We start from the raw sequence: 115,343 nt of genomic DNA, 5'->3' as shown, positions 1-115,343 counted from the left end.
AGAATAGTGAGGCTCATAAATACAATTGGATCTTTTGATGTTATTTGTGATGAATATAATTTAGGGAAAGGTTTTATATCTAATTTCACTATTGGTGATGAAATTAAAATAAAAGGTGTGTTCCACTTTAAAACAATATTTGGAGATAAAACAGTAGCTGTTGATAAAATAAAATTTTGTGTGCCCAATTTTAGGGAGTTTTTGGGGGGAGTAGTTAAAAAAATAGATGGTACAAGTAGAGGAACATACAAAAGTAGAATAATTTTAGATAATGATAAATATTCAATTATTATTGATAAATGCCTCAAGTATAAAGAATCTGTTGATTTGCTAAATGAAAGTGGAGGATATTTAATTTTATACTCAGGAGAATTAAAAGCGAAAAAAGGTACTCTAACATTCCAAAACTCCAAAGAAATTCTTCATTGTTTAAATGTTTTTCTTAGTTTCTTAAATGGTAGACGTACTTCAGCATTATTTATACATGGCGTTTATGAAGAAAACGCTCTTTGGATTGACTATTCTAATTACTATGTTGATTCTTATGACAAATTATCAAGCTGGACAAATTCACATTCTACTGAAGGTTTTAATGAACTTTGGCAATTTTTCAGTAATAAATGGAAAGATGAGAACCATAGAGATGTTCTAAATACTGTAATTCATTGGTACATGGAATGTAATAAAGGTAGTGGTTTTATTGAAGGTTCTATTATAATGGCACAAACAGCTTTAGAGTTATTATATAATTGGTATGTAGTAGAGAATAAAAAGCTATTAATAGGTAAAGATTCAGAAAATATAAATGCCTCTAATAAAATACGTTTACTTATTTCTCAACTGAATATAAATTATGATGTTCCAAAAAGTTTTGCATCATTGCAAAATTTTTTAAAGTCTGAAAAGTTGATTGATGCTCCTGAAGCTGTTGTACAGATAAGAAATGCAATTGTGCATTCTCAGGAGGAAAAAAGAATAAAACTAAGTAAGATAGAAAATAAAGCTAAACAAGAAGCTTTAGAGCTTTGTATTTGGTATATTGAGATGGCTTTGTTAAAAGTTCTAAATTTTAAAGGAAATTATTATAATAGATGTTCTGATAATCGTTTTACAAGTGGAAGAGTAGAAAAGCTTCCGTGGGTTAATGATAGTAATTAATTTCATAGTATAATAATCATCATTGTATGAAGAAATTTGAAGAAATTGATTTTGAAAAGCTTTCTTCCAGAAAGCAGTTAGAAATGAAGTTGTATCCAAAAATAAAGTGGATGTATGTGAAGTTTTACTCAATTTATGGATATTACTGGGCATATAAATTGTTTTGTAAAAACTATGAGCTTCCTTATTGGGAGCAATGGGCATTATGGATTTTTGCAATGTTAAGCTTGTATTTTTTTGCGAGGGATGAAAAGGTCGATAATTTTTTTAATAAATAATAATAGATTTTTAAATCGTAATGAAAAGATAAAAATGGTAGATTTCTTTAATAAGTTATATCAAATTTTAAAAAACTTCTCTAATTTTTTTCAGAATATAGATAATGTTAAATTATGACAGTAAAGAGTGTGAAAAGCCAACCCAGTACAAATTTTATTGAAAAGGAAGCTCTTAGTAAGATTCGCAGTAAGCTAAGAAATTTATTTTTTTTAAGAGATTTAGAAATTCTTGAAAATGAAACCAACCCCAGTCAGGATTGGGGGACAGATATCTATATTGAAGTTCTCAATAAGTCTAAGCATAATAAAAGAGAAATACTTTTTCTTGTACAATCTAAAGGCATAAACAAAAAGCCCAAAATTCTGAAAAATGAGGATTCTTTTTCATTCCAGATGTCTCTTCGACATGCTAATTATTTTTACTATGAATTATCGGAACCATCAATTTTTATGGTATGTGATATATCAAATGATATAATTTATTGGTATGCTGTTCAACTTGATAGCCAATTGGAAGGTCAGATTATTGAGCAAGCTCAAAAAGGGAAAAAATCTTTACAAGTTAAAATACCTCAAAAAAATGTTTTAAATGAAGAAAATTTTGAGAGATTCTTTTCAGATATAGAAGATTCTCAAAAACATCAATTATATAAAAGAAAATCAAAGATCTTTTTAGGGCCTAATTACAAGCAAATTAATCACGAAGTAAACAAACTAAACATTATAGATGGGCTTTGTACGGTAATAGATAAATTTGAAGGAATTGATGTTCTGCCTATCCCCGTAATTAATGGACTAGATATCTTTATTGGTAAAAATGGAAGTTTACTTGGAGAGAATCTTTCAACTGATAATGAAGCTATTTTTGATTTGTTTAGTAGCTTAGAACTTAAGGATAATGTATATTATTTTAAGAATTTAGATCTTGATTACTCGCACGTCAAAAATTTACAAGAAAAACTTAAGAAAATCTTATTGTTTTTCTCTGTGAATTGGATTACACACTTAAATTGGCGTGGTAAAGCAAAAAGAATTGAAAATCGAATTTGCGTTCATAATCTGTATTTTTCAAGTAATTGCAGTTGTGAAAGATGTTGTTATGGCGAATTAAATTTTAAAAAAACAAGCGAATTACTAAAAAGCGATTTGGATTCTACAAATGTTGCATTTAGATTACGAAAGGCTTATACATACTACCTAATTGCTGATTTTGAGAAGTCGTACAGGGAACATAAAAATATACTTACTGATATTACCATTAGTAAGTTTCCTGGTTTTTTTATTATTGTAAAGTTTAACTTGATTCAGTTAAAAAAAATGATTTCGTGGGATTATTTTGGAGTAAATAGGAATGAAATACTTAATGATTTAGATGAATTAACATTTGATCTCGACGAAATACTAATACCTGAACATTTTATTGATATTTTTAAGTTGGTAAAGGATAAAAGATTTATTGATGGTGCTTTATGGGAGATTGATAGTAAATTATCTGAAATTCAAAAGTTTTGGTTTAATGATCAATTTGGAGGTAGCTCACGAAATGGTTATTCCAGAGCTTTAATAGTAGATTTTTTAAGAGCATACGGTTTTATTGAATATAATTTATTAATTTACAGTGACTATCGTGAATTTGAAGTATTGGTAAATAAAGCTCTGGAAGGTATTTTTGCACTTTATTCAATCAATAATCCAGCTTCTGATAAGTATGATCATTTTGGTTATACAATTATTGATATGTGGCTTTTTCATGCCGAACCAAAGCATGTACGATATTTACTAAATAAGTATAAATTGAAATCATTAGATATTCAATTTACTGATATTACTTATGACCGTCTTAATAACTATATAGATAATTTGGTTAATTCAACAGGAATAATCATTGATAATTTTAAAAGTGAAAATTATAAGCACAATAGAAAAAATCTTGCAGATAACGCAAAGTTATTTGATGATATTGGAAGTAATTAATATTCCTAATGATCAAAAAAATGCACTAATTGAAAAATATTTACTTTTATTAGAAATATTAGGAGAAACTTATTTTAGAAATTATGATTTCCTTTATAGTTTTTTAAACAGTAGTAATGAAGTTTCTATATCTAATCTTGAAAAGATAATCTCATTGCTTACTTTGGATAATTTACAGTCTAGCAATCTGTTTTCGTTGGCCATTGAGTTATATGTCGAAAAAAGTAATGAAGCCTCAGTTTTAATTGAGGATTCACTCAAAAAGATATTGCAGATTTCAGAATTTTCTATTGAGGAATTCTGTAAGAGAGAGCGATTTGCAAATCTAATATTTATTATAAAATATCTAACTGTTGAGACTATTACAATATTAAAAGAGCAGTTGAACTCTAAACTTGAAAAAGATTTTGATGAGGAGTTGTATTATCTTTTTTCTATTTATAGTGTATTGGATCATAAAGTAGAGTTTTTTGAAAAGTATTTAGAACTAACTCCAGACTATACAAACCTAAAAACTGGACATGAGTTTTTGAGTGGAAGAAAAGAAACCAAAAATTATCACTTGGATAAAGTTATAAATTTGATATTCAAATTTAATATTGAGTTTACATCGGAAATTAGATTGCTTTCTTCTAAAGCAATGGATAAGGATTATTATGATTGGCTAATGGATATGGAAGGATTTGATTATTCTAAATTCAACTTATATTGGATACTTTACTATAAAACAGATTTTTATAAGAAAGCATTTAAGAAGAGTCAAAAATTAAGGATAGAGATTATAAAGGGTTTAAAGGAAAATTACATTGAAGGTGTGGCTAAAATTTTCTTAAATAATTTTAATTGATTTTTTTTTTGATTGAATAATTAAAGAAATAAAATTAATACCATTAAAAAAGCCTATGAATTTTTTTCTTAGGCTTTTTATAATTTTATATTGATTGTTATCTAGTTTAACTGCTCAATATAATTATTGTCATGGATTATAGCTTTATCTCCTAAAAGATCTTTTAATAATATTAGGCATGGTGCATCCGAGTCAAGTTGCAATCCTTGAGCAAAATCGAATGCTTTTATAGGTTTGTCCTTGCCGTTTGAAATAATTCCATGTGCGATTTCAAAATTTTCAACATGAACATATCTTCTCGCCATTCCTTCCATTCTTTGATTTGCAGACACAATCTTGTCCCAGATTGAACGATTTAGTGTCCAGGCACTATTTGCAGACTGATCTTTATTTAAACGTGTATCTGAATCATGAATTACACAATGGTTTATATGGAATGCAGTAAAAATTTCTTGGAAGAATGGTATATTATTTTTTGAACCTGAGTTTAAAACATAAACTTCATAGTCATTATAGAAACGTTTAATTAAATCCCTGAATACTATCGCTTCAGTATCCCCTTCAACTATAATTACCATTTTCGCATAAAATGATTCACATACATGGGGGTTGAATCTATTTATCATTTGAATACGTTGCTTCCTATCTGCATCACTTCTGAAAACTTCATCACCTACTTGGTAGGTAAATGTGGTTTCGTCCTCTTTTTTAATTACTCTTACCAATGAGGAGTGTGGTTTAGAAATGTCAATCATAAGAGGTGAGTGGGTCGCGCATATAACTTGAAATGGAGAGTTTTCAGCTAGATCGTATAGACTTGTTCTCAATTTGAAAGTGATTTCAGGATGTAAGAATAGTTCAGGCTCCTCATATAATATAATATATTCTTTCTTTTTTTCCTTCACGAGATCTTTTTAGGAAAGTTAAAAAATTATATAATGCCTGACGAATCACACCATGTCCATATTGTGTAAAAACCTCGTTTCTATCGATTCCATCTTTGCTAATTGTTACACTATGATTTTTTTTAAATGAATCTTCCAGTTTTATGTTATCATCATCCTTAGGTGAAAGTTTTAAAGTAAGGTCTGAGAACACTTTTTTAAAATATTCATTTATTTCCTCGTTGTATTTTGTAACAATATCCGAGTCAGCTATTTTTTGCTGTAATTTCTTAACGCCATTTATCAGCTCATTTAGGTCTTCACCGTAGTCGTCTTTTAATTTTTTAAGAACTTCATCTTGTATTAATTTATTGACTTTTTCTTCAAGACTACTTTCAGTCTCCATTGCACTTATCAAAATTGGTGTAGGAGAATGTTTCTGGAATAGTGAGGGCATTCCACCAAAACCATTAAGTACCCATTCACCAGTTTCAGGAGAAAGTGTATATTTATCTGCAGTTTCAGGTTTTGTCCAGATTTTTTTTATTCGAATAAAGTTATTTTCATCTACCCATTTTTGAATCCAATCGGGATCAGTACCTTTTCCTTTAGTTACAGTCGCTAAGTCGTCATCCTGATCGTCGTTTTCATCTTTTAGAAAGATGCCTTCAATTTCAATTGGAATATTAAGTTCATAATTATAAAAATCCGACATATTTGCCTTTTGAGCAGAGTTGATAAAAAATTCATATGCACGCAGAAAAGAAGATTTACCAACATTATTTAGTCCTATAAGGAAAATAATGTTTGAGGACGAGAAATCAATTATATTATTTTCTCCTTTAAGGCCTCGAAAATTTTTAATGATAAGCTTTTGTAGTTTCATAGATAGTTAGTTTAAGTACTAAAAATATAACTTTACAACTCTTTTTTTTAGAGTAAAACTACCTGATTTGGTTTGGTTGAAATAATGAATTTATTAACAATAAAAATATCAGCTAAATTGTCAACTGAAATGAAAAAAGCCTGTAAACAAAGAGTTTACAGGCTTTTTTGTGGAGTCGCCGGGAATCGAACCCGGGTCCAAACAAGCAACTAAAGAGCTTTCTACACGCTTATTTCCTGATTAGATTTTCGTTGTTAAGCTAGGCCAGAAACAGCCACCGAACACTTATCTTCTTAATTTTCAAAACCCACCCGAAGCTCATGGATATCTAGGTTTATTTTTACGGTTCTCCTTGGCGGAACGCCACAAACCAAGGCTTTCCAGGAGAATCCAGCTTCTCTACCTTGTAGAGACGTGGCGCAATCTTACTATGATTCGGATTATGCGACTAAAGCGTAATTATTTTCGCCGTGTAAAAGTGTGAGATCTTATATTTACGAGCAAGGTCTCAATGCTCGACGTGCTTACTGTTCAATTCGACTTGCTGTCAAAACCAGTCGACCCCAAAATTGAGTCTGCAAATTTATACTATTTGAAATTACTTTGTATTAAAATTTTCAGAAAAATTCAAAAGTCAAAAATCGAAAGTTGTAAAGTTTTTAAAGTCACCTGTTTGATTACTTTTATTTCTTTTTATTTCACCCATTTATTTAGTTAAAAAAGAACAAAATCAATATTAGGAACCGCCTGAAGACTTTAAGACTTTCGACTTTAAGACTTTCAGCTTTATGACTTTCAGCTTTATGACTTTCGACTTTATGACTTTCAGCTTTAAGACTTTCGACTTTAAGACTTTCGACTTTATGACTTTCGACTTTATGACTATTCTATTCTTCGTCTTTAAAATTAAAAGGATAATCTCCAAAAATTGGAGCTAATTTTCGAACGGCATAAGTTTTAGTAGTCATTTTGTTTGAAAGTGCAATTATCGTAACTCCCTCATTCTTCAAAGTAATATAAGATGAGGTATTTCCATGCCACCAGCCATTATGAAAGTAAAAGTTTTGTCCCGTTTCCCAATTGATCATTCTTATTCCCAGACCATAATTTTTAGTTCCCTTGCGTTCATTGCTGTAACCTGTATAAACTTGTTTCAGTAATTCAGGTTTTAAAAAATCAGGTGATTGTCTCGCTCTGTCAAATTTTAAAAGATCTTTTGCCGTTGAAAAAACATTTTTATCTCCATAAACATTGTCCAGATAATCGAAACCAATTTCTACACCATTTCCTTTGTAGGATGGAACAATCTTTTTTCTGTCTTTATCATCATCAAAAACATAAGTATTTTTCATTCCCAATGGTTTGAAAATCATTTCAGACATCGCTTCCTTATAACTTAAACCCGTAATTTTCTCTATAATAAGCGCAAGCATTGCATAATTGGTATTGCAGTAACTAAAACGAGTTCCAGTTTTTGATTCCAAGCCAATATTTTTTGTGGCTAAAATATCCAGAATGTCTTTGTTGGTTAATTGATTGTGTCTGTCCCAAACCGATTTATCCCTATCTGTAAAATAAGCATAATTACGCATTCCAGTACGGTGGCTTAAAAGCATTCGGATAGTACAGTCTTCGTATGGAAATGTTTTTAAAATTGTGTTTACCTTTTGATCTAAATCAATTTTGCCGGCATTTACCAATTTTAAAACCGCCGTAGCTGTTAAAACTTTACTTACAGAGGCAATTTGTACAGGTGTATCAGCTGTTATCTTAGTGCCTTCGTTTTTATTGGCAAATCCATTATATCTTTCAAAAATAATCTGGCCATTTTTTGCGACTAAAAAACTTCCGTTCATCGTATTGTTCGGCCAGTTTTTATTGTAAAAATGATTTATTCTGCCAGTAACCGAATTTATATAAGCCTGCGAAATTTTCTTTTCAGAACCTAAGGGCTTCATTTTAGGTAATGTATCTTCGATTGTAGGAGCTGTAGCTGTATCTGTCTTTTTGTTTTGACCACAAGAACTTAAAACTAGTATAGAAAAAAGTATTTGTGGTATCTTTGTTTTTTTAAGGAAAATCATTTGCATCGTTCTTTAAAAACAAATATATCGAATTCAATTTTGTTGTTTTCTCAGTTTAGACGCTTTAAACGACTCTTTTTAACATAATTTTAAGAGTTGTAAATTTTATTTACTTGTTTTTCAGCTTGTAACGTTTTTGAAGTATTCTAAATTGCATTTTGAAAACAAAAATTTAACTAAATTTGTTATATTTGAAACAAATACTGTTTAAAAAGTTATATTATTGAATGTTAAAAAATCAATTTAAATGAAGTTTGGAATCATAAAAGAAAGAAAAAATCCGCCGGATAGAAGAGTTGTATTTTCTCCAAATGAATTAACAAAGTCGCAACAGCTTTATCCTGAAGCTTCCGTAAAAGTAGAAAGTTCAGATATCCGAATATTTTCTGATGAGGATTACAAAAAAATGGGAATTACAGTTTCAGATGATGTTTCTGACTGTGATGTTTTATTTGGTGTAAAAGAAGTGCCTATAGAAAATTTGATTCCGAACAAAGCGTATTTCTTCTTTTCTCACACGATTAAAAAACAGCCTCATAATAGAAAACTGCTTCAGGCAATTTTAGAAAAGAATATTGATTTATACGATCACGAAACTATTGTTGACGAACTGGACCGACGTTTAATTGGTTTTGGACGTTATGCCGGAATGGTTGGTGTTTACAACGGAATTCGAGCTTTCGGAATTAAATTTGAATTGTTTAAACTGCCAAAAGCAGAAACACTTTCAGGAAAAGAAGCATTAATAATGCATTTAAAACGTATTACAATGCCAGCTTTAAAATTTGTAGTTACGGGAACTGGAAAGGTTGGGAGCGGGGCAAAAGAAATTCTGGACGCCATAAAAGTAAAAGAAATTACAATAGACAATTATTTGACTAAAAAATATGCGCAGGCTGTTTATGTACAGCTTGATGTTTTAGAATATAACAAAAGAAAAGACGGACAAGTTTTAGATTTTAATGATTTTGTAAATCATCCCGAAGCATACGAATCTGATTTTGAAAAGTTTACAAAAGTATCTGATATTTATTTTGCGGGTCATTTTTATGCGAGTACTGCCCCAATGATTTTGACGAAAGAAATGCTTAATGCAAGCGACTGTAAACTTAAAGTGGTAGCAGATATTTCTTGCGATGTCAACGGACCAATTGCGAGTACAATTCGTTCGTCGACAATTGAAGAGCCTTTATATGGTTATTTTCCTTTAGAAGATAAAGAAGTAGATTTCTTTCATCCCGCAAGCAGTTGCTGTGATGGCTGTTGATAATCTTCCGTGTGAGATTCCAAAAGATGCCAGCGAAGGATTTGGAGAACAATTTATGGCACATGTAATTCCAGCTTTTTTCAACGGAGATAAAGACGGAATTCTAAAGCGTGCTAAAATAACAGAAAACGGAAAACTAACAGAGCGATTCAGTTACCTCCAAGATTACGTTGATGGGAAATAATTATTAATTGTTAATTGTAAATGGTTAATTGTTAAATGTAAAATGAGTTTATAAATTCAAAAAAGAGCTTTCTAAAATTTTTTGGAAAGCTCTTTTTTTATATAAATAGTTGCCATCAACCATTAACCATTAACCATTAACAATTAACCATTTACAATTAAATTAAACCATTTCTTCCGGTTTCACCCAGGCATCAAAATCTTCTGGCGTTACATAGCCTAAGCGAACCGCTTCCTCTTTTAGAGTAGTTCCATTTTTGTGAGCGGTTTGAGCAATTTCGGCAACTTTGTAGTAACCAATTTTAGTATTTAAAGCGGTCACTAACATTAATGAATTATCAACTAATTCTTTAATTCTTTTGTGATTTGGTTCTATTCCCTGCGCGCAATGTTCATCAAAAGAAACACAGGCATCACCTAATAATTGAGCAGACTGTAAAAAGTTCGCCGCCATAACAGGTTTGAAAACATTCAATTCGTAATGTCCCTGCATTCCGCCGACAGCAATTGCCATGTCATTTCCAATTACTTGAGCACAAACCATTGTTAAAGCCTCACATTGTGTTGGATTTACTTTTCCAGGCATGATAGAAGACCCAGGTTCATTTTCGGGAATGTGGATTTCTCCAATTCCAGAACGAGGTCCAGAAGCCAGCATTCTAATGTCGTTTGCAATTTTGTTAAGAGAAACAGCTAATTGTTTTAATGCTCCATGCGTTTCGACAATTGCATCGTGAGTCGCAAGTGCTTCAAATTTGTTTTCGGCTGTTACAAATGGGTGATTGGTAAATTGAGCGATATATTTGGCTACTTTTACATCGTAACCTTTTGGAGTATTTAATCCTGTTCCAACTGCGGTTCCGCCAAGTGCGATTTCAGATAAATGTGCTAAAGTATTTTTTAGTGCTTTTAATCCGAAAGCCAATTGAGCTGACATAACCAGAAATTTCCTGACCTAATGTTAAAGGCGTTGCATCCATAAGGTGCGTGCGTACCAATTTTTACAACATCTTTGTATTCGGCGACTTTTTTGGCTAAAGTGGCGTGTAATTTTTCTACGCCGGGAATAGTCGTTTCTATAACCATTTTGTAGGCCGCAATATGCATTCCAGTTGGAAAAGTGTCATTGGATGACTGCGATTTGTTAACATCGTCATTGGCTTTTATAAATTGTTCGCCTTCGCCAATTTCGAAACCTTTAAGGACTTGTGCGCGATTTGCAATTACTTCATTAACGTTCATATTGCTTTGAGTACCTGAACCTGTCTGCCAGATTACCAAAGGAAATTGATCATCTAATTTTCCTTCTAGTATTTCATCACAAACAGCGGCTGATAGCATCTCTTTTTTCGATAGGCAAAACACCTAAATCGTAATTTGCATAAGCGCTGACTTTTTTTAGATAAGCAAAACCTTCTATAATTTCCTTGGGCATTGATGCCGATGGTCCAATTTTGAAATTATTTCTAGAACGTTCTGTTTGTGCACCCCAATATTTATCGGCTGGGACTTGAACTTCGCCCATGGTGTCTTTCTCTATACGGTATTTCATTTTTTGTAATATATGATGTTTATAATAATGTAATTCAATTTTATTTCTTTTGAAAATGAGTGTTTTAGCCCTGATGGTAACGGCATCCTTTTATGGTAGTCCCGAGGCTTCTGGAGCCATAAAAGATATAGTGGACAGCAGGTTTCAGCTCCTGAAAATTATCATCATTTTTAATGAACTCTTTATTTAAAAGGTTTCGCGATCAAAAAAAACCTTATTTAAAATGAGTATAAATATACGGATAAATGTTATTTAACGAAAATTGATTTAGATTTTATTGCTGAGAAAAAATATATACGCTACATTTGTCGTAACATTCAAAAATTCCGGAAAACATGTTTGAATTTTCACAGTACTTAGGCTTTTTACTTTTCTTAACCATACTAACTATAGGGTTTTGGTTGATGTTTTTCTTAGTTGGTTTCGTATCTTATTGGGTTACGGGAGCAAGCTGGGAAATGTTCAAAGAAAAAAAGAGCTAAAAGAAGACAAGAAGAACAATCTATTTAATTTTAGATTGATGTCATAAGAAAAGAACCCTTTTTGTTCTTTTTTTTTTGTTCCAAAAAAAAATAAGAAAAGAAGAAATTCCAATTTTTGAAATTCCAAATTCCAATTATTGAAATTCCAATTTCTAAGATTGGGATTTGGAATTTTAGTTTTATAATTTATCCAGCAAGATTGGAATTTGGAATTTTTTAAATTTTGGAATTTAATTAATGATTTTGAATTCCAAAATATAAAAAGATGGAATAAAAAAATCCCAAATTCCAATTTCAAACATTGGGATTTGGGATTTTTAGTTTTATAATTTATCTCAAAGAGATTGGAATTTGGAATTTTTAAATTTTGGAATTTAATTAATGATTTCGAATTCCATAATATAAAAAGGTGGAATAAAAAAAAATCCCAAATTCCAATTTCAAACATTGGGATTTGGGATTTTTAGTTTTATAATTTATCTCAAAGAGATTGGAATTTGGAATTTTTAAACTTGGAATTTAACTAAGGTTATCCAGGAAATTCTCCGCCGCCTTCTCCGCCGCCTTCATTGTTTTTTGGCATGTTTTTATCTCTTTCACCTTTTGCTTTGTTGAAACGGTATGTAAATGATAAATTGAATTGACGTTTACGGAATTGGAATTCGCTGTATGAATTTACGTTATCCAAATATGTATACGATCTCATTTTTCTAGAATTAAAAATGTCGCTGATGTTGAATGCAATTGTAGCTTTGTCTTTTAATACATCTTTGCTTAAAGCAGTATTCATTCCGAACATTCCTAAATTTTTACCTTGAGCTGTTTTTTGTTCGCCATTGTACATTCCTGTCAACTGCCAGTCAATTTTGTATGGTAAAGTAACTTTAGAGTTGATTCTGGCAAACCAAGAGTTAGCCTGATTGTCTAAATTTTGAACTATAAGATTTCCTTGTGTATCTGTATAACTGTTTTCTCCAGTTGTTTTTACGTTGAAAAAGTTGAAGTTACTGTTTAATTTCCACCATTTGTATGGAGTGTAATTGAATGTAAATTCGAAACCAAATTTTTGCTCTTTACCTAAGTTGATAGGAGAACTTTTGATTACTGGAACTCCATTAACTTCGTCTCCAGTAGGAGATCTTACAAAACTGAAAACATCTTTAGTATCTTCAAAATAAGCCGAAGTATTAAACGTTACTTTAGTCCATCTTTTGATATAGCCAATATCATACTTATCTGTTAAAGAAGGATCCAAATCTGGGTTTCCTTGAAAGATATTGATATTACTTGCATAATTTACCGCCGGGTTCATGAAACGCCCTCTTGGTCTTGATAAACGCTTGCTGTAACTTGCAGAGAAATTACTTTGATCTGAAATTTCGTAACTAACAAATGCACTTGGAAATAAGTTGTTGTATTTTTTAGTATTGAAATCGCTGTTGTCTAATAGGTTAACTTCGATATTAGTATCTTCCCATCTTAAACCAAATAAATAAGAGAATTTATTTACTTTGAAACCATACTGTGTATAAAGTGCATTGATGTTTTCTTTGTACTCTAATGTGTTAGATAAATTAGTATTTACCACACCTTCGCTGTCTGTTACATTGTAAACATTGTTCAAATCTCCAAAACTTCCTTTGTAACCAGCCTCAAACTGACCTCCTTTACCTAAAGGCAAAACATAATCGGCTTGGAAAAGAACTTGTTTTTGAATTTGATCATTTAATGTTGTGTCAAATCTTGGCGAATCTGTAATTGTGCTATTGCTGTCGTCTGTATTTCTTGAAATAGAAAGATCGGCAGTCAATTTATGTCCTTTATCGTTGAAATTTTTAATTAAGTTAGATGTAAATTCTACATTTTCACTGTCGCTATCCCCATTGTTTAAACGATACGTTGTTCCTGTAAAAACTCTATCAGCATCATAATTATAATAATTGATCAAATCTCTATCCTTACCGTTATTTTTTTGATAGTTTATGGCATTTGTCCAGAAAGTTGTTGGTGTAAGTGTCCATTCAACTCCAGCTCTTCCGTTAAACCCGTTTCTGGTACGTTTAGTATCACGATCTTCGTCTAAGAAGCTTTTTGTTGTTCCGTCAGCGTTAAGATATTCTGAGTTTGTTTTACCAGCACCTTCGTTTGTTCTGTAGTTGTATCCAGCAGTGGTAAAATAGTTTAGTTTTTCAGTTTTATAATTCACATTGGCACTTAAACCATACGTTTCTGGTAAACCAGTTGAAGCAATTAAAGTTCCATTGAAACCTTGATTTTTTCCTTTTTTAAGAACAATATTGATGATTCCAGATCCACCTTCTGCATCATAACGCGCAGATGGATTAGTAATAACTTCTACTTTGTCGATCGCATCTGCAGGTAACTGTCTTAAAGCTTCTGCCATATTTATAGCCTGCGAAGGTCTTCCGTCAATTAAAATACGAATGTTGTCGCTTCCTCTTAAACTTACATTTCCTTCTGTATCAACAGAAACAGATGGTACGTTGTCTAAAACATCGCTTACGCTTCCGCCTTTTACGATCATATCCTGACCAACATTGTAAACTTTTTTATCTAATTTTATTTCTACAGATGATTTTTCAGCACGAACAACAACTTCGTTAAGCTGTGCGACGTCTTCAGATAAATTTACTACACCTAAATTAGTATCACCCTGAATGCTTTTTTGTTTGATTTCATTTGATTTGAATGAAATAAATTCAATTTTAATATCATAAGTTCCAGGTGCAATGGCAACCTCGAATTCTCCTTTTGGATTTGTGATCCCTCCAGCAAGAACTTTAGTGTCGTTTGGAGCAGTAATAGAAATTGTAGCATACTCTAAAGGTTGTTTGCTTATTTTTTCAAAACTTTTCCAGTGATTTTGACTTTATTTCCACCTGGGCCTTGTTGAGAGTAATTGTAAAAACTTGTAAACAAGAATACAAGTAATACGGCAAATTTGATTTTTTTTCATTTCTGGTTTTCTTTTCTCTTTAGACGGCAAAAGTAGTTTTTGGTTTAAAGAGAAAAATCACAAAAATATGTTAATACTGTATTTTAGAATCAATCTAAAAAAGAAGCCACAAGATCAGGATCACGGCCAATTATAGCTTTTCCATCTTTTACCACAATAGGACGTTCGATTAAGATCGGATTTTCTGTTATTGCTTCAATAATTTGATCGTTGGTTAATTTCTTTCCTTTAAAATTTTCGATCCAGATTTTTTCTTTAGTTCTAACTAACTGAAGAGGTTCAAGATCAAGTTGTTTCAATAGTACTTTGAGCTCATCAAAAGATGGAGTTTCGGTTAAATACGGTATAATCTCAAACTCTTGGTTGGATTGTTCTATAAAAGCTAGGCAGTTTCTCGATTTTCCGCATCTCGGATTATGATAAATTTGTATCATTTTGTTATATTTAGATATTCAAAATAGTCTTACGCTAAAAAGAGGTATTTTAGCAATGTCAAAAATAAGGCTAACTTATCAAATTTGAATTCTCATTTTTTTTAAATTTTATATTTATGTTTTTAGAGCAAGGAATTAAACCCGAAAATAAATTTTGGAAATACCTTATAGGATCTGTTTTTATTATTGCAAGATCTTTCGTAGGGCAGATTCCGATTACAGTCGCTGTATTTTATAAAACATTTAGTGAGAAAAAAGCTTTTCCAACGACGAATGATGAAATTATGAAAATGTTTGAGTCTAATACCACTCTTTTTCTGGTTATGATTTCATTTGTTTTTGCCTTTGCCGGAATTTATTTTGTTGTCAAATATATTCACCATCAAACCTTATTATCAGTAACGACTTCAAGGCCAAAAGTTGACTGGAATCGAATTTGTTTTTCTTTCTTTTTATGGACTTTCTTTTCACTGCTCAGCTTTTTATTTGTTTATCTCAGATCACCGGAACAATTTGTGTGGAATTTTAGATTAGTTCCATTTCTGATTTTGGTTGTTTTAGGCTCGATTTTGATTCCAATTCAAACCAGTACAGAAGAATATGTTTTTAGAGGATATTTAATGCAGGGATTTGCTAATCTCGCTCGTAACAGATGGTTTCCGTTATTGATGACTTCTGTAATTTTTGGCTCAATGCACTGGGCAAATCCGGAAGTGGCTAAAATGGGAAACGTTATCATGATTTATTACATAGGAACTGGGCTGTTTTTAGGAATCATTACCTTAATGGATGAGGGAATGGAACTGGCTCTTGGGTTTCATGCCGCTAACAATTTAATAGGAGCCTTGTTAGTTACATCAGATTGGTCGGTTTTTCAAACAAATTCTATATTTAAAGATATTTCAGAACCATCGGCAGGAATTGATGTTATTCTGCCTGTTGTGGTCATTTACCCTATTTTGCTTTTTATCTATAGTAAAAAATACGGCTGGACAAATTGGAAAGAAAGGTTAACGGGAGAAATTAATAAAACAGAAGTAATAAATTAAAATCATGCAAAATTTAACCCATAGAAATGTGCACAATTATTTTAAGTTAAATGGTTATCATTTAAATGCTAAAGATTTGTGCCGTGTTGCTTACAGTTTTATTAAAGAAGGAGATGGTTACGAACAGTCGATTGGGGAATTCTTTTTGGATTGGTTTGATAAAAAAGAATATATCGAAATGACAACTTCGGGAACGACAGGGCTTCCTAAATTGGTTCGATTGCAAAAGCAGGCAATGATACATTCTGCTTTAGCAACGGGCGACTTCTTCGATTTAAAACCTGGAGATAAAGCTTTGTTATGCTTGCCGACTCAATTTATCGCAGGAAAAAATGATGCTGGTGCGCAGTTTAATTTTAGGACTAGAATTAGATGTGGTTTCGCCAAGTCTTCATCCACTGGCTTTAAATTCTACACTGTATGATTTTGTTGCAATGGTACCGCTTCAAGTTCAAAATTCAATAAAAGAACTTTCAAAAGTGCGTAAGTTGATAATTGGCGGTGCAAAAATGGATTCTTCTCTGGAAGAAAAACTTTTGCCGCTTAAAACCGAAATCTACGAAACGTATGGTATGACAGAGACGATAACGCATATTGCGGCTGAAACGTTTAGGCGATTCTGTTTTTTCGATTTTGCCAAATGTAAAAATATATCAAGACGATCGTCAATGTCTGGTTATAAATGTTGCCACAATTTCTGATGAGCCAATTGTGACTAATGATTTGGTTGAATTAGTAAACGAACAACAATTTATCTTTTTGGGAAGAATCGATAATGTTATTAATAGTGGAGGAGTAAAGCTTATTCCAGAACAAATTGAAGCTAAATTGATCGGGAAAATAAGCAGAAGGTTTTTTGTAACCGGACTTCCAGATACGGTTTTAGGAGAAAGATTGGTTTTGGTTATTGAAGGCGAAAAACAAGATTTTGCTCCTGATTTTTTTGATGTTTTGGGTAAATACGAAAAACCAAAAGAAATTGTTTTTGTTTCCAAGTTTAAAGAAAACGAAAACGGAAAATTATTGCGCAAGCCAACCTTGCAGGTTTGAAATCCCAATCCCGAAGCGTCAGGATAAATTCCAAACTTTGAATTTAGAACTTTGTCAAAGTTTTAAACTTTGACAAAGTTGGCTAAGTATAAAAATATAGAAAATAAAAAAAATCCAAATTCCAAGTTTTAAAATTGGAATTTGGTTTTTTTAATATTGAGTATTCCAAAACAAATTGGAATTTGGAATTTATCCCGAGGCTTTGGAATTTATATTTTACGTTCCAGTAAAGCCATATAGAATCCATCGAAACCAGATTCTGAAGCCAGCATTTTACGGTCTTGAACAAACGTAAATTGTTGTCCGATTTCTGTTTTTAAGAATTTCTCTACTTGCTCCTGATTTTCTGATGGTAATACAGAACAAGTTGCGTATACTAGTTTTCCTCCTGGTTTTACGATTTTAGAATAGTTTTCTAAAACTTCGCTTTGAATTTTACGAATATTATCGATAAATTCAGGTTGTAATTTCCATTTAGAATCTGGGTTTCTTTTTAGAACTCCTAATCCGCCGCAAGGGGCGTCAATTAAAACACGGTCTGCTTTTTCATGCAGTTTTTTAATCACTTTCGTGCTGTCAATAATGCGGTATTCGATATTGAAAGCACCGTTTCTTTTAGCTCTTAATTTTAACTGCTTTAATTTACTTTCATACAAATCCATTGCAATCAGCTGTCCTTTATTTTCCATTAAAGAAGCCATGTGCAATGTTTTTCCTCCAGCTCCAGCACACGTATCTACGACACGCATTCCTGGTTTTACATCTAGAAATCCTGCAACTAATTGTGAGTTGGCATCTTGAACTTCAAAAAGTCCTTGTTTAAAAGCGTCTGTTAAAAATACATTTGCTCTTTCTTTTAAAACAAGAGCTTCTGGCTGGTCTTTTAAATATTCTGTTTCAATATTTAAATCCATTAAAGTGTTTCTAAGGTTTTCTTTGGTACCTTTTAAAGTGTTGGTTCTAAGAATAACTTTTGCCGGCTGATTTTGTGCTGTAATTTCTTTTGACCAAACTGTCTCACCTAATTCTTTTACACCTAATTCGTCCATCCAGTCTGGAATAGATTCTTTAAGTGCTCTGTTTTTAGATAATTCGTCAAAACGGCCTTTTATTTTTCTTTCTGGAGTTCCTTCTAATTGTCTCCAATCTGGAATTGGATAACCGCGAAGAACTGCCCAAACAGCAAACATTCTCCAAAGGTTATCTCTATCATAAGGTTCCTTAACTTCTGCAATTTCAGCGTATAATCGTTTCCAACGAACAATTTCGTATATCGTTTCAGCAACAAATTTCCTGTCAGAACTTCCCCAACGTTTGTCTTTTTTTAATGCTCTGGCTACCACTTTATCCGCATATTCTCCTTCATTGAAAATTGCATTTAAAGAATCGATGGTAGTATAAACTAAATTTCTGTGTAATCTCATTTCTAATATTTGAGTTGCAAAGGTACTATTAATTGATTGAAAGTTAAATTTTTAATACTGAATCTTAAGTCTGATTCTCATTAAAATAAAAAACACTCTAATTTAGAGTGTTTTTTTTGAATTATATAAAAGCGATTTTTATTTAATAATACGCGTTAATCCAATGTTTTCTGGAGCATGAAGCACCATTGGGAATTTCTCTATTTTTACAGAACTGCTGTCTAGTCCAAAAGCTCTTTCTTCGGATAAACTCAGTTTCTTGATAAAGAAATAAGAATTCATGATGATATTTTCGTGCCATCTTAAATCATTATCGTTTGATAAGAATTTCTCTGATAAGACAAATTTAAAGTCACCAATAATGTTGTTTTTATTTAAAGATTCATAACGGCTTGTAATATCCACTTCGCCTCGTTTTACCATGTCTTTGATAACTTCTCTGAACATTAAATTGATTTTAGTAGGCTCTCTAAACCCTAAATTAAAGTCAATTCTGTAAATGTCATCTTTTGCAATTTCAGTTACTTTGTACTGTGTTTTATAAGGTTCTGTCAAGATATTTACATGAACAAACCAATAAATATCAGCTCTTTTCGGACGCTTTTGCAGAATAGAATAAATTATTTTATGTTCTAATTCGTCTACACGATTGGCATTAGTCATGTAAACTAAATGCGTAGCGTATTTCGGAATGGATAAATCTTGGCTTAATTCAACTAAAACTTGTTTGTAATCATCAATTTTAACCACTTTAGTGTAGTTTTTGTTGATTTTCTTAGCCAGATACCAAATCGTCATTACAGAAATCAGCATACTTGCGATGATCAATGTTACATAACCACCTTCGGCAAATTTGGTAATATTAGCAAAAAGGAAACTGAATTCAATTAATAAATATATGGTAATCAACGGAACCATGAAGTATAATTTTACACGTTTCATGATTAAGTAATAATTCAATAAAATCGTGGTCATGATCATGCATAGAATTATGGCAAGACCATAAGCATGTTCCATGTTTCCAGACTTTTCAAAATGTAAAACGATTCCAACACAGCCAAAAAACAATAACCAGTTAATTGACGGAATGTATAATTGCCCTTTTACTTCTGTTGGGTATTTAATTTTTACTTTCGGCCAGAAATTCAAACGCATCGCTTCGTTGATCAAAGTAAATGATCCGCTGATAAGCGCTTGAGAGGCGATTACGGTCGCTAATGTTGCAACAACAATTCCGAATGGTAAAAACCAATGCGAGATAATTAAGTAAAACGGATTTCCGTTTTCTCCACCTAACTGCTGTAAAGTACTTCCTTCGTGATGAATTAAATAAGCAACTTGCCCGAAGTAGTTTAAAACTAAAGTTGTTTTTACAAATATCCAGCTGATTCTGATGTTTTTTCTTCCACAGTGTCCCATGTCAGAATATAAAGCTTCAGCTCCGGTGGTACATAAAAATACAAAACCAAGAACAAAGAAGCCATCAGGATGAATCGATAGTAAATGATAAGCGTAATACGGATTAATTGCTTTAATAACTTCTGGATAATTAAGTACTTGAATAGTACCTAAAGTTCCCAGCATAGCAAACCAGATTAACATCATTGGAGCAAAAAATTTACCCACCAGTTTAGTTCCGAATTGCTGAATGGTGAATAAAACAAATAAGATCGAAATTACGATATAAACAATGGTTTGTGTTTCCATTGTTGGGTAAAACGCCCTAATTCCTTCAACCGCAGATGAGATCGAAATGGGAGGGGTTATAATTCCGTCTGCCAGAAGTGCACTTCCCCCAATAATGGCGGGCACAATAAGCCACTGAATTTTTGTTTTCTTGACTAAAGCATATAATGCGAAGATTCCGCCTTCACCATGATTGTCTGCGCTTAAAGTTATAAGTACGTACTTTATTGTAGTTTGTAACGTTAATGTCCAGAATACACAAGAAATACCTCCTAGAACAATATCGGCATTAATCGTGTGGTCGCCCAGAATTGCCTTCATTACGTACAATGGAGAAGTTCCAATATCTCCATAAATAATCCCTAAAGTAATCAATAAACCCCCAATAGACAACTTACTATGTAAGTTTTTATGCGATGCGCTCATGTATGTTTTTATAAAAGACGGTTGCAAATTTACTGTTTTAAAACAAATTAGCAGACTATTATAATTAAAAAGATAAAAAAAAGCACAATCCTAAAATTGTGCTTCTAAATTTAATTATAAATTGAGATATTCTTAACCTCTTCTTCCTCCACCGCTTCTAGAGCTAGAACCGCTCTCACGTTGCGGCTGACTGCTTCTAGATTCCTGACTTGCTCTTGGAGCTTCAGAACGCTGGGTGTTTTGAGGTCTAGATTCGTATGATCTGCTTGAAGAACTAGATCTGCTTTCAGAACTGCTTCTTGACGGCTCCGCTCTTTGAACTGGAGCAGATTGAGTTGTGCTTGCTCTATTTGAACTTCCTCTGTTTTCAGAATAAGTTCTTGATGGTTCACTTGTTTGTGAAGACTGTCTATTGCTGTAACCTCTGTTTTCAGAATTTCCTCTCGGAGCAGATGCAGTCGAATTATTTCTACCGTATTCTGTTCTTTGTGTATTTTCCCTTCTTGCAGGAGTATTTACTGTTGCAAGCATTTTCTCTACTGTTAGTTGTTGTACGATTCGTATTATAACTTCTGTCAGAATTGTTTCTGTTAGAGTTGTAAGTTCTATTTGTGCTTCTGTTTTCAGTAGAAGATACTCTTCCGGTACTTGATGATCTGTTTGTGTTATACGTGTTCTGAGTTCTGCTTGCAGTTCTTCTTTGATCAAGATCGTATCTGTTGCTTACATTCGAATTTCTTTGAGCAAAACTATTGTTTGGTTTCATTCTTTCGTAACCGTAAGTACGTCTAGTTTCATAGATAGCTGGAGCTCTGTAGCTTCTTCTTGTGTTCACGTAGTTGTAATGATTGTTTACGTTGATACAAACGTTGATATTGTTTCTGTATCTAAACACCGGATAAGGATTCCATGCGGTATAATATGTTGGATAATAACCCCAAGACCAAGTTGAATAATACGGTCTGTAATTTGTAACCCAGAAAGAAGTATAGATAACTGGAACAACACTGTAAACAGGCTCGTAAATATAGTTGTCACCATATAAATACGTGTTTCCAACAACTTGAACGCTTACTTTGTTGTAATTGTCTCTTTCTACATCAATCGTTGCTACATCTTGGTAAACATCACGATCTAAAACCGCCTGAATAATTACAACGTGTGTTCTGTCTTCTACAGATTCGATTACACGTAAATAATCCACTTGGTTATCGCCGTTTAAGTCTAAGTTGGATATTTGATATTTAGGATCATTTAACCTTCTCTCAAAATCTTGAAGATTTGCAGATTCTCCAAACATTGAAGCCACTGCTCTTAAATCTAAATTATCGCTTATATCTGAGTTTTTTGCGTATACAGTAGCGCCGGCTTGTGCTTGACAAGAAGTAATTGCTAATGCAAATAAGGCTAGTAAAAGTAATTTCGCTTTCATGACTAAATCAATTAAATTATTTTATACTATCAGATATCCAATTACTGTGCCACAAAAATTAAGTGGTAGTTATACAGGATATTTTTAGTATTCTTTATGATTGTTAAATTATATAGTAATTATAGTCCGAGATATATTCCTGCCGTTATAATCGTCGCAAAAAAAGCTACAGCACCTGTGATACTTAATATATCAAGGAAGATTGTATTTCTGGAAAATGAATGTGATGTATCTGGATCTCTTGCTAAATGTATTATGGCTACATCCTCATATCTGTGGCTGTTTATTTCAGATTGAATAATCGTATATTTTATTCCTTTTTTCTTCCTTTCGATCACTTTTAAATGATCAGCTTTTCCATCATTGTTTAAGTCAATGATAGAAATTTTATCATCTGGATCATTTATTTGTGTTTCGAACATAGTAAGGTTTGTAGATTCATTATATATTTCTAATACAGCATTTAAATCCAAATGATTTGTAATGTAGTCGCTTTTTGATTGAATGGTAAATCCTGATTGTGCGTGAATTGTATAATAAAGTAAAAGAATTAGAACTGTAAAAAATTTTCGTTTATGCATGATTTGAATATTCTTTTATGTAAATGATAATGTTAAACTTTTTTAATTAATAATCTTCATATTGTGAATATGAAGAAGAACCTAAACTCCTAATTACAGCATAGGTAATAATTACGGCGCCTGCAACTATGTAAAAAACTACCTTTCCTGTGTCTTTTATAAAATCAACCGCATTGTATTTTTTTGAAAATGAAAGTTGTGTGTCAGGATCAGTTTTTAAATGAATAATGGCAACATCTTCGTATTTATAAGCGCTTAATTTTGATTGAATTATGCTATATTCTCTTTTCTTTATAACCCGCAAATAGTCAATTTTTTCATCGTTGTCTAAATCGATATTTGAAACTTGAAAATCAGGATTATTTATTTTTTTTTCAAAATCATTAAGGGTAAATGATCCTTCGTAAATTTCTAATAATGCTTCCAAATCTAAATTTTCTGTCACATATGCACTTTTTGACTGTATAGTATAATTTGATTGTGCTTTAGATTGACAATTCACTAATAGGATTGTTGTAATTAAAATAATTTGCTTAAACATTGTAATGTAGTTTTATAAAATTTACTAGTGCTAATAAGTTATTTATGATGCTTGTTTGAAGCGTTTTTTTAGTAATCTTTACTAATTCCTCAATAAAAAAACATTTAAAATGGTATATAAAATAGGAACGATAACATCTTTTGGACGAACTCCTGAATCTGTTTGATAATTTGTATTTGTAGATTTCATAACGATATTAATTGTTGCTACATCTTCATAAATATTTGGACTGAGTTCAGATTGTATCAGTATTATTTTAATGTTGTTTTCAATTTTTTCACTCACTCTCAAATAATCAACTTTATTATCATTATTTAAGTCAAGATTTGAGATTCGACCATTAGGATAATTCAATCTTCTTTCAAAATCTACTAAATCGGTTGTTTCGTCATAAATACGCGAAACTGCATTTAGGTCTAAATTTTCTTCTACATACGAGTTTTTTGGATAGACATTTACTCTTTGTGCGTGCATCGAAGAATGTATTAAGATAAGAAGGCTTATTAGTAGGATTGTTTTTTTCATGTTTTTTAGTTTGAGAGCTTATTAAATCCTCGAAATTGTTATCGCTTTAATTATTTAGATAATTTTATATTTTCGACTATTTTAGTTAATTCGTTGATATCATCCTTATTGGCGCCAATCATGGCAATATGTATCATTTCGTTCTCCGATAAATCAATAGCTCTTTCTTTTAGGAAGATTTTCGTATTTTCATTATCATAATAATTCCAATCTATTTCTTGTTTTAAAAAAGTTCCCTTAACAATTGTTCCTGGATATTTAAAGCCAAACTGTCTATAAAAATAACTTGGATGATTTCCGGAATAGATTACTATTGTTAAATCATCATCATTGTATCCGTTATATTTAGTGATTTTTGTTACTTTAAAATCATATGCCTGATCAACAGTGTAGGAATAATTTTTTGGCAGATCAATCTTGTATTGATACACTCCCATTTCTAATTGGATGTTTTGTACTCTGGCATTTAAATTGATCTTTCTATTTCCCTTAGATAATGTTGCAAAAACAGATTCAGTAAATTTCATGTAATCTTCTTTTTGATCATATGCTTCAGGAGAGATGTATGCAAGTATTTTAAACAAAGTTCCATCCTGTACTTTTACAACTAAGCTATTAACCAGCATGCCGCTACCTTCGGTGTTGGTTTTAGTAGGAGTTGAAAGGACAGAATAGATAGAGTCCTTATCAGTAAGTACTTTTCGATCATAGGTTAAAATTTCTCCTGTTCCTTTTTTAACATCGTCAAATAGATTCTTATCTCCTATTTTAAAAAGCTCCTTTGCAAAGAATACTACTCTTTTATCGCCATCATCATAGATGATTCTGCTTTCCTCATTATTATTTTTAGGTGCCGCCATAATGCTGGATGCTCTCGCTTCTTCTTTTGCAGTAGATGGAAAATTAAAAAATGCTTTGCCATTTAAAATCCCTATTTTTTGAGTTAAAGGTATTTTTTGAAGATTTTGTGCAAATGTAAAACCGCCTGTTAAAGCTATTATAACCGATAGGGAAGCAATCTTTTTCATAAAAAATAATGTTGATTTTAATAAAACAAAATATAATCTTAAACTTACTTTTCAATAATTTTATTTAGTTTTTTACTTGTTAAAATTTATATAAAACATTTCCAATTATCATGCCACAAAAACTATAATAATGATTTGAATTATTAGAAATAATTGTATTTTAGCGTTAACCAAATTTTGATTTATATGAAAAAACTAGTTTTGTTTTGTGGTATTTTTATTTTATTGATGTCTTTTAGAACATTTAATTATAAACCTCAGGTTTTTAATAGTGGCTTTACATCAATGACTGTAGATACTTTGTTTAAAGATAGAATTAGTATAAGAGCAATTGTAATAGATAAAAATAAAGTTTGGTACGGTGCAGATAATTCTCGTTTTGGATATTACGATTTAGACAAAAGAGAAAAATTTGAAGAACATATTTACCGTGATACTTTAAAATTGGAATTTAGAAGTATCGCTCAGACTTCTAAAGATATTTTTCTTCTTAGTGTTGCCAATCCTGCTTTGCTTTATTCTGTTTCAAAAAAAGACCATAAAGTAAAACTCGTTTACAAAGAGATAAATGAGAAAGTTTTTTACGACAGTATGCAGTTTTGGAATGATAAGGAAGGAATTGCAATTGGTGATCCGACAGAAGATACTTTTTCTATTATTGTTACCCGTGATGGCGGTGAAACTTGGACTAAATTATTGTCTGATAAATTACCCACAAATGCTACCGGAGAAGTTGCTTGTGTACCAGCAATACTAATATTGTAATAAAAGGAAATGAGACTTGGCTGGTTTCTGGTGGTAAAAAAGCACGTGTTTTTTACTCTGCTGATAAAGCAAAAACTTGGAAAGTAATTGAAACGCCTATCGTACAGGGAAAACAAATGACAGGGATTTTTACCGCTGATTTTTACGACTCTAAACACGGATTTATTGCTGGAGGGGATTATGATCTTCCTACTAAAAAAACTGATAATAAAGCTTTTACCGAAGATGGAGGTAAAACTTGGAAATTAATAGGCCAAAATTTAGGATTTGGTTATGCGTCCTGCATACAATATGTTCCAGGCGGAAGCAGCAGGGAAATTATTTGTGTTGGTTCTGAGGGAATACAATACTCTCAAAATGGTGGCGAAAACTGGACACAATTGTCTACAGATTCAAGTCTTTTTACCATTCGTTTCGTCAATAGAAATACTGCAATTGCGGCTGGATATAATAAAGTTGTCCGACTTAACTTTAAATAAAATAATAAGAACCCTAAATAATAAAGTAAGTATTATTATATAGGGTTCCTATCGCTGTTGTTTCGTTTTGAGCTTAATCTTTACCAGCCTTATCTCGATATTGCTGTAGTAACTTTCGATTAAAATCGTCTTCAGATTTTTTAAGCTTTAATATTTTTTTAGCAGAAAGTATCTTTTTCAAACTAGCCATATATTTTTCGCGAAGTGAATAGAGCTCTTTATCTGTGCTTTCTATTTGAGATAATAATGTTACAGCCTCTTTTTCAGAAAGATTGTTGATGTTATCATCGTTTAATTTTCGCAGATAAGTTTTCATCTTCAAATGCTTTAAGTCAAATTGCTTGTCGTCGTAAGCATTATAAATAGGCCAGAATTTTTCTGCTTCTGTAGAAGTTAATTCTAATTCTGTTGTTAAAAAAGAAACTTTAAAAGCTTTAATTTTTTCACGCTTTTCATCTATTTTTCCAGTTTGTGCAAAAAAGGAAAAACTTATCAGAAAGAGCAGGAGCGGTAAAATATTTTTTATTTTCATTGTTAAGTTAAGTTGAGTTAAGTTTAATTTAGTTTATTCTGAAATTAAATGTTCTATGTTTGGACTTGTAGATAAAATATCTTCTATAGTTTCATCTTCAAGTGTAATATCATTGTTTAGTTTTTCGATATCGCTGTCGTCTAATTTTTGAATTAAATCGTATTGGTTCAAATTAGATTGATAAGCCAAATACGTTTCCAGAGTCGCTTCATCAAGATCGTTCGATGTTGCATTGTAATTGTTTACGATCGGAATCATTAAAGCAAAACCAATTACTGCCGCAAATTGCTAAAAAGAATGATTTTTTACGTTTGTAAAATGGAATTACTTTTACTTCTTTTTCGTTTAACTGCTGTAAAATTTTCTCTGAAAAATCATCAAAATAATGCTCTGGAGTCTTAAATCCAGATTTTATTTTTGGTTCGTTTTCTAATTTAAATGTTTTCATAATACCTATAAGATAGTTTTAGTTACAAAAGGTTTAATTTGATGTAACATATAATTCGATTTTTTTTACTGCATGATGATAGGAGGCTTTTAAAGCTCCAACAGAAGTCCCTAAAATTTCTGCTATTTCTTCATATTTTAATTCTTCAAAATATTTCATTTTGAAAACCAGCTGTTGTTTTTCTGGAAGTGTTACAATTGCTTTTTGAAGTTTAATTTGAATCTCATCTCCATCAAAATAAAGATCAGCTTTTAAATTATCAATTGTTTTATTCTGCAGGTCTTCTGATGAAACACCGCTTAATTTTGCTTTTTGAGATAAAAAAGTCAAGGCTTCATTTGTAGCAATACGATACATCCAGGAAAAAAGTTTACTTTCACCTTTAAAGTTTTTAAGATATTGAAAGACTTTTACAAAAGTATTCTGCAAGACATCGTCTGCATCATCATGATTCAAAACAATGTTTCGAATATGAGAATACAAAGGTCTCTGATAATCAGACAGGAGTTTTTGAAACGCAAGCATTTTGCGTTTTAGGGTCTAATAATTGTTTTATAAATTCCTTCTCGTCTATCAAACTTTTTGTTTTGTAAACTTTCTTAATATAAGTTAGACCGAATTTAAAACAAAAGGTTTAATGAACCTTAAAATTTAGAATTCTGACTGTTCCTCTTCTTGTGCAGGAGTTGTTGTGGCTGGCGTTGGAGCGACTGGTTTTTTCTGTACTGGTTTTGGTGCCGGTTCTGCTTGTGGTTCTGCCTGCGTTTGGGTTTCTGGCGAATAAACAGGTGTAGTAACTACAGGTTCAACTTTAGGTTTAATTGGGAAATAAATTTCTGTTACTAACTTCGAAGAGCCTTTTACATCCAATTTACTAAGCGCCCAGATTTCCAGATGTGACCAGCCTAATTCCGGAATTATTTTTTCATTGTTGATGTAAGCAGTTGTTTTTGCAATAGCTTCATTTCTATGAGAGTAATCTCCAGTAAGCGTTGTTTTTACAGCGTCAAACCCGTTTAATTTTCCTGAAAGAATATCACTTCCAGAACTAATCGAAATTTCTTTATTGATTGGCAGACAGATTGAAATTTTTGCTAAACCAGTTTTAGTATCGTAAGTATGGTAAATAATAAAAGGTTTTCCGTTTGCAGATAATCCGTTAGTTTCACTAAAATGAATCAGCTTTGGAATTACAATTCTAGCATTTTTGTTTACTTTTTCTATTTCACTTGTAAAAGTCTGGCGGATATAAGGTGTTTCTGTTTTCTTAACTACTCCGTCAACTTTAACAGCATAAGTTTTGGTTTCGTAATCAAGATTTTTGTCAATATTTGCTAAGCTTTTTTCGTAAATAGTTCCAATAACTCTATCAGAACCTCCGTGTAATGCAGAGCATATATTTTAAATAAAAAACTCATCGTTCCTTTTCCTTTCCAGGTAACTTTAGTTTTTCCGTTTAAAGTATCTTTTAAAATCCAGCGTACATCAGCCTCTGTTCCGTCATATTTCATTTTTTGGTCAATACTTTCGCCTTCTTTTGTTTTAAGAGTAATCGCATTTCCTTTTCCATCAACACCATCCCAATAAAATGAAGCACCACTGCCACTTGTTTTGTTAGGGAAAGTCATTTGTATTGAAGGATCTTCAACCGACCAAGATTCAAAATCTTCGTAATTTCTAAAGTCATTAAGATAATTGTAAACCGTTGCGCGGGGCGAATTGATTACTTTACTTCTTTCTACATCAAAAATTCCTTTTTGTGTAGCTACAAAAACAGTAAGGGCAACAAGGCTTAATAACGCAAAAAGAAATAAATACTTAAGAATTTTCATTGGTAGATTGTTTGGTTTCGTAAAGTTATAAATTTTATCGTGAGTCTTACTAATAACCAATAATTATTAGGTTTTATTTTATTGCGATAAACTTTTAGATCAAAAAACGATTCTTTTGCTTTTGAAATAATTATCTTTTAAAGAAAATTTTAATCAAGAATAATATGGCGATAAACAGTAAAAAAACAAGTAATACTTTATAGTTTCCTTTGTAAAAGATTTTGTGCAATGCGAGATCTTTTCGATAAGCAAATATCATTACGATTACAAATGCAATAAAAAAACAAACTCCAAATATTAATTGTCCTTGACTAAACATAGCTTTTAAATTATTTTTGGCAAATTTAGAGAATTGTATACGATTTGCGGCTAAATTGCCTTTTCATTTACTTCATTTTTATTTTAGATTTATTCTGAAGTAACTTAAATTAGCAAAAAAAGAAACGATTATATGAAAAAACAACTTGATGCCGTAACCGAATTTCATACTGCTTTTAAAATTGGACACAGCACAGCGCCACTGGCCGATGTTGGATCTGAGAAAAAATTACTTCGTTATAATTTAATGAAGGAAGAAAATGAAGAATATTATGAAGCGGTTCAAAATAATGATTTAGTTGAAATTGCTGATGCATTAGGAGACATGATGTATATTCTGTGCGGTACAATTATAGAACATGGTCTTCAAGATAAAATTGAAGCGGTTTTTGATGAAATCCAACGCAGTAATATGAGTAAGCTCGGAGAAGATGGCAAGCCAATTTACCGTGAAGACGGAAAAGTAATGAAAGGGCCAAACTACTTTAAACCTGATTTTTCTAAATTATTGTAAGAGCAGATTTTTGATAAATAATCTAAAACACATAGAATCATAGATTTTTATACCTAAAAAAGACTGCAAAAAGAAACTAGTTTCTCACACATAGCAATGTTGCACTAATGTGAGTGAAACGCCTTTTTATAAAGTGTCAAAAAGCTATGTTTCTATGTGTTTATATATTAAAAAAAAACAAAACCCGACAACTATTAAGCTGTCGGGTTTTTTATATCTAATGTTTGTCTTTTGCTTATTGAACTTTAACTGTCCATCCAAAAGTATCCTCAGAAAGTTTGTTTTGAAGACTTGTTAGTTTTTCTTTTAATAATGAAGCATATGAATTCTCGATTGGAGTCATTTCATAATATTCATCTTGATAAGAGAAACCTTTAATTACGCTGATAACAGCAAGCAGTTCCAGCTCCAAAAATTTCTTTTAAAGATCCGTTTTTAGCCGCTTCAACTAATTCTGTTACAATTACAGGACGAACATCTACATTAAGACCTTCTTTCTTTGCCATTTCAATTAAACTTTTTCTGGTAATACCATCTAAAATTCTTTCGCTTGTTGGAGCAGTTAATAAAGTGTCATTAATTCTAAAGAAAACGTTCATTGTTCCTGCTTCTTCTAATTTTGTATGCGTTGCATCATCAGTCCAGATAACTTGTTGGAAACCATCTTTGTTTGCTAAGTTAGTTGGGTAAAATTGCGCGACGTAGTTACCAGTCGCTTTTGCGAGCACCAATTCCACCATTTGCGGCTCTACTATAATGTTCCGCAATAATTACTTTTACTTCGCCAGAATAGTAAGATTTTGCCGGAGAAAGTAAAATCATGAATTTATATTCATCAGAAGGATTTGCAACAACACCAGCGCCTGTAGCAATCATAAACGGACGGATATACATACTTGCTCCGTTTCCTCTTTGAATCCAGTCTTTGTCTAATTTCAATAATTCATTCAAACCATCCATAAAAATAGATTCTGGTACTTCTGGCATTGCCATTCTTACTGCAGAATTATTAAAACGTTTGTGGTTTTCATCTGGTCTAAACAACCAAACATCGTTATTGTCATCTTTATAAGCTTTCATTCCTTCAAAAATAGCCTGTCCGTAATGAAAGACTTTTGAAGACGGATCCATTAAAACTGGAGCGTAAGGTTTAATGACAGGATTTTGCCATTGTCCGTTTTTAAAATCGCATTCGAATAAATGGTCTGTAAATACAGCACCGAAACTTAAGTTATCAAAATCTACTTCGTTTATTTTTGTAGAAGCGACTTTGATGATTTCAATTTTGCCTGTTTGAGTTGTACTCATAGTTATGTAAGTTTTTTGCGATATATTTTCACTATAGTGTATTCAAGTGATGATATCATGTAAAATAGAATTTATTAAATGCAAAATTAAATAAAATTATGTAAAAAGCTTAGAGAAAATTCATTATTTGCGACTATAAACTGAGATTTATTTATCCTATAATAAACTGAAATATTTAATTCGTTTTTATAAAGAATTTATGAAAAAAGTATCGATTTTTAAGGCTTTACGCATTAGATTTGACTAAATTTGAATATTAAAATGGCTTGTAAATCAACAAAAAGCTATTGTAAATTTCGAAAAAAGTGAAAAGGGAAATAATTAAAACGTTAGACGGCTCAACTACAATTCATTTGCCAGAATGGGACGAATGTTACCATTCTAAACATGGTGCCATTCAGGAAGCAAAACATGTATTTATTAAAAACGGACTTTCATTATTTGATAAACCTATAAGTATTCTAGAAATTGGTTTCGGAACAGGTTTAAACGCATTTATTACTTTTCTGGAGTCTGTTCGAAAAGAGCAAAATATTGATTACGTTGGAGTCGAAGCGTATCCAGTAGATGCTGATGAAATTTTAGAAATGAATTATACTGCAGAACTTGAAGCATTGGAATTTGAGAACATTTTTGAAAAAATGCATAAAAGTGAATGGGGAAAAAAGGTAGAAATTTGCGATCGGTTCTTGTTAACCAAAAGGAAACAATTTTTTCACGAAATAAACGATTTTGAAATTTTTGATTTGATTTACTTTGACGCCTTCGGATATAGAGTGCGACCGGAGCTTTGGAGTACTGAAATTTTTCAAAAAATGTATAATAGTTTAAAACCAAATGGAGTTCTTGTGACTTATGCGGCCCGCGGAGTTGTTAAAAGAAGCATGATCGAAGTTGGGTTTACTGTAGAAAAATTGGCAGGTCCTCCAGGAAAAAGAGAAATGTTTAGAGCGACTAAAATTGTTTAAATGAATTATTTAGAATTGTTCTATATTGATTTATTTGTTTTAAGAAAACGGTTTCGTTGCTAAATTTTTTAAAAAAATAAGTTAAAATAGATGCTTATGAATGATATTTGTTTACATTTGTTGCGAGTTTAAAAAATAGATAACCCCCGAAAATCTTATTTTATTATGTCAAAAATGATGTTTGATTACACGAAATCAATACTTGAGAGAGTAAGTTTCGACCCGGTACTTTTCTGCAAAGAGTTAGAAAAAGCTATCAAAACCCTGTTACCATACGAAATGGAACAATTGCAAGAATGGTTATTAAATTTTATTATTGAAAAACCAGAATTAAAACAAAGTCTGCGACTAATTAAAGTATAAAAAAAGGAGCCAAATTGGCTCCTTTTTTTATGGCTATTTTTTTTGTAGCGGACTTATGATTTGAACATTTTGAAAAACAATTGCGCCTTTTACAACGCCGGCAATTGTAGATCTGATTGCGTCAATAATCTGCATTTTTAATTCGCTCTTTGGGTAAATCAAACTTACCTCTCGAGCTGGTTTTGGTTCCTTAAAATTTCGTAGTTTCAGTTTGTCGGAATCTTTTAAGTCTAAGGTGTGCAAGTACGGAAGTAACGTTGTGCCAAGGCCTTCGTCTGCCAATTTAATCAGGGTTTCAAAACTACCGCTTTGAATCTGGAAATTATTTTGTTCGACGTCAGATCCATTTTTGCACAAATTCAGAATTCCGTCTCTAAAACAGTGTCCGTCTTGGAGCAGTAGAATTTCATTTAAATTTAAATCGGCAACTTCGATTTCTTCCTTTTGAAAACTAGCATGATGCTCAGGAATATACGCTACAAATGGCTCAAAGTACAAAACAATTTCCTTGATTTTTTCATCTTCGAGCGGTGTCGCGGCAATCGCAAACATCTAGATGTCCGTTTTTTAGTTTTAGAATAATTTCGTCTGTGTTAAGCTCTTCGATTAAGAGTTTTACTTTCGGATATTTTTTAATGAAATTATTTAAAAACATGGGCAGTAGAGTAGGCATGATGGTTGGAATAATGCCTAAACGAAATTCTCCTCCAATAAAACCTTTCTGCTGTTCTACAATATCTTTAATACGGTCGGCCTCGTTTACTATATTTTTAGCCTGATTCACTATTTTTTGACCAATATCAGTAAGCTGAATTGGTTTTTTACTTCTGTCGAAAATTAATATATTAAGTTCTTCTTCAATCTTTTGGATCTGCATACTTAACGTTGGTCGCGTTACAAAGCATTTTTCTGCGACAAGTGTGAAGTTTTTATGCTCAGCAACTGCTAAGACATATTGTAATTGGGTTATAGTCATATCAATAGTAAATTTTGATACAAAAATAAGAAAATATAATTTTTATTTATATAAAAATTATCAAACTTACTTTAAATTTGTAGTAAATTAGTGTAAAAAATTAGATTATGAAAACAAATATTTTAGGATTACCTGTAAAAGAATCAGAATTATTAGTAAAAGAATTGAATGTGTTATTATCAAACTTTCAAGTGTATTATCAAAACTTAAGAGGAATTCACTGGAACATTCGAGGAAAACGTTTTTTTGACTTACACGTAAAATTTGAAGAATTATACACAGATGCACAACTAAAAATAGACATGATAGCCGAGAGAGTTTTGACAATTGGCGGTACACCATTGCATACTTTTGAAGACTATATTCAAAATAATAAATTAACTGTTGGTAAAAACATTTCGAATGATGAAAAAGCAGTTCATTTAATTGTTAACTCTTTATCGGATTTATTGAAAATTGAAAGAGAGATATTAAACAAATCTGATGAAATTAGTGATGAAGGAACCAATTCTATGATGAGTGACTTCATTGCTGAGCAGGAAAAAACAATTTGGATGATGAATGCTTGGTTAGAAGAGACTCTTTAAGAGATTGTTTATTAATGAATTAAAAGCAGAACGGCATTAAAATTGCGTTCTGCTTTTTTGTTTATGTTAAATTTCTATGAAAATCGCTTTGTTTTTATTTGTTTAACGCTATTTTTGTTTCGATGAAATTACTAGCTCGCATATTATTATTCATATTTATTGCTTTCTTATCGACCCCGACGATTGTTCAGGCGATAAAGAAAGGGAATAATACGGCTGTATCTTTTAGTATAGCTGAAGAAGAAGTGCATAAAGAGCTTAAAAATGTAATGCATCCCTCAATTCTTGAGCATGAAGTTATAATTCCGGTTTATATCGAGAAAAAAACTATCCTATCTGAAAATATTGTAAAACTTGACAATATTTCTCCGAGCATATTTGCTCCACCTCCCAACATAGCATAATACTTCCGATTATTTTGATCTTTAGCCGCATTTGAACAAATGGGGTAAATCTTTAATGAATATTTTTTTAGTGTTGTATTATGACAAAAAAAATCAATCTTTTTGCCAACCTTAAATCTGATTTTGCTTCAGGTTTAGTGGTTTTCTTGGTGGCCCTTCCATTGTGTTTAGGTATTGCAATGGCTTCTGGAGCACCATTATTTTCTGGAATCATCGCTGGTGTCGTGGGTGGTATTATCGTAGGATATTTAAGCCAGTCCCACATTAGTGTATCAGGTCCAGTTGCGGGGTTAACAGCTATTATTTTAACCGCAATTACCGATTTTGGAGCGTTCGATGTATTTTTAATGTCTGTTTTTATTGCTGGAATTATTCAATTAGCATTAGGATTTTTAAAAGCCGGAAGTATATCGAACTATTTTCCAACAAATGTAATTGAGGGAATGCTGGCGGGTATTGGAATTATAATCATCTTAAAACAAATCCCTCACGCTTTTGGCTACGATGCCGATTTTGAAGGCGATCAGGCATTTATACAAAATGATGGAAGTAATTCTTTTTCATTTTTGTTTGATGTTTTAAATCATATTCATTTAGGAGCTGTAGTTGTTTCTGCGGTTTCATTAGCCATTTTATTAGTCTGGGATAGAGTTCCTTTTCTAAAAAGAATAAAATTAGTTCCAGGTGCACTAGTTGCAGTTATCGCTGGAGTAGTTTTAAATGAAATATTTGTATCAACAGGAAGCACTTTGGCAATTGCAAAAGAACATTTGGTTTCTTTGCCAGTTCCAAAATCTTTTGATGAATTTAAATCAATTATAATTACACCAAACTTTGTCGCAGTTTCAAATCCGCAGGTTTGGGTAGTTGCTGTTACGATTGCCATTGTCGCTTCTATTGAAACACTTTTATGTATTGAAGCTTCTGACAGAATGGATGTTCAAAAAAGATATACCAATACGAATGTTGAGCTTAGAGCACAAGGTATTGGTAATATAATAAGTTCTCTATTAGGAGGTCTTCCTATGACATCTGTTGTGGTGCGTTCGTCAGCAAATAACAATGCTGGGGCAAAATCTAAAATGTCTGCCATTATTCATGGTGTACTTTTATTAATAAGTGTATTATCAATTCCAGCAATTTTAAACAAAATTCCTTTGGCAACATTGGCGACAGTTTTAATTTTGGTTGGATATAAATTAGCAAAACCAGCAACCTTTATGCATTTCTGGGAAAAGGGGAAATACCAGTTTGTACCTTTTATTGCAACTTTGGTCTTTGTTGTTGCGACAGATTTGCTAAAAGGTGTTGCGTTAGGAATTATTATTAGTATTATTTTTGTTTTGAGAGGAAACTTAAAAAGAGCTTATGTCTTCAAAAAAGAACAATATGAAGATGGTGATATTATCCACATCGATCTAGCGCAAGAAGTTTCATTTTTAAACAAAGCCGCAATTAAGCAGACGCTGAGTGAAATTCCTGAAAATTCAAAAGTAATTATCAATGCACATGACACCGAATACATTGCACACGATGTTTTAGATTTGATTCGTGAGTTTAAAGAAACCAGAGCAATTGATGAAAATATCAAAGTAAAACTAAAAGGTTTTAAAGCAAGCATACGAATTAGAAAACACGCCTGATAATAGCAACCACGTTACTATCGAGCATTATTATGATGTGGCAAAACGAGAAGTGGTTCAAAAAGAAGTTGTTAAAGGAGAATAAAAAAAATAGGTTTTCTGAGGCAGAAAAAATGTCTAAATTTAGGTAACTTTACATCAAGTTCATTTTTTGAGACTATTATAACTTAGAAATTACCACGCAAAAAATAAAAAAATGAGAAAGTTTTATGAGCAGTTGTTAGAAAACAATAAAAAGTGGGTTGAGAATTCATTGGCTTTAGATCCAAATTATTTTGCTGATCTAGCAAAAGGACAGTCACCACCATTATTATGGATTGGATGTTCTGACAGTCGTGTTCCAGCAAACGAAATCGTAGGTGCAAAGCCAGGTGAAGTTTTTGTTCACCGTAACATTGCAAACATGGTTGTACATTCTGATATGAATATGCTGAGTGTACTGGATTATGCAGTAAATGTATTAAAGGTAAAACACGTTATTGTATGCGGGCACTACGGATGCGGAGGTGTAAAAGCCGCAATGGGAAATATGTCTGTTGGAATTATTGACAACTGGATTCGCCACATTAAAGATGAATACCGTTTGCACGATAAATATTTGAATTCAATTGAAGATGAAACGGAGCGTTTTAATGCTTTTGTAGAAATCAATGCTAAGGAGCAAGTTTACAATTTAGCCAAGACTTCAATTGTTCAGGGAGCTTGGAAAAACGGTCAGGATTTAATGCTTCACGGATGGGTTTATGGTTTAAATTCTGGTTTTGTAACCGATTTAAATGTAAATATCGCTTCGAATGATGAATTAGACGAAGTTTACCAGCTTAGTAATCTATAAGAAATAAAAAAATCGCCTTAAGGGCGATTTTTTTTTTATTCGTTTTCGTCTAAATTCTCATTAAATGCAGATGGAAGCATTGTTGGAATAAACTTGATTAAAATCGGTAATAATAAACTTCCTCCAGGAAGTAAAAATATAGTCAGTGACGGAATGGTTTTGCAAATATCCAAAAGCTGTTTTTTTACTTTCTTCTTTTCCTTTGCATCCAAATCTCTTGTTGTAGAATAGGCAAGGAGTACAACAAGTTCTTTACTCTGCATAATCTCTCTTACCAATCTGTTTTTGTTTCTTGTGATCAATTTTATAACGCTGTGCGTCATTTGATCGTAGAAATGTTTAACAGGATTCGAGTAGTTAAAGTATGGAATTTTACTTTTATGAGTGGTGATAAAAGTATTTGTAGTTGCAATACTTTTGGCTGTAAATTCATCCGTAACGCCCATCATCGAACCTAAAGAATACAGAAAGTAGGCTTCTTCATTTTCAACAACACCGTCGCTCCAAAGTGCCATTCCTGCCATATCTATTAAGTAATACTGTTCTAGTTTGTTGCTGAAATAATCTAATTGAAGAGTTTCTAAAGTTTCTACCGTAACTTTTGAGAATTTCGAATAACGTATAGAAGCTTCAAACAGCTTAATCAATAAATCGTCGTGAACTGATTTTACTGTTTTGGTTTTCAGTGCCAAACCAACAATACCAAGTACCGTTTCTTCAATACGCTTTAAATATTTCTCTGGAATTTCGCCGTGAGCTAGATATTGTCTAAAAGCCAAAACATCAATAAAAAGCAAAGCATTGGTTACCAAATGCGAAAAGTTTTTGCTGATGATACTGTCGTTCGTTTGAACTCTTTGATCAATAATAGTTTCCAGCGAAAGGGAAGGTGTATCTTTTGGAAGTAAAATTTTAAACAAGTTAAATCCCTCTGGATTCATTTGTTTGTAAAACTTTAAAACTTCTGAAATAAAATTTTTAGGTTCCGAATTTCTTTTCTCTAAACAAAAAACATGGTAGAGAGTGTTGAGTAAAGCTGTCTTAGAAATTTCGGTTTTAAACCAGCCTTTTATCGGAATAGGAAACTGCGAATCAATAGCAATAATATGACCATAGATAAAACCCGTTTCTCTTACTTTATAGTAAAAGGAATCTACAGTCTCAAAAGGGATAGCTTCTGAAAACTTCTGTTCACTAAAAAACTTATCTATCCAGCCTGGTGCTGATGGGTTAATCATTGACTTAATTTTGCTGATGCAAAGCTATGTCTTTTTCTTGTTTTAGAATTAGTTTTAAAATGAAATAACCACTAGATTTTGTTAAAATAGTGGTTATTATGATTTTCTTATTTGATAATTCCTGCACAAGCAACTCTTCCGCCGGCATTTCCGGTTGGTCGCGTTGTAAAGTCATCTGTTCCTTCATGTACAATTAGACCTTTTCCTAGCACATCTTTGTTAGAATCTCCACAACCTACACACCATTCGTCAGTAGTAAAAGTTATAGATCCGTTACCTTTTGCATCAGCAGTAAAGTTTCCGATATCACCTTTATGATATTCTCCAACTCCCCATTTTCCGTGTTTTTTAAAGGTAGGATTCCAGTGTCCTCCAGCAGAACTTCCATCGGCGACAGTACAATCTGCTTTTTCATGAATGTGAATTGCGTGAACACCTGGTTTTAATCCAGTCATTTTTGCTGTAAAAGTCACTTTTCCATTTTTTTCCGTAAAAACAGCAGTTCCGGCAACAGTACTGTTACTTTTTGGTTCTAATGCAACAGTCAAAGTTTTGGCATCACCAGATTTTGTATTGGTCTTACAGCCAATGATTACGGCTGTAATTATAGCGAAAGAAACGATTAGTTTTTTCATATCTATGGGTATTTTAATTAAAGATTAAGTAAATTTAACATAAAATAACGGATTACTTTAACTCTAAAAGTTAAAAAAAAGTCAAACTATACGTTATAAAATACAATCGATTGAGCACAAAACCCAAAAATATTGCTTAAATTCGTAAGGGTTTTAACGAATAATTTCTGAAACCAAACTTCTCTAATTCGCTCACATTTAATTCTTAATGTCATGATGAAAAAGATTTTAATTCTCGTTTTCCTTAGTTCAATAGTACTTTCCTGCAATATTTTTAAATGTAAAAAAAGCGATGCAGTTTCGAAACTCGACGGAACTTGGGATCTGAATTATATCACTGGTCCCCGAATTACTTTTGAAGGTTTGTATCCAAATAAAAAGCCAACAATAGTTTTTAATACGAAAGAAAATCAAGTTTCTGGAAATAACAGTTGTAACTCCTACACGGGAAAACTGGTTGTAAACGGAAATAAAATTGATTTTACGCGACCAATGGCCGTGACGAAAATGATGTGCATGGACGGACAGCAAGGCGAGCAGACTTATATGAGTACCCTTCAAAAAATAACCTCATACGATATTACGGATGATGGCAAAACTTTGAGTTTTATTTCTGGAGATATTGCTATGATGCGTTTTACTAAAAAATAGTTATATGAAAGCTAAATTATCTGTTTTGATTCTGTTTTTTGCTGTTTTAAGTTTTTCAGTCTGCAGAGACAGGAAAAAACAAAAAAACAACTCAAAGAAGAAAGAGAACTGAATAAGAAAAATGAAATTAAAGCGCTTCTTGATGCGAAAAATTTTGTTTTTGAAGCACAGAAAGTTACGCCTCAAGGTGGCAGATTAATTCAGCTCGATTACAGTACTTATTTCTTGAATTTTAATACCGACAATACAACTTGCGATCTTCCTTTTTTTGGACGCGGTTTTAATGTTGGATATAATAGTGACGGTGGAATTAAATTTGAAGGAAAACCAACAAATATAAAAGTTGAAAATAAGAAGAATAATACTGTTCTTAAAGCGACAGTGCGCGGAAGGACGGACAGTTATGATTTAACTTTTACCGTTTTTTATAATGGAAGTGCCACATTAAATGTAAATAGCAATAACAGGGCGACGATTAGTTATGATGGAGTAATAAATGCTCCAAAATCTGAAGAAGCAAAGGATAAAAATTGAACGGCCTCATTTTTTTAATTACGATTTTAAAAATCAATATATTTTAGAATGTATAATTATTTAGAAACAAATTTAAAATTAAAACTATGAAAAAATTAAGTCTTATTTTTATTATGGCCACTGCCATGTTTTCATCTTATGCGCAATCTTCATTCAAAGAAGATGTTGATGTTTTACAAAGTGTTTACGGAAAATCTAAAAGTGAACTTGTAAAACAGTACATGAATCTCTCAGATGCACAAACCGTCGCTTTTACTAAAGTTTATGATGAATACGAAACAAAGCGTAAAGCCCTCGGACAAACTAAATTTCAATTAATAAATGATTATGCGACTAATTATGATACTTTAACTGATGCTAAAGCAGATGAATTGGCAAAAGGAACTTTGAAAAATCATATAGATTATGAAAAATTATACTCTAAAACTTATGGTCAAGCCAAAAAAGCGATTGGCCCTATAAATGCGACTAAATTTATTCAGTTGGAAGTTTATCTGCAAACCATTATTCGCAGTGAAACTTTAGAAGCGATTCCATTTATTGGAGAATTAGATAAGTCAAAAGTTCAATAAAAGTCGTTCATGAAAGAAAATAGAAAAGGCAGTTATTTTTTAGATAACTGCCTTTTTTATGTGGTTTAGCAAAATTATTTTGCTGTTTTTACTTTGTAAATTTCATTTACCATTCCGTCACGGAAACTGTCTAATGTAAGTTCCCAGAACATAATTCCTCCTAATTTCTTAGCTTTCACATATTCTGCTTTAGCTTTTATAGATTTAAGATCGTCAGATGTTGCGAAAGTTTTTGTAGCCGCATTATACCAATATGGTGCTTGTGCTTTTTCATCATAAAAATATTTCCAGCCATTTGCTTCTGTATAAGTTGAAGCAAAGTTTTTAAAGTTTACACCTTCAATATGTTCTCCAGGCTGATAAAGACCATTATTTATATTCTCTACATTTTTCCAAGTTCTAGAATAGAATGCGCCTCCAATAACTAATTTCTCAGCTGGAACACCTTGTTTTAGTAAATATTCAACAGCTCTGTTTGTAGATTCTTGATTTGAATTTGTGCTGTATAATGGAGTGTGGTGACCTGTAACTTTAGAATATCCGTTTACTAAATCATAACTCATAATATTAATACGATTAACTAATGGAGTTACAGCTTTCCAGTCAATAGATTCATCTAAATATTTTTGGAAACCACCTGCGACAGAAACTCAATTCGTATTTTTTGCCTAATGTTGAACGAAGTATTTTTACTAATTCAGTAAAATTTGGTTTATCAACAGCTTGGAATAAATGTCCAGGAAGTCCTTCTATAGCTGGATATTCCCAGTCTAAATCTAAACCATCTGCTTTATAAGAATCGCTGATTTCTTTTACAGATTTAGCAAATTTCAAACGCCCCTCAGCAGTAGAAAATGCGACAGAGCATGGTTCGCATGACCACCCCAGCCGCCAAGAGATAAAATAATTTTTAATTGCGGATTTTTAGCTTTTAAAGAAACTAAGTGTTTAATAGTAATGGAATCTTTTTCAGAATCGACAGTTAATTTTCCATCTTTTAAATGAAGAAAACTAAATATAATCTGATTTAGTTTATCTACTTCATATTCATCAATAAGTTTAGAATCGCCTGTATAATAGGCAATAATATCCATTTTTTTTACTTTTCTGCGCATAAGTATTGGAGATACCAAAGCACATTAAAAATAATGCGATTAGAGTAATGTGTTTCATTATTTGTTTTTTAGCGTTTTTAGAATGCTAAAATTAAAGCAATACATTCAATATTCAGCTTTTAATAACTATAAAAAAGTAATTTTAACGAAAATTTTGCAAATCGTTGCAAAAATATTGCGGATTGCATGTAGCATAAGAAAAAAATAAACCCGCACAGTTTCGGACTTGCGCGGGTTTAAACAAATTAAAAGCTAAAAACTATTTTATATTAGAAGCAGTATAAATTTTCTGCAACTAATTTTTCTGCAATTTTTTCTCTAAGAGCTACAACATTTGGCAGATTAGTGTATTTTGTAAAACGTTTTAATCCCATTAACATCATACGTTGCTCATCACCTTCAGCAAAAGAAGCAATTCCTTCTTTTCCTTTTAAGTTTACGATATCTACAGCTTTATACAAGTATAATCTTGCCATAGCAATCTGCTCTTGAACTTTGTCTTCACCTTTATTTTTGGCTAATTTTTCAGTTCTTAAAATAGTACTTTCAGCCATGTAGATTTCGATTAAGATATCAGATGCGGCCATTAATAATTGTTGGTGAGCATCTAAATCAGCACCATATTTTTGAACAGCGCTTCCGGCAACCATTAAGAACACTTTTTTCAAGTTAGCAACGATTCCTTTTTCTTCTGCAAACAATTCAGAGAAATCTGGAGTATCAAAAGATGGAATTCCCATTAATTCTTCCTGAACTTTCATTGCAGGACCTAATAAATCAACGTGGCCTTTCATCGCTTTTTTGATCAACATACCTACAGAAAGCATTCTGTTGATCTCGTTTGTTCCTTCGTAGATTCTAGCAATACGAGCATCTCTCCAAGCACTTTCCATCGGAGTATCTTCAGAGAATCCCATTCCTCCAAAAATCTGAATTCCTTCGTCAGAACAGTTTTGAATATCTTCAGAAACTGCTACTTTCAAGATAGAACATTCGATTGCGTATTCTTCAACACCTTTTAGTTCAGCTTCTTGGTGAGAAGTTCCTTCAGCTTCACGAGCCGCAATTCTATCTTCGATGTCTTTTGCAACACGGTAAGAAGCACTTTCTCCCGCGTAAGCGCTGGTTGCCATTTCAGCCAATTTAGAGCGAATAGCTCCAAAAGATGAAATTGCAGTATTGAACTGGATTCGTTCGTTAGCATATTTTACTGCTCCCGTTGTTACTCTTCTTTGAGCATCTAAACAAGCGTGACCAATTTAATACGGCCTACGTTTAAAGCATTCATTGCGATTTTGAAACCGTTTCCTCTTTCAGACAACATGTTTTCAACCGGAACTTTTGTTTCGTTAAAGAAAACCTGACGCGTAGAAGAAGCACGGATTCCTAATTTATGCTCTTCTTCATTCATAGAAATTCCGTTTGACGGATCATTCTCTACGATGAAACCTGTAATATTTTTATCATCTCCAATACGAGCAAAAACGATGAAAACGCCGCAAAAACCTGCATTCGAAATCCACATTTTTTGTCCTGTAATGGAGTAGTATTTTCCATCTTCAGATAAAACTGCTTTAGTTTTTCCTGAGTTAGCGTCAGATCCAGCGCCTGGTTCCGTTAAGCAATAAGCTCCAAACCATTCTCCAGAAGCCAATTTTGGAACGTATTTTTTCTTTTGTTCCTCAGTTCCATAAAGTGTAATTGGCATAGTTCCAATACCTGTATGCGCACCAAAAGCAGTTGAGAAAGATCCAGTTGCACCAGAAATGTAATCACAAACTAACATTGTAGATACGAATCCCATTCCTAATCCGCCGTATTCCTCAGGAACCGCAACTCCAAGAAGTCCTAGTTCACCCGCTTTACGCATAGATGATTCTGTGTAAGCGTAATCTTTTTTCTCAAAACGATCTTTATGCGCCCATAACTCTTTGTCAACGAACTCCTTCACAGAGTCACGCATCATCAACTGCTCTTCCGAGAAATCTTCTGGTGTAAAGATGTCTTCGCACTTTGTTTCTTTAACTAAAAACTGACCACCACGAGTCACGTTTTTTTCGATTGTATCTGCCATTTTTATTTTTTTTTAAGAGAAAAGAAAATAGAATATAGAGAATAGATTTTAGACTGAGCTTACTTTACTTTAGTCCGTTTTGGAAGCCCATTGTCATTCTTTGAAATTCTTCTATTTTAATTTCTAATTTGTTAAATTGTGTTTCGTTTATATATTTTCTATGCGTTGCAATCAATAATTGTGTAATGAGTTCAAATGAAGAACCTAGAGAAATGTCTAAAAAATGACTGAAAGATTTATCAGTTCGAGAAGAACCTTCAGCAATATTACTAGGCATTGAAACAGAACATCGGCTTATTTGAGAACTAAGATCATATCTTTCATGTTTCGGAAAGTCTAACAATAAATCTGAAATATCATTAGCAATTGAAATTCCAAGTTTCCAAATCTTCAAGTTCTTATAATTATGTCTCATGTTTTTTGAGCCAAGTTAAAGAATTAAAATAAAAAGTAAGATTATTACTATTTATTATTCTTGAGACATTTTGTAATTTCAAAAAGTCTTATCTCTTTCTTCTCAAAAAAAATCTATTCTCTATATTCTATATTCTATATTCTATATTCTATGTTCTATATTCTATGTTCTATTTTCTATATTCTATTCTCTATTATCTTTTTTAAAGAACCTCGTAAATCCCCGCACTTCCTTGTCCAGTCCCCACACACATAGAAACAATTCCGTATTTACTGCCTCTGCGTTTCATTTCATCAAATAACTGAACAGAAAGTTTAGCACCTGTACAACCTAGAGGATGCCCTAAAGCGATTGCTCCACCGTTTACGTTTACGATATCCGGATTTAAACCTAACTCACGAATTACAGCCAAAGACTGAGAAGCAAATGCCTCGTTTAATTCCACCAAGTCAATATCTTTTAATTCTAAACCAGCTTGTTTTAACGCTTTCGGGATTGCTTTTACTGGACCGATACCCATGATTCTTGGTTCAACGCCAGAAGAAGCAAAGTTTACAAGTCTTGCAATTGGTTCAAGATTTAATTCTTTTACCATTTCTTCGCTCATAATTAAAACGAAAGCAAGACCGTCACTCATTTGAGAAGAGTTACCAGCAGTTACGCTTCCGTCAGCGACAAAAACTGGTTTTAATCCAGATAAGGCGACGATAGAAGTTCCAGCTCTTGGACCTTCGTCTTGTTTTACAACATATGATTTAGTTTCTTTTTTTCCATTTTCATTGATGAAAGTCTGATCCACAGTAATCGGAACGATTTGTTTGTCGAATTTTCCTTCTGCCTGAGCTTTCAAAGCTTTCATATGAGAGTTGTAAGCAAACTCATCCTGATCTTCTCTAGAGATTTTGTATTGGTTAGCAACCGCTTCAGCAGTTAAACCCATTCCCCAGTAGTAATCTTCGTGACCTGCAGCGACAACTTTATAATCCGGAGTTGGTTTGTAACCTCCCATCGGAATAAAACTCATACTTTCTGCACCACCAGCGATAATACAATCTGCCATTCCTGATTGGATTTTAGCAGTTGCCATTCCGATAGTTTCTAATCCAGAAGCGCAATAACGGTTAACCGTAACCCCAGGAACATCTTCAACTTTTAATCCCATTAAAGAGATCAAACGTCCAACATTTAAACCTTGTTCTGCTTCCGGCATTGCATTTCCTACCATAACGTCATCGATACGTTTTTTGTCGAAATCAGGCAGTTCATCCATCATAAACTGAATCGTTTCTCTCTGCTAATTCGTCAGGTCTTTTAAATCTAAAAACCCCTTTTGGTGCTTTTCCAACTGCGGTTCTATATGCTTTTACTATATATGCTGTTTTCATTTGTTTTTGTTTTTTTAAGATTATAGAAAATAGATCATAGAAAATAGACTATTACTTTGTCTCAAAATCTATATTCTTTTCTCTTTATTCTATTTTTTAAGAGTATAGAAAATAGAGTATAGAAAATAGACTTTTACTAAGTCTGAAATCTATATTCTATTCTCTTTGTTCTATTTTCTAGTTTCTTAATGGTTTTCCTTTAGTTAACATATATTGAATTCTCTCCAAAGTCTTTCTCTCAGTACATAAACTCAAGAAAGCTTCACGTTCGATATCTAATAAATATTGTTCTGATACTAAAGTTGCTTCAGATAAATCACCACCAGCCATTACGTAAGCCAGTTTGTTAGCGATTTTTTTATCGTGCTCAGAAATGTATTTTCCAGCTTCCATTTGATCTGTTCCAACTAAGAACATTCCAAGCGCTTGTTTTCCTAAAACCTTAACATCAGTTCTTCTGATAGGCTGTGTATAACCCGCTTCCGCCATTAGCAAAGCATGTTTCTTAGCTTCAGCAATCTGACGGTCTTTGTTTACTACGATAACGTCTTTTCCATGCCGCAAAAGTCCGGTATCAAAAGCTTCATAACCAGAAGTCGAAACTTTTGCCATAGCGATTGTCAAGAAATATTCTTGAAGAACGTTTAATTCCACATCATTTTTGCGGAATAAATCTGAAGCTCGCAAAGCCATTTCTTTAGAGCCACCACCACCAGGAAGTACACCAACTCCAAATTCAACTAATCCCATGTAAGTTTCTCGCAATGACTACCACTTTATCAGCATGTAAGCTCATTTCACATCCACCACCAAAAGTCATTCCGTGAGGCGCAACCACAACTGGAATAGAAGAGTAACGAACGCGCATCATTGTATCTTGGAACAATTTAATTGCCATGTTCAATTCGTCATATTCCTGTTCAACAGCCATCATGAAAATCATTCCGATATTAGCCCCAACAGAGAAATTCGCCGCCTGGTTACCAATAACTAAACCTTGATATTCTTTTTCAGATAAGTCGATTGCTTTATTGATAGCCTGAAGAACATCGCCACCAATTGTATTCATTTTAGATTGGAATTCTAAGTTCAAAATTCCATCTCCTAAATCTTGGATAATTGCACCACTATTGCTCCAAACTTTTTTGCTTTCGCGAATGTTGTTCAGAATAATAAATGAATCTTGTCCAGGAACTTTTACTTGAGATTTTGTTGGAATGTTATAGAAATAGGTCGCTCCTTCTTTTATAGAGTAGAAACTTTCGCTTCCAGAAGCTAACATTTCGTTAACCCATGCGGCTGGTTCAAGACCTTCTGCTTTCATAATTTCAATTCCTTTGGCAACACCAATTGCATCCCAAATTTCGAATGGACCATTTTCCCATCCAAAACCAGCTTTCATGGCATCATCAATTTTGTATAATTCATCTGAGATTTCAGGGATTCTGTTTGAAACATAAGCAAACATTCCAGCGAAACTCTTACGGTAGAATTCACCCGCTTTGTCTGTTCCATTTACCAAAACTTTAAAACGATTGATTGGTTTATCAATAGTTTTTGTTAGTTCAAGTGTAGCAAAATTTGCTTTTTTAGCAACAGCGGTATTCTAATGTATCTAAGTCTAAAGAAAGAATATCTTTATCTACTTTTTTATAAAAACCTTGTCCTGTTTTACTTCCTAACCAATTATTTTCCATCATTTTTGTGATGAAATCAGGAAGTTTAAACAATTCGTGTTGCTCATCTGTCGGGCAGTTTTCATAAATACCGTTGGCAACGTGTACCAAAGTATCTAAACCAACAACGTCAACGGTGCGGAAAGTAGCCGATTTTGGACGACCAATAACCGGACCAGTCAATTTATCCACTTCTTCAATTGTTAATCCCATTTCTTTAACCAAGTGGAATAAACTCTGAATCCCGTAAATACCAATTCTGTTTCCAATAAACGCCGGAGTATCTTTAGCAACAACCGAAGTTTTTCCTAAGAATTTAGAACCGTATTCGTTTAAGAAATCCAATACTTCAGTTGAAGTTTTTGGACCAGGAATAATTTCAAATAATTTTAAGTAACGCGCAGGGTTAAAAAAGTGAGTTCCGCAGAAGTGCTGTTGAAAATCTTCGCTTCTTCCTTCGCTCATAAAATGAATTGGAATACCAGAAGTGTTAGAAGTAACCAAAGTTCCCGGTTTACGGAATTTCTCGATCTGCTCGAATACTAATTTCTTAATGTCCAAACGTTCTACAACAACTTCGATAATCCAGTCAACATTGGCAATTTTTGCCATATCATCAGTCGTATTTCCAGTCGTAATTCGGCTTGCAAATTTTTGACTGTAAATAGGAGAGGGTTTCGATTTTAATGAATTCGCCAAATGTTCGTTTACCACACGGTTGCGAACGGCTTTACTTTCAAGTGTTAATCCTTTTTTAGCTTCAGCTTCTGTCAGTTCACGAGGTACGATGTCAAGAAGTAAAACTTCAACACCAATATTAGCAAAATGACAAGCTATACCTGAACCCATAATTCCGGATCCAATTACAGCAACTTTTTTAATTGTGCGTTTCATATTTGTAAAATTTGTTTTTTGGGTAGAATTTGAATTTCTCTTTTAAAAAAGATTATTCATTTTCTCTGTTTTCTGTTTGATTCGCCAGTTCGCTGGCGCTCGTGTGATTGAATATATTTTTATCCTGAATTAATTCGTTTATGATTTCAGAAACTTCGATAAAATGTTTTAGTTTTTCGTCTGAAACATGTTTTCTAACGCTCTCATTAAACTTCAGAACTGTATTTTTAGATAAATCTCTTTTTTCTTTTCCAAAATCGGTTAGGTAGATTAAGACACCTCGGCCGTCTGTTGGGTTTTTTTTGCGAACAATTAAACCTTTTTCTTCCATCGATTTTAATGTTCTCGTTAAGCTGGTTGCTTCCATGCCCATTCTCGGGCCCAAAGCGGTCGATGGAGTTCCTTCTTCCTTATCCATACTTAAAAGAGCAAATCCCGTTGCCATTGTAGCATCGTATTTTGCGGCCTCTTCATTATACATTCTTGAAACAGCCTGCCAGGTTGCTCTCAAAATATAATCTATTGTTTTATCTTTCATAGGTAACTATATCGATTTCAAATATAATTAAAAAATACTATGCATGCATATAATTTTTTATTAATTTTTTGGTTAGTTAAAAAAATCTTTGGTTTACAGGGTTTTATGGTTTTATTTTATTTGAAATATACTATTCTTTTCTGATATTTTAACAAAAATGCGATATGAAAAGTTAAGATCTGATTTTATAATTGTGTTTTATCTCATTATATGTAAAAAATTATGCATTTAATTCATTTTTATCTTCAGTATTGTAGCGCGAAATGGCATCTTGCGGCAGCTTTTTCATACGATTTCGTAGACCTTCGGGTTTTAAAATTTCAAGACAGCTTCCAAAACCTAATAGTAGTCTTTCCATTTCATAATTTGGGATCACAAACAAATGCACGATAATACTTCCGTCTTCATTTTCTTTAATTAATCGCTGAGAAGTGTGCAATGGTTTGGTGAGCACATAAGGCGCATTCGAAGCATCGACCCAAAGTTCAATTTGTCTTGCTTTTAATCCAGAATTAACCGTTACTCCAATTACATCCTTATAATAAGTATCGGCGTCAAAATCTTCTTCTAAATAAGTAAGGTTAAAATCATAATCAATTGAAATGATTCTGTCCAAAGCCAAATTGGTAATAGGCTGTGACGTTTTTTTCTTTCCAACTAAAAACCAGCGGTTATTAAATTCCTTTAATATAAAAGGATGAAAATGAAATTTTGTTTCTTCTCTCGATTTGAATGATTTATAAGTAATTACCAAAACCACTTTCTTGACAATTGCCTGATAAATTTCGTCTAGATAATGAAGCCCTTTTAATTTCTCATTTTTATCCAAATAAATAACGGGTTTGGTATGCGATTTTTCAGAGTAGATTTTATCCTCCAAACGCTGTAAAATATCCGATACATCGCTAAACAAAGAGAAATCCTTAAACTGCTTGAGCATCGAAACTGTTTCGGTCAAAACATTCATATCGGTTTCCGTCAGTGGAATATCGGTTATCGAAAAATCCTCATCTTCATATTTATAATACTTTTTATCGTAAACCACAATTGGCGCATTATAGCCCAGTTTTTCACTGCGCATCAACTGAATATCCATCTGAATCGTTCGTTTACTGATCGGGTTTTCACGGCCTTCATATTCAAATAAAGCTTCGGAACAGCATTCGATTAAATCTTCTAGAGTCCATTGTCTGTATTTATTTTGCAGACATTTATCGATCGTTTTGTACCGAATTAAGGCGTTTTTGTTTTGTGACATAGTTTGATGTTTTGTTGCAAAGGCGCAAAGGCTCAAAGGATTTGTTTCACGCAGATTTTGCAGATTTAAGCAGATTTTGCAGATTTTTTTTAATCATTTTAATCCTTTAATCTATGGTATAAAAACTTTGCTCCCGAAGCCTCGGGACTGCGACTTTGCGAGATTATTTTTTGCTTTCTAAAAGGCTTAATTCTTTTTCAATATTAAATCTCGCTTTTTCCTCATACAATTTTCTAAATTCCTCAGTCTGAAAAATAAATTCGTTTTCCAGAAAATGCTTTAATGCTTTTGCACGTCCAGGTTTGTATAGAAAATCAGGATAAATGCGATATTCTTTTCGAATCTGTTCGAAGTAGATTTTATAAGAATCCCAATCTTTAGCAAGGATTTTCAAATCAAAATCGATTAACCGGTTAATATCTTCAATTTTATTATACTGATGTTGCTTGCGTCGCACAAATCGCATCAAAAACCAATTCTTTATTCGGTTGTGCAAACCCGACAGGTGTCAAAAACCTGTCTGGTTTAACATCGGTAAAAATAGATATAGCATATTCGGCACTTTTGAGTTCGTTATCTTTTTTAGAAGCCGAATACACAAAATCATGATAAAAAATAGAAAATAAGATTTCATTCGGGTTTTGAAGTTGATCGCGATACGTTTCAAAACTCGCAATCATATCTTTTATATGTGTAAGATTATGGTAATGCCTTGATTTTTTGGAATATGCCTTTTCTAATTTCATCCAGTTTTTCTGAATTTCATTCGCTGAAAAGCCAATATTCAAAAGTAATTCAGAATACATTTTTTTTAAATCCATGTTTTTTTTTTAATCTAATGAAAGCTCCGGCGGAGCGTAATATTTATAGCTAATTATTAGCCTAAGATCAAAAAGCTCCAGCGGAGCGAAATATCTATAGCAATTTATCGTGATAGGATAAAAGCTCCAGCGGAGCGATACTTCAGATTTTATTTTTAATCTATAAAATATGTCACCCCGCTGGGGTTTTTATAAATGCTTTTGGAAAATTACTATAAATATTTCGTCCCTCTGGGACTATATTAAATCTAACAAAAATGTAATATGCCGTTCCTCAGGGACTTATATATTATTTAAAAATAATTTTCTCTCAAATTTAAAATTCTTTTTTTACTGCGCAAAATAATTGCGTAGTACTTTTAAAATCTTTGCTCAAGAAATAAACAAAACAAGATTTCTTAGAAAACAGAACAAAATTTTACTACGCAAAATAACTGCGCACTAGTTTTAAAATCTTTGTTCAGAAATAAAAACAAACGTTCATACAAATAAGAAAAAGAATAAAACAGGTCAAGTTTGAGTTACTTCGAAAACACTTTCCAATGTACACACTTACACCATTACCTTTTTATCTCATTTAAATGAAGCAGTAGCTCAGCGGTTAGAGCAGGTAGTTTTGAAATTATCCTTAAAAGGTCAATCTAAACTTACTTCGTACACTTATAATGTCCGGGTCGTGGGTTCGAATCCCATCTGCTTCACTATTAATGGTCAATTAAAACTTACTTCTAGACATTGGTATTTCCGGTTCGAGTCCGGCAAGTTTTAAAATTATCATTAATAAAAAACGAGGGTCAAGATTAGCTTACTTCTCGGGGAAACCCACAAACCAATTTGAATCAGCTAATCCATTACACTCCAATTTCAGGTCAAGTGTTTCTTACTTCCAAAATCTTTTAGGTAGAACTCAGAAACACCATCATCTAAATTTTAAAAATTAAAAAAATGAAAACAACAGCATTATTAAAAATCAGTTTACGTCAAAATGCCATTTTCATTCCATCAGAAATGATTGCGAATGAGAACAAAAATTTATCAGGAACAACTTCAGTTTTGTTAGCCAATATTTCAAGACTTGGATTTACAGTTTCCGAATCATTATTACATGCTTTGAACAATGTAAACCCAAATTATAAAGTTGAAGTTTTAGAAGTACTGAGAGAAGTTTTAGGGACAGATAAAAACTGGACGCCTTTGGTGAAAGAATGGAATATCCCAACGGGAGAATCTGTTGTAGATCATATCGTGACGTATTTCGGAAATGTTTTTAAAACCAAAAACGGAATAACTTTACAATGCGGTCATATTATTCCGGATAATACTTTCCCATTAGAAAGATACAATGGCTGTCCGTTCTGCGGAACTCCTTTTGAATTCGGAAAATTGGAAAAAACAGGACAAGGAAGCAAATTAAAAATGCTTGAATTGTGGACAGAAAAAGATTTAAATGATTTCTATATATCATTATTGCAGTCAAAAACCGCTTTAGACGCTACGCAGGTAGATAGTTTAAAAACGGCAATGCAATATTTGCCTTTGCCAAAAACAGAAGTTGCAATGAAGGAAACTTTAATGCTGGTGATCGATCTTTTGATTGAAAACGGTAAAGAAGCCGAAGCATCTCAATTTTTAAAAACACCAACTGATATCTTAAGATATTTATGGTATAAAAATACTGGAATGTTGCAGATTATCGAACCAAAAACGATTGTCAAAAGAGCGACTAAAAACGGCCAGCATTTTCATAATTCCTTGGATACAAGTGCGCAGGCGAGAATTGCATCTGCAAAAGATTTGAAACTTAAATATTCAAGAAAAGAATGTTTGATGGTGGCAAATTGGTTGAATAATATGAATCTGGATGTTGAGACCATGTGCGAAATCATGAATCCAAAGCGCGGAATGTGGGTTCGTTTTATCCGCGCATTGCGTTTGGCAGAATACAGTAAAAGAAAAGGATTCGAGAAATTGAATTTTTTATTGGATGTATTTTACAACCAAGTGTATGACGTTTGGCAAAGCAAAGTAAACACATCAAGATTAAAATTTGATGCCGATAAAACTTTTGCCTTATTAAAACAACGTCCAGGATTATTTGCACGTTCGTTATTCTCCAACATGCTATGGTTTGGAGCAGAAGTAACGATTGCACATTTTGAAGAAATCATCGATAAAGTTCCGGCTCGATTGGTGTTTACTTTAAACATGTATGCTCAAAATTATTTTGATAAAAACATGCAGAGAAGTGTGAAACCTTTGGGAGGAACAAACAAACGAATCGAAGCAAACGCTTTATTGAAGTTGTACGAAGATTTTCAGTTGGAAGCGATGAAAAATCAAATCGAAGAATTGTGTATTTTGGCCATGAAAAAGCGATTTGCTAAAATTGCGAACACGAATAAAACAATCTATATCGATCCGCAATTGTTTAACATTCCGGTTTCTATAGGAGATCGAAGCGATACAGTTCAGGATTTGCCAGTTGCTTTAATGGGAACCCGTTTCCCAATTGAAGGAAACGAAGTGCGATTGTTTATGCAATGGGGTGCGGCTTTGCCAGCTCAGCATCTAGATATGGATTTGAGCTGTCATATTGCCTACGAAAACAGTTCAGATATTTGTTCTTTCAGCCGATTGACTACAACTGGTTGTCAGCATAGTGGTGATATAAGAAGTATTCCGAATAAAATTGGAACTGCCGAATATATCAACATCAACATCGACGAATTGGCGAAAGCCAAAGCAAAATTTGTAACTTTTACCTGCAATGCCTACAGCAACGGAAGTATTACGCCAAATTTAGTTGTAGGCTGGATGAACAGCAAATACCCGATGAAAATTTCGGAAAAAACTGGTGTAGCGTACGATCCGTCGTGTGTAGATCATCAGGTTCGTGTAACGCAGAATGTTGCCAAAGGTTTGGTTTTTGGAGTGTTGGATGTAGCCAAAAGAGAAATCGTTTGGTTAGAAATGACTTTCGGGGGTCAGGTTGTAGGTGGTTTGGATTTCAAAGGCGTTCAGGCGTTGTTATCAAAACTAAACAGCAAATTGAATATTGGTAGTTTGTTACAGCTTAAAGCGGAAGCCCAAGGTTTAACAATAACCGAAAACGAAATTGCCGATGAGGTTTATACAGCACAATGGGCAATGAATCCCTCGGTTGTGACACAATTATTAGTAGATTAGGTTTAATTAGGTACAAAGAGGCAGAGGTTCAGAGGGACAAAGGTTTTTGTAGAGGCGCACTGCTGTGCGTTTCCGCAAAGTTTGGTAAATTAGGTTTAATTAGGCACAAAGAGGTAGAGGTTCAAAGGGACAAAGGTTTTTTGTAGAGGCGCACTGCAGTGCGTCTCCGCAAAGATTTTATTAAGTAATAATTAAACGTTGTGTTTTATCAATCCTGAGGAACGAAGGATCACACAAGTTTATCGACAACGATTGTCGACATTCTTTGCGGAGTTCCGCGTGTGATCCTTCGTTCCTCAGGATGACATAAAATGAGAAAAAATCTGTTTAATCTGCAAAATCTGCGAGAAACAAAACTTTTCGCCTCTGCTCCCGATAGCTATCGGGATTGCGAGAAATAGAAGAACTACGCAAAATAACTGCGCAGACAGTGTAAAACCTTTGCACCTATGAACCTCTGCAACTTTAAAAAAGAAACAATGAAAACACAAATAAACGGTACAGATATATTAGAATTAGGATTTCCTGAAGGAAAAATAATCGGGATTGCCTTAAAAATAAACAGCAAAAGAAACGGATTTACAAGAGACGAAATGATCGTAAATTTCAAAAACGTCTTAGAAACTCCGGAGAATTATATAGACGATAAAATCTTCAGCAAACTGGCTGTTGCTTTAATTGAAAAATCAAATGAAAAACCAGAAGATTTCATTGCCTTAAACGAAAATCCAAATGCGTATTCGGCTTACGGATTAGATCATATCGAAGACGGAGCCAGAAAACAAATGGAAGTAGCCATGAAATTGCCCATTACCGTTGCTGGAGCTTTAATGCCAGATGCCCACCAAGGTTACGGATTACCAATTGGCGGAGTTCTTGCCACAAAAAATGCCATTATTCCGTATGGCGTTGGAGTTGATATTGGATGTAGAATGGCGTTGTCGGTTTACGATATTCCAGAAGATTTTTACTTTGAAAATGAAGCTAAATTCAAAAAAGAGTTAATTGCCAATTCTATTTTTGGAGCAGGTCACGGATTTCACGGTCAGTACAAATCAGATCATGCGGTTTTGGAGAATGATACATTTAATATGAATTCGTTTGTGAAAAATTTAAAAGATAAAGCATGGTCGCAATTAGGTTCTTCTGGTGGAGGAAATCATTTTGTGGAATTCGGAATCATGGAATTTGCCAAAGACGATGCCGTTTTGAATATCCCAAAAGGGAAATACGTCGCTTTGTTAACACATTCTGGTTCACGCGGAATGGGCGCCACAATTGCCGGACATTATACTAAAATGGCCAAAGACGTTTGTAAACTTCCGGAAGTCGCTAAAAATTTAGCCTATTTGGATATGAACTCACAATTGGGTCAGGAATATTGGATGGCGATGAATTTGGCTGGCGATTACGCTTCGGCTTGTCACGAAATTATCCATAACAAAATGGAGCGCGCTCTGGGTGCGACAATTTTAGCCAAAGTCGAAAACCACCATAATTTTGCATGGAAAGAAATCTGGAACGGCGAAGAAGTAATCGTGCATAGAAAAGGCGCAACTCCAGCTGGAAAAGGCGTGATGGGAATCATTCCGGGAAGTATGACAGCACCAGGATTTTTAGTGAGAGGAAAAGGCGAGGAGAACGCCATTAATTCGGCTTCACATGGAGCAGGAAGGCAAATGAGCCGAACGAAAGCCATAAAAAGCATCACTAAAAACGAGATGAAATCGATTTTACAGCATCACGGTGTGACACTTATCGGAGCAGGATTGGACGAAGCACCAATGGCGTATAAAGATATCAATCAGGTGATGGAAGCACAACAGGATTTGGTTGATGTTGTAGCGAAGTTTACCCCGAAATTAGTGAGAATGGCAGATGACGGGAGCCGAGAGGATTAGTTTTTTTGAGGTTCAAAGGTGCAGAGAGGCAAAGGCACAAAGGTTTTGCCTCATTTTATGTCATCCTGAGGAACGAAGGATCACACAAGAAACTCTACAAAGATTGTCAATTCTCTTTGAGGAATATTGGATGTGATCCTTCGTTCCTCAGGATGACAAACTTTGCGGTTAAAGATTTTTTCACGCAGATTTAAAAAAGATTTAAGCAGATGCTCGCAGATTATTTATAAAAAGTAATTAAATGATGTTGATAGATGATAAAAGAATAATGACACTAATAAATGCCTTGGAGAAAAATGGATGGAAAAATGTTGGTTTTAGCGATCAGGTTATAGAATGGTATTTTGCTGAGATTATTGAATTTGTTTCTGTTTGGAGTCCTCAAGGGAAAAAACTTTATATGGTTTTATTGATAGATAAGTTTGATTATCCTAAAAAGAACATAATAGAAATTGGTTTTTCGTCAGTGCCATGTTATGTTAATGATACTTTTTTTGAAAATATTTATCTTGGAGAAATTTTAAAAACTGACTTAAAAGAACTTTGTAAACGCATAAATAATAAAATCTTACAGTAAACAAAAAAACGTAGCTCCCGAAGCCTCGGGACTGCGACTTTGCGAGATTAAAAACAAAAAACTTAGCGTCTTAGCGCCTTAGTGGCAAAAAAAAATAATAACCAACGCAAAGAATAAAAAAAAACTTTGTGTCTTAGTGCCTTCGTGGCAAAAAACAAAAAACAAAAAAATGAATTACATAGACATAGGAATTAACCTAACCAATAAACAATTCCAAAACGACATAGACGATGTCGTACAAGACGCGCTCGATGCCGATGTATCGCAAATGATACTCACAGGCACAAGCGTACGAAACAGTGAAGAATCTGCACGAATAGCAAAAGAATATCCTGGAATATTATATGCTACAGCTGGAATTCACCCGCATGATGCGAAAAGTTTTGACGCGCAGAGCATTTCAAAACTGCGAAATTTACTAAAACAAAAACAAGTCGTTTCAGTAGGCGAGTGCGGACTCGATTTTGATCGTGACTTTTCGCCCCGAAACAAACAGGAAGAATGTTATAAAGCCCAACTCGAATTTGCGATTGAAGTACAGAAACCTTTGTTTTTGCACGAAAGAAGCGCTTTTAATTCGTTTATGAATATTACCAAAGACTATTTACCGCAATTGCCAAAAGCCGTTGTACATTGTTTTACGGGAACGTTGCAAGAAGCGAAAACCTATCTCGATAACGGATTTTATCTGGGTTTTACGGGAGCGATTTCAGATGCCAAACGTTTCAGCCATTTAAAAGAAGTCATTCAGTACGTACCGCTCGACCGAATTATGATCGAAACCGATGCGCCGTTTATGCTTCCTAAAAATGTCCCGAACAGCCTCTTGAAGAAATACCACGAACGCCGTTGCGAACCTGCTTTTCTGCCGTATGTTGCTGGAACAATTGCGCAGTTTAAAGGAATTACTTTAGCTAAAGTAGCGGAGGAAACGACGAGGAATTCTAAGAGCTTTTTTGGAATTTAGGTTTGTTTTCCTAACAGGTTTTAGAAACCTTTTAGGTATTTATTTGTTGGTTTTTAAATCAGGTGTTTGTACTTGGTTTGAAGGCTTTTTGTTTATCTATATTTGAAATCAATAAATCTGATATAGTTTGTATGTTCAAATAGAAAATGTTGAAGTTTTTTAATGAATATTTTGTGAGTTTATTTTATTTGAAGTGATATTATTAAAGATTAGTTGGAATTATTAGAAATGAAGTTACAATAAAAGTAAAAAATTATGGCATCAAAAATTGAAGAGAAAACGGATGATTTGATAAAACATATTTTAAATGTATTTAAATATGCTAAGCAACATGATGATAGTGCACTAACATATGTTCGTAAGGGATGTGAAGCAATGTGTAAGATTATTATTTTAAAACAGAAAGGTGACGTTAATGGTTTTAAGATTATTAATGGAAATATTGATTATAGAAATTTTTCTACGATTACTAATCCAAAACCTCTTGATTTATTTACTTTGATAGAAACTTGTAAAATTCATAAATGGTTTAGCGGTAAAGCTAAAGCTAATGAAAATTTTTATCATAAGTTTGAGGATTTAAGATCTTATACCAATAAGGGGGCACATGATAGTGTAGATCAAAATTCAGAACCAAGTCGGCATGATATTGAATTCTGTATTGTAGTTTTTAAGAAAATATTTAATTGGTTCTGGAAAGAAAAACTTAATAAGGATCTACCTCAAACTATAGTTAATGCTATAGATAATTTCGAAATTAACAATGAGATACTAATAGAAAATGATAATTGGAGAAACATAGCAGATATTTGTGAAAATTTTAATTCAACTACACAGAATTTTTTAATTTCTCCTGCGAAATTTGAAAATTTATCACAAGAACAGCTGGTTATACTTTCAAAAATTAATTGGAATATTATTTTTGATTTTGATATTAATTCTAAAAGTACAGGACTTTTTAATGCATTTGTAGGCAACGTAACTAGAAGTTTAAGACCTATAACAATTGAACAGATTAATCAAAAAAATATTGTTACATCTTCCAAACATAGCACAAATTGGTTTTTTGCTAATGGTATTTCCGATATTTCTACTTCAATTGTAGGTAGTTATAAGGAATGGAGAACTAAAAAATACATTTCACTACTAGAACAAATTACAGATGAATTTATTAATCAATCTAGCCAATCAAGATTAAATGTAATTATTTTATATGATGAATTGCATTATATCGAAAAAATTATTGAAGTAATTTCAGATAAATACCCACAAGATTTATTAAATATAATAATTTTAAGTGATGATGAAGATAGATTTTATTCGCTTACCGAAAAGTTTGACAATATAATTATATTAAATCTTTCTATTCCTGACTTTTTGCAATCGATAAATTCATCAATCGAATCAAAAAATTTAGACATTAAATCAATTCAGATACCCGCTAAAAAGGGGGATAATGATATTTTTATTGATATTAGGGATTATTATCTATCTCTTTTAGATAAAGATATCGAAATTTTGCACAAATCGATACATAATTTAACCAATGATGGGGATGACGAATCATTATCTTTTTATAAAGGAGGAGTAATTCAATGGGATGAATTAGGAAATGAAATCGAAGTTAGAAGAGATATTGAGAAGGAGGCTCTTGAAAAAGTAGAAACATACTTAAATAAGCAAAGTAGTAAAGGTCCAATTATAGAATTATTTCACAATCCGGGAAGTGGTGGTACAACACTTTCAAGAAAGATTGCATTTAAGCTAAAAGATAAATATCCAGTGGTATTCATAAATAGCTATAAAAGAAGTGTAACAAGTCAAGGATTATTTAATTTATCGGAATTGACTAAGAAGCCTATTTTAGCAGTTGTGGAATCTCATAATGTTAATGTAAATGACCTTAATTCTCTAATTAGAGAAAATAATGCGACTAAGAAACATATTGTTTATTTATACCTACAAAGATATTATAACAAAACTTTTGTATCTAAAGATAAACCTTCAGAAGTTTATCTGAAAGATGCCATGGCTACTATAGATGAGAGGGATCGTTTTGTAAACAAATTTATATTGAATATTCCATCTAGAGAAAAATATGTGATGGCGTTAAAAGATTTTCAACCTTCTGAATGTGAAGTTATTGATTTTTCTTTAACAGCGTTTGAAGATCAATTTTCTAAAGATAAAATTAGAAATTATATTAAAACATATTTGGATGAAATTCCTCAAAATCAAAAAGAGTTTATAGTTTACACTTGTTTGTATTATTATTATACGCAAAGCTCTACATCTGAGTTTTGGTTTTATAAAAAATTCGTAAATAATTCTTTGACTAAAGAATTGAATTCTAATAAAATTATAAATAAATTATTGATAAGAGAAAGAGACAATAGTGGTGAATATACTGGTTTCTGGCGTCCAAGATTTAATCAATTTGCTAAATTAATTATTTCAATATCACTTGATACCTCAGAGAATGGAAATTGGAAAGATTTTTTATGTGAATGGAGTATTAAATTTATTAGTGACTGTAGGGAAAGTAATGAATTCTTAATTGAGGAAGTGAGAATAGCTTTTAAGAAGATGTTTATGTTGAGAAATAATGAAGATGTAATTGGTGTAGATAATATAGATGATATTCAAAATAATAAATTTTCTCAATTAATCAATGATGTTAGGGATTCCAGTCAACAAAAATTAATATTTCAAAATTTAACAAAAAGTTATCCTAATGAAGCTCATTATAGAGCCCATTATGGTAGATTCTTATTTGAAAAACAAGAAAGTGAAGAGGACTTGGATCTTGCAAAAGTCGAAATTTCAGAGGCAATAGATTTGGGGCAAAATGATTATAATCTTTGGCATCTCAAAGGAATGTGTAATAGAAAGACTATAGAGTTCAGATTAAATAATAGTTATAATTTAGATTCTACAGACTTTGAAAGTTTTTTCCATTGGTTAAAAACAGAGACGGAGGAAGCTCAAAACTATTTCACTAATAGTAAAGAAATTAGATCGGACAATTTGCATTGCCATACAGCAGAAATTCAAATGTTAATTAGGGTAATAAATTTTGCAAAAGAAAAATTATATCCAGCGGTTTCTATTAATACATTTTTGACAATGCCTGAAAATATATGGTATGAAAATCAATTAAATAAAATTCTTGAGTTAATTGAGGAAGCCAATTATATTATAGAATTATCTACCGATATGGATAATGCAAAACATATGAATAAAGCTAGGAACATGATCGAGGATGGAGAAGCAAAAACATTTAAGTTGTTAGGAGACATTACAAAATCAATAGATAAGTATAAAAAAATGTCAGAGTCTGGACATAATAGTAGTAGGCCTTATTTTAGGAAGATGTTTGCGACTTCAATTTTGGCAAGTAAGGTTGATGGAGATATGAAGAAGCTTAAATCTGCTTGGAATTTGATCAATGAATATGAAAGGAGAGAGATTTTAAAAGTTATTGAGAATAATATACATGATCAACCTGAGGTTGCAGGCAACTATAGAATGTGGTTACAATGTATTAGATACAATTCTACTTTTGTTAGTTTAGAGGACGTAATAAACAAGATTAAAATTTGGTATGACAATAGTTTTCAAAATAGAATTTCCCATTTAGAAGCGACTTATTATAATTATGTTTTTAATGCAATATCATTAATTGAAAGAGGAGAAATTTTTAATGAAATTCAATTAAATAAGACAGTTAGTTATATACAAGAATGTAAAGAAATTACCACGAATGATAAATTTAATTTTGAATGGTTTGGAGTTGGAACTGGTTCGAAAAAGATATTGAATTATGTCGAATTAGGCTCTATGAAAAATGAGGGATCAAAACTTTTTGATGATGATAGTAAGCTTCAAGAAGTTGAAGGAACAATTATAACTATTGATGACAGACAAAAAGGAAAGATTAAATTAAAATGTGGATTAGAAGCTTTCTTTGTTCCAGTAGTTGGAAAATTTGAAAAAGGAAAAGACGAGACAACTAATGTTAAATTTTACGTCAGTTTTAGATATGATGGATTGCAAGCGTGGTCTGTTAAAAGATTGGATGCTGAAAAAGTAGAAACAATTGATAAAAATAAAAATGATAATATATTGATAAATGATGATATATTAAATAAGAGTGAAATAAATGTTTCTAGAGAACTTCCTCAAAATGAGATACTAAAAAGCACGTTTCCACAATTATCCAAACCTGTAATTGTAGGTTCTATTGACTTAAGTAAATTTAAAAAAAGGCATTGTAAATACTAAATGTTAAAGCTTAGTGATAAAATTCATCCGTTTTCAAAAAAGAAATTAATATATAGATTTGAATCAAATCAAAAGCGCAACTTTTTTAAAAGTTTTGCGCTTTTTCTATAGTAGAAAGACTTAATGTTTAATTTCATTAGTTTCTCTAAATAAATAATCTTTACCTTTCTAAGCGGAGTATATATTCATAACTCAGCAGTTTTATAGATAAGACAAGAATATTTATCTTTGTTTTCAACCTAAATTCAGATTCAAAACCCTAAAAATTAAAAAGTAAGTTATTTCTTTCTTTTTTAAATAAAAGTATATCTTTGCGATGCAAAACAATCAAAGGAGAAATCCTTAAAACTTTTTTTAAGTTAACATAAACGAATACCTCGTCATGGTGAAGGAACAGGAAACTGTCCTAAATCATTCCTTTGAATGTTTTGCACACCTAAAGCGAGGTATTCGCGTATCTAAAATTTTCTATTATGCAAAAAGAAAATCAAAAGCCAACACATCGTGATGTAGTGCCATCCGTAATTAATTTCCTTTCAGACGAATTGTTTGAGGGAGATTACAAAGAACAGCCCATGTATTTGCAGGAAATCTTCGAGCTTTTAATGCATACAGAGTTTGGCGACGATATCAATTTAAGGCAAAAAATACTGAGCTGTTTAAGAACCAGCCGAAATTTGGCAGAAGCCTTATCGCCATTTTCAGAGAAGCAGATTCAGAAAGCTTGTCTCGGTATTAAATTATAATAATTAAAAAACTGTAGTTTTTAAATTAAAAAATCGCCCTTTCTGAGGGCGATTTCAGTTATAAATAAAAAAGTAAATTCTTTAAGAAACTGTCATCTTCACGGCCAAAATATGCTTACAGATTCCTCTTTTGCCTTGATAGGCCGTAAACCAGTCGCAGGTACATCTTTGCGAAGAATCGTCGATAATGACTTTGTGTAAAACGCCAGAACCTTTTACTTTGGCTTCAATATAATTGGCTCTTCTTTCGATGATTTCAATATCTTCATTATCAATAAGTTTTTTGGCATTTTTAAGCCTCGGATTTAAAGATAAAATACGTTCGGTTTTAAAGGGAAGACGTCTGTAAAAATGTGATTTTTCGCTTAAATCGTAACCCAATAATCCCATCGAAGATAAATTAGATGTCAGGTTATCCATTGTTCCAAAATCAATATCATTTTCGATAGAAAGCATCGTTGGATCAAAAGTTTCATTTGATTTTAGTAAACTATTTAAGCCGTAAACCCATTCTATTGGCAAATTTTCAGTCATGGTTTCCAATACATTTCCTTCGCCCGAAAAGCCGCGATATGAATCTGGAGAAAAAGCCATTAAAAGTCGCATTTTTCCAAACTCAGCAACTATCGCACAAGTTTGTTTGTCTGCCGATTCGTAGATGAAAATTTTATCTACAATGGCGAGAATTCCTTCTAACAATCGTAATCTTTGTACGCCGCCAATTCTCACGCTGTCTGCTGTAGCCAAAGTCGAAAACATAAATTTTCCGGCTCTTTTGGTTATGAAGAAATCACCTTTTACGCTTCCTTTTGGCAAACTTTGAAATAACTGAATCGTCTGAATTTTATTCAATTCAAATTTAATATCCATGTCCGCCAGATAAAGCCGCACGCTGGTCAACCCTTTTATCCAGCGCATTGGCAGTGTTACTTTTTTCTCTGTAACTTTTGCTTTGCTTGTAATAACCTGAACATCCTGCTGACCAACGGCAAGCGTCACTTTTTCGTTTTTCTGAATGGCATTCAAAGCATTCAGCATTGGGTCGTTAAAATCGACATTTGTTGTTCCGTTGGCAATAAATTCACCATCAATTGCTTCTGGTTTCATGTCAAGGCGCACGTAAACACCATTGCAAGACGAAAATCCTTCAAAACGCAAACGCTCAGATCCTGCCGAAACAATTGGGTCGCGAAGACTTGGGGGAATTGGTCCAAAACTAGATCGCACGACTTTAGCAATCGTACTCCAGCATTTAGCCGTAACATAAGGATCGGTCAAACTTCCCCAGAAAAAGCAGGGAATATTGTTTACCTCTTCAATTTCGGTTTGATGTGCCAAAACCAGATTGTTGATTCCTTTTGTTTTGCTGTAAGTCGAAATTCCTTTATAATTATATTCTAAATCGGTCATTTTCTTTATTTTAAAATTTGCTTAATCAACGATTTAAGCGCTGTATTATCTTTCCATTGTTCAAAAAAAGCAATTGCTTTTGGCGAAGTTTTTTGGTTTGTTTTTGTTAAAACGTCAATATAATTTTCTACGATTTTTTTAAAATTAGTTGGCAGTTTTTCTTTTAGTTGAAGTTTCTCAAAGAATGCATTTAATAGTCGAAGCAAAGTCGCATTGTGTATTGGAGAAACATCTTTCATGGCAGTTAAGCCATCAACTAATCGTAAAAATACACCATACTTTTCAGAAGAAAGCAGTGCAATTTTTTGAGCAAATAGTGTTATATCTAAGGTCTGTTTTTCGATTAAATGAATTAATACTTCAGAAGCCATTAATCGTAAATCTTTCTTTTCCTGAAAGAAACAAGCAACAAATAGTAAGGTTGTAGTTTCTGAGAATCTAAATTCAGGTCTGTTTACCACATCCAAAAAGCCTTTTAATTCTGGTTTGGAACCATCAGCAATTGTAGAATTATGGAGCAAAATCAGCCCTAATGCATCTGAGTTTTGTGGTGTTAAACTATGCCAGTAAAAAGTATTTCCAGAGTGATTCAGACCATAATCCCAGCTGTTTGAACGACTGTAAATATCCTGACTATAAAGTAAATAATTTGGAATTTTTGAATAGTTAGGAAAATCTAATTTTAATTCATACCAAGAAGGAGTTCTCTCTTTTTCTTTAGTTTGATAATTGGTCCATTCATTCCATTTTTCTTTAAATTTTATTTGAGGTACAAAAGGAGTAGCTACAAACGGAACATCTTTTAAATACGTATTTTCAAATTGAGGGAAAGTTTCATTTGGATAAAAAGTTCTGGCGAGCAACAGCCCAAAGAGAAAGATTGCCCGTTTCTTTTGTAGTTTTGCCCATAGTCGACAGAAGTTTTGAAAACAAGGAAACAGAATCTAATTCCAGCTTTTCACTTACGCCCAGACAAAATGATAAAAGCTGTTTGATTTCGCCTTCAATCTGATCCAATAACGGAATAGCTTCTTCAATGTTTTCCCTTGGCATACGTGCGATCGCAATAGCTAAATCTACAGAATCGATTTCTTCCTTTGTTTTTTGATATTCGATAACTCTTTCCAATAAAACTTTTGGTGCAACCCAATACGGTTTATGACTCGGGAAAGAGAGAAGGGGCAAAGTAGAATTTTGTTCTATTTTTTGCTGTACTTTTTCTAATAAAGACTTAATTAAAGTCAGCGTATTAATTCTGGAATAATGTTTGAAATTACTATCAAATTTACCATTTATATTATGAATTTTCTGCAGTAAAAAGGACTTCATGAAATTTTTATGAACGCTTTCAAAATAATGCTTTTGAAGCTGTTTTTCATAAGGCTGTAATTGTGCTTGCAGAACCTGAAGGGAATAAATCTCTTTGCGAAATATAAACATTCATCAATATTTCCGTATCTAAAACTTCTTCAGAACCAATGAAATTTCCAAACTGAAAAACAATATCATTCCAGTCTTTTGGCGACTGGACTTCTTCTGTTAATACTAACTCTTTTTTAGGATTATAAATATATTCTTCAAAAGCGACATCATCAATCAGTAATGCATCTTCATCGAGAAATTGACTCAATTGCGATTTGATGTTTCCCTGCATTAAAGTAACGTACGAATTCAGTTTTTCCTTGAAGGCCTTATCTTTTGCAGATCCAATTTTTGAAATTATTTTAGTGACTCTTTCCTGCAAAGCCAAATCAGATATCACATAAACATCTGCAATAATTGACGAAACTACTGTATTTAATTTTGGATTTGATTTGCTTAATTTTTCTAAAACAGGCAAAACATTTTTTATCGCGACCTTGCAGTCGTCGCGCATCATCATTGGTTCAAGCCATTCTAAAAATGATTTGGTTTTAAACTTTGGATGATCGTATATTTTTTTAACAAGCTTTACACCATAACTTGTAATTGGCGGATAAGCGTTGTGAAAAAAACTAAATATATTTTCCTGATAAATGACAAGTTCATCAGCGGTAACAGTAAATTCTTCTAACCTTTTTTCTAAAAAAAGATTTAAGGTTATTGTTCCATTCTTTGGTTTGAATTAAAATGGCATTTTCGATAAAAAAACTGCGCTCCATTTTTTTATCATCCAATAATGATTTGTAGACAACTTCCCAAAGATTGTGATCATTGTATTTATCGGTGTCTTTATATCTAAAAAAGTTGTTATGAAGATTGGTTTCATAATTAAACAATTCTGGAATATCCCTTTTATAACTTATTTCATCATTTAGTATCGAATTTATGAAGTCTGGAGTTTTAATCTTTGACTGCCATTCATTATTTGAAGCAATACTTAAAGCATATAATTCGGGATTAAATTGTAATAAATCGTGTTTTTCAAGTTGACGCAATACAGTATAACTTACATTTACCCAGTCTTGTCTTTTAATTTTATCGAGAATAAAAGTTTCTATCCAGTTGGGTTTTGCCCACAATAATATTTCTAAAACCTCGGGTTTAGCTTCTAATTCATTCAATAAACCTAAGGTTTCGTCCCACGAATTAATATCGGTTTTATCAAATAAGGCAATTGCGCTTAAAGTAATAATTTCATTTTGCGATTTATCACCGCGGGTTCCCCAGCCATAATCGTGTTTTCCTGATTTTTTATAACCAGGATCCTTAGATAAATCTGTATACGTCATCCAGTAACGTTTACATTTTTTAATATGCTTTTTTAAAACTTCGATATTCCCTTTTGATTTTTCTTTAAGAAAAGGAAGCGGCGACGAAATCTTTTTTAGATTTAATAATAGCATCATACTCTTCTACAACTTCATCAGAATTTTTGCTTTTTTCCGATTTTGGTTTAGCAGTTACATCGACTTCTCCACTTTCAGAATATCCTTTTTTTATTTTTTCAGCTAGTATTTTTTCAGCCATTTTTAAACATTCTTCTTCAGTAGCGAAGGTTTTTGTTTGAGATGTTCCAGCAGTTCCATTTTTTTCCGTAAGTGACAGTATAATTTAATCCAGCTGTTTCAATTTCCCAGAATTTATCTGAATTTCCATCTATGTATTTAAGGTATTTTTTCATGCTCTTTGATGAACTTATTTTATAAGATTGTCTATATGTATTTTCAAAAATAAAATTAATAATATAATCCCGATGAATATTTTGGTTAAAAAAATTATTAATTTTTTTTTAGTAATAAATTAGCCATGTATTCTAAATTAATATAAAATATACTACATTTGTCTCTGTAATTAAAAATAGAAAAAATACAAATGATACTTTCAGCAAAACTAAGCCTTGAATATTTAGCCGGAGATTTTCCAGCTGAGGTTTCAGGACGCTGTCTGTATTTTTATGAAATTGAAATGTAAATTTTAGAGTTTAACTCAACATAAAATATAAAAGCGTCCTGATTTTTGGGACGCTTTTTTTGTTTTAAAGCTATTCGAATATTATAAAAAAGCACTTCGACTTCGCTCAGTGTGACAATAAAATTGCTTAAGTGCGACAAAAAAGAGGTTTCGGCTTCGTTGAAGAGGACAAGAAAATGATTGAAAACAAACCATAACCAAAAATAATTAAAAAATAATTGACCAAATGTTTAATGATTAAACAAAATAGCGAAATACAGCCTTGAAAAGTAATTTGATGAGTAACAGTCATTTGATACAAACAGCGATCTGCACCAGTATGCGGACAGGAATTTCTTTGCTTTAATTTTTACCATAACTACTTGATAGTCAGAAAAATAATCTTAAAAAATATTTGGAAATATGATTTTTTCCATCATATCTTTGCCAAACAAAATCGAAACAAAATGTTTCAGTAAACAACAACAACAACAGTTGCAATAACAATAACAATTGCAATAACAATATAAAAAATATAAAAATGAGTTTTAAATTATACATACACAACCTAGGATTAGCGACCTCGATTTCAGATCGTGAATGCTTTTACATGTCGGTGCATCAATATAGGCAATAGGATAGTTATATCGTATTTGTTATGAAGCACCTTTAATTGGGTGCTTTTTTTGTGCCAATTGTTTAGTCGCAAAGGCACAAAGTCGCAAAGATTTTGAGAAGATATAAAAAAAGAAAAACTTTGTGTCTTCGTGTCTTAGCGGCAGAAAAAAAAAAATAATAATAAAAATTTAAGGATGAATCAAGAAATAGGACTTAGGTCAGACCGCAGTGGTCAAACAGATAAAGTGGAGTTTAGTGAACCGCCATTTGCCTCGATTAAAAAAATGGATTTGGAGCTTATTAACCTATGGAAAGAAAAGGTGGATTTTCGGAAAATTATATATATCATATAGAGATATTTCTCTGGTAAAGCAAGGGTGCTTTTAAACTTTTGTGATATTGGATTTCCCAGAAAAGCCTTCGATTTCCTGAGATTCCCAAGAATTGCAAAAAAATAAAATACCATGCAAAACAATACATTAGAAAAATACAAAAAAAGCAATTAGAAAAAAATACGAGACCGAAAAAGAAGGGAAATACTTTGATTATTTGTACAAGCCTTCTCGAGGAAAACTTCGTGATTTGTGCTGGTTAATTTTCGAAAATAACCCAACGAAAGATGATTTGAATGTCTTCAGTAATCTTTTGGGTTTAGATTTCGATCATAACAAAAAGAATAAGTTTAAGGAGAAAAAAGATAAGTTTAGACCTATCGAAACTTTCTTTAAAGGAGAAACAGATCCGTCAAACATTGATGCTATCAATATGGCGGCAATTTTGGTTGATTTTCATCCTCGTCCTTTCAAAAAGTTTTACGAAAATTCTAAAACTGAAGAAACAAAACCAGCTAAACGGATCGAGAAAGCTAAAGCAGTCTTTGAAAAGAAAAGTGCTTCAAAAAAGGAAAAGTCTGGAAAAGAGTCTAAAAAAGGAAGTTTCTTTCTAGATTTTAAAAGTATGTTCTTTTAAGTCTTTTTTGCCACGAAGTCACTAAGCCACAAAGTTTTTAGCCACTCCCGATAGTTATCGGGATAAAAGATTAATGGATTAGTAAAAAAATCTGCTCAATCTGCTCAATCTGCGAGAAAACTAATCTTAGCGTTCCTTAGCGTAAATCTTAGCGTCGCTTGCGGTTAAAAATTAAACACAATTATTAAAAATTAAAAAAATGAAAACAACAGATAAAATTATTATTATCGATTTAGAAGCCACATGCTGGCAAAGTGCGGTCCCAAAGGGTCAGGAAAATGAAATTATAGAAATCGGATTAGCAGTTTTAGATGCCGGAACGGGAGAAATATCCAAGAATAAAGGCATCTTGATAAAACCGCGGCGTTCAAGTGTAAGTCCGTTTTGTACAGAGTTAACCACTATTACCCAGGAATTAGTGGATAAAAATGGCGTTTCTTTTGAAGAAGCCATTAATGAGTTAATAGACGAGTACAATCCCGATTTGTACACTTGGGCAAGTTACGGTCAGTACGACTTGAATATGCTTCAAAAGCAATGTAAATCGTTTGGGATACCATATCCAATGGCAGATGAACATATCAATGTAAAAACTCATTTCGCCGAAAAATTTGGTTTGCAAAAACCAACCGGAATGAACGGTGCCTTACATGTTTTGAATATTCCGCTGGAAGGAACACATCATAGAGGAATTGACGATGCAAAAAACATCGCTAAAATTTTGCATTGGTGTCTCCAAAATTAAAAACGGCTGTCTTAATTGAGACAGCCGTTTTCTTTGGTTATATTATTTTGATTTAATTTTGACCATATATTTTAGCATAAAGATCCTTGTAAATCTCTTTAATAATTTTACGTTTTAACTTCAGCGTTGGAGTCAATTGTCCGCCGTCGATAGACCAAACATCTGGCGTAAGCTCAAAACGTTTGATTTGTTCCCAGTGTCCAAATTTTTTGTTGATTTCCTCAATTTCGCTGTCAATACGTTTAATAACATCTGGATTAGAAGCGATTTCAGCAGTTGAATTTCCTAAAGTAATTTTATGGATTTTAGCCCATTCTTTTACAAATTCAAAGTTTGGCTGAATAAAAGCAACAGGCATTTTTTCACCTTCACCAACAACCATAATCTGCTCAATAAAACGCGATTGTTTCATAGCATTTTCGATCATTTGCGGTGCAATATATTTACCTCCAGAAGTTTTGAACATTTCTTTTTTACGATCCGTAATTTTTAGGAAACCTTCGCTGTCAATTTCTCCAATATCTCCAGTGTGGAAATAACCGTCTATAATAGCTTCGGCTGTTTTTTCTGGATCTTTGTAGTAACCAAGCATTACGTTCGGACCTTTTAATAAAATTTCACCGTCTTCGGCAATTTTAACTTCAAGGTTACGGATTGGTTTTCCAACGGTTCCAATTTTAAAACCTTTGTTTCTTTGATCGTTTACGGCAATTACTGGAGAAGTTTCAGATAAACCGTAACCTTCCATTACCGGAATTTCTGCAGAGCAAAAACTCTCGTTAAACGAGGTTGTAAAGACGACTTCCAGAAACCATTAAATCTAAATTACCGCCCAAACCTTCTTTCCATTTACTGAAAATCAATTTGCGGGCGATTTTTAATTGAAATTCATACCAGAAACCATTTGCTCCGTACGGTTCGTATTTTAGACCTAAATCAATAGCCCAGAAAAATAGTTTTTTCTTGATGCCTGTTAGTTCAGCTCCTTTAGCATAAATTTTATCGTATACTTTTTCTAAAAGTCTCGGAACAGCAGTAATAACTGTTGGTCGAACTTCTTTTAAGTTATCGCTAATTTTTTCAATCGATTCTCCAAAATAAACCGAAACACCATAATATTGATAGATGTACAAAATCATTCTCTCAAAAATATGGCAGATTGGCAAGAAGCTCAAAGCGGTACTTTTTCCTGGATCAAACGGAATTCTTGGCGCACTGTCCAAAACATTTGAAACAATATTTTTATGAGAAAGCATTACACCTTTTGGTTTTCCTGTTGTTCCAGAAGTATAAATAATTGTAGCCAAATCATCAGTTTTGATGCTTTCTTTTCTGGCTTCAACTTCATTTTGGTTGCTTTCGTCTTCTCCTGATAATAATAAATCCGACCAGTGTTTACAGCCTGGAATTTCATTAAAAGAATAAACCTCTTTTAGAGTTGGTACATTAGCTCTAATCGCCTGCACTTTTTGATATACTTCATCATCAGAAACAAAACAGTACATACTGCCGCTGTGATTTAAAATATATTCATAATCTTCCTCAGCAATGGTTGGATAAATAGGAACATTCTGCGCACCTGTCTGCAAAATACCAATATCCATAATATTCCATTCGCTTCTATTATTTGAAGTAATTAAAGCAATTTTATCATCTTTCTGAACGCCCATGCGCAATAATGCTCTCGAAACAGCATTTGCTTTTGCAATATATTCTTGGGTGGATGTTTTTTCCCAAACTCCATTTTTTTCGTTGCCAAAGCAACTTGGAGATTGTAAGTTTCTTGTTGATAATAGGGAAAATCAAAAAGGCGTGTGATTGAAACCATGTTTAATATATTGAATTTTACTGCAAAATTAAATAAAATTTAGGTATAATTTTTTATTTTATGGAATTTTATGGGAAAATTTATATAGACTATTAAAAATCAACGAAAACGTTTTCTTTTTTATAGTAAATTTTAAGAAAAATCGAGAAATGTTTAATAGTAAGCCGTTTTTTGGCAGATTATTGAACGTTGTAATCTTCATATTCTTTTACTCTTTCGCCCATTAAGAACATTTTTTTCTTAGCAAAATGAATAGAAAATTGAGAGTAATACCATTCCTCACCATCATTTGGACGGTACCAAAATGTGTACGAAGCACTATTAAAGCCTTCCTTAAAAACAGGAACACCTTCTTCTGTACATTCGATTCCCCAATTGATTTTTTGTTTGCTTAAATCTTCTGCCTGAATAAAACCTGTTCCGTCAGGATTTAATACCGTAATAGGTTGTTTTTGGCCAATTGGTGCAAAGGTTCCAGCAACTGGATAGTTCATTGTAGTCGTAATATAACGCTCTTTAGAATTGTGTGTAATTTGATCTACGTGAACTTGGGCGTGTGATTGTCTTTGCGACGAAAAAGATACTGCAGATTAAAAGTAATTTTAAAATTTTCATTCTATGTAGGTTTAATGTTTTTGGGCTCAAAAAAATCTAGCGACTGATTTTCTTAAAGCGAATATAGTTTAATTTTAACAGAAAAATAAAGATTTAAGTAAACTAATAAATACCGTGTTTTTCCCCTTTTAAAAACGGTAATTTACCTTGTTAATTCCCAATCAGCCTTCTGTATTTTTACTTCAATTTAATGCGGAAGCCGAAAAGCAAATGAGTAGGCAACATATAAAACAAATTATTATGGAAACTGCTTTTTTTCTTAGCTATGGGCTGGTGCGGTACAAAGTACCCAGGCTGGTGGCGAAAATTCTTGAAAAAACCGCCAATTCCTGAACCAGAACCGTGGTGGATTATTTCGACAATTGGCTTAGGCCTGATTGCCGGATTGGCTGGAGGAACAATTTTTAGCTTAGTAATTCGAGAGAGTCAATTCTTCTCTGGACAAACGGCAATTGCTTCTGGATTATTTGCTTTTGGCACCGCCAATATTGTTACCGGAATTGCATCAGCTTTTAAAGATTAAGATAATAATGTCCTGACTATTGGGGATAGCGTCAGGATGTTTTTCCTGCCACGAATTACACGAATTTTTACGAATTTTTTTTAAAATATTACAAAATCAAACTCTTTAAGCAAGTACTGTTTTTGTATTAATAGTTAAATAGTGAAAATTCGTGTAATTCGTGGCAAAAAAAAAGCGCCCGATAATTCGGGCGCTTTTAGTTAAAAATATATTTTTAGTTTTTCTCAATCCATTTTCTGGCATTGATAAAAGCTTCGTGCCAAGGTGTAAACTCGTCATCTCTATCTTTTGGATAATGTGCCCAGTTCCATTGGAAAGTCGAACGCTCAATATGAGGCATTGTAACCAAATGTCTTCCTGTTTTATCGCAAAGCATTGCTACATCATAATGAGAACCATTTGGATTTGCAGGATATCCTTCGTAAGCATATTTAGAAACAATGTTATAGTTTTCTTCTCCCATTGGTAAATTGAATTTACCTTCTCCGTGAGAAACCCAAACTCCTAATGTAGTTCCAGCTAATGTCGATAACATAACCGAATTGTTTTCCTGAATCTTCACAGAAGTAAAAATACTTTCGTGTTTCTGGCTGTCATTATGAAGCATTTTTCCGTGAACTTCATGCTCTGGATTAATTACCTCCAATTCCATAAACAACTGGCATCCGTTACAAATTCCAACAGATAAAGTATCTTCTCTTTTGAAGAAATTATCCAAGGCTGTTTTTGCTTTTTCATTGTATAAAAATGCTCCAGCCCAACCTTTAGCAGAACCTAAAACGTCAGAGTTAGAGAATCCTCCGACAGCACCAATAAACTGAATATCTTCCAATGTTTCACGGCCAGAAATTAAATCTGTCATGTGTACGTCTTTAACGTCAAATCCTGCCAAATACATTGCATTTGCCATTTCGCGCTCAGAATTACTTCCTTTTTCACGAATAATAGCGGCTTTTGGTCTTGGTTTTGAAGCATCGATTACAGGAGCTTTACCAGTAAAGTGAGCTGGGAAAGTATAATTTAAAGCCTGATTTTTATAATTTTCAAAACGTGCTTTTGCAGTTCCGTTTTTAGATTGTTTTTGATCTAATAAATAAGAAGTTTCAAACCAAATGTCTCTGTATTCTGCAATATCCAAATTATAAATTCCAAATTCCAAACTTGATTTGCTTTGAACAGAACCAATTTTAAAGAATTCAATATTATTTGCACTTAATTTAGCTTCAACAGTCGCATCAGATTTTGCTTGGAAAACGATTCCGATGTTTTCAGCGAAAAGGATTTTCAATAAGTCTTTTTCCGCAAAAGCGCTGAAATCAATTTTTGCTCCAAGATTCACATCAGCAAAACACAATTCTAATAAAGTAGTAATTAATCCACCGCTTCCAATATCGTGACCTGCTAAAATTTGGCTTTCGCCGATTAATTCCTGAATCGTATTAAAAGCATTTTTGAAGAACTTCGCATCTTTTATAGTAGAAGTTTCGTTTCCGATTGTATTTCTAATTTGTGCAAAAGAAGAACCTCCTAATTTGAAATCATCCTGAGACAAATTGATATAATAAATAGATTCTCCGTTTTTCTGTAAAACAGGCTCAACTACTTTTCTAATATCTGTACAATTTCCTCCAGCCGAAATAATAACCGTTCCCGGTGCAATTACTTCGTCGTTTGGATATTTTTGTTTCATCGAAAGTGAATCTTTTCCTGTTGGAATATTGATTCCCAATTCGATTGCAAATTCTGAACAACCTTCAACAGCGACATATAAACGAGCATCTTCACCTTCATTTTTACAAGCCCACATCCAGTTTGCAGACAATGAAATGCCGCCTAAACCATCTTTAATTGGCGCCCAAACAATGTTTGATAACGATTCGGCAATAGCATTTCTGCTTCCTGCAACCGGATCAATCAAAGCGACAATAGGAGCGTGGCCAATAGAAGTCGCAATTCCTTCTTTACCTAAATAATCCAAAGCCATAACGCCGACATTATTCAAAGGCAATTGTAACGGACCTGCGTTTTGCTGTTTTGCTACTTTTCCGCCCACACAACGGTCTACTTTGTTTGTTAACCAGTCTTTTGAGGCAACAGCTTCTAGACGTAAAACATCTTTTAAATAACTTTCGAAATCATCAGCTGAATAAGAAACGGTCGCATATTTTCTGTCGATAGTTTTGTCATTCATAACCGTTTTTGGAGAACTTCCGAAGAAATCTTCTAAAGCGTAATCCATCGGTTTTGAACCATTTGATTTCGATTGAAAAGTAAAACGGTGATCTCCCGTTACATCTCCAACCTGATACATTGGCGAACGCTCTCTGTCGGCAATTCTTTGTAATGTATCGATATCTTTTTGACCAATAACCAATCCCATTCTTTCCTGAGATTCGTTACCAATAATTTCTTTTGCAGAAAGAGTTGGGTCTCCAACAGGTAATTTATCTAAATCGATTAAACCTCCAGTTTCTTCAACCAATTCAGAAAGACAGTTTAAGTGTCCTCCAGCTCCGTGATCGTGAATAGAAACAATTGGGTTATGATCGCTTTCTACCAAACCACGAATGGCGTTTGCGAGCACGTTTTTGCATTTCAGGATTTGAACGCTGAATAGCATTTAATTCTATTCCTGAACCAAAAGCTCCAGTATCTGCAGACGAAACCGCAAGCACCGCCCATTCCAATTCTATAATTTTCTCCTCCAAGAATTACGATTTTGTCGCCTTCTTGTGGTTTTTGTTTGATAGATTGATCTAGTTTTCCGTAACCAATTCCTCCCGCCTGCATGATCACTTTATCGTAACCAATTTTACGGTCGTTTTCTTGATGTTCGAAAGTTAAAACAGAACCTGTAATTAAAGGCTGACCAAATTTATTTCCAAAATCAGAAGCCCCGTTTGAAGCTTTGATCAAAATATCCATTGGTGTTTGGTACAACCATTTTCTTTCCTCAACAGCATTTTCCCATTTTCTGTCGTTGTTTAAACGAGAATAAGATGTCATGTAAACAGCAGTTCCAGCCAATGGCAATGAACCTTGACCACCTGCAAGACGGTCACGAATTTCTCCTCCAGAACCAGTTGCGGCTCCGTTGAAAGGTTCCACTGTTGTTGGGAAGTTGTGTGTTTCTGCTTTTAATGAAATAACAGAATCAAATTCTTTTATTTCGTAATAATCAGGTTTGTCAGCTGTTTTTGGTGCAAATTGTCGCACTTTTGGTCCTTTTACAAAAGCAACATTGTCTTTGTAAGCAGACACAATATCGTTAGGATTTTCCTGAGATGTTTTTTTGATTAATTTGAAAAGAGAAGTTTCCTTTTCTTCACCGTCAATAACAAAAGTTCCGTTGAAAATTTTGTGACGGCAGTGTTCTGAATTTGCTTGTGAGAAAGCAAAGATTTCAGAATCCGTTAATTTTCTTCCTAGTTTTGAAGCAAGATTATTTAAATATTCTACTTCTTCTTCGCTTAAAGCTAAACCTTCAACTTTGTTGTAAGCTCGCAATATCATCAATTTCCAGAATTGGCTCTGGCTGAATGTTGATAGTGAAGATTTCTTGATCTAATTCATTGAATTTTTGGAAAAGCATAGGATCAAAATCATTGAATTCAGCCATTGCTGGATGAAATTCTTCAATTCTGATAATACCTGAAACACCCATGTTTTGAGTGATTTCTACAGCGTTTGTACTCCAAGGTGTAATCATTGTAGCGCGTGGACCAACAAAAAAACCCGTCAATGCGGATTTTTCGATCTTATGCGAGTCGGCAAAAAGCCAATTTAATTTTGAAATGTCTTGAGCTGAAATTTCGTTTTCCGTTTGTACGGCAAAAACAGTTTTGCTTTGGTTTTCAAAGAAATGGATCATTTTGTGTGTTTGTTGTATTGAGGTACAAATTTAATGTAAATAAATAGTAAGCGCAAATTTGGAAACCATCTCTTTTCAAAAAAAATGAAATTGCTTTTTTCTTGCATTTTTTCTACCAAAAAGACGCAGAATCAATAGTTTTTGAACTTTTGTAAAATTTAAAGATTTACTAAAAAAATATAGAACCTAATAATCTGCTATATTGCTATTAGACCGGAAAAAAAATAAAATTTAAATATTGAATTAAGGTTTTGAATTTTAAATCTTCCTAAAAACCATTCTGCAAAATTTACGAAATGAAATCATCAATAGGAAATGTATTTTTAAAGAATTTCTTCTGTAAATATGACAAAACATCAAAAAAAGGTTGTCTTTTAATTACTTTTTTAAAGCAAAATGACCTGTATGTATTTTACCGTTGCTTAACTCGACAGTAAACCAATAATCATCAGCAGGCAGACTGATTATTGTTAAAAGTTCCATCCCAACTATCATAACTATTTTTTAATTCTTTCAATAAGCGCCCATAACGGTCAAATATTTTAGCGACTAAATAAGGTTCATCATTGGTAAAAAGCAACTGCCAATTATCGTTATAACCATCGCCATTTGGGGTGAAAACTTTTGGATATTTTATTGAATAAGCATATCCAATATCAGTACCACATCCATTTTTATCTTTTACGTAGACCGTTTGTCTGCCTTGAAAATTGCCAATGAACACATTATTGTCTTGGTAATTCTCTCCATCAATAGAATATTCAAAATCACCATTCTGAGAAGTGAAAACAGTAATTTTACTTATCTCATTGTTTATTTCTTCTGAAGTAACGTTTTTTATTTCGGCAGTTTTTGCTGCTGTAACTTCAAACTCTTTTATTGAAGTGCAACTTAAATCTTCATGCTTTTGAGTTACTTTTAAAGTATATTTTCCAATTTGTGAAATCAAAATTTTTGAATCAGTGCTTCCATCAGACCATAGATATTCGTCATAACCTAAATCTGCTTGGATAGATATACTTTTTCCGTCACAAATACTGTAAGTGTCCTTAAGCGTGATTGAGGGAGAAGTAATTAAGCTTAGTTTTAATTTTGTCGCTTTGTAACACGAACCATTACTGATTCTAAAGAAAAAAATGTTTTCTCCTAAAGCTAAGTCATAGTTTGTTCCATTGGTAATTTGATCAGCTGATAATTCGTTTTCGGCTCCATTCAAACTCTTGTAAATTTTATGAGTGTAGTTTCCTGAGCCTGTTAAAAGTAGGTTTTTATAATCGTCTAAATTTGTTCTTTGAGTTCCATCATTCAATTCGTCACAAATAAGTTCTTCATAATTTTGAGTTGGTAAATCTGTAACGATCGAAACAGTAACTTCTAAACGATCCCTGCTTTCGCACCCATTTAAAGTTTGAGAAGCATAATATGATTTTCCATCAATTAATGAGGAAGTTGCGGAAACAAGAGCTCCATTTGTGGGTTGGTCATACCATTTTATATTAGTGCCAGTGATAAAAATGGAGTTTAAAGTGCTGTTTTGTGAGATGCAGAAACTTTGATTTTGTAGACCTTGAGGAGAAAGTGTTTCTTGAATGTTTACTAGAATTTCAGTTCTTTCACTTTCACAGCCACTAAGAATTTGGGCAAGATAATATTTAGTTCCATTTACGAGCAATGTATTTGCAGGTAAAGAAGTTCCAGCTGTTAAAGCCGTATACCATTTTAAGTTTAAGCCAACTTGTAAGGCAATATCGTTTAAAGTTTTATTTTCTTGAATACAAAATTGCTGAGGCGAGTTTATTGCCGGTGATGCATCTAACATATCTGTGTAAGTAGCGACTACATCTTTTATTGAAGCCCAATTGGAGTTAGAATATGCTACATTGTCGACGGCAATACATTTTAAATCAGGATTTTGAAGGAATGAACAATAGAGAAAAAAGCTAACATCAAAATTGGTGTTAAAACCGTTTTTCAAATTTAAAGAGGTTAAACGATTGTCTTTACAGCTAAATTGTTTTAAGGCAATATTTTTAGTAGCATCTAATTCTGTTAGATAATTGGTGTCACAGCGAAAATAAACAAGTTTGGTGTTTTTTGAAATATCTAAAGTTTTTAAGCCATTAGAAGAACAATAAATTTGAACTAAATTTATGTTGTTTGAAACATCTAAATTATTTAACGGATTACGGCTTGTTATTAAAGTTCTTAAATTGATGTTTTTTGAAAGATCAATACTAGTCATTTCATTTGTATCACACTCTATGGTATGTAATTTCAAATTGTTAGAAAAATCGACAAAAGTGAGCTTGTTCTCATGACACCATACACTTTCTAAATTGACGTTTTTTGAAATGTTTAAACTTGTTAATTTATTTATTTGACATTCTAAGTTCTTTAAAGCAATGTTTTTAGAGAAATCTAAGGTGGTCAAATTGTTTTGATCACACCAAAAGTATTCTAATGCTACGAAATCTTCAATTCCTGTTAAATCAGAGATGTTTGCATATCCAACATCTAAAAAAGTGATAGTGCTTATTCTTGAAGTTAGAACTTTTCCGTCTATACGACCAGAGTCAAATCCTCTATCAATTAATCTTTGTTCAAAATTTTTATCTGGTATTGTGGTATATTGGGCTTGTACTATAAGGGTAATAAGAAATAGTATGGATAAGAATAATTTTTTCAGCATAATTGGAGATTCTTTTTTATAAAAAGAAGATTACTTAAAGAGATTTATTATTTTTTTACAATATCGTTACTTCGGAAAATCTTGACTCTGATAAGCACCCAAATCGGGAGGAGAAGTTCTCGTAACTCCTAAAATATCCAACGGAACGATATATGCCTGATTCCCTTTCGCGAAAGCAGTAGAGGTTTTATCGATATTGAATTTATTCTGAGCTGTATTATAGAAATTCGGATTTTCGTTTAAGATAATCTGATTATAATGTTGTGTATCCGTTTTAAATTGATAATCAGGATTTGTAGTGCTTCCAAATTTTAATAAGCAATTGTTTAGCTGATAAACGAACGCGAGCATTTGTGCTTTTATTCAAATTGAATTCATTAAAATTTGAACCGTAAATAATGCAATTATTGAAAGTGGCATTGGTAAGCGCATTTGTTTCTGGAGTTTTACCGCTTAAACTATTACTTAAAGTAACAGCAAAATGCGAAGGATTTGACCAATTATTGTTAAAAGTACAATGCGTAAAAGTATAATTACCGCCGTAAACGCAGGATAAACTTGCAATGCCTGCATAATTGATTACGATGTTCTCGGCAATAATATGAGTGTTTTCGGCTAAAATTCCGTATTCGACACAATTGTAAAGCTGTGTATTTTTAATTTCAACGGTATTCGACGGATTCTGAAAATCTAAACCAATAACTGCATTTTTTAAAGTTAGATGATTAATGGAGTGATTGGCGCTTCCGTTAGAAAAAATAACCGATTTCCATTGTCCAGGAATATCTGAATACAACGATTCTAAGCGATCTCCTTCAAAAATAACTTCATTTTCTAGTTTGTCAGTTTTTGAAGCTGTTCCATTAATTTGAAGCGAAGCATTATTACCAACATATAAACCAGAATTAGCGTGAAAGTGAACTCTCGCTCCCGCGTCAAAAATTACAGTTTTGTCTTCAGGTATTCCGGCGTATCCATAAATTACGTACGGTTTTTGATTGTTGAAGATTAGTTCGTTTCCGTTTACGGCATCATTTTCACTTAAATAAAATCCGTCCACATCTTTACCGTCAATTTTGATTTTTTCTTTTGTTCCGTCTGCATTTTGGTTTGGATATAAAAAAACAGCATCTTGAATCAGTGTTACCAAAGCAACTTCCTGAAGATTGGCGCCGCTGTCGAACTGGATTTCATCGGTATATAAAAAATCTGTCGGATCAGCGTCTGTAATATCTGCGGTTGTTTCTATAAAAATATACAAACTGTCTTTTGCTAAAAGCGTAACATCTTTGAATATCTTTCCGTTAGTTCCAGACATTCCGTCAACCGTCATTCGGTATTTTGAGTTTAAACCTTTTTTAAACTGTACAGTTGGAATTGAAATGTCGTTTTTACTTTGGTTGTAAACTTTTAACTGATAAGTGCTTGAACCAATGTTTTTAAAAACAGTATCCAAATATACGGTGTCTCTTGAAAACTTTAAATCTCCAGAACTGGCAACGGTATCAAAGTCAGTTCTACACGAACTAAAAGCTAGAATTATTCCGAAGATAAAAAGTATAAAGTATTGACGCATTGCTGTTTTTTTTACTGCAGAATAAAGGTTTTTTTTTGCCACGAATTTCTCAAATTTTCTCAAATTAAATTCGCGGAAATTAATGTAATTGGTGGCTATGTTTTTAAAATCCTTTAAATCCTTTCAATCTGTGGCAAAAAAAATAATCTTCGGCCAAAGATTTACATCGTATTGTTTTTTTGTAAAAATAACAAAAAACTTACATGTTTAAGATTGATTTTTAATTTTAGTCCCGAAATTTCGGGACCGATTTTTAGATTTATGTCTTATCTTTCTTTAATTTTACGATTTTAAAGTTTATTTTAATGAATTACACAAAAGAGCAGATTTTAGCGCGATGCAATGAGTTTACCAAAAACACGTTGATGGAAACGCTTAAAATAGAATATATCGATGCCGGAGAAGATTTTTTAACTGCAAAAATGCCTGTAAATCCAAGTGTTCACCAGCCAATGGGACTGTTACACGGCGACGCTTCTGTAGCTTTGGCGGAAAGTGTTGGCAGTCTTGCTTCTTTCTTTTTTATTGATCCGAAAGAGCAGGAGGTAAGAGGTATTGAAATTTCTGCAAATCACCTTAAAAGTATTCGAGAAGGTTATGTTTTTGGTACAGCCAGAATTATTCACAAAGGCAGAACGGTTCATTTGTGGGAAATTAAAATTACAGATGAAGCTGGAAATTTGATTTCGCTTTGCAAATTGACGAATATGGTTTTGGATAGAAAGAAAAGGGAATAAATTATGAATCCATTTTTCTTAAGAATTAAAAATCATAAAGAACAAAACTTACCTTTTGTACTTTATTCAAAACCCAATACTACAGATCTTGTTGGGATTTTACAACAAAACAATAATTTATACAACGTTTCTGATTACAGCGAGAAAGGATTTGTTTTTGCTTCTTTTGATGAAAAACAACTGATTTTAATTCCTGAAAACGAATCGGAAATTATTACTGCCGAAAAAGAAACAACTTCATTTGAAGCTATAGAAATTGACGATTTGAGTTTTGATCCTGAAGCTAAATTTCAATATGAATATTTAGTTGCACAGGGAATTCAGGCAATTAAAAACGAAGAATTCAAAAAAGTGGTTTTATCAAGAAGTGAAGAAGTGCATTTGTCTGAATTTGATTTCCTTGAAACTTTTCAGCATTTGGTGCAGTTATATCCTGCGACTTTTTGTTATTGTTTCTTTCATCCAAAAATCGGACTTTGGATGGGTGCAACGCCAGAAAAACTGCTGAAAGCAAATGGAAATGTTTTTGAAACCATGGCTTTGGCGGGAACGCAGAAAGATAATTTGCAGACTGAAATTGTCTGGCGACAAAAAGAAAAAGATGAACAACAGTATGTAACTGACTTTATTGTAAAACGTCTTCGCGAATTTGCCGCTTCGGTTGTTGTTTCTGAACCCTATAGTTTAAAAGCGGGATCGATCTGGCATATTAAAACAGATATTTCGGGAGTTTTAAATGATAATTCTACTTTAGAAGAAGTTGTTGATACCTTGCATCCGACACCAGCAGTGTGTGGTCTGCCGAAGAAAAAAGCAAAAGCATTTATCATCGAAAAAGAAAATTACGATAGAACTTTTTACACTGGATTTCTGGGCGAGCTAAACATGAGTTTTTCTGGAGCTAATGCAAGTTCTGATTTATTCGTAAATTTACGAAGCATGCAGATTCAGGAAAATAAAGCGATTCTATATATGGGATGCGGTGTTACAAAAGAAAGTATTCCAGAAAAAGAATGGGAGGAAAGCGTCAATAAATCAATGACGATGAAAAGAGTATTGAAAATAACTTAAAAATATGTTTACAGTCGCAGTCTCAGTTTTCAGTTTTACTGATACTGAATACTGATACTGTAAACTGTGACTTAAATATAGATAATGAAACTAGACATATTAGCCTTTGGTGCGCATCCAGACGATGTAGAATTGGGTTGTGCGGGAACTATTTTAAAAGAAGTATCACTTGGAAAAAAAGTGGGTATTGTTGATTTAACGCGCGACGAATTAGGAACGCGTGGAACTGCCGAAATTAGAGATCAGGAAGCAAAAGATGCGGCAAAGATTTTAGGAGTTGTGGTGCGCGAAAATTTAGCTATGCGTGATGGCTTTTTTACGAATGATGAAAAACATCAATTAGAGGTCATTAAAATGATTCGAAAATATAAACCTGAAATTGTTTTGTGTAATGCCATTGATGATCGTCATATCGATCATGGAAAAGGCGACAAGTTAGTTTCTGACGCTTGTTTTTTATCGGGTTTAATGAAAATCGAAACATCGATTGATGGAGAGAGCCAAGAAGCTTGGAGACCGAAAGTGGTATATCATTATATTCAGTGGAAAAACATCACTCCAGACTTTGTTGTGGATATTACAGGATTTGAGAATAAAAAGGTAGAAGCGATTTCGGCATATAAGACACAATTTTACGATCCGAATTCTAAAGAACCTGCAACACCAATTACAAGTAAGAACTTCTTTGAGAGTTTAAATTACCGTGCGCAGGACTTAGGAAGGTTAGTGGGGAAGGATTTTGCCGAAGGATTTACAGTTGAAAGGTGTTTGGCAGTCAATAGCTTAGAAAATTTGTTGTAAATTTTTCATTTTTTTCTTTGTAGAACTCAACCTTTGTTCTATATTTGCACTCGCTAAGCAAAAATGGTGGTTGTAGCTCAGCTGGTTAGAGTAGCGGTTTGTGGTGTCGCGGGTCGCCGGTTCGAACCCGGTCAGCCACCCAGATTCAAAGCCTTGAAGAAATTCAAGGCTTTTTTTGTTTTTATAACTTTGGGGAAATTCCAAAACCCAAATTCCAAATTCCAAATTCCAAAACCCAAATTCCAAAATCTAAAATTCCAAAATCCGAAATCCGAACCCCAATTCCAAATTCCAATTTTATTATAAGTTGTGGTTTTATCCTTGTGAGGTATAATAGGCTTTAATTATTGATTCGGGAATTGATAATTTTATAATGATTTTGATTGTGGAGTTTCTAGTGTGATCCTACCTTGCGCCAGGATGAAAAATATTGCGAAGGCTTTGCGGGTAACTTTGTCAAAATTTCAAACTTTGACAAAGTTAGTGTGTATTTGGAATTTGGATTTTTTCTAATTTGGAATTTATAAAAAAAGCACAACCGTTAGGTTGTGCTTTTCTGGTGGTTAATATATTTGGTTTATGTATTATCGAATTTCCTCAAATGTAGTTCCTTGTTTAATATCGTCGCTTTTAAAGCCTTTTTTAAACCAGTACATTCTTTGTTCTGAAGTTCCGTGTGTAAAAGAATCGGGAACCACGTGACCTTGCATTTTACTTTGTATGGCATCGTCTCCAACTGCATTTGCGGCACTTAAAGCTTCATCAATATCTCCAGTATCTAAATTTTCTTGATTGTAATGTGCCCAAACCCCAGCATAAAAATCGGCTTGCAGTTCTAAGGCTACTGATAATTTATTGGCTTGCGCTTCACTTTTTCCTTCTTGTTCCTGACGCATCTTTGCAGACGTTCCCAGTAAGGTTTGAATATGGTGGCCTATTTCGTGCGCAATAACATAAGCAATGGCAAAATCACCGCCTTTAGCACCAAATTTTGTTTTTAATTCTTCAAAAAAAGCTAGATCCATATAGACTTTACGATCTCCAGGACAATAAAACGGACCAGATGCTGATGATGCGCCGCCACATGCCGTTTGTACAGAGCCTTTAAAAAGAACCAATTTTGGTTTTTCGTATGTCATGCCATGTTCAGCGAAAATTTTGCTCCAAATGTCTTCGTTATCGGCTAAAATAACTTTTACAAAATTCCCCATTTCTTCATCTTCCTTGCTTAAAGGAGTCAGCGCTTCGGTTTGTTGAGATTGTCCGCCTTGCATTTGTTCTAGAATTGGTGCTATTTGCTGTCCAGTTTCTCCGCCAAATACGTTAAGTAATAAAATAATTATACCAATAACACCGCCGCCGGCGATTACTTTTCCGCCAGATAAACCTCTTCTGTCTTCTACATTATCACTTTGTCTTCTACCGAGCCATTTCATATTGAATTCTTTTTAAACTTATTATAAATTTAGTTGTACGAATTTATATATTTTTTATGATAAATTTCACAATTGAATCAGGAATGTTTTAAAAAATATTTAGTTAGTTTTTAGTCCCAGTTTAAAAGTTTAGAAGTGAAAACTGTGACTGGTGACTGAGACTGAAAGTGAAAACTAAAAATCACCCAAGCCATTTAATTAATGTTTCTTCAACCGTTCCTTTCATGATTGGTTTAGAGATATAATCATCCATTCCGGCAGAAATACATTTGTTTCTTTCGTCTTTTTCTGCTCCGGCCGTGACTGCAATTATCGGAATATCTCTTCCGTTTTTGGTGTTCCGAATGGCTTTTGTAGTTTCATAACCATTCATAATAGGCATTTGAATATCCATAAAAACAATAGTTGGATTTATTTTTTCAAATTGCTGAATCGCTTCATATCCATTTTCACATTCACAGATATAAGCATTGTTATAAAGGTTTTTAATTATTGTTTTTAGAAGCGGCATGTTTACTTTGTTGTCTTCAACAATCAAAAACGTAATTTCGTTATCGTTTGGTTTGTTGTCATCGGTATCCAATTCAATATTTAAACTTTTAAGTTCAGCGTTATATTTATCGCTAATGCTTTGGTTGCTCGTTTTTAGGTTTAAATCAAAGAAGAAAGTACTTCCTTCATTAATATTACTTTCAAGCTGTAAACGACTTTCCATTAAAGCAAGGAGTTGGTTTGAAATGGTTAGACCTAATCCTGTTCCTCCAAACTTTCTCGTTGTAGAACTATCTTCTTGTGAAAATGCTTTAAAAATTTTCTTCTGGTTCTTTTCAAGAATACCAATTCCGGTATCGACTACAGCAAAACGAATTAGACAATTATTATTTTTCTTTTTTTCTAAGACGGAGACGTTTAATTTTATAGAACCTTCAGTGGTAAACTTCACCGCATTTGAAAGAAGATTAATCAAGATTTGTTTAATTCTCACAATATCTGTCCAAATGTATTTAGGGACATCGGGATCAATATTCAGTTCAAGTTCCAGATTTTTTTGATTGGATTCGTAAACAATTAAATCGAAAACCTGTCCTAATACTTTTTTGATATCATAAAGATCTATAAACAGCTCTAGTTTTCCGGCTTCGATTTTGGAGAAATCCAGAATGTCATTTATAATTTCAAGCAGTGAATGTGCCGATTGATTAATCGTTGTCATGTATTTTTCCTGAATTTCTTCAAGATCAGTTTTCATCAATAAATGGGTAAAACCAATGATTCCGTTAAGCGGTGTTCTAATTTCGTGGGACATATTGGCCAAGAAATCAGACTTAGATTTATTTGTTGCTTCCGCTAATTGTTTGGCTTTTATAGCGTCTTCAATTTCTTTTTTTGTTTGTAATGTCAAAATAAATACCACCGACAAACTCGATTTCATCATCTCTTTTAATTACATCTCCAAACTCTTCAACCCAAATATATTCGCCAGATTTTCGCTTAATTCTATAAACGTTATGCAAAGGCATTCCTTTTTGTAGATTGTCGATTTGGTTGTTTATAACTTCTTCTTTATCATCGTGATGAATAAGAGACAGGAATGATAAATTGTTTTCTATAAATTCAGATTTTGAATATCCCGTTAAATTTAAAACTTCGTCATTCAGGAATATTTTAGTAGAAAAAGCATCAAATTTCGATAAATAAACCGTTCCGGGAATGTTGTTAGCAATTAGTTTGAATTTTTCCTCACTTTCCAGGATTTTAGTTTCATTTCGGTTTCTTTCTAATGCAGAAGAAATGTTGTTGGCCAATACCTGAAAGATATTAATTTCATCTTCAGACCATTTTTTTTCTTTCATACAATCATCGAAACCAATAAAACCTGTAAACAGATCATTGATATAAAGCGGCAGGATTAGAATCGATTTTATTTCGTTATTTATCAAAAGCGTTTTGAAAAATCCCTCTTCAAGTTTTCTGGTAAATGTATTTAAGATTTTTCTTTGCTGTCGTCGCCTCATAAATCTCTTTTAAATTTTCTTCGGTCATGTGGCGCGCTGACGTAATTTGATGTTCAATTCCTTCCCGAGACCATTTGTATTTTTGGCTGACGGTGTTGTAAATCGGATCTTTTTCGTAGTAATACATATGATCTACTTTGGCGACTTTTCCAATAATATCATACGTTTCCTGAAACATTTGATGCGTTGTTTTACTCAACAAGAATTTTTCTGTACAAAGCGAAAGTGCAGACAAAAGCTGACTTTTAAATTCTAGTTTCCTTTCGGCTTCCAAACGCATTTGTGACGAAATAGCAAGCGAAATTACATCAGAAATTGTTCTAGCGTAATTGATGTCCTCATTGTCCCATTCGCGTTTTCTTTCGGTACTTTCAAAGCACACAACGCCGGCCAATTGTCCTGTAAAAAAAATAGGAACATCAAGCATTGACTTGATATTATTCTTGGTAAAATATAATTTTTCAAATTCAGATGTTTCTAATTTATTGAACACATCCGGCGCGTTGATAATTGCTTTATTGCTTAAAGTTTCAAAATAAATAGGATACGATTCTTTATTTAAAATGTTTTTGTCGTTTAAGTTTTGGTTGTCCAGACTATAAAGATTTTTGCAGGTGATAAGATCTTTGTGGTATTTCCAAAAACTTACGCGATTGGCATTGCTGACTTCTGCGACTTCTTTAATAATTAAATCAATAATTGTATTTAGTTTATCGTATTTACTAAAATCTGTGGTTGATAATTTTTTGGTCGAATTATTATAGGATTCAATTTTTTTAAGACGCCTTTTTTTCTCATTTTCGATACTCTTTTTCTCTGTAATATCTCTTGCAATTCCAGAGAATCCAGTTGTTAATCCTAAGTCATTTCTGCGGACAATAATTTTTTGAGAAATCCATATTTCTTCTCCGTTTTTCTTCAAAATAGGAATTTCAATTATGGGGTAATTATTCTCGTTAAGAACTAAATTTTCATAAAAATCAACGGCGCTTTTGATATAATTTTCGTGAATGAAATTGGAATAATGTTTCTGAATAATTTCTTTTTTTGAATAACCCAAAATGGAAAACCCAAATTCATTTATGAAAGTAAAATATCCTTCGGCATCAATTTCAAAAATAATATCGGTTGCAGTCTGGATAAGATTTTTATATTGATCCTGAACAATAATCTGCTCTGTAACATCCTGACCAATACTGATAATTAAATCATCGGAGAATTTTTTGTCTTTCCATTGTATGTATTTAAACTCTCCATTACTGCTTTTTAATTTTCTAATGTAAAGTTTATTTTCTTGGTTTTTGAGCGGATCCAGTTTTTCCAGAAATTCAGAATCCTGCGTTAATTCCCAGAATTTTAATCCCATTACTTCTTCTGGCTGATAACCCAAAATAGAAGTTACAGTTTCAGTCGCAGAATAAAATTTCGCCTTTTTGATTGGAAGCAATTGTAAGTGAATTTCCTTTATGAACAATTTCACTTGCAAACCTAAAATTGTCACGATTATTTAATAAAACAGCATATTTTACTTGATTGATTATGAAAATCAGTATACAGAAATTAATCAGTAAAATGGAAGATTTTATAGGAATCAGCTGAAAAGTTACAGTTGTAATTAAAAACAAAAAAGTCAGCGCTACAAAAAGCCAGTAGATTTTTATTGGTTTAAGAATTCCGTACGAAAAGAAAAAGGAGATTAAGAAAACAATTATCGGAACAACATCATTAGAAAGTGAAACGATATTGAATGCTACATAAGCCATGTAAATGAAAAAGCAACAAATAAAAATCTGCTGAATCTTATCTCGAAGCCATTTTATCTTATTGGTTATCGCGTAAATAAGAAGTACAGAAATACCAATTGAAACATTTACCAATAAAAGGCTTTTAGGCCTGATTTTGAATATTTCGTTAATAATTTCTATTACAATAACAGCAATACCAAAAAATAAAATATAAAGCTGATATTCTTTACTAATGGTCTCTTGTTCTTTTTTCTTTTCGATGAAATAACCAATTTTAGCTTTAATTTTAAAAAACTGGTAAACTAACAGCGAAAGAAAGGCAAAGAGCGATAATCCTAATACAATAAGTTTAGGATTGTTGTAGAAAATAATATCCGTATTAGAGACATACCATCCGGTCATAATTGATTCCATGATATTCCCAATGCTGGAAATTCCTGCAATAACCGATTTAGAAATACTATAGTATACGACCATAGAATTTGGGTATGTTGGTTTAGTAAACAGCCTTTTGATAATTCTTAAAAGAAGTGGTTAGGTTCTATTATTTTTAAGAATTATCTATTTTAATCTACATTCGATTGTCCAATTGAATCAATTGAATCCTCGTCTTCTTCTATGCCAAAAATTGCAAAATAAGTTGCATAAATCATCGAGCTGTTAAAAACTACAGTAAATATTATTCCCACGCAAGCACGCGAAAATACCTATCAATGAGCCGATAAAACCTAAGATAAAAAAGGCAAATATGTTAAGCGGATTTTTAGTAACAATAATTATACTTGATTTTATAGCGTCTACTGCATTCAAATTTCCGAAAATAATTAACGGAATCGACAAGTACATGAAATACGATACCATGAACGAAATTACATTTCCAACATACAATATATCGTAACTATCTACAAGATTGGAAAGCGCAGTTCCTATAAGTGAGGGAATAAAAGCCACTACGAAAAGCTGGGCCAGATATCTTCCTTTGTAATAGGTGAAAATTGTCGAGACATTAAATTCAACATCTCTATCTGCACAATCGGCCATTTTTAGAAAACCTGCACTAAAAGGAGCTATTATTCCTGCTATTGCAGAAACAGAAACAGTTTGTATTACAAGTTCTAAGCCTGTAAACTTCTGGTTGCTAAATTCTGTTATGAAATCTCTAGTAAGGCTTTCTACTCCAAAATAAGCAATCAGAACACCCATGTAAACCATAAGCGCGATTATAGAGAAGACTAATATGATAAGTCCAGAATAAAGCGCTATTTTTTTATAGTTTTCAAACGCGTGATTGAAAACGTTAGAAAAATCAAGGGAATAGCCATTTTTTTTAATGTCCTCAATTTGGGCAAGTGTAGATTTCATTTTTGATTGTAAAATTGTTTTATAGACTTCAAGTATTTGATAATATCTTGACGTAAATATAATATTTTTAATCAATTCCGTATAAAAATCTACAAAACATTCAGGACAGTTTTTAACGAATTTAAAGCCAGTCTAAAATTCTTTTAAGGGAGGCTAATTTGTCTTTGTAAGGCGCATAACGCATAGGTAAATCAAGCCAATTGCCTTTTTTTACAATTGCTTTATGATGAGAAAAGGTATCAAAGCTGAGCTGGCCGTGGTATGCACCGATTCCGCTATGTCCGACACCTCCAAAAGGAAGTCTTTTGTTAGAAAAGTGAACGACTGTATCGTTAATGCGACCACCTCCAAAAGAGTATTTTTTAATCAATTTTTTAACAAACGAATTATTTTCACTAAAAATATAAAATGAAAGAGGTTTCTCATAACGGCTGACTACTTTTTCAATGTCGTTTTCGTTTTCATAAACAAGAATTGGCAGTATTGGGCCAAAGATTTCTTCTTTCATAACCGGACTGTCCAAATCTGGTTCTTCTAATAAAGTTGGAGCAATGTACAGTTTATTAGCATCACTTTCACCGCCAAACAAAACATTTTCGTTCTGGATCATATTGGTCAAACGATACCAGTTTTTGGTATTGATGATACGCGCAAAATCTGGAGATTTGTCTATTTTTTTTCCGTACGCCTTAATGATTTCTTCAATTAAATAGGTAATAAAATTGACCTTCATGTTTTTTTGAATCATGATATAATCTGGAGCAATACAGGTTTGTCCTGCATTTATAAATTTCCCCCAGACGATTCTTTTTTGCGACCAGTTTTAAATCTGCAGTTTCATCAACAATACAAGGATTTTTCCCACCTAATTCTAGTGTTACGGGAGTTAGATTTTCAGCGATGGCTTTTGCAACGATTTTACCAACAGAAACGCTTCCAGTAAAAAAGATATAATCCCAGCGCTGTGCTAATAATTTATTAGAAACTTCAACACCGCCTTCAAATACTTCCACATGATTGATGTGAAATGTTTTTTCTATAATTTTTGCAATTACGGCAGAAGTGTGCGGCGTAAGTTCGGAAGGTTTTAAAGTAACTCTGTTTCCCGCGACTACAGCGACGATTAATGGACATAAAGCTAATTGAAAAGGATAGTTCCACGGAGCAATGATCAATACATTTCCGTAAGGTTCTTTGTATATATGATCAGTAGAAGGGAAGTTGAGCGACGAAGGAAAAACACGTTTGGGTTTTGCCCATTTACTAATGTTTTTAATCACGGCTTTAAGATCCGAAATAACATAATTGGTTTCTGTAACAACAGCCTCAAACTCTGGTTTTTTAAAGTCATCGTATAACGCTTTGATAATTAAATCTTCGCTTTTCTGAATGTTATACAATAACTTTTTCAGCGTTTCTTTTCGATACCCGATGTCACTTTTATAATCCATTTTTTCGATCAGCTTGTTTTTAGTCTATGCAAGTTAATCGATATAAATTTAAAAAATAAGAATTAAATCATAAAAATCATACAGCATTCCAAATCGCATCATCTGGTGTTGGAGCAATAATTGTAATGTTTTCTTTAGAAACTGGATGTACAAAAGTCAGCTTTCTGGCATGTAGATGAATGCCTCCATCTGGATTGCTTCTGTCTGCTCCGTATTTTAAATCGCCTTTTATTGATGAACCAATAGCAGACAATTGCGCTCTAATTTGATGATGACGCCCTGTATGTAAATTGATTTCCAGCGCTGTATAATTTTGAAGTTCTTTGATAATTGTATAATCTAAACTTGCTAGTTTACTGTCTGGAACTTCTTTTAAATGTGCTTTTGAAGTATTGTTTTTTTCGTTTCTTTTTAAATAATGAACCAATTTAGCAGTGACTTCTTTTGGTTTATTTTTTACAACAGCCCAATAGGTTTTTTTAGTTTCACGATTACTGAAAAGTTCATTCATTCGTGTTAGAGCTTTGCTTGTTCTGGCAAAGACGACAATTCCAGTTGTAGGACGATCCAAACGATGAATTACACCCAGAAAAACATCTCCAGGTTTGTTGTATTTATTTTTGATGTATTCTTTTACAACATCAGACAAAGGTTTGTCTCCCGTTTTATCTCCCTGCACAATATCACCTACGCGTTTGTTAACCACGATGATGTGGTTATCTTCGTGTAAAACTTGGAGATTATCTTTATTAGAAACTACTTTCAAAATAGATTTTAGATTATAGAATTACTGATTTTGAGAAATTTGCTAAAGCCCTTGTAGTGGATTAAAAATAGACCTCCAGCTAAAAGCTGGAGGCAATTCATAAACCTTTGAACCTTTGTAGCTTTGAACCTTTGCGACTAAAAAACTTAGCACCTCAGACCCTTAGCACCTTAGGACCTTTGAAAAAATTAATATTGTTCGCTAGAATTCGGAAAATCACTAGACTTCACGTCTGCTCGCATATTGACCAATTGCTTGTGTCATTTGCTCGTAAAGATTTAAGTAACGACGCAAGAAACGCGGACTAAATTCATTATTCATTCCTAACATGTCATGAATAACCAAAACCTGCCCGTCAACACCATCGCCGGCTCCAATTCCAATTACCGGAATCGAAATACTGTCGGCTACTTTTTTAGCTAGATCTGCTGGAATTTTTTCAAGTACAACTCCAAAACATCCAATTTTTTCCAACATTTGAGCATCCTCAATTAACTTTTCAGCTTCTTCTTCTTCCTTTGCGCGAACGCTGTAAGTTCCAAATTTATAGATCGATTGAGGTGTTAAACCCAAATGTCCCATTACTGGAATTCCTGCGTGTAATATTTTTTTGATTGATTCTTTAATTTCTTTTCCGCCTTCTAATTTAACTGCGTGTCCGCCGCTTTCTTTCATTATTCTGATAGAAGAGCGCAACGCTTCTTTAGGATCCGATTGGTAGCTTCCGAAAGGTAAATCTACTACAACCAAAGCTCTTTCGACAGCACGAACTACAGACGAAGCGTGATAGATCATTTGATCTAGCGTAATTGGAAGTGTCGTTTCGTGACCCGCCATAACATTTGATGCCGAATCACCAACTAAAATTACATCGACACCTGCAGTGTCAACAATTTTCGCCATTGTATAATCATACGCGGTAAGCATAGAGATCTTTTCTCCATTGCTTTTCATTTCAATTAATGACTTTGTTGTGATTCTTTTATAATCTTTCTTTGCTACTGACATTTTGTTGTTTTTTTGATATTGTAAAAGTATTGAATAATTGTAAATTGGGAATCAGCAATAATAGAATATTTCGACAGAAAATAGTTTCCCGTCTCTAAATTCTAATCTAAACTGACTGTCTTCCATTATGAGAGAATATTTATGCGGCGATTTTAGAGAAGCTTCAATATAAGTTCCATATTTTTCAATGAAAGCTTTTTCAGTAAGCTGATGATCTAAAACTGCATTTTGATTGATTATGAATTTGTTGTTTTCGTTGATGAAAACTTTAATAATTTCTGCTTTGTTTTGCTTTTCATCTACAGAAACTTCCAAATCTGGATAGTAATAAAATAAGTCACTTATGTAAAGGTCGCATTCGTCTGAAATACGGTTTTTTTTAGGCGGATTTCCAAAAGTTTTTACCAAATCGGTTTGTGATATGTAAACTGATTTTGTTTTAAAACCTTTAAGGGAATAATACGATTTTTGTGTAAAAGCAATAATCTGTTCGATTTGTTTATGATTGGATAAACCTTTGGCTAAAGCCATATTCAATTCGGTTTCAGCAATTAATTTTGGGTCGTTTATTTGTTTGACAACTTCAGAATATCTTTGATAAGCAGGAACTAATGTAGAATAATCGCTGTTCCAGGCCATTTCGACAATTCTTTCGCTTAGTGTTTTGCGTTCAGAAATAGCATTAATGTCAAGTTTATCGAAATCTTTTAAAAGCGTATCAAAATTTGGTCTCACACCAAGAAATTTCCGCAAAGTATATTTTACATATTCCTCGTTAAAATTGCCGTTAATATTTACCCATTCCTCTGGATTTACTGGTAAATAATTTACAGGAACGGCATCACCCATAAAAAGGATTTCTCTAATTTTTGCATTTTTATCGGGCAACGCTCTGGCTTTAAGACCTGCGACTATAATAAAAAGATGGTTTCCGCCGTAATAAGCATCGCCGCCTGCTAATATTGGGTTTTGAGGATCCTTAGTTTTTACATCCTTGGCATTAAGCCTTGTGGTAATATATTTATCCTCAATAAATCCTTCATTAAAATTATCGGCTTGTACTTTTCGCCAGCCATTTTGATTTTCACCCAGTAAACGAACTTCAGCTCCATATTTAAAATAGCCTAAAAAATCGGCAGAAGAATTTGGTGCTGTATATAATCTCGTATCAGAAATCAGAAAATAACGTTCTTGAGAATGCAGTAAAACTGAGCAGAAAAAGAATAAAAAGTAAAGTTTTTTCATGAAGTGAATTTTGGTTTTGTACCACAGATTAAAAAGATTTTTACAGATTTTTTATTTTTTTTTACGCAGATTTATTATTCTAAATTTAAAATAAAATCTGCCTAATCTGCTAAATCTGAGTGAAAAATAATTTTGATCCTTTTAATCTTTAGCAAAAAAAACATTTTAACAATCAGCCATATTTACAGCAATTGCAAGTCCTCCTTCTGAGGTTTCTTTATATTTTGAATTCATATCTTTTGCCGTTTCCCACATTGTGTTAATTACTTTATCCAAAGGAACTTTAGCATTTTTTGAATCAGTTTCCAAAGCAAGTTCTGCGGCATTTATCGCTTTTATCGCTCCCATCGTATTTCTTTCAATACAAGGAATCTGAACCAAGCCGCCAATAGGATCACAGGTTAAACCAAGATGATGTTCCATTGCAATTTCAGTCGCCATTAAAACCTGCGCAGGACTTCCGCCCATTAATTCGCAGAGCAGCTGCTGTCGCCATTGAAGACGAAACACCAATTTCTGCCTGACAACCGCCCATTGCTCGCCGAAATCGTAGATCCTTTTTTGAAAATACTGCCAATTTCGCCCGCAACCATTAAAAATTGCTTGATTTCTTTTTCGCCCGCATTATGATTTTCAATTACCAGATAATACATTAAAACCGCTGGAATTACACCCGAACTTCCGTTTGTAGGTGCCGTAACAACTCGGCCTAAAGACGCATTTACTTCATTCACGGCAAGTGCAAAACAACTTACCCATTTTAGAATCTGGCGAAATTTAACTTCGGTTTTTCTAATTTCTTCCAGCCAGCTTTGCGGATCAGTATAATTAGATAATCCGATAAGGTTTTGGTGCATATCAAAAGCTCTTCTGCGAACGTTAAGTCCGCCTGGAAGTATTCCTTCAGAATGACAGCCAATATACATGCATTCGAGCATCGTATTCCAAATACGCATTAATTCTGAATGCACTTCGGCTTCAGGGCGCATCGAAATTTCATTTTCATATACAATTTCAGAAATCAATTTATTTTCAGAAATAGTATAATTCAACAACTCAGCTGCATTTTGAACAGGATAAGGAAAAGCACATTTGATAACTTCTTTCAGCTTGGCATTTGTGCGTTCTTCTTTGACTACAAAACCTCCTCCGATAGAATAAAAAGTAGATTCATATTCGGAATTATCTCCTTTATAAGCAGTAAATTTTAATCCATTTGCATGGAAAGGAAGAAAATCTTTATTGAAAACAATGTCTTGAAGAAAATAAAACGGAATCTTTTTTTGGTTTCCCAAATTGATTTCATTTGTCGTTTCGATTTTTTTGATAATTCCAGCAATGTCTTCAACCGGAATATATTCGGGATCTTGACCGCTCAATCCGAGCATTACTGCTAAATCTGTTGCGTGCCCTTTTCCTGTCAAAGAAAGAGAACCGTATAAATCGACTTTTACTCTTGTAATATCTTCTAAAATTGCTTCGTCTTTCAACTCTTCCAGAAAGCGTTCCGCAAGACGCCAAGGTCCCAAAGTGTGTGAGCTTGAAGGGCCAACGCCAATTTTAAGCATATCAAAAACAGAGATACATTCTTCCATTGTTCAATTTTTGTTAAGACAAAGATAATTGAATAATGCAATGATGATTTATTTTTGAATGTTAATCTTGCGTATTTGTTAAAATAAATATTAAATATTAATAATTCGGCAACGAAATAAATTTAAATCCTTAATATGCAGTTTTCGTAGAAAGTTCGTGTTTTTTAGGTATTTTTGTAGTAAATCAAGCTGTAAAAAACAGCACGATCCTTTCCAATTATTAATGCTTCAGGGATTTTATTTTAATTCTGAAAATGTCTTTTAGAAATAGGAATACCACAAGAAGATAAAGTTACAATATGATAGAATTTTTTCAAACATCTATTACAAGAATTCGAATTACCGCTTAGCAATCCCGTGTTAATTTTTTCTTTGATCCTTTTTATAATCCTGCTTTCGCCGATTTTACTAAAAAAAATCAACATCCCAGGAATTATCGGACTGATTATTTCGGGTGTTATCATCGGTCCGCATGGACTAAATATTCTGGCAAAAAATTCAGCAGTCGACTTATTTTCGACAATCGGGCTTTTGTATATCATGTTTATTGCAGGTCTAGAATTGGATATGAATGAGTTTAAAGCCAATCGAAACAAGAGTTTATTATTTGGTTTTTTTACTTTTATTCTGCCACTTTCAATAGGATTTCCAGTTTGTTTTTATTTGTTACAATACGACTTTAACGCCAGTTTTCTAACTGCTAGTATGTTTGCTACACATACATTGGTAGCCTATCCAATTGTAAGTAAACTCGGAATTGCAAAAAATCAAGCCGTTGCCATTACAGTCGGAGGGACTATCTTGACAGATACTGCGGTTTTGATTATTCTTGCCGTGATTATGGGAAGCAGTCAGGGGAACTTAAATCAAGCTTTTTGGATTAAACTCGGTGTTTCATTGGCTATTTTTTCTGCGATTATGTTTCTGGTTATTCCAAGAATTGCAAAATGGTTTTTCAAAAAATTGGAAAGTGAAAAACACGCCCATTATATTTTTGTGCTTTCTGTTGTTTTCTTCGGCGCCTTTTTGGCCGAAGTAGCAGGAGTAGAGCCTATTATTGGCGCATTCGTTGCTGGTTTGGCATTGAATCCTTTAATTCCGCATTCGTCTGCTTTGATGAACCGAATTGAGTTTATCGGGAATTCGTTATTTATTCCGTTTTTCTTGATTTCAGTAGGAATGCTGGTTGATGTGAGCGTTATTTTAAGCGGACCAACAGCTTTAATTGTGGCGGGAACTTTAAGTGTTGTCGCAATCTTTGGAAAATGGATTGTCGCATTTTTTACTCAGGTTGTTTTTAAATATACCAAAACCGAAAGACAACTTATTTTCGGGTTGAGCAGTGCGCACGCAGCAAGCAACTCTGGCCGTAATTTTGGTTGGATTTAAAGCAAAAATATTAGACGAAAATATCTTAAACGGAACTATTATTTTAATTCTGATTACATGTATCGTCGCTTCATTTGCTACTGAAAAAGCGACAAAAAAAATAGCGATCTGCGAAGAAGAAATTTCACCTAAAGATACAGGACGAGATTTAATTTTGGACGAGCATATTTTGATTCCGCTGGCAAAAACTTCGGCGCGACCACTTTATTGGATTTTGCCTTATTGATAAAAGATAAAAAATCGTCTAATCCAGTTACTTTGTTAACAATTGTTCCGAATAACGGACAAGCGGAAAAGAATATATTAAAATACAGAAAAGCAGTTGATAAATTTGTAGTTCAAGCTTCTGCTTCAGAAGTAAAAATTAATACTATTGCCAGAATTGATCATAATCCTGCGAGTGGAATTGCAAGAACTTCGAAAGAAATTATGTCGGATATTGTGATTGTCGGATGGCCGAGAAAAACAGGGTTTATCGATAAAATCTTTGGAGAAAACGTCGATTCCATTATTAATAATGTGGATAAAAGTTTATTCATCTGCCGTTTCCAAAAGAACTTTATTGAAGAAAAAAGATTGGTTTTTGTATGCCCGCCGTTTTCAGAAAGGGGAATTGGTTTTCAAGTACTGCTTCAGAAAATCTGTCGTTTGTCTCAGGAATTAAGTATTCCGATTGTGGTTTATGCCGAATATAAAACGCATCAAGCTATTCAACAGATTGCTAATGTTTTAAAATTGAATGCAAAACTTGCTTTTAAAAGCGTAATGGACTGGGAAGATTTTGAAGCTATTTCAGACGAGATAAAACCAACGGATTTAGTAGTTTTCAATTTGTCCAGAAAAGGTTCTGTTTCCTACCAATCGATTTTTGATAAACTGCCTCATAAATTTGAAAAATATTTTAATGATAACAATGTAATATTGGTTTATCCACAGGACGATCGTAAAGAAAGTGCGATGGATGCCTACGAAGATTTTACAGCATCGCCTTTAGCAAAAGGTATCGAAGCAATTGAGCAGATTGGTCGTGGTTTAGGAAGTATTTTGAAGAAGAATTAATTATTTTGTTTCTAATGAAATATTGTAAACCCTTTATTTTTTTAATTTTATCTCTCGTTTTTTTAAGTTGTAAAAAGAATGATATAGAAAAAGAATCTGTTCCAAATTTGCCTGTTAAGAAATCAGAAAAAAAAGAAGTAATAGCGAGCAGTTGAAAGCTTTGCGGATTTCAATAAAAAATTTCATTCAGATTCTATTTTTCAGGTTTCAAGAGTTGATTTTCCTATTGAAGGAAAACATGTTTCGGGTTTTGAACAATACAATTGGAACAGAAAGAATTGGCAGTTTCAAGCGATTCCTGTTGCTGAAAAATCAGAAATTGGAGAATACCAGCATTCTTTAGTAAAAACAGATACTTTGGTTACAGAAAGATTTTGGATACCAGACAGTGGTTTTGAAGTAGAAAGACAATTTAAATTGATTGGCAACAAATGGTTTTTAATTTCTTATAATGATATAAATTTGTAGTAAATGGAAGTTTTGATTGAGATTTTAAGAAAGTATGATTTTTCTAAAAGGGAGTCAAAATCGTCTATGCAAATTGAAGATATTCAAACGCATTTAAAATTTGATCTTCCAAAAGATTATGTTTTTTATGTAGAGAATTATTTAGGAATTGATCAGTTCATTGGAGTTGAGTTTATAAAACTTTGGAGTTTAGAAGAAATAATTGATGCAAATTTAGAATATCATATATTTGAACAGTTACCGCAAACACTAGCCATCGGAACAAACGGAAGTGGTGAGTTTATCGGAATTTATTTTGATGAAAATAGTGCTGAGAAAATAATTCTCTCTCCCTTTACAGATTTGAATTCAGCATACCATGTTGAAATAGGAAGTTCGTTTACAGATTTTCTAAACCGACTTGATAAAAGAATAGAATGGTTTTTGTAATTTTAAATTTATAAAAATGAATCACAAAATAAAATCAATCCGACCATTTATAGGTTCTAAAGATTTCGAAATTTCGAGAAGTTTTTATCGCGATTTAGGATTTGAAGAAACAGTTTTAGATGCGAAAATGTCTGTTTTTAAAACCAATGAAATTGCATTTTACCTGCAAGATGCTTACGTTAAAGACTGGATTGATAACACGATGATTTTTATAGAAGTTGATGATGTCGAGCTTTATTATAAGGAACTTCAGGCTTTAAATCTTCCTGAAAAATACGAAAGCGTAAAATTAACTCCAATTCACTATTTAGACTGGGGAAGCGAATGTTTTCTGCATGATCCGTCTGGTGTTTTATGGCATTTCGGGAAGTTCAAATAAAAATATAAAGATTTGATTTTTTGACACAAATTCCACAAATTTTCACGAATTTGTATTACTTGTTAGTTGAATTAAATAATTAGTGCCAATTTGTGGAATTCGTGGCAAAAAAAAAATTATCTCAATCCAAAATCACCCAAAACCCGCGTTGTACTTTTACGCTGATACCAATCATTATATACTAATTCTATACTTTTTACTTCAAATTCTCCAAAATCATAATCGCGGAATTTTTCAGCGATTTGGATTAATTTCTTCGGATCTTGGAGTTTTTCCTGAAAACGCATTATGGTAGAATGTGCAGTAGAAATAGTATATCGACTGTCTATAGATTGCTGTAATCCTGATTTTTTAAAATTTTCGCGAAGTCTGTTTCGCAAATTATTCAAAGTCTCATCACTTGGAAATCCCTGAATCATAATTGCAACTGGAGAAGCAGTTACGCCTTTGTAATGAATTTTGATTTTATTTACTTCAACCAAACTTCGGCAGATCACTTCAATATATTCGTTTGGTGAAATCTGATTTAAATTAAATTCCTCCGAACAAGAAATAATCCCCATCACCGTAATATGAATATCAGAATCTGGATAATAATACTGCTCAGGTTCTACTTTCTTTAATTCGTCAATGAAATGCTCGCATATTGGCTTTTACTTCATCGCTTGGACGAACAAGCGCCGTAATCCCAAAACGAGAATCAAATTCATTTTTAAGCTCCGAATCGATTGCATATTTTCCTTCCGAAATTGCTTCAGATGATGTTTTGTAAAGTTGATTGTAATGTTCGGTTAGATTCATTTCGTTGTTTTATTCGGCTTCAAAAATAGATTTTAAAAGCTGTTGTAAATCCTGTTTATTGTTTTCTCCGCTTCCTTTCCATTTTCCAATTATAACACCATTTTTGTCAATCAAAACTTTATGTGGGATGCCGTTAACGAAATAATCATTAATAATACTTGCATTATCTTTTGGTACGAAAATATGTTTCCAGCTTTGTATTTTTTCTTTTGAAATGGCTTCTTTCCAAAGATCTGTTTTATCATCTTTTGCAATGCTTATAATTTCAAATCCCTGATCATGGTATTTTTTATATAATTCTTTGATGTACGGAAGTTCTTCTCTGCAAGGACCGCACCAGCTTGCCCAAAAGTCTATTAAAATGTATTTTTTATTTTTAAAATCGGCAAGCGAAATGGTTTTGTTATCGATATCTTTTAAACTAAAGTTGGGTGCAATACTTCCTACTTTACTTTGTTTAAAGTATTTTAATTTCTCTTCCATTTCTTTTCCTTTTTCAGAATTTCTAATTTCAGGAGAAAAATTTTGGAAAACACCAGCATAAGTATCGTAAAAATTCATGCCGATAAAACGACTCATATGTCTTTTGATCAACTGTAATACTGCCAAAGAATTTGGATGTTTTTCAGCAAAAACAAAATCTAATTTTAACTCATTAATTGCGTTAGCATCTTTAGCATTATATAAACTATCAAGCCGAAGTTTTAGCTGTTCTTTGATTACGGAATCTTTTTCAATTTCAATTTTCGAATTAGTTTCAATTTGCGACTTAACTATCGAATCCTGAATCTTTTTTGTTGGTTTGTGCAGTTCAACAATCATTTTCTCGATCTCTTCATGACTTTGTGCAAAGGCGAAAGTGTTTGTTAAGGCTAAAAGTACAATAAAAAAGTAGTTTAGGATTTTCATAGACAGTGGTTAAAATATACAATTAGTAAATTTATTTCTTTTTCGCTTTTTTGAGATTTTCTTTGACTCTAAATTTTACAATTTTCGTAATCAAATCATAAGGCATTTTGTCTTTCAATGGAAATTGAACAGAACCTTTGCCAGATTTATATTTAGAAAGTGCCTCTGCAAAAGCCTCATGCCCGCTAGGCGACGCATAAAGTCCGATATGATTTTTAAAAGTCGCAAAATAAACAACTATTCCGTTTTGCTCAAAAGCCGGCATCGAATAGCTGATTTTTTCCTGAGCATCGGGCGCCGCTTTCTGAATCGTCATTCTAACTTTCTCCAAAATTTCCTGAACGTCATTCGGAAATCCGCCAATGTATTCGTCTATGTTTTCGGGTTTCTTTGTTTCCATGCGGTTTTGTTTAAGGTTTCAAGTTTCAAGTTTCAGGTTCTCTGCAGTAACTTGAAACTTGAAACAAAAATAAAATGAAACTAAAATTATGCGAGACCTTTTGGAAATCGATCCAAAACTAAATTCAGCTGTAGTTTATGTTCTAAATACGCTTTTGCACCAGCCAAAACCAATGTAAAACCTTCTGTAGAATTGCGGACCTGATCGATTATTTTGTCTGTATCGCCGTGAAAACCTGAATTAGTAATACTTACAAAAGTTTCATGTTCGTTTAACGGACTAAAAAACCACTCTACTAAAGTGATTTCATCTGGATTTCCCCATTCAATTACGATCTTTTTATTTTCTTGTAAAACCAAAGTTTTAACCATAAGCGAAAAACCATACATTTCCCAAGTCCATTCTGTCGATTGGTTTTCTTCCAGATTTCCAGAACCTTTACTAAACCAAAATTTACTTGTGATCTGCGGATTTATAAAAGCCTCAAAAACTTCTGAAACTGGTTTTCGAATCAGCATTTCGGCTTTTGCAAATTTGTTGTTTTCTGTTTTCATTTGTTTGAAGGTTAGATAGTATGATTCAGGTGTAAAACGTTATTCTACACCTGAAATTGCAAATTTTTTCTTCTGACCTCTAAATTATGAAATTGCTGTAGTTAATATGTGAAAATTTAATTAAAAGTATGGCCAATCAATAAATTAAGGGAATTCGTTTTGATAGAACCACTTTTTACAACTGGCGGTTCAGAAATATTTGTCAACCCTAAGTTATGAGATTAGAGCAATTAGATATAATGAAAAGCTCATTTTTTTTCATGTTTTTGGACTAGGTAGTGTAATGTAAAAAGAGCTTTACAAATTTTTTGTAAAGCTCTTTTATTAATGTTATTGAAAGTCTTTTAAAGTAACGAATATCCAAATGTTAAAGTGAACGATTTATAATCAGAATTCCAATCCTTATAATTTACAAGAACATTCTTTCCAAAATTAGTTCTAAATTCCACACTGTACTTTTGTTTGTATTTGTAACCAGCGCCCAAAGTAAAGCTTCCCTTGGCTTTTGGTTCAAGATTGGCCTTCATTTGTGAAGAATATTCTATATAAGCCTTTGAATTTATAGCTTGATCCATAACACCTTGCACATTCACAAAAAGGCTAGAATTACTATTTAGAAACATGTAATATCGTACTCCAATTGGCAATTCAATAGCATTGTATTGAATGTTTCCTTTTAATTCTTCCTTTGTTTTTGAATCTGCAACAGATTTTTCAGCCTTGTAGCCTCCTATGTAAGTCGGTTCAAAGATTATTGCCCATTTGTTTTTATTAAAGGGCAAAATAAGTTCTGCTTCAATACCTAATCTAAATCCTATTTTACTGTCAAAATCTCTATTAAAATCGGTTGTTGCAACGGTGGTATTACTCACCGATATCGCTGAACTTGTAATTCCTGGTCTGATGTTTAGATTAAATAAATCTTTCTTTTTTTCAAAATTAAAATTGGTATAATCTGAATTGTTGCATTCATTATATTTAATAAAAAATTTTAACAGACTTTTTTCCTTGTAATTTATTTTTTCTACATCACCAATAGCAATATTTTCGCATTTTAAAGCCATCCATAATTGCTGTTTGTATTGTTTGTTCTGTGCAATTTGGTCTTCAGAAGTTTTATACGATTTGTAAATCAACTGCGTGATTGGTAACGATTCTGTTTTGAAAAAATACTGTGTATTGTCGCTTGAATTATATTCAAATAAACTTGCTTTCCCTTCCAGTAAAACTTTTAGAAGTAAAGTTTCTTTTTTAAATTCTGGATTTTTATCATAACTCATGTTGCTGATTATTTGGCTAGATCTATCTACATCTACAGTGAATCGCTCGTATTTGGATTGATTGTCAATTCCGAATATTTTTATTTGCTGTGTAGAAATCGTGATCGGCTGATCTTGTTCATCGAGCTTGTATTGGATTTCTGTTGGGTTGTTGTTCCAATCAATGTTTTTAATTAAACAAATTGTTTTTTTATCATTATTGTCAACAAAATATCCTTTTTCAAATGTAATTTGAGAGAAGGCTTGGAAACTTAAAATAAACAGTAAGCAGATTAGTAATTTTTTCTTCATTTGGGATTTTAGGTTAATTAGTTTTTGGTTTGTTCGCAAATATATATGAAATATTTTTACTACAATGAACTAATTTGTAAATGCCTTTAAACCTCTTTTTTATCAATCCATTTACCAACGGTTGGTGCCGTATAATTTTTCATTTGGTCTAATAAATCTTCGATGTTATCACTTACCAAAAGCATTTTTTGATTTACTTCTTTCAAAACACCTTTTTCTGTCATGGTTTGCGGCAATTCTAAAAGCGAATCGTAAAACCCATTGATGTTTAAAACGGCGATTGGTTTTTTATGAAGTCCCAATTGCGCCCAAGTCAGCATTTCGAAAAGCTCTTCAAGAGTTCCAAAACCGCCAGGAAGAGCAATTACGCCATCACATAAATCATTCATTTTCGTTTTGCGCTCGTGCATACTTTCAACCAAAATTAATTCGGTTAAACCTTGATGTGCAATTTCTTTTGATCTTAAAAAGTTGGGAAGAACGCCAATTACTTTTCCACCAGCGTTTAAAGTTCCATCTGCAACAGCACCCATTAATCCAACATTTGCGCCTCCGTAAACTAATTCTATATTTTGTTCGGCTAAAGTTCTGCCTAATGCAATTGCTTGTTCTTCGTAAATTTTTTCAGTACCAAAACTTGAGGCACAGAAAACTGTAATTCTATTCATTTGTTTGTTGGGAAATTAAAATTAAAAAATAAAGTTTACCTGTGCACTGTCACTCAATGGCTATTTACTGACCACTTATAACTGACCACTGCAAACTCAAATTTAGTTTTACTTTTTTAGCTCATATTCAAAGTGCGGCAAATTTACACCATTATTCGTAACTACCATGGTATTTATTTTTTCAGCTCCCAGTTTTAAAACAGCTTTCTGCGAACGGAAATTTTCTGCTCCAACATGAAACATTACCGAAGCTACATGCTGAAAAGCATAATCAATCAAAAGCTTTTTACAGGATTTATTATAAGGTCTGCCCCAAAATTTTCTCGCCAAAAAAGTATACCCAATTGCAATACTCGAGTTTTCTGGTTTGTAATCGTAATAACGTGTAGTTCCTATAATTTCATTGGTCTGTTTGTCTAAAATTAAAAAAGCACCTTTAGAACTTATTCCAGCATCAAAAAAGGTTTTAAAACCATCTCGATTGCTTCTGTCTTTTGCTGGATGCTGTTCCCAAATTAAAGGATCTGAAGCGACTTTAAACAATTCCTCAAAATGATTCTCTTCTAACGGAATCAACTTTACGATTTCATCTTCAAGAAGGTCGGGTTGTAAATTGAAATATGGCGTTGTCATTTTGTTAAAGTTTTATAGTTAGTTTTTATAACTCAGATTAAAGAATTGAGAGGGTTTTTTACGCAGATTCAGAAAGATTCGAGCAGATTTAATTTCGATTTAAAATATAAAAACCTGCGTCAATCTGCTTAATCTGCGTGAAAAAATATTAAATCCTCTTAATCTGCACGCAGGAAACATTTTCCATTTTAATTTCTTTTCCTGTTTTTTTTAGCAATCCTGTTTTAGCATCTCTTTTAAAAACAATTACATTGCCAGTGAGTACATTCGAGGCAACCAAAAATTTCCCGCTTTCGTCTATGGCAAAAATTCTTGGATGTTTTCCTAAAGTCGATTGATAACCAATATTTTTCAAAAGACCATTTTCGTCAATGGAAAAAATAGCGATATTATTTTCTCTGCCTCTGTTTGTGGCATAAAGGAATTTTCCGTCTGGAGAAATGTGAATGTCCGAACTTTCAAAACCCTCTTTTATTTTATCAGGATGTGTGGCAATACGCTGGATTTTATTTAAAACGCCGTTTTTATAATTGTAAACACTTATTTGTCCCGCCATTTCTTCAATACAATATCCAAATTTTTGATTTGGATGAAAAGTAAAATGCCTTGGTCCAGCTTCAAGATCAGTTTTTAAGAAAGGATTTTTAGTCTCAATTAAAGGCTTTCTCTGATTTTCATCAAAGGCATAAGTCCGTATTTTATCAGCTCCTAAATCGGGCAGAAACAAATAATCAAATTGAGGAGAAAAAAGCGCCGAATGCACATGAGACCTAGTTTGTCTTTCTTTATTTACACTTCCGTCCAGATATTGAAAATTCTGTGCAATAGAATCGATTTTTCCATTTTCTAAAATTGGAAAAACAGAAACACTTCCTTCTGTGTAATTAGCATTTGCAATCCATTTACCACTTTGATGAACCGTAACATAAACCGGATTTTCGTCAGCCGCTCCTCTGACTGTTTAAAAAAGTCAGACTTTTGTTTTCTGGATTAAACTCAAAACTGCTGATGCTTCCCGCATTTGGAGTTTTAGTATCTGTACAGGCGTAAACATATTTCCCGTTTGGAGAAACCGTTAAATACGAAGGATTAATAATGTTTTTAACCGAAGTGAATTTGGTCAATTTTCCGTTTAAAGTATCCAGCTGATAAACCTGAATAGATTCTGCTTCCTTATCCCGATTATACGATCCTAAAAACACATAGGTATTTTGCGAAAACAGATTACATGTTAAAAGGAATGTAATGGCGAAATAGTATATTTTTTGTTTCATTTTTTTTGTTTCAGGTTTATGTTCAGGGAGAGAATTTAACCGCAAAGGGCGCTATGATTTTATAAACTGGTGCGCTTATAAAATGCAAAGTTCGCAAAGTTGCATTTGTAAGTTAGTTTTTGTTTCAGGTTTCAGGTTTCAAGTTGAGCTCACGTTGTCAGGGGTGACATTTTGGATATTCAAACCATCAACAATCAACAATTAACAATTAACCATTAATTAACCCCTTTCCACCATTGTTTAAATTCCTGTTTCTCATTTTTAAGTTCCACAGTTTCACCAATCATTGGTGTAATTAAAGGGATCGGAGTTTCAGATTTTGAATTTAATTCTGTTACTCTGATAAGTGGTTCATCCCAAGCATGAAGCGATAATGCAAATTTAGAAGAATGTACAGGGAATACTCTTTTAGCCTTTAAATCTTTCATTGCTTTTATGACATCTTCGGGCATGTTATGAATGTATTTCCATTTCTCGTTGTATTGACCGTTATCGATTAATGCAATATCAAAAGGGCCGTATTTGGCACCGATTTCAGCAAAATGGGAATCGTAGCCGCTGTCTCCGCCCAAATACATTTTAAAATCTTTAGTTTCTAGAATAAAAGAAGTCCAAAGCGTATTGCATCGTTTAAAACTTCTACCCGAAAAATGTCGGGAAGGTGCGGTGTGAAGTGTTAGATTTTCATCTAATTCGATTTTGCTGTACCAATCTTTTTCGATAATACTTGCGACAGGAAAACCCCAGAATTCAAAATGCGAACCAACACCAAGTGCCGTAATTATCTTTTTAGTTTTAGGTTTTAATTTTAGAATCGTTTCATAATCCAAATGATCATAATGATCGTGTGTAATCAATAAATAATCAATTTCTGGAAGATCATCAACCGTATAAATATCAGATCCTTTAAACGATTTTGTCGTGCCGGGAATAGGAGAGGCGTTACCGCTGAAAACAGGATCAATAAGAAAACGCTTTCCTTCAAGCTGAATAAAATAAGACGAATGCCCAAACCAAACTAAAATATCTTCAGTAAGAGAAAGTTCCTTTAAATTGGTTTTGACAGAAGGAATCAAATCAGTTGGGATTTTTCGAGCCACTTTTTTGAAAAAGAATTCAAATAGAACTCCCACAAAAGAGGCGCCTTCGGCAAGATCTGGCGTAAAATTCTGGTTTTCGAATTTTCCATTTTTGTATTGAGGCGAATGCTGTATGGCAGTTAATCTTTCGCCGGAAGGTGCTTTTCCAAATTTTGGATCTCTGCAGAAATTTGTAAACAAGAAGTGCAATTAGAAATACTAGGATTAAGAATGGAATCATTTTATGGAGTATAAAAATTTTTAATACTGGAATGTTTTAGGAAAAAAGTCTACTGAAAAATCGATATAGAAATACTGATATGCCGATAGTAAACAAAAGTAAGGCTATATACAATCTAATATTTGGAAGATTATTATAAGTTTCAATTTCTGAAAAAAACTTATAAATTTTTTTTCTATTATAAATACTTAAAATCAAAGTTGTAATTATAATTAATATACAAAAACTTTCTAATACAAAATCATCTATTTCATTCTGTGAGCTCATTGAAAGTGCATTTGACAGAAACAGTTTATTCATTTTATTTTGGAGGATATAAATTTAGAGTGTATTCAGTTGAACGTGAAATTATTTTTTTTAAGATTTCAAGATCAATATCAGTTAATTTTTTGATGTAAATGCATGCTTTAGAAGATTTGTGTTTTCCTAATTGCGATAAAAGTTCGTCCCTATTTTCTTCTGGTAAATAAAAATAAACTGTTATAGCCGCTTTTCTAGGGAGAAAGTCGCTAAAGGTGCATCGCCTTCGTGTCCGCTGTCATATTTATAATGATAACTCCCAAAACCAACAATACTTGGTCCCCACATTTTCGGTTCAAAACCTGTGGTTTCCTGCATAATTTTTACGAGTTCAAAAGCGTCATTTCTTTTTGCGCTGTCTTCAACTGTAGTAATAAAATCAGTTACATTTTGCTGGGTTTCGGTAGTTTTATTTTTTGCCATTTTTAAGCTTTTGAAGTCAATATCGGGCTCAATTAACAATTAAGATTAAATCAAAACATTCCATTTTCATTGATTGTTTCTTTCGGAATAGGCTGTCCTAAATCCCAAAGCTCGATGATTTTGTCTGACTCAATTTTAAAAAGATGAACAACTGCAAAACCTAAATCATCAGAATTTTGTTTGAGATGCGAATGTACAGCCACCAAATCATGGTCTGAAAGGATATGATGAATTTCGAAAATTTTATTGGGATTCTTTCTTGCCGATTCTTCCATTGCCAGCATTAAAGTTGCGGCATCACCTTTGAAATGGACATTATGATGTTTGAAATTTTCGCCCACATAAAGCCTAAAAGCTTCATGCGAATGTCCGCTGGCGACAAGTTTTAAGAAGTTTTGTGCAATTTCTTTCTTAGTCATAATTTAATGGATTAAAAAGCAAACTAAGGTATGAAATTAAGCTTTACAATTATTGCAGAAAGTGATGTAAAAATTCAGGAAATTAAAATTCTTACTATTTGATTTCTATTGTATTTAAATTGAATTTTTTGGAAATGACAGCTTGTGTTCACTACTGTTTTCAGTTAAAAGATTGTCTGAATTCTAACGGAGAAACATTTGTCTTGGTTTTAAATAATTTGCTGAAAGACTGTTGATGCTCAAAACCTAATTCAAAAGCAATTTCACTTATGGATAAGCTGGTGGTTGAAAGTTTTTCTTTTGCTTTTTCAATCAATTTATTATGAATGTCTTCGTTGCGTGCTCTGACCAGTAAGATGTTTTAATAAACCGCTTAAATAATTTGGTGAAACATTTAATTTTTCTGCAATATAATGCACAGTTGGAAGTGCTTTTTGAGTTAAAGATTCATTAGTAAAATAATCTTCAAGCAGTTTTTCCAAACGCACAAGAATCTCGTGATTGCTTATTTTTCTGGTAATAAACTGACGATTGTAAAAACGCTCGGAATAAGTCAATAATAATTCGATTTGAGCAATTATAACCTCTTGGCTGAATTTGTCAATATTAGACTGATATTCCTGTTGAATATTTTTTATGATATCAATAATCATATTTTGCTCTTTATCAGAAAGATGCAGGGCTTCATGAACCGCATATCCAAAATATTCGTACTGTTTTATTTTCTGCGCAAGCGGTGTATTCCACAAAAAATCAGGATGGATCAATAAGGACCATCCTGTATGTTGCAACTCTGCATTTCCTTCAATAGAAAAAACCTGACCTGGCGAAATAAACAGCATTACACCTTCTTTAAAATCGTATTCCTGCTGTCCGTAGCGCATTTTGGCATTGGCATTTCGTTTGAGTGCGATAGAATAAAAATCCAGAATCAGACTTTTAGGTTCTTCTTCGTTCAAATATTTTAAATCTTCAAAATTGTAAACGCTTACCAATGGGTGTTCCGGCTTAGGCAAATCTCGAAACTGATGAAATTCGCTGATACTTTTTATTCGGTGTGGTTGCTGATTTGCCATGCTCTAAGGTACTTAATTCTGATTATAAATTGCGGCAAATTCTTTGGCATAATCTGCCAGTTTTGTTTTTCCTAAAACAGCTGGGCGGTTTTTATAATAATCTTCGCCTAATGTACCATTATAAAGTCCAGCGTACATTTCGACCAAACCTGCCGCAATTTTTGGTCGCATACCAATAGCAGTTAATCCGCTGAGGACTTCTTCATCGCTGATTAAATGCCATTTTAAATCTGGTTTTCCAATTGCATCGCCAAGAATTTTAGCCGTTTCATCTCCAGTTAATTCTTCGTCGCAAACGTAACGGATTTTTTGTCCTTCGAGAGTTGTCGTAATTTCTTCTGCAATAGCTGCCGCAATGTCATTTGGTGAAACCCACGGAATCAACTGATCGGCACCGTAATTTGCGGCGATAACTCCTTGATTTTTGATCATTGGGATATAAGCCAGCAAATTGTAGTAAAATGAAGTCGGGCGCATAAACGTAATAGAAACGTCCGAAAGTTTATTTAAAACAGACTCGATTTCGTTATATCGCTGGATAATTCCAGAATTTTGCTTCAAATGTGCGCCAATACTACTCAAATAAACAACACGTTTTACACCAGACTGTTGAATAGCTTCGGCATAATTGTTTCCAATTTTTCGTGTAAACGCATCCAAATCAAGATTCGGATCAAAATAATTCGCTCGCGGAATCATGCAGTAAACGGCGTCTGCTCCTGTAAAAGTTTCTATTAAAAAACTTAAATCTTCGACAGAACCTATGGTCGCTTTTGCGCCTAAGTTTTCAATTTCTGCTCGTCTGGTCGCACTGCTTGTTATTACGGTAACCGCATGTCCTTTTTGCACTAACGCTGTGGCTAATGGCTTGCTGATGTTCCCTAAAGAACCTGTAAGTATAATTTTCATTTGTTCTAAATTTTTGATACTGCAAAGTTGCGCAGTATCAGAACAAAAGATTTAGCCAAATCTACTGTTGTTGTAGGCTTTTTTTTAAAAGGTGCTATCCCGAAGCTTCGGGACTGAGATTCTAATGTTTAGCTTTTAGATAGTTTTTTTTCGTTTTCTGTTTGAGGTTTTCCAATTCCGTTTGGAGTTCCTTTGCCGGTTTCTATTAAACTTTTGAGACTTTTTTGAATGTAAGTAGTCCAGGCATCGCGGCAGATTTCGAAACATTCGTATTCTGGAACTAAACCAAAGTGGGTAAAGGAGAGTTGCGTTGTTCCATTTTTTTCGGTGATTTCAAATGTCGGTTTTGTTCCGGTCCATTCGGTTTTGTCTTCTGTAAATTTGAAGTAGTTCTGCTCGACAAACCAGACAATTTTTTGATTCGGAATTACTTCAATCAATTTTATTTTACATCGGTGAACATCTTCATAATGATACTCAAATTCATCATTTAGTTCGGCCGTCTTTCCTTCAATTTCTTCCGACCACCAGCACGCGGACATTTTGTACGGCTTTAAAAACTTCGTCAGGAGAATGCTGTACTATTATTTTTGTGGTAAAATCGTGCGCGCTCATTTGTGTTGATTTAGAAATTAGTAAAAGTAAATTTACAATCTATAAATCAAAGAGTTGAGGTGTTTAAAAGACAATTTTACGGTGTGTTTCGGACAGTTTTTTTTAGACTTTAGACTTTAGATTTTAGATTTTAGATTTTGAAATTTGGAATTTGGAATTTGAAATTTGGAATTTCTAAAGCTTATATATTTTTACTTTTCCTAAAAATCCCAATAAGTAAATTGATAATGTAAATTGGTGTTGCAACCAAAACAATCAAGAATAACTCTGTTACTAAAATTACATTTAGACTTTGTAAATCTTCTATCAACGGAAAATTATCATTTCTATAATATAGTGGTTTATAAAAGAAAACTATCCAATAGACAATAAAACTTCCTATCAAAATAATAGAATGAATTAAAGTTAAGAATCGTACGAGTTGTTTTTTGAATACTTTTTGAAGAAGCCAATAGCCAAATCCCATTAAAAAATAAGACAAAGAAAGAAAAACCGTGCTGTCAAAATTTGCTATAACATAATAGGTATCATGTATGTTTATGTCTAGAATAGCGTTTGGATCACTGCTTTGTACAATTCCAATTATTATAATTAGTACAGAAACAATCCAGAAAAAATGGTAAACTTTTATTTTTTGAAAATTCATGATTGGTATTGATGATTATGCATTAAGGTTAAAGTTCTAGTAAGATATTTTAATTTTATCTAAAGGATATTATAACAGCTCTTCAGTCAATGAAATAACGCACATAATTATTCCGAAGAAAATTATAATACTGAATAAACCAATTAATGCTGTTCTCCAGTCGCTAAACGTTTCACCGCCGTTTTTAATATGATTTTGAATGTTTTGTTCCTGAAACTTTTTTAGAAAATAAGAAGACACAAATAAATAAAGCAAAGGGAAAAGAAAACCAGGGAAATTATCTGGTATTATGAAAATAACCGGAATTATTGCGATCATCGATAGGATAGTGATAATCCAAGTGTTTCTAGCTTTTTCGAAATCATTAAAAACTTTAAAATTTTCAGCAATGCAATATCCAGCAACTAAAGGACCTGCAAAAAATGTCCCAATTCTTATTGCTTTTTCTGAGTAAATCTTCTCGGTTGGAATTTCTTCAAAAACTGATTTTTCTAAATTGTCATCTTGTATCATTTCTAATATTATGATTTGTGATTATTTTTTTATTGATTTAATTTTTCTCGCAATTTGGCCAATCTCTTCAGAATGTTTTGTCATCACATTTTCTAAATCTAATGTTCCGCCCAGAATAATCATTTGTTTATTTTCAAAACGTTTTCCAAGTCGGTCTTCCAGCATTATTTTCTCCATGCTTTGGGCAATTTCAATTTCGTGTAAAAAAGCGTTCGGATGCCCTGCAGTGCAGATTACAAGTCCCAACGGAATAGTTTTCATTTTTCTCGAAGTTTCATTTTGTCCATATGCATATCCAACAGAATAAACGCGGTCAAACCAGCCTTTTAATTTTGCGGGGCAGTCGCTCCACCAAACGGGATATAGAAAAATAATACAGTCGGCTCTTTCTATTTTTTCTTGTTCAGCCAAAACATCTAACGAAATAGGAAGCTGGGTTTTGGCAAAACCTTCCCGTTCGTATTCTTCTTCAGACATATCGCCGCAGAAATTAGAAGCATACAAATCCGAGATTTCTACATTCCATTTTTCAAGATCCAAAACCGATTTTAATCTTTTTAAAACCTGAAACGTATACGATTTTTTGCTAGGATGCGCGTAAACAATTAAAATGTTCATTTTTTAGATTCTATAGATTTAAACTTTTTGAAATGTGATCTTGTTTGTACGAAAATACAAATTAAATCTAAAAAAAGAACAGTGCTTTATTCTTCAGAAAATTCTAAAATATCTCCCGGCTGACAATCTAAAACTTTACAAATTGCTTCGAGCGTGCTGAATCGAATTGCTTTTGCTTTGCCGGTTTTTAAAATCGAAAGATTAGATAAAGTCAAATCTACTTTTTCTGAAAGTTCGTTCAGTGACATTTTTCTTTTTGCCATCATCACGTCTAAATTTACTACTATAGGCATAATTTCTAGTTTAAATAGTTAAGTCAATTTCAGACTGAATTTCGATTCCTCTTTTAAAAATCTGCCCAATAACAAAAAGTATTATCGACATAAATATCCAGACACTGCCGCCTTCCAGATTTAAAGCTTCTAGATTTGGAATTTTTACGCCATTTGTAAACAGCCAGTTATTGAATTTTGCCGCCTAAAGAGAAAACAAACCAATTCCAAAAGACAAATAAGCCATATAAAATATAAAACGTCCCATTTCTAAAGTAAAAGGCTGTGCGATATTTAGTTTTTTCTCGTGCGAGCATTTTTACAATTAGGTAAAACATTATGGCTTTTAAAATTGCGACAATACTCATAAAAATCATTTCCTGAATATAATAAGCAGGACTGAAATTATACAGATCGAGTAAATTAAGAAAACGCGCATTGTACGAATTAATCGTCATGGTATAAGCGCCGTTAAACAAATAAATACCGGCTTCAACGCATAAGCCGATAAAAATAATCCAAGACAAAACATTCAGGATTTTTAAGATTTGCGGGGTTCCAATTTTAATTTCCATTGTAATTAAGATTAAAAGTTATCTTTGCTAAAATAATAAATATTTATTGATAAACAATAAAAATATAATTTTTATCAAAAAAAAACTCCAACAAGTGAGAACTATTGGAGTTTTGCAATTTATTTTTTTAGAAGCAGAAGTTTAGGTTTTCAAAAGAACAGTTGTCCCGCTGTACACTATCTTTTTTGGCAGATAATAGGAGTGAATAGCCAAAAAAGGATGCCGTTTCTCCCGATCATTTCGGGAGGGCTATAGGAGAAATTTAGTTTTTCATTAGATTGGAATCTTAAAACAAATTTATCGGACAGCTTTTCTTTCATTTTCCAGCATTTTCTCGATATTAAAATAAATGCCGTCCACTTGGTAAGCGCCTTTTTCAAAACTGAGATAATCACAATTGTCAACCAATGATTGTCCTTTCGATTCTATTTCGAAAACATTTAAGAGAACATATTCGTGATCAACCAGTAAAACATGAAAACCAGTTTCGCATTTTTTTCCGTCACCAGAAGACAGGATTACATTCATAATACTGTGAAATCGGAAAGAAGTAATTTTAGACGAAGCTTCGTCTCCTTTTAAATGATAAATATAAGCGAGGTAGTTAAGCTGTTTTAAATCAAATGGAAATTCGCTTAAAGAGTGATTGATTAATTTAATGATTTTGTCATAATCAGAGTCTTCGAGTTTTTCCTTCCCGAATAACTCATTTAGTTTTTCTTCATCTGGTGATTTCCAAAAAGCATTGTATTTAGGCTGAAAAACATAACCGAGATACAGATGGCGGTATTCGTCATGCGATAATAAAGTATCATTTTTCGTCAGCCTTTCCATTAATTTCGGATAGTAGAATTTTGAATTCTTATCGTTTATTTCTTTTTCAATTGCTTTATAATCTGGAGTTGTAAAACCCAGTTCCTGAGAATGTAACTGAGTTCCGAAACAAAATATCAGGAGAAGAAAAATTTGTTTTAGCATGATTTAGAAGGTTTTAGGTTGTAGTTCTGATCTTACTAAAATACAAATTATTTTAACGCAAAAGTTTCATCTGAGAAAGTGATTTATAGAAAGAAAATGATTTACTGTTTTATTATTTTCCAAACTGCCACCATTTCTTTTTAGTCACTTCATTTTTGTTTTTATGATTGTAGTAAACGCAGATTTGGTCTGTAAGATAATCGTAAACATCATCTTCTAAATATGGTTTTTTAGCACTCATCAGTTTTTTGACATTACTGCTTATTTTTTTTATTTCTTTCTCTTCGAAAACGGATGATTCGGTTAATGTTGACAATATAAATTGAGCTAAATCTGTATCTTGCTTATTATAATTTATATTTCCATTCCTGTACGCTTCATCTTGAAGGTTATCTAACCCTCGCAAGCATTTCTGCTTCAATTATCTCGGCTTTTCCCGAAGGCGGAATAAGTTTTCTTAATTTTTCTACTACTTCTGGAAATTTGTAATTAGTTGGAAATTTTGGAAAA

At 32.8% G+C, this 115,343-nt stretch carries 104 protein-coding genes, 2 tRNA genes, 1 other RNA gene and 18 pseudogenes (2 of these 125 running past the window's edge); 37 read left to right on the top strand and 88 right to left on the bottom strand.

Annotation, left to right across the window (positions count from 1 at the left end; translation table 11 throughout):
* From ACZZ95_RS26625 to ACZZ95_RS26610, 4 genes are all read left to right on the top strand, one after another.
* Positions 1–1,158, top strand: partial view of a hypothetical protein gene (locus ACZZ95_RS26625; RefSeq protein ID WP_463471394.1) — the 3' portion only. The gene continues 216 nt to the left of window position 1, outside the view; only the last 1,158 of its 1,374 coding nucleotides appear in the window; its start codon lies off the left edge, out of view; its stop codon occupies positions 1,156–1,158.
* A 26-nt stretch (positions 1,159–1,184) separates the two neighbouring features.
* The gene (locus tag ACZZ95_RS26620) at positions 1,185–1,436 is read left to right on the top strand and encodes a hypothetical protein (protein WP_463471393.1); all 252 of its coding nucleotides are present in this window, start codon (positions 1,185–1,187) and stop codon (positions 1,434–1,436) included.
* A 114-nt stretch (positions 1,437–1,550) separates the two neighbouring features.
* The gene (locus ACZZ95_RS26615; protein ID WP_463471392.1) at positions 1,551–3,410 is read left to right on the top strand and encodes a DUF4365 domain-containing protein; all 1,860 of its coding nucleotides are present in this window, start codon (positions 1,551–1,553) and stop codon (positions 3,408–3,410) included.
* Positions 3,391–4,257, top strand: a complete 867-nt coding sequence (locus ACZZ95_RS26610) for a hypothetical protein (RefSeq protein ID WP_463471391.1) — start codon at positions 3,391–3,393, stop codon at positions 4,255–4,257. Before ACZZ95_RS26615 ends, ACZZ95_RS26610 begins: the two co-directional genes overlap by 20 nt.
* A 101-nt stretch (positions 4,258–4,358) precedes the next feature.
* On the opposite strand, the gene ACZZ95_RS26605 is transcribed toward ACZZ95_RS26610, so the two are convergent.
* From ACZZ95_RS26605 to ACZZ95_RS26590, 4 genes are all read right to left on the bottom strand, one after another.
* Positions 4,359–5,162, bottom strand: coding sequence for an ATP-dependent nuclease (locus tag ACZZ95_RS26605; RefSeq protein WP_463471390.1), 804 nt, complete (start codon positions 5,160–5,162; stop codon positions 4,359–4,361).
* The gene (locus ACZZ95_RS26600; RefSeq protein WP_463471389.1) at positions 5,125–6,027 is read right to left on the bottom strand and encodes an AAA family ATPase; all 903 of its coding nucleotides are present in this window, start codon (positions 6,025–6,027) and stop codon (positions 5,125–5,127) included. Before ACZZ95_RS26600 ends, ACZZ95_RS26605 begins: the two co-directional genes overlap by 38 nt.
* Before the next feature lie 167 nt (positions 6,028–6,194).
* Positions 6,195–6,592, bottom strand: a transfer-messenger RNA (tmRNA) gene (ssrA, locus tag ACZZ95_RS26595).
* Between the two features lie 322 nt (positions 6,593–6,914).
* Positions 6,915–8,117 (bottom strand): serine hydrolase domain-containing protein, encoded by a 1,203-nt coding sequence (locus ACZZ95_RS26590; protein WP_463471388.1) that lies wholly within the window; start codon positions 8,115–8,117, stop codon positions 6,915–6,917.
* Positions 8,118–8,358: 241 nt separating this feature from the next.
* Between ACZZ95_RS26590 and ACZZ95_RS26585 the strand changes: the two are divergent.
* A pseudogene (locus tag ACZZ95_RS26585) lies at positions 8,359–9,562 on the top strand (NAD(P)-dependent oxidoreductase).
* Positions 9,563–9,724: 162 nt separating this feature from the next.
* Here the strand turns inward: ACZZ95_RS26585 and fumC are convergent.
* Positions 9,725–11,113, bottom strand: a pseudogene (gene fumC, locus ACZZ95_RS26580) (class II fumarate hydratase).
* Positions 11,114–11,168: 55 nt separating this feature from the next.
* Between fumC and ACZZ95_RS26575 the strand changes: the two are divergent.
* A complete protein-coding gene (locus ACZZ95_RS26575) occupies positions 11,169–11,303 on the top strand; it encodes a hypothetical protein (protein WP_463471387.1) in 135 nt (44 codons plus the stop codon).
* An 821-nt stretch (positions 11,304–12,124) separates the two neighbouring features.
* On the opposite strand, the pseudogene ACZZ95_RS26570 reads toward ACZZ95_RS26575, so the two are convergent.
* Together ACZZ95_RS26570 and ACZZ95_RS26565 are read right to left on the bottom strand one after the other, a co-directional pair.
* A pseudogene (locus tag ACZZ95_RS26570) lies at positions 12,125–14,562 on the bottom strand (TonB-dependent receptor).
* 99 nt (positions 14,563–14,661) lie between these two features.
* Entirely contained in the window at positions 14,662–15,006 is a 345-nt protein-coding gene (locus ACZZ95_RS26565; RefSeq protein ID WP_463471386.1) for an arsenate reductase family protein, read from the bottom strand.
* 116 nt (positions 15,007–15,122) lie between these two features.
* Between ACZZ95_RS26565 and ACZZ95_RS26560 the strand changes: the two genes are divergently transcribed.
* Both ACZZ95_RS26560 and ACZZ95_RS26555 read left to right on the top strand, forming a co-directional pair.
* Positions 15,123–16,055, top strand: coding sequence for a lysostaphin resistance A-like protein (locus tag ACZZ95_RS26560; RefSeq protein ID WP_463471385.1), 933 nt, complete (start codon positions 15,123–15,125; stop codon positions 16,053–16,055).
* 4 nt (positions 16,056–16,059) lie between these two features.
* Positions 16,060–17,105, top strand: a pseudogene (locus ACZZ95_RS26555) (AMP-binding protein).
* 209 nt (positions 17,106–17,314) lie between these two features.
* Here the strand turns inward: ACZZ95_RS26555 and ACZZ95_RS26550 are convergent.
* The 8 genes from ACZZ95_RS26550 to ACZZ95_RS26515 all read right to left on the bottom strand — a co-directional run bounded on the left by ACZZ95_RS26550 (position 17,315) and on the right by ACZZ95_RS26515 (position 24,748).
* On the bottom strand, positions 17,315–18,529 hold the full coding sequence (locus ACZZ95_RS26550) for an RsmB/NOP family class I SAM-dependent RNA methyltransferase (RefSeq protein WP_463471384.1): 1,215 nt from the start codon (positions 18,527–18,529) through the stop codon (positions 17,315–17,317).
* A 138-nt stretch (positions 18,530–18,667) separates the two neighbouring features.
* Positions 18,668–20,641 (bottom strand): KUP/HAK/KT family potassium transporter, encoded by a 1,974-nt coding sequence (locus tag ACZZ95_RS26545; RefSeq protein ID WP_463471383.1) that lies wholly within the window; start codon positions 20,639–20,641, stop codon positions 18,668–18,670.
* Between the two features lie 132 nt (positions 20,642–20,773).
* The gene (locus tag ACZZ95_RS26540) at positions 20,774–21,172 is read right to left on the bottom strand and encodes a hypothetical protein (RefSeq protein ID WP_463471382.1); all 399 of its coding nucleotides are present in this window, start codon (positions 21,170–21,172) and stop codon (positions 20,774–20,776) included.
* On the bottom strand, positions 21,111–22,073 hold the full coding sequence (locus tag ACZZ95_RS26535; RefSeq protein WP_463471381.1) for a hypothetical protein: 963 nt from the start codon (positions 22,071–22,073) through the stop codon (positions 21,111–21,113). The genes ACZZ95_RS26540 and ACZZ95_RS26535 overlap by 62 nt, the downstream gene beginning before the upstream one ends.
* 119 nt (positions 22,074–22,192) lie before the next feature.
* Positions 22,193–22,654: a hypothetical protein gene (locus tag ACZZ95_RS26530; RefSeq protein ID WP_463471380.1), complete on the bottom strand. Its 462-nt coding sequence runs from the start codon at positions 22,652–22,654 to the stop codon at positions 22,193–22,195.
* A gap of 46 nt (positions 22,655–22,700) precedes the next feature.
* Positions 22,701–23,099 (bottom strand): hypothetical protein, encoded by a 399-nt coding sequence (locus tag ACZZ95_RS26525; RefSeq protein WP_463471379.1) that lies wholly within the window; start codon positions 23,097–23,099, stop codon positions 22,701–22,703.
* 177 nt (positions 23,100–23,276) lie between these two features.
* The gene (locus ACZZ95_RS26520; RefSeq protein ID WP_463471378.1) at positions 23,277–23,720 is read right to left on the bottom strand and encodes a hypothetical protein; all 444 of its coding nucleotides are present in this window, start codon (positions 23,718–23,720) and stop codon (positions 23,277–23,279) included.
* 50 nt (positions 23,721–23,770) lie between these two features.
* The gene (locus ACZZ95_RS26515) at positions 23,771–24,748 is read right to left on the bottom strand and encodes a hypothetical protein (protein WP_463471377.1); all 978 of its coding nucleotides are present in this window, start codon (positions 24,746–24,748) and stop codon (positions 23,771–23,773) included.
* A 186-nt stretch (positions 24,749–24,934) separates the two neighbouring features.
* On the opposite strand from ACZZ95_RS26515, the gene ACZZ95_RS26510 reads away from it, so the two are divergent.
* Positions 24,935–25,513, top strand: coding sequence for a hypothetical protein (locus tag ACZZ95_RS26510; protein WP_463471376.1), 579 nt, complete (start codon positions 24,935–24,937; stop codon positions 25,511–25,513).
* Positions 25,486–25,992 carry a WD40/YVTN/BNR-like repeat-containing protein gene (locus tag ACZZ95_RS26505; RefSeq protein WP_463471375.1) on the top strand — a complete coding sequence of 169 codons (507 nt, stop codon included), beginning with the start codon at positions 25,486–25,488 and terminating at the stop codon, positions 25,990–25,992. Before ACZZ95_RS26510 ends, ACZZ95_RS26505 begins: the two co-directional genes overlap by 28 nt.
* Positions 25,993–26,065: 73 nt before the next feature.
* Here the strand turns inward: ACZZ95_RS26505 and ACZZ95_RS26500 are convergent, their stop codons facing one another.
* The 5 genes and pseudogenes from ACZZ95_RS26500 to ACZZ95_RS26480 form a co-directional block, all read right to left on the bottom strand.
* On the bottom strand, positions 26,066–26,524 hold the full coding sequence (locus ACZZ95_RS26500) for a sensor of ECF-type sigma factor (RefSeq protein WP_095951797.1): 459 nt from the start codon (positions 26,522–26,524) through the stop codon (positions 26,066–26,068).
* 33 nt (positions 26,525–26,557) lie between these two features.
* Positions 26,558–26,782 carry a hypothetical protein gene (locus tag ACZZ95_RS26495; RefSeq protein WP_463471374.1) on the bottom strand — a complete coding sequence of 75 codons (225 nt, stop codon included), beginning with the start codon at positions 26,780–26,782 and terminating at the stop codon, positions 26,558–26,560.
* A 223-nt stretch (positions 26,783–27,005) separates the two neighbouring features.
* A pseudogene (locus ACZZ95_RS26490) lies at positions 27,006–27,549 on the bottom strand (RNA polymerase sigma factor).
* A gap of 74 nt (positions 27,550–27,623) precedes the next feature.
* Positions 27,624–27,842 (bottom strand): hypothetical protein, encoded by a 219-nt coding sequence (locus ACZZ95_RS26485; RefSeq protein WP_463471373.1) that lies wholly within the window; start codon positions 27,840–27,842, stop codon positions 27,624–27,626.
* A 464-nt stretch (positions 27,843–28,306) separates the two neighbouring features.
* Positions 28,307–28,804 (bottom strand): SRPBCC family protein, encoded by a 498-nt coding sequence (locus tag ACZZ95_RS26480; protein ID WP_463471372.1) that lies wholly within the window; start codon positions 28,802–28,804, stop codon positions 28,307–28,309.
* Positions 28,805–29,255: 451 nt separating this feature from the next.
* Between ACZZ95_RS26480 and ACZZ95_RS26475 the strand changes: the two genes are divergently transcribed.
* Positions 29,256–29,636, top strand: coding sequence for a pyrophosphohydrolase domain-containing protein (locus tag ACZZ95_RS26475; protein WP_095951793.1), 381 nt, complete (start codon positions 29,256–29,258; stop codon positions 29,634–29,636).
* A 235-nt stretch (positions 29,637–29,871) separates the two neighbouring features.
* On the opposite strand, the pseudogene ACZZ95_RS26470 reads toward ACZZ95_RS26475, so the two are convergent.
* A pseudogene (locus ACZZ95_RS26470) lies at positions 29,872–30,944 on the bottom strand (branched-chain amino acid aminotransferase).
* 305 nt (positions 30,945–31,249) lie between these two features.
* Here ACZZ95_RS26470 and mnmC2 point away from each other — a divergent pair.
* Positions 31,250–31,912 (top strand): tRNA (5-methylaminomethyl-2-thiouridine)(34)-methyltransferase MnmC2, encoded by a 663-nt coding sequence (gene mnmC2, locus ACZZ95_RS26465; RefSeq protein ID WP_463471371.1) that lies wholly within the window; start codon positions 31,250–31,252, stop codon positions 31,910–31,912.
* Positions 31,913–32,077: 165 nt separating this feature from the next.
* Positions 32,078–32,275 carry a hypothetical protein gene (locus ACZZ95_RS26460; RefSeq protein ID WP_463471370.1) on the top strand — a complete coding sequence of 66 codons (198 nt, stop codon included), beginning with the start codon at positions 32,078–32,080 and terminating at the stop codon, positions 32,273–32,275.
* 33 nt (positions 32,276–32,308) lie between these two features.
* Here the strand turns inward: ACZZ95_RS26460 and ACZZ95_RS26455 are convergent.
* Positions 32,309–33,251, bottom strand: a pseudogene (locus tag ACZZ95_RS26455) (hydrogen peroxide-inducible genes activator).
* 107 nt (positions 33,252–33,358) lie between these two features.
* Between ACZZ95_RS26455 and ACZZ95_RS26450 the strand changes: the two are divergent.
* From ACZZ95_RS26450 to can, 4 genes and pseudogenes are all read left to right on the top strand, one after another.
* Positions 33,359–33,838, top strand: coding sequence for a Dps family protein (locus ACZZ95_RS26450; RefSeq protein ID WP_463471369.1), 480 nt, complete (start codon positions 33,359–33,361; stop codon positions 33,836–33,838).
* Positions 33,839–33,960: 122 nt separating this feature from the next.
* Positions 33,961–34,242: a hypothetical protein gene (locus tag ACZZ95_RS26445; protein ID WP_463471368.1), complete on the top strand. Its 282-nt coding sequence runs from the start codon at positions 33,961–33,963 to the stop codon at positions 34,240–34,242.
* Positions 34,243–34,322: 80 nt separating this feature from the next.
* A pseudogene (locus ACZZ95_RS26440) lies at positions 34,323–35,970 on the top strand (SulP family inorganic anion transporter).
* Positions 35,971–36,081: 111 nt separating this feature from the next.
* The gene (can, locus tag ACZZ95_RS26435) at positions 36,082–36,720 is read left to right on the top strand and encodes a carbonate dehydratase (RefSeq protein WP_095951786.1); all 639 of its coding nucleotides are present in this window, start codon (positions 36,082–36,084) and stop codon (positions 36,718–36,720) included.
* 35 nt (positions 36,721–36,755) lie between these two features.
* On the opposite strand, the gene ACZZ95_RS26430 is transcribed toward can, so the two are convergent.
* Positions 36,756–37,958: an LETM1-related biofilm-associated protein gene (locus tag ACZZ95_RS26430; protein WP_095951785.1), complete on the bottom strand. Its 1,203-nt coding sequence runs from the start codon at positions 37,956–37,958 to the stop codon at positions 36,756–36,758.
* Positions 37,959–38,065: 107 nt separating this feature from the next.
* Positions 38,066–38,593: a superoxide dismutase family protein gene (locus tag ACZZ95_RS26425; RefSeq protein WP_463471367.1), complete on the bottom strand. Its 528-nt coding sequence runs from the start codon at positions 38,591–38,593 to the stop codon at positions 38,066–38,068.
* A gap of 213 nt (positions 38,594–38,806) precedes the next feature.
* On the opposite strand from ACZZ95_RS26425, the gene ACZZ95_RS26420 reads away from it, so the two are divergent.
* From ACZZ95_RS26420 to ACZZ95_RS26410, 3 genes are all read left to right on the top strand, one after another.
* Entirely contained in the window at positions 38,807–39,244 is a 438-nt protein-coding gene (locus ACZZ95_RS26420) for an META domain-containing protein (protein ID WP_463471366.1), read from the top strand.
* A 15-nt stretch (positions 39,245–39,259) separates the two neighbouring features.
* Complete coding sequence (locus ACZZ95_RS26415; protein ID WP_463471784.1) at positions 39,260–39,778, top strand: DUF4251 domain-containing protein; 519 nt, start codon at positions 39,260–39,262, stop codon at positions 39,776–39,778.
* A gap of 86 nt (positions 39,779–39,864) precedes the next feature.
* A complete protein-coding gene (locus ACZZ95_RS26410; protein WP_463471365.1) occupies positions 39,865–40,350 on the top strand; it encodes a hypothetical protein in 486 nt (161 codons plus the stop codon).
* 74 nt (positions 40,351–40,424) lie between these two features.
* Here ACZZ95_RS26410 and ACZZ95_RS26405 read toward each other — a convergent pair whose 3' ends face one another.
* The 11 genes and pseudogenes from ACZZ95_RS26405 to ACZZ95_RS26355 all read right to left on the bottom strand — a co-directional run bounded on the left by ACZZ95_RS26405 (position 40,425) and on the right by ACZZ95_RS26355 (position 50,526).
* Positions 40,425–40,958 (bottom strand): glycoside hydrolase family 18 protein, encoded by a 534-nt coding sequence (locus ACZZ95_RS26405; protein ID WP_463471783.1) that lies wholly within the window; start codon positions 40,956–40,958, stop codon positions 40,425–40,427.
* Between the two features lie 4 nt (positions 40,959–40,962).
* Entirely contained in the window at positions 40,963–41,184 is a 222-nt protein-coding gene (locus ACZZ95_RS26400; RefSeq protein ID WP_463471364.1) for a glycosyl hydrolase family 18 protein, read from the bottom strand.
* Positions 41,181–41,444 carry a glycosyl hydrolase family 18 protein gene (locus tag ACZZ95_RS26395; RefSeq protein ID WP_463471363.1) on the bottom strand — a complete coding sequence of 88 codons (264 nt, stop codon included), beginning with the start codon at positions 41,442–41,444 and terminating at the stop codon, positions 41,181–41,183. The genes ACZZ95_RS26400 and ACZZ95_RS26395 overlap by 4 nt, the downstream gene beginning before the upstream one ends.
* A gap of 290 nt (positions 41,445–41,734) precedes the next feature.
* Positions 41,735–43,539 (bottom strand): annotated as a pseudogene (locus ACZZ95_RS26390) (acyl-CoA dehydrogenase family protein).
* 64 nt (positions 43,540–43,603) lie between these two features.
* Positions 43,604–43,954 carry a four helix bundle protein gene (locus ACZZ95_RS26385; RefSeq protein WP_463471362.1) on the bottom strand — a complete coding sequence of 117 codons (351 nt, stop codon included), beginning with the start codon at positions 43,952–43,954 and terminating at the stop codon, positions 43,604–43,606.
* Positions 43,955–44,156: 202 nt separating this feature from the next.
* Positions 44,157–45,339: pseudogene (locus tag ACZZ95_RS26380) on the bottom strand (acetyl-CoA C-acyltransferase).
* Between the two features lie 177 nt (positions 45,340–45,516).
* Positions 45,517–47,909: pseudogene (locus ACZZ95_RS26375) on the bottom strand (3-hydroxyacyl-CoA dehydrogenase/enoyl-CoA hydratase family protein).
* A gap of 52 nt (positions 47,910–47,961) precedes the next feature.
* Positions 47,962–48,447 carry a MarR family winged helix-turn-helix transcriptional regulator gene (locus tag ACZZ95_RS26370; protein ID WP_095951775.1) on the bottom strand — a complete coding sequence of 162 codons (486 nt, stop codon included), beginning with the start codon at positions 48,445–48,447 and terminating at the stop codon, positions 47,962–47,964.
* A gap of 220 nt (positions 48,448–48,667) precedes the next feature.
* Complete coding sequence (locus tag ACZZ95_RS26365) at positions 48,668–49,705, bottom strand: helix-turn-helix transcriptional regulator (protein ID WP_463471361.1); 1,038 nt, start codon at positions 49,703–49,705, stop codon at positions 48,668–48,670.
* Between the two features lie 163 nt (positions 49,706–49,868).
* Positions 49,869–50,099, bottom strand: coding sequence for an HD domain-containing protein (locus ACZZ95_RS26360; protein WP_463471360.1), 231 nt, complete (start codon positions 50,097–50,099; stop codon positions 49,869–49,871).
* Positions 50,100–50,136: 37 nt separating this feature from the next.
* Entirely contained in the window at positions 50,137–50,526 is a 390-nt protein-coding gene (locus tag ACZZ95_RS26355) for an HD domain-containing protein (protein ID WP_463471359.1), read from the bottom strand.
* A gap of 583 nt (positions 50,527–51,109) precedes the next feature.
* Here ACZZ95_RS26355 and ACZZ95_RS26350 point away from each other — a divergent pair.
* From ACZZ95_RS26350 to ACZZ95_RS26320, 7 genes are all read left to right on the top strand, one after another.
* Positions 51,110–51,227, top strand: a tRNA-OTHER gene (locus tag ACZZ95_RS26350).
* 244 nt (positions 51,228–51,471) lie between these two features.
* A complete protein-coding gene (locus ACZZ95_RS26345; protein ID WP_463471358.1) occupies positions 51,472–53,712 on the top strand; it encodes a hypothetical protein in 2,241 nt (746 codons plus the stop codon).
* Between the two features lie 479 nt (positions 53,713–54,191).
* A complete protein-coding gene (locus ACZZ95_RS26340; RefSeq protein ID WP_463471357.1) occupies positions 54,192–55,613 on the top strand; it encodes an RtcB family protein in 1,422 nt (473 codons plus the stop codon).
* 241 nt (positions 55,614–55,854) lie between these two features.
* Positions 55,855–56,190 carry a hypothetical protein gene (locus tag ACZZ95_RS26335; protein ID WP_463471356.1) on the top strand — a complete coding sequence of 112 codons (336 nt, stop codon included), beginning with the start codon at positions 55,855–55,857 and terminating at the stop codon, positions 56,188–56,190.
* Between the two features lie 169 nt (positions 56,191–56,359).
* Positions 56,360–57,157: a TatD family hydrolase gene (locus ACZZ95_RS26330; protein ID WP_463471355.1), complete on the top strand. Its 798-nt coding sequence runs from the start codon at positions 56,360–56,362 to the stop codon at positions 57,155–57,157.
* A gap of 255 nt (positions 57,158–57,412) precedes the next feature.
* Positions 57,413–61,441, top strand: a complete 4,029-nt coding sequence (locus tag ACZZ95_RS26325) for a P-loop NTPase (protein WP_463471354.1) — start codon at positions 57,413–57,415, stop codon at positions 61,439–61,441.
* A 473-nt stretch (positions 61,442–61,914) separates the two neighbouring features.
* Positions 61,915–62,187, top strand: coding sequence for a hypothetical protein (locus ACZZ95_RS26320; RefSeq protein WP_463471353.1), 273 nt, complete (start codon positions 61,915–61,917; stop codon positions 62,185–62,187).
* 81 nt (positions 62,188–62,268) lie between these two features.
* On the opposite strand, the gene ACZZ95_RS26315 is transcribed toward ACZZ95_RS26320, so the two are convergent.
* The 8 genes and pseudogenes from ACZZ95_RS26315 to ACZZ95_RS26280 all read right to left on the bottom strand — a co-directional run bounded on the left by ACZZ95_RS26315 (position 62,269) and on the right by ACZZ95_RS26280 (position 66,700).
* Entirely contained in the window at positions 62,269–63,597 is a 1,329-nt protein-coding gene (locus ACZZ95_RS26315) for an SWIM zinc finger family protein (protein WP_463471352.1), read from the bottom strand.
* Positions 63,598–63,602: 5 nt separating this feature from the next.
* Positions 63,603–64,460, bottom strand: a complete 858-nt coding sequence (locus ACZZ95_RS26310) for a DUF7825 domain-containing protein (protein WP_463471351.1) — start codon at positions 64,458–64,460, stop codon at positions 63,603–63,605.
* Positions 64,432–65,037 carry a DUF7824 domain-containing protein gene (locus ACZZ95_RS26305; RefSeq protein ID WP_463471350.1) on the bottom strand — a complete coding sequence of 202 codons (606 nt, stop codon included), beginning with the start codon at positions 65,035–65,037 and terminating at the stop codon, positions 64,432–64,434. Before ACZZ95_RS26305 ends, ACZZ95_RS26310 begins: the two co-directional genes overlap by 29 nt.
* A complete protein-coding gene (locus ACZZ95_RS26300; RefSeq protein WP_463471349.1) occupies positions 64,973–65,479 on the bottom strand; it encodes a DUF7824 domain-containing protein in 507 nt (168 codons plus the stop codon). The genes ACZZ95_RS26305 and ACZZ95_RS26300 overlap by 65 nt, the downstream gene beginning before the upstream one ends.
* A gap of 36 nt (positions 65,480–65,515) precedes the next feature.
* Positions 65,516–65,680: pseudogene (locus ACZZ95_RS26295) on the bottom strand (DUF6493 family protein); the annotation flags it as partial.
* The gene (locus ACZZ95_RS26290; RefSeq protein WP_463471348.1) at positions 65,625–66,425 is read right to left on the bottom strand and encodes a DUF6493 family protein; all 801 of its coding nucleotides are present in this window, start codon (positions 66,423–66,425) and stop codon (positions 65,625–65,627) included. The pseudogene ACZZ95_RS26295 and the gene ACZZ95_RS26290, both read right to left, overlap by 56 nt.
* Positions 66,373–66,624: a WGR domain-containing protein gene (locus tag ACZZ95_RS26285; RefSeq protein ID WP_463471782.1), complete on the bottom strand. Its 252-nt coding sequence runs from the start codon at positions 66,622–66,624 to the stop codon at positions 66,373–66,375. Before ACZZ95_RS26285 ends, ACZZ95_RS26290 begins: the two co-directional genes overlap by 53 nt.
* Positions 66,563–66,700, bottom strand: a complete 138-nt coding sequence (locus ACZZ95_RS26280; RefSeq protein ID WP_463471347.1) for a hypothetical protein — start codon at positions 66,698–66,700, stop codon at positions 66,563–66,565. The genes ACZZ95_RS26285 and ACZZ95_RS26280 overlap by 62 nt, the downstream gene beginning before the upstream one ends.
* A gap of 1,469 nt (positions 66,701–68,169) precedes the next feature.
* Here ACZZ95_RS26280 and ACZZ95_RS26275 point away from each other — a divergent pair.
* Positions 68,170–68,556 carry a hypothetical protein gene (locus ACZZ95_RS26275; protein ID WP_463471346.1) on the top strand — a complete coding sequence of 129 codons (387 nt, stop codon included), beginning with the start codon at positions 68,170–68,172 and terminating at the stop codon, positions 68,554–68,556.
* A 199-nt stretch (positions 68,557–68,755) separates the two neighbouring features.
* Positions 68,756–69,301: a 3'-5' exonuclease gene (locus tag ACZZ95_RS26270; protein ID WP_463471345.1), complete on the top strand. Its 546-nt coding sequence runs from the start codon at positions 68,756–68,758 to the stop codon at positions 69,299–69,301.
* A 52-nt stretch (positions 69,302–69,353) separates the two neighbouring features.
* Here ACZZ95_RS26270 and ACZZ95_RS26265 read toward each other — a convergent pair whose 3' ends face one another.
* The 3 genes from ACZZ95_RS26265 to ACZZ95_RS26255 form a co-directional block, all read right to left on the bottom strand.
* Positions 69,354–70,049, bottom strand: coding sequence for an AMP-dependent synthetase/ligase (locus tag ACZZ95_RS26265; RefSeq protein WP_463471344.1), 696 nt, complete (start codon positions 70,047–70,049; stop codon positions 69,354–69,356).
* Between the two features lie 31 nt (positions 70,050–70,080).
* Positions 70,081–70,977 (bottom strand): AMP-dependent synthetase/ligase, encoded by an 897-nt coding sequence (locus tag ACZZ95_RS26260; RefSeq protein ID WP_463471343.1) that lies wholly within the window; start codon positions 70,975–70,977, stop codon positions 70,081–70,083.
* A gap of 331 nt (positions 70,978–71,308) precedes the next feature.
* Positions 71,309–71,623 (bottom strand): hypothetical protein, encoded by a 315-nt coding sequence (locus ACZZ95_RS26255; RefSeq protein ID WP_463471342.1) that lies wholly within the window; start codon positions 71,621–71,623, stop codon positions 71,309–71,311.
* Positions 71,624–72,009: 386 nt separating this feature from the next.
* On the opposite strand from ACZZ95_RS26255, the gene ACZZ95_RS26250 reads away from it, so the two are divergent.
* Positions 72,010–72,267, top strand: a complete 258-nt coding sequence (locus ACZZ95_RS26250) for a hypothetical protein (protein ID WP_463471341.1) — start codon at positions 72,010–72,012, stop codon at positions 72,265–72,267.
* A 214-nt stretch (positions 72,268–72,481) separates the two neighbouring features.
* Here the strand turns inward: ACZZ95_RS26250 and purL are convergent, their stop codons facing one another.
* From purL to ACZZ95_RS26225, 5 genes and pseudogenes are all read right to left on the bottom strand, one after another.
* Positions 72,482–74,851, bottom strand: a complete 2,370-nt coding sequence (gene purL / locus ACZZ95_RS26245) for a phosphoribosylformylglycinamidine synthase (RefSeq protein WP_463471340.1) — start codon at positions 74,849–74,851, stop codon at positions 72,482–72,484.
* 11 nt (positions 74,852–74,862) lie between these two features.
* Positions 74,863–75,774, bottom strand: coding sequence for a hypothetical protein (locus ACZZ95_RS26240; RefSeq protein ID WP_463471339.1), 912 nt, complete (start codon positions 75,772–75,774; stop codon positions 74,863–74,865).
* On the bottom strand, positions 75,752–76,138 hold the full coding sequence (locus ACZZ95_RS26235) for a hypothetical protein (RefSeq protein ID WP_463471338.1): 387 nt from the start codon (positions 76,136–76,138) through the stop codon (positions 75,752–75,754). The genes ACZZ95_RS26240 and ACZZ95_RS26235 overlap by 23 nt, the downstream gene beginning before the upstream one ends.
* A gap of 448 nt (positions 76,139–76,586) precedes the next feature.
* Positions 76,587–78,827 (bottom strand): Ig-like domain-containing protein, encoded by a 2,241-nt coding sequence (locus ACZZ95_RS26230; protein WP_463471337.1) that lies wholly within the window; start codon positions 78,825–78,827, stop codon positions 76,587–76,589.
* Between the two features lie 66 nt (positions 78,828–78,893).
* Positions 78,894–80,403 (bottom strand): annotated as a pseudogene (locus tag ACZZ95_RS26225) (hypothetical protein).
* Positions 80,404–80,708: 305 nt separating this feature from the next.
* On the opposite strand from ACZZ95_RS26225, the gene ACZZ95_RS26220 reads away from it, so the two are divergent.
* The 4 genes from ACZZ95_RS26220 (at position 80,709) to ACZZ95_RS26205 (ending at position 83,152) form a co-directional block, all read left to right on the top strand.
* Positions 80,709–81,140, top strand: a complete 432-nt coding sequence (locus tag ACZZ95_RS26220; protein ID WP_463471336.1) for a PaaI family thioesterase — start codon at positions 80,709–80,711, stop codon at positions 81,138–81,140.
* 3 nt (positions 81,141–81,143) lie between these two features.
* On the top strand, positions 81,144–82,211 hold the full coding sequence (locus ACZZ95_RS26215) for a chorismate-binding protein (RefSeq protein WP_463471335.1): 1,068 nt from the start codon (positions 81,144–81,146) through the stop codon (positions 82,209–82,211).
* An 84-nt stretch (positions 82,212–82,295) separates the two neighbouring features.
* Positions 82,296–83,012, top strand: a complete 717-nt coding sequence (bshB1, locus tag ACZZ95_RS26210; protein WP_463471334.1) for a bacillithiol biosynthesis deacetylase BshB1 — start codon at positions 82,296–82,298, stop codon at positions 83,010–83,012.
* A gap of 66 nt (positions 83,013–83,078) precedes the next feature.
* Positions 83,079–83,152, top strand: a tRNA-His gene (locus ACZZ95_RS26205).
* Between the two features lie 444 nt (positions 83,153–83,596).
* On the opposite strand, the gene ypfJ is transcribed toward ACZZ95_RS26205, so the two are convergent.
* The 11 genes and pseudogenes from ypfJ to ACZZ95_RS26150 form a co-directional block, all read right to left on the bottom strand.
* The gene (ypfJ, locus tag ACZZ95_RS26200) at positions 83,597–84,448 is read right to left on the bottom strand and encodes a KPN_02809 family neutral zinc metallopeptidase (RefSeq protein ID WP_463471333.1); all 852 of its coding nucleotides are present in this window, start codon (positions 84,446–84,448) and stop codon (positions 83,597–83,599) included.
* Between the two features lie 181 nt (positions 84,449–84,629).
* Positions 84,630–85,850, bottom strand: coding sequence for a response regulator (locus ACZZ95_RS26195; protein WP_463471332.1), 1,221 nt, complete (start codon positions 85,848–85,850; stop codon positions 84,630–84,632).
* Positions 85,822–86,388: a PAS domain-containing protein gene (locus ACZZ95_RS26190; protein WP_463471331.1), complete on the bottom strand. Its 567-nt coding sequence runs from the start codon at positions 86,386–86,388 to the stop codon at positions 85,822–85,824. The genes ACZZ95_RS26195 and ACZZ95_RS26190 overlap by 29 nt, the downstream gene beginning before the upstream one ends.
* Positions 86,389–86,410: 22 nt before the next feature.
* Positions 86,411–87,910 (bottom strand): PAS domain S-box protein, encoded by a 1,500-nt coding sequence (locus tag ACZZ95_RS26185; RefSeq protein ID WP_463471330.1) that lies wholly within the window; start codon positions 87,908–87,910, stop codon positions 86,411–86,413.
* Entirely contained in the window at positions 87,870–88,685 is an 816-nt protein-coding gene (locus tag ACZZ95_RS26180) for a hypothetical protein (protein ID WP_463471329.1), read from the bottom strand. The genes ACZZ95_RS26185 and ACZZ95_RS26180 overlap by 41 nt, the downstream gene beginning before the upstream one ends.
* A 183-nt stretch (positions 88,686–88,868) precedes the next feature.
* Positions 88,869–89,570, bottom strand: a complete 702-nt coding sequence (locus ACZZ95_RS26175) for a hypothetical protein (RefSeq protein WP_463471328.1) — start codon at positions 89,568–89,570, stop codon at positions 88,869–88,871.
* A gap of 121 nt (positions 89,571–89,691) precedes the next feature.
* Positions 89,692–91,021 (bottom strand): annotated as a pseudogene (locus tag ACZZ95_RS26170) (aldehyde dehydrogenase).
* 76 nt (positions 91,022–91,097) lie between these two features.
* Positions 91,098–91,787, bottom strand: a complete 690-nt coding sequence (locus ACZZ95_RS26165) for an RluA family pseudouridine synthase (RefSeq protein WP_463471327.1) — start codon at positions 91,785–91,787, stop codon at positions 91,098–91,100.
* A gap of 188 nt (positions 91,788–91,975) precedes the next feature.
* Positions 91,976–92,795 (bottom strand): annotated as a pseudogene (panB, locus tag ACZZ95_RS26160) (3-methyl-2-oxobutanoate hydroxymethyltransferase).
* A 51-nt stretch (positions 92,796–92,846) separates the two neighbouring features.
* Complete coding sequence (locus tag ACZZ95_RS26155; protein WP_463471326.1) at positions 92,847–94,040, bottom strand: SH3 domain-containing protein; 1,194 nt, start codon at positions 94,038–94,040, stop codon at positions 92,847–92,849.
* A gap of 165 nt (positions 94,041–94,205) precedes the next feature.
* Positions 94,206–95,635, bottom strand: a pseudogene (locus ACZZ95_RS26150) (L-serine ammonia-lyase).
* A 357-nt stretch (positions 95,636–95,992) separates the two neighbouring features.
* On the opposite strand from ACZZ95_RS26150, the pseudogene ACZZ95_RS26145 reads away from it, so the two are divergent.
* Positions 95,993–98,083, top strand: a pseudogene (locus tag ACZZ95_RS26145) (cation:proton antiporter).
* 287 nt (positions 98,084–98,370) lie between these two features.
* On the opposite strand, the gene ACZZ95_RS26140 reads toward ACZZ95_RS26145, so the two are convergent.
* Positions 98,371–98,511 carry a hypothetical protein gene (locus tag ACZZ95_RS26140; RefSeq protein WP_463471325.1) on the bottom strand — a complete coding sequence of 47 codons (141 nt, stop codon included), beginning with the start codon at positions 98,509–98,511 and terminating at the stop codon, positions 98,371–98,373.
* Positions 98,512–98,617: 106 nt separating this feature from the next.
* Between ACZZ95_RS26140 and ACZZ95_RS26135 the strand changes: the two genes are divergently transcribed.
* Together ACZZ95_RS26135 and ACZZ95_RS26130 are read left to right on the top strand one after the other, a co-directional pair.
* On the top strand, positions 98,618–98,980 hold the full coding sequence (locus ACZZ95_RS26135; RefSeq protein WP_463471324.1) for an SMI1/KNR4 family protein: 363 nt from the start codon (positions 98,618–98,620) through the stop codon (positions 98,978–98,980).
* A 16-nt stretch (positions 98,981–98,996) separates the two neighbouring features.
* The gene (locus tag ACZZ95_RS26130; RefSeq protein ID WP_095951744.1) at positions 98,997–99,359 is read left to right on the top strand and encodes a VOC family protein; all 363 of its coding nucleotides are present in this window, start codon (positions 98,997–98,999) and stop codon (positions 99,357–99,359) included.
* Between the two features lie 116 nt (positions 99,360–99,475).
* Here the strand turns inward: ACZZ95_RS26130 and ACZZ95_RS26125 are convergent, their stop codons facing one another.
* From ACZZ95_RS26125 to ACZZ95_RS26005, 25 genes and pseudogenes are all read right to left on the bottom strand, one after another.
* Entirely contained in the window at positions 99,476–99,991 is a 516-nt protein-coding gene (locus tag ACZZ95_RS26125) for a 2'-5' RNA ligase family protein (RefSeq protein WP_463471781.1), read from the bottom strand.
* The gene (locus tag ACZZ95_RS26120) at positions 99,987–100,160 is read right to left on the bottom strand and encodes a hypothetical protein (RefSeq protein WP_463471323.1); all 174 of its coding nucleotides are present in this window, start codon (positions 100,158–100,160) and stop codon (positions 99,987–99,989) included. The genes ACZZ95_RS26125 and ACZZ95_RS26120 overlap by 5 nt, the downstream gene beginning before the upstream one ends.
* Before the next feature lie 9 nt (positions 100,161–100,169).
* Positions 100,170–101,069 carry a TlpA family protein disulfide reductase gene (locus ACZZ95_RS26115; RefSeq protein ID WP_463471322.1) on the bottom strand — a complete coding sequence of 300 codons (900 nt, stop codon included), beginning with the start codon at positions 101,067–101,069 and terminating at the stop codon, positions 100,170–100,172.
* A gap of 31 nt (positions 101,070–101,100) precedes the next feature.
* Positions 101,101–101,469 carry an iron chaperone gene (locus ACZZ95_RS26110; RefSeq protein WP_463471321.1) on the bottom strand — a complete coding sequence of 123 codons (369 nt, stop codon included), beginning with the start codon at positions 101,467–101,469 and terminating at the stop codon, positions 101,101–101,103.
* Between the two features lie 86 nt (positions 101,470–101,555).
* Positions 101,556–102,023 carry an SRPBCC family protein gene (locus ACZZ95_RS26105; RefSeq protein ID WP_463471320.1) on the bottom strand — a complete coding sequence of 156 codons (468 nt, stop codon included), beginning with the start codon at positions 102,021–102,023 and terminating at the stop codon, positions 101,556–101,558.
* A 344-nt stretch (positions 102,024–102,367) separates the two neighbouring features.
* Positions 102,368–103,594, bottom strand: a complete 1,227-nt coding sequence (locus ACZZ95_RS26100; protein WP_463471319.1) for a porin family protein — start codon at positions 103,592–103,594, stop codon at positions 102,368–102,370.
* Positions 103,595–103,680: 86 nt separating this feature from the next.
* Positions 103,681–104,262: an LOG family protein gene (locus tag ACZZ95_RS26095; protein WP_463471318.1), complete on the bottom strand. Its 582-nt coding sequence runs from the start codon at positions 104,260–104,262 to the stop codon at positions 103,681–103,683.
* Between the two features lie 108 nt (positions 104,263–104,370).
* Positions 104,371–104,895 (bottom strand): GNAT family N-acetyltransferase, encoded by a 525-nt coding sequence (locus ACZZ95_RS26090; RefSeq protein WP_463471317.1) that lies wholly within the window; start codon positions 104,893–104,895, stop codon positions 104,371–104,373.
* A gap of 148 nt (positions 104,896–105,043) precedes the next feature.
* Positions 105,044–105,793 (bottom strand): lactonase family protein, encoded by a 750-nt coding sequence (locus tag ACZZ95_RS26085; RefSeq protein WP_463471780.1) that lies wholly within the window; start codon positions 105,791–105,793, stop codon positions 105,044–105,046.
* 43 nt (positions 105,794–105,836) lie between these two features.
* The gene (locus ACZZ95_RS26080) at positions 105,837–106,169 is read right to left on the bottom strand and encodes a lactonase family protein (protein WP_463471316.1); all 333 of its coding nucleotides are present in this window, start codon (positions 106,167–106,169) and stop codon (positions 105,837–105,839) included.
* Between the two features lie 215 nt (positions 106,170–106,384).
* Complete coding sequence (locus tag ACZZ95_RS26075; protein WP_463471315.1) at positions 106,385–107,449, bottom strand: MBL fold metallo-hydrolase; 1,065 nt, start codon at positions 107,447–107,449, stop codon at positions 106,385–106,387.
* 341 nt (positions 107,450–107,790) lie between these two features.
* Entirely contained in the window at positions 107,791–107,973 is a 183-nt protein-coding gene (locus ACZZ95_RS26070; protein ID WP_463471779.1) for a DUF1801 domain-containing protein, read from the bottom strand.
* Complete coding sequence (locus tag ACZZ95_RS26065) at positions 107,970–108,212, bottom strand: hypothetical protein (protein WP_463471314.1); 243 nt, start codon at positions 108,210–108,212, stop codon at positions 107,970–107,972. Before ACZZ95_RS26065 ends, ACZZ95_RS26070 begins: the two co-directional genes overlap by 4 nt.
* A 50-nt stretch (positions 108,213–108,262) precedes the next feature.
* The gene (locus ACZZ95_RS26060; protein WP_463471313.1) at positions 108,263–108,631 is read right to left on the bottom strand and encodes a nuclear transport factor 2 family protein; all 369 of its coding nucleotides are present in this window, start codon (positions 108,629–108,631) and stop codon (positions 108,263–108,265) included.
* 160 nt (positions 108,632–108,791) lie between these two features.
* Positions 108,792–109,707 (bottom strand): annotated as a pseudogene (locus ACZZ95_RS26055) (helix-turn-helix domain-containing protein).
* A gap of 12 nt (positions 109,708–109,719) precedes the next feature.
* Positions 109,720–110,616 (bottom strand): SDR family oxidoreductase, encoded by an 897-nt coding sequence (locus tag ACZZ95_RS26050; RefSeq protein WP_463471312.1) that lies wholly within the window; start codon positions 110,614–110,616, stop codon positions 109,720–109,722.
* 128 nt (positions 110,617–110,744) lie between these two features.
* Positions 110,745–111,158, bottom strand: coding sequence for an SRPBCC family protein (locus ACZZ95_RS26045; RefSeq protein ID WP_463471311.1), 414 nt, complete (start codon positions 111,156–111,158; stop codon positions 110,745–110,747).
* A 254-nt stretch (positions 111,159–111,412) separates the two neighbouring features.
* Positions 111,413–111,877, bottom strand: coding sequence for a hypothetical protein (locus tag ACZZ95_RS26040; RefSeq protein WP_463471310.1), 465 nt, complete (start codon positions 111,875–111,877; stop codon positions 111,413–111,415).
* 69 nt (positions 111,878–111,946) lie between these two features.
* Complete coding sequence (locus tag ACZZ95_RS26035; RefSeq protein WP_463471309.1) at positions 111,947–112,390, bottom strand: hypothetical protein; 444 nt, start codon at positions 112,388–112,390, stop codon at positions 111,947–111,949.
* A 21-nt stretch (positions 112,391–112,411) separates the two neighbouring features.
* A complete protein-coding gene (locus ACZZ95_RS26030; RefSeq protein ID WP_463471308.1) occupies positions 112,412–113,008 on the bottom strand; it encodes an NAD(P)H-dependent oxidoreductase in 597 nt (198 codons plus the stop codon).
* 86 nt (positions 113,009–113,094) lie between these two features.
* Positions 113,095–113,301 carry a helix-turn-helix domain-containing protein gene (locus ACZZ95_RS26025; protein ID WP_095951726.1) on the bottom strand — a complete coding sequence of 69 codons (207 nt, stop codon included), beginning with the start codon at positions 113,299–113,301 and terminating at the stop codon, positions 113,095–113,097.
* A gap of 167 nt (positions 113,302–113,468) precedes the next feature.
* Positions 113,469–113,855, bottom strand: coding sequence for a hypothetical protein (locus tag ACZZ95_RS26020; protein WP_463471307.1), 387 nt, complete (start codon positions 113,853–113,855; stop codon positions 113,469–113,471).
* A gap of 297 nt (positions 113,856–114,152) precedes the next feature.
* On the bottom strand, positions 114,153–114,833 hold the full coding sequence (locus ACZZ95_RS26015; protein WP_463471306.1) for a DUF4919 domain-containing protein: 681 nt from the start codon (positions 114,831–114,833) through the stop codon (positions 114,153–114,155).
* Positions 114,834–114,945: 112 nt separating this feature from the next.
* The gene (locus tag ACZZ95_RS26010; protein WP_463471305.1) at positions 114,946–115,239 is read right to left on the bottom strand and encodes a hypothetical protein; all 294 of its coding nucleotides are present in this window, start codon (positions 115,237–115,239) and stop codon (positions 114,946–114,948) included.
* Positions 115,223–115,343 carry the 3' end of an ankyrin repeat domain-containing protein gene (locus ACZZ95_RS26005; protein ID WP_463471304.1) on the bottom strand. 596 nt of this gene lie beyond the right edge of the window, so only the last 121 of its 717 coding nucleotides appear in the window; its start codon lies beyond the right edge, outside the window — the gene reads right to left on this strand; it ends in the stop codon at positions 115,223–115,225. Before ACZZ95_RS26005 ends, ACZZ95_RS26010 begins: the two co-directional genes overlap by 17 nt.

Source organism: Flavobacterium sp. AC267, assembly GCF_979258715.1.
The sequence above is the reverse complement of the archived record's forward strand: the minus strand, read 5'-3'. Positions and strand labels throughout refer to the sequence as shown.

Excerpts from the sequence above, each read along its gene's own strand:
- ACZZ95_RS26620 (WP_463471393.1), top strand. The coding sequence starts at position 1,185 with ATGAAGAAATTTGAAGAAATTGATTTTGAAAAGCTTTCTTCCAGAAAG.
- ACZZ95_RS26615 (WP_463471392.1), top strand. The coding sequence starts at position 1,551 with ATGACAGTAAAGAGTGTGAAAAGCCAACCCAGTACAAATTTTATTGAA.
- ACZZ95_RS26610 (WP_463471391.1), top strand. The coding sequence starts at position 3,391 with ATGATATTGGAAGTAATTAATATTCCTAATGATCAAAAAAATGCACTA.
- ACZZ95_RS26600 (WP_463471389.1), bottom strand. The coding sequence starts at position 6,027 with ATGAAACTACAAAAGCTTATCATTAAAAATTTTCGAGGCCTTAAAGGA.
- ACZZ95_RS26590 (WP_463471388.1), bottom strand. The coding sequence starts at position 8,117 with ATGCAAATGATTTTCCTTAAAAAAACAAAGATACCACAAATACTTTTT.
- ACZZ95_RS26575 (WP_463471387.1), top strand. The coding sequence starts at position 11,169 with ATGAGTGTTTTAGCCCTGATGGTAACGGCATCCTTTTATGGTAGTCCC.
- ACZZ95_RS26565 (WP_463471386.1), bottom strand. The coding sequence starts at position 15,006 with ATGATACAAATTTATCATAATCCGAGATGCGGAAAATCGAGAAACTGC.
- ACZZ95_RS26560 (WP_463471385.1), top strand. The coding sequence starts at position 15,123 with ATGTTTTTAGAGCAAGGAATTAAACCCGAAAATAAATTTTGGAAATAC.
- ACZZ95_RS26550 (WP_463471384.1), bottom strand. The coding sequence starts at position 18,529 with ATGAGATTACACAGAAATTTAGTTTATACTACCATCGATTCTTTAAAT.
- ACZZ95_RS26545 (WP_463471383.1), bottom strand. The coding sequence starts at position 20,641 with ATGAGCGCATCGCATAAAAACTTACATAGTAAGTTGTCTATTGGGGGT.
- ACZZ95_RS26540 (WP_463471382.1), bottom strand. The coding sequence starts at position 21,172 with ATGCTTGCAACAGTAAATACTCCTGCAAGAAGGGAAAATACACAAAGA.
- ACZZ95_RS26535 (WP_463471381.1), bottom strand. The coding sequence starts at position 22,073 with ATGAAAGCGAAATTACTTTTACTAGCCTTATTTGCATTAGCAATTACT.
- ACZZ95_RS26530 (WP_463471380.1), bottom strand. The coding sequence starts at position 22,654 with ATGCATAAACGAAAATTTTTTACAGTTCTAATTCTTTTACTTTATTAT.
- ACZZ95_RS26520 (WP_463471378.1), bottom strand. The coding sequence starts at position 23,720 with ATGAAAAAAACAATCCTACTAATAAGCCTTCTTATCTTAATACATTCT.
- ACZZ95_RS26515 (WP_463471377.1), bottom strand. The coding sequence starts at position 24,748 with ATGAAAAAGATTGCTTCCCTATCGGTTATAATAGCTTTAACAGGCGGT.
- ACZZ95_RS26510 (WP_463471376.1), top strand. The coding sequence starts at position 24,935 with ATGAAAAAACTAGTTTTGTTTTGTGGTATTTTTATTTTATTGATGTCT.
- ACZZ95_RS26500 (WP_095951797.1), bottom strand. The coding sequence starts at position 26,524 with ATGAAAATAAAAAATATTTTACCGCTCCTGCTCTTTCTGATAAGTTTT.
- ACZZ95_RS26495 (WP_463471374.1), bottom strand. The coding sequence starts at position 26,782 with ATGATTCCGATCGTAAACAATTACAATGCAACATCGAACGATCTTGAT.
- ACZZ95_RS26480 (WP_463471372.1), bottom strand. The coding sequence starts at position 28,804 with ATGAAAATTCTTAAGTATTTATTTCTTTTTGCGTTATTAAGCCTTGTT.
- ACZZ95_RS26475 (WP_095951793.1), top strand. The coding sequence starts at position 29,256 with ATGAAAAAACAACTTGATGCCGTAACCGAATTTCATACTGCTTTTAAA.
- ACZZ95_RS26460 (WP_463471370.1), top strand. The coding sequence starts at position 32,078 with ATGTCAAAAATGATGTTTGATTACACGAAATCAATACTTGAGAGAGTA.
- ACZZ95_RS26450 (WP_463471369.1), top strand. The coding sequence starts at position 33,359 with ATGAAAACAAATATTTTAGGATTACCTGTAAAAGAATCAGAATTATTA.
- ACZZ95_RS26445 (WP_463471368.1), top strand. The coding sequence starts at position 33,961 with ATGAAATTACTAGCTCGCATATTATTATTCATATTTATTGCTTTCTTA.
- can (WP_095951786.1), top strand. The coding sequence starts at position 36,082 with ATGAGAAAGTTTTATGAGCAGTTGTTAGAAAACAATAAAAAGTGGGTT.
- ACZZ95_RS26430 (WP_095951785.1), bottom strand. The coding sequence starts at position 37,958 with ATGATTAACCCATCAGCACCAGGCTGGATAGATAAGTTTTTTAGTGAA.
- ACZZ95_RS26425 (WP_463471367.1), bottom strand. The coding sequence starts at position 38,593 with ATGAAAAAACTAATCGTTTCTTTCGCTATAATTACAGCCGTAATCATT.
- ACZZ95_RS26420 (WP_463471366.1), top strand. The coding sequence starts at position 38,807 with ATGATGAAAAAGATTTTAATTCTCGTTTTCCTTAGTTCAATAGTACTT.
- ACZZ95_RS26410 (WP_463471365.1), top strand. The coding sequence starts at position 39,865 with ATGAAAAAATTAAGTCTTATTTTTATTATGGCCACTGCCATGTTTTCA.
- ACZZ95_RS26395 (WP_463471363.1), bottom strand. The coding sequence starts at position 41,444 with ATGGATATTATTGCCTATTATACAGGCGATTCTAAACTTATTGATGAA.
- ACZZ95_RS26385 (WP_463471362.1), bottom strand. The coding sequence starts at position 43,954 with ATGAGACATAATTATAAGAACTTGAAGATTTGGAAACTTGGAATTTCA.
- ACZZ95_RS26370 (WP_095951775.1), bottom strand. The coding sequence starts at position 48,447 with ATGAAAGATAAAACAATAGATTATATTTTGAGAGCAACCTGGCAGGCT.
- ACZZ95_RS26365 (WP_463471361.1), bottom strand. The coding sequence starts at position 49,705 with ATGTCACAAAACAAAAACGCCTTAATTCGGTACAAAACGATCGATAAA.
- ACZZ95_RS26355 (WP_463471359.1), bottom strand. The coding sequence starts at position 50,526 with ATGGATTTAAAAAAAATGTATTCTGAATTACTTTTGAATATTGGCTTT.
- ACZZ95_RS26345 (WP_463471358.1), top strand. The coding sequence starts at position 51,472 with ATGAAAACAACAGCATTATTAAAAATCAGTTTACGTCAAAATGCCATT.
- ACZZ95_RS26340 (WP_463471357.1), top strand. The coding sequence starts at position 54,192 with ATGAAAACACAAATAAACGGTACAGATATATTAGAATTAGGATTTCCT.
- ACZZ95_RS26335 (WP_463471356.1), top strand. The coding sequence starts at position 55,855 with ATGATGTTGATAGATGATAAAAGAATAATGACACTAATAAATGCCTTG.
- ACZZ95_RS26330 (WP_463471355.1), top strand. The coding sequence starts at position 56,360 with ATGAATTACATAGACATAGGAATTAACCTAACCAATAAACAATTCCAA.
- ACZZ95_RS26325 (WP_463471354.1), top strand. The coding sequence starts at position 57,413 with ATGGCATCAAAAATTGAAGAGAAAACGGATGATTTGATAAAACATATT.
- ACZZ95_RS26320 (WP_463471353.1), top strand. The coding sequence starts at position 61,915 with ATGCAAAAAGAAAATCAAAAGCCAACACATCGTGATGTAGTGCCATCC.
- ACZZ95_RS26315 (WP_463471352.1), bottom strand. The coding sequence starts at position 63,597 with ATGACCGATTTAGAATATAATTATAAAGGAATTTCGACTTACAGCAAA.
- ACZZ95_RS26305 (WP_463471350.1), bottom strand. The coding sequence starts at position 65,037 with ATGTTTATATTTCGCAAAGAGATTTATTCCCTTCAGGTTCTGCAAGCA.
- ACZZ95_RS26300 (WP_463471349.1), bottom strand. The coding sequence starts at position 65,479 with ATGATGATGCGCGACGACTGCAAGGTCGCGATAAAAAATGTTTTGCCT.
- ACZZ95_RS26290 (WP_463471348.1), bottom strand. The coding sequence starts at position 66,425 with ATGATGCTATTATTAAATCTAAAAAAGATTTCGTCGCCGCTTCCTTTT.
- ACZZ95_RS26280 (WP_463471347.1), bottom strand. The coding sequence starts at position 66,700 with ATGAAAAAATACCTTAAATACATAGATGGAAATTCAGATAAATTCTGG.
- ACZZ95_RS26270 (WP_463471345.1), top strand. The coding sequence starts at position 68,756 with ATGAAAACAACAGATAAAATTATTATTATCGATTTAGAAGCCACATGC.
- ACZZ95_RS26265 (WP_463471344.1), bottom strand. The coding sequence starts at position 70,049 with ATGGAAGGTTACGGTTTATCTGAAACTTCTCCAGTAATTGCCGTAAAC.
- ACZZ95_RS26255 (WP_463471342.1), bottom strand. The coding sequence starts at position 71,623 with ATGAACTATCCAGTTGCTGGAACCTTTGCACCAATTGGCCAAAAACAA.
- ACZZ95_RS26250 (WP_463471341.1), top strand. The coding sequence starts at position 72,010 with ATGGGCTGGTGCGGTACAAAGTACCCAGGCTGGTGGCGAAAATTCTTG.
- ACZZ95_RS26235 (WP_463471338.1), bottom strand. The coding sequence starts at position 76,138 with ATGATCCATTTCTTTGAAAACCAAAGCAAAACTGTTTTTGCCGTACAA.
- ACZZ95_RS26230 (WP_463471337.1), bottom strand. The coding sequence starts at position 78,827 with ATGCTGAAAAAATTATTCTTATCCATACTATTTCTTATTACCCTTATA.
- ACZZ95_RS26220 (WP_463471336.1), top strand. The coding sequence starts at position 80,709 with ATGAATTACACAAAAGAGCAGATTTTAGCGCGATGCAATGAGTTTACC.
- ACZZ95_RS26215 (WP_463471335.1), top strand. The coding sequence starts at position 81,144 with ATGAATCCATTTTTCTTAAGAATTAAAAATCATAAAGAACAAAACTTA.
- bshB1 (WP_463471334.1), top strand. The coding sequence starts at position 82,296 with ATGAAACTAGACATATTAGCCTTTGGTGCGCATCCAGACGATGTAGAA.
- ypfJ (WP_463471333.1), bottom strand. The coding sequence starts at position 84,448 with ATGAAATGGCTCGGTAGAAGACAAAGTGATAATGTAGAAGACAGAAGA.
- ACZZ95_RS26180 (WP_463471329.1), bottom strand. The coding sequence starts at position 88,685 with ATGGTCGTATACTATAGTATTTCTAAATCGGTTATTGCAGGAATTTCC.
- ACZZ95_RS26175 (WP_463471328.1), bottom strand. The coding sequence starts at position 89,570 with ATGAAATCTACACTTGCCCAAATTGAGGACATTAAAAAAAATGGCTAT.
- ACZZ95_RS26155 (WP_463471326.1), bottom strand. The coding sequence starts at position 94,040 with ATGAAAAAACTTTACTTTTTATTCTTTTTCTGCTCAGTTTTACTGCAT.
- ACZZ95_RS26135 (WP_463471324.1), top strand. The coding sequence starts at position 98,618 with ATGCAAATTGAAGATATTCAAACGCATTTAAAATTTGATCTTCCAAAA.
- ACZZ95_RS26130 (WP_095951744.1), top strand. The coding sequence starts at position 98,997 with ATGAATCACAAAATAAAATCAATCCGACCATTTATAGGTTCTAAAGAT.
- ACZZ95_RS26120 (WP_463471323.1), bottom strand. The coding sequence starts at position 100,160 with ATGAATCTAACCGAACATTACAATCAACTTTACAAAACATCATCTGAA.
- ACZZ95_RS26115 (WP_463471322.1), bottom strand. The coding sequence starts at position 101,069 with ATGAAAATCCTAAACTACTTTTTTATTGTACTTTTAGCCTTAACAAAC.
- ACZZ95_RS26110 (WP_463471321.1), bottom strand. The coding sequence starts at position 101,469 with ATGGAAACAAAGAAACCCGAAAACATAGACGAATACATTGGCGGATTT.
- ACZZ95_RS26105 (WP_463471320.1), bottom strand. The coding sequence starts at position 102,023 with ATGAAAACAGAAAACAACAAATTTGCAAAAGCCGAAATGCTGATTCGA.
- ACZZ95_RS26100 (WP_463471319.1), bottom strand. The coding sequence starts at position 103,594 with ATGAAGAAAAAATTACTAATCTGCTTACTGTTTATTTTAAGTTTCCAA.
- ACZZ95_RS26095 (WP_463471318.1), bottom strand. The coding sequence starts at position 104,262 with ATGAATAGAATTACAGTTTTCTGTGCCTCAAGTTTTGGTACTGAAAAA.
- ACZZ95_RS26090 (WP_463471317.1), bottom strand. The coding sequence starts at position 104,895 with ATGACAACGCCATATTTCAATTTACAACCCGACCTTCTTGAAGATGAA.
- ACZZ95_RS26080 (WP_463471316.1), bottom strand. The coding sequence starts at position 106,169 with ATGAAACAAAAAATATACTATTTCGCCATTACATTCCTTTTAACATGT.
- ACZZ95_RS26065 (WP_463471314.1), bottom strand. The coding sequence starts at position 108,212 with ATGGCAAAAAATAAAACTACCGAAACCCAGCAAAATGTAACTGATTTT.
- ACZZ95_RS26060 (WP_463471313.1), bottom strand. The coding sequence starts at position 108,631 with ATGACTAAGAAAGAAATTGCACAAAACTTCTTAAAACTTGTCGCCAGC.
- ACZZ95_RS26050 (WP_463471312.1), bottom strand. The coding sequence starts at position 110,616 with ATGAAAATTATACTTACAGGTTCTTTAGGGAACATCAGCAAGCCATTA.
- ACZZ95_RS26045 (WP_463471311.1), bottom strand. The coding sequence starts at position 111,158 with ATGTCCGCGTGCTGGTGGTCGGAAGAAATTGAAGGAAAGACGGCCGAA.
- ACZZ95_RS26040 (WP_463471310.1), bottom strand. The coding sequence starts at position 111,877 with ATGAATTTTCAAAAAATAAAAGTTTACCATTTTTTCTGGATTGTTTCT.
- ACZZ95_RS26035 (WP_463471309.1), bottom strand. The coding sequence starts at position 112,390 with ATGATACAAGATGACAATTTAGAAAAATCAGTTTTTGAAGAAATTCCA.
- ACZZ95_RS26030 (WP_463471308.1), bottom strand. The coding sequence starts at position 113,008 with ATGAACATTTTAATTGTTTACGCGCATCCTAGCAAAAAATCGTATACG.
- ACZZ95_RS26025 (WP_095951726.1), bottom strand. The coding sequence starts at position 113,301 with ATGCCTATAGTAGTAAATTTAGACGTGATGATGGCAAAAAGAAAAATG.
- ACZZ95_RS26020 (WP_463471307.1), bottom strand. The coding sequence starts at position 113,855 with ATGGAAATTAAAATTGGAACCCCGCAAATCTTAAAAATCCTGAATGTT.
- ACZZ95_RS26015 (WP_463471306.1), bottom strand. The coding sequence starts at position 114,833 with ATGCTAAAACAAATTTTTCTTCTCCTGATATTTTGTTTCGGAACTCAG.